Here is a 113034-nt window from a genome sequence, read left to right as displayed (position 1 = left end):
GCCGAGCGCCTAGTCGCCCGCGCCAGTGATCAACTCGAAGCCCTCAAGGGCCACCGCTTCCTAGACATCGATGCCAGCACCGGCGACGTCGTCGTCTTGGTCAATCCGGCCACTGGCCTGCGCTACTGCATTCCGGTCGTGGAAATCTTCGACGCTCTGATCGACGAAGACCCCGGCACGCGACAGAACGCCTCCCGCTAAGCCCCTGAATACCTGATCCATGCCCGCCTTGCGTGGGTATGGGTGAACTGCGCCTTTTTGCAGCGAGAAACATCATGCCGAACACCCTCAAAGTCCACCTCGAGCTGCCGGCCGAAGCCGCCGAAGCCTTCGCCCGCTGGCTTCAAGGCCGAGCCGACTACACCGTCCAGCAGCACTGGGGTGAGCCGCGCTACGTGCGTATCGAGGACGTCACCAACCGCCGCGCCGCCATCCTCCGCCGCTTCCCCTCCCAGCTCGCCGCCGACCAGACCGCCCGCTTGATCCGCGCTCAGCTCGCCACCCAGGAGGCCAACTGATGCGCCGCCAGCTCGATGTCACCCTTCACCGCAACGCCGGCCAGCCTCTGGTCGTTTCCAATGACGGCGCCCTGGGCAAGGAAGACTTCTGGACCCCCGCCGATCTGCGCGAGCTCGCCCGCGCCTTGAACATCCTGGCCACCGACGCCGAACGCCATGAGGGCAGCGATCTGCGCCTGGTGCGCGACCTCGGTACCGGCCGCGCGGCGGAGTTCTGAGCATGTACCAAATGGACCACCAGCTCCGCGCCGACGTGCTGCAGCGCCTCGAGGCTGACCTCGGCCTGCGGCACATCAACGGCACGGACTACATGCGCAAGGGCACCTGCCCGGCGTGCCACAAGACCGAGCTCTACACCAGCCACGCCAATCCCTGGGTGGTGAAGTGCGGCCGCGAGGCGAAGTGTGGCCAGACCTGGCACGTCAAGGAGCTCTATAGCGACCTGTTCGAGGACTGGTCCGAGCGCTTCAAGCCCACCAACGACGCCCCGGCCGCCAGTGCCGATGGCTACCTCCAGTTCGCCCGCGGCTTCGATCTGGGCCTGATCAAAGGCTGGTACACCCAGGAGAACTACTGGGACCGCGACCTCGGCATCGGCTCGGCCACCGTGCGCTTTGAAATGCCCGCCGGCGGCTACTGGGAACGGCTGATCGATCGCCCGAACCGCTTCGGCAGCAAGAAGGCCCGCTTCAAGCCGGCCTGGAGCTACAAGGGCAAGCTCTGGGTGCCGCCGACCGTCGACCTGCTGCAGGTCCAGGAGCTGTGGATCGTCGAAGGGATCTTCGACGCCATCGCCCTGCTGCATCACGGCATCCACGCCGTCTCCATGATGTCGAGCGCGCCCTTCCCCGAGGAAGCCCTCAAGGAGCTGGCCCGTACCCGCGGCCCCAAGCTGCCGAAACTGGTCTGGGCCCTGGATAACGAGCCGACCGCCCGGGAGAACATCCGCAAGTGGGTACGCCTGGCCAAGGACCTCGGCTATCGCAACCAGGAAGCCGCTCAGATTCCGCAACCAGGTGGCCGCAAGGTCGACTGGAACGATCTGCACCAGCGCTGGATGTTCGAGAAAGAGGACAAGCGCAAAGACCGCATTGAGCGCGACCTGGAGATCGCCCACCACCAGGGCACCCTGCTGCTGGCCGATTCCCCCAAGGAGAAAGCGCTGCGGATCTACGGATTCGAGGAAGCGAGCAGCGAGTTCTACTTCGACTTCGGCAACCGCATGTACTGGGCCAAGTTCGACCTCAGCAAGCTGGACGAAGAGCAGCGCGCCATCCTGGACAGCGACGAGCCCGAGGACCGGATGCTCAACGAAAACAGCGCCCGCCGCCGCGCCTTGGAGAACGTCTGCTCGCTCAAGCTGCTGGCCAACTGCAACTTCGAGACCCTCTACAAGCAGATCAGCGAATCCACCGGCGAGGCCTGGTACTACCTCCGCGTGAACCCGCCCCACGACGGCCCGGCCGAGAAGCTGGCCTTCACGCCCAAGCAGATGGCCTCGAGCGGTGAATTCAAGGCCAAGCTCTTGCACGCCGGCGCCACCTGGCTCGGCACCCAGAAGCACCTGGACCAGATCGTCATCACCCAAACCGAGGGCGTGAAGACCGTCGAGACCATCGACTTCATGGGCTACAGCAAGGACCACCAGGCCTACATTTTCAACGACATCGCCTGCCACAACGGCAACGTGGTCAAGGCCAACAGCGAGGACTACTTCGAGCTGGGCAAGCGCCGGGTGAAGTCCCCGTCGCTCTTGAAGATCAAGGCGCAGCCCGATAGCACCGGCTACCGCGAAGACTGGTTGCCCAAGCTCTGGCTATGCTTCGGCGCCAAGGGCCTGATCACCCTTACCTACTGGTTCGGCTCCCTCTTCGCCGAGCAGATCCGCGGCCAGTACGAGAGCTTTCCCTTCCTGGAAGTGACTGGCGAGCCCGACGCCGGCAAATCCACCCTGCTGGTCTTCATCTGGAAGCTGTTCGGCCGCAACTACGAAGGTTTCGACCCGACCAAGGGCTCGGCCTCTGGCCGCAGCCGCGCCATGGGCCAGGTTGCCGGCATGCCGGTCGTGCTCCTCGAGGGCGACCGCAACAGCGATGCCGCCAACACCAAGAGCTTTGACTGGGACGAGCTGAAGGACTTCTTCGGCGGCGGTCTGCTGCGGACCCGCGGCGTCAAGAACAACACCAACGAAACCTACGAGCCGCCTTTCCGCGGGACCATCGTCATCAGCCAGAACGCGCCGGTTACGGGCCACGAAGCCATCCTCTCGCGGATCGTGAAGCTGCACTTCACCAAGCCCAAGATCACCGAGGCCAGCAGCGCGGCCGCGGACGCCATCAACCTGATGGAGATCGAGGAGCTGAGCCACTTCCTGGTCAAGGCCATCAAGGCCGAGCCCCAGGTCATGGCCCTATTCGCCGAGCGCTATCCGCACCACCGCCAGCGGCTGCGCAAGATGAGCGCCCTGCGCTCGGCCCGGGTGGTGAAGAACCACGCCATGATCCTGGCCCTGGTGGACTGCCTGGCCCTGATCCTGCCGCTGAGCGAGACCCAGCTGGCTGCCTGTGATCAGCAGCTGCTGCAGATGGCCATGGAGCGCCAGAGCGCGATCAGCGCCGATCCAGCCGAGCTGGACGAATTCTGGGCCGTGTACGACTACCTGGAATCGCGCGGCGACCACGCCATGGTCAACCACGCCAAGAAGCCCGACGAGCTGATCGCCATCAACCTCAACCAGTTCGCCGAGAAGGCCGCTGAGTTCAAGCAGAAGATCCCGGACCTCAACACCCTGCGCCGCATGCTGCCCGATTGCCGCCGGCACAAGCTCCTGGGCATCAACGTTTCCACGTCCAGTGCGATTCGCACCCGCGAAATGCTGCGCAACCCCCTGAGCGAGAAGAAAGAACCCAACGTGAAGTGCTGGCACTTCAAGCCCTGATCCGCCCACCCCAAGGAGAGACACCATGCAGCAATACCACTACCGCTCCACAGACCCTGCAGTCGTCGCCATCGTCCAGGACTGCTTCAACCAGCGCCAAGCCCTGCGGCTCGCTGCTGATCGTCTGGGCGAGGCCTTCGGCGGTGAGGTCGCCCTGCTGCGCTCCACGACCGACGTCATGCCCGGCGGCATAAAGCTCAAGGGAGGCCAGGAGCTGGACGTCCACTGGTGCCGACCTGATCAGTGGGGCTTCCGCCGCCTGCGCGTCAAGCCGAAGACGGCCAAGGGCATGCCCAAGGCGGAGCGAGAAGCCCTCCAGGTCGAGCACCAGCGTCTGGTCCAGCTGTGGCAGGAGCACTGCCCGGCGTCGCTCGACGTGCATGCGTTCTGGGATCGCCTGGGCGTGAACACCGGCAACCTGCTGCTCAGCGGCGGCCTGTTCTTCACCCAGCACGGCTCGGCCTACTTCTGCCTGGGCTTCTGCATCGACCAGGACAAGCACCTGGCCAACGTCGCCGCAGGCAAGCCCAGCGCCGGCTGGATCGACGGTGCTGAGGAGATCCTGCCCAGCCACTACGACGCCGCCCGCCGCGACTACAACCGGGAGGCAGCTTGAGGGCCGGGAGCGTCCAACTGTTCGTGATCGAGGAGAGAAGGTCCGGATTCGCTGAAGGGACGCCGGAAAGCAAGAGGCCTGGGGAGCGCCAACTCGCCCAGGCCGACCACCACCACTGGAGAAACATCATGCCTAACGTAAACCAGCGCAGTAGCAATGCTCAGCCTATCACGCTCCACCCGGCCCTGGTGCAACGCTGCCAGGCCACCGCCCTGCTGGGCGAGGCGGTCATCCGCTACCAGGTCAGCCGCTCCAGCGGCGATCGCATCCACCTCCTCGCCCTGGCCAGCATGGCCAACACCCTCGGCGCGCTGACAGAGCAGGACGCCGATGTCATTAACCGAACTCTGGACCGCACCGGAGGCGCCCATTGAATACGACTTTCTTACTTATGGCTCAGTACGGGGGCGTCGCAGTCATTCCACTGGAACGCCTCTGCACCGACTACTTCAGCCACCTGACTCCGACAAAGCTCCGCAGCAAGATCGTCGCCGGCGTTATCGACCTGCCGCTGGTACGGATCGAGAACAGCCAGAAGGCCGCCCAGGGCGTGCACCTGACGGACCTAGCTCGTTACCTGGACGTGCAGCGTGAGCGGGCTGTCCGCGAGAACGACAAGCTGCACAACCGGGCAAGCTAGCGCGGGACGCGTGCGCCGAGCATCACCGGCGCCGCGATGATCCTTTCCAGCCAGGGCCATCCCGCATAGGGATCGCCCTGGCCTTTCAGGTGCGTATAGCGCCGCATCGAATTCCAGTCGCGATGGCCCGAGACGCTGGCCACGCGAGGAATGTCCCAGTCCATCTCGAACAGCCGGCTGACCCCATCGTGCCGCAGGTCGTGGAAGCGTAGATCCTGCAGGCCGAGAAACTGGCAGGCCTTGGTGAACGACGCAGAGATCGAATCACCGTTGTAAGGAAAGATCTCCTCGCACTCACGCGGCATCGACTGCAGGATGGCCCAGGCTTCGTCTGGGAGGTGGCACCAGACGTGGTTGCCGATCTTCTGCCCTGGGTTCTTCATGTCGCGCACGAGCACCGCCTGCCGGCGCTCGTCCACGTCGTCCCAGCGGATCCGGGTGATCTCTTCCTGACGGCGGGTGGAGAAGATGGCGAATGCGATTACCTTGGGCATGTTGATCGACGCCGGCCGGCGCCGCTGCATCTCGAAGAAGTACTCCAGCAGCAAATCCAGCTCCTCGGGCTCGGGACGCCGATCGCGCTCTTTGCTCTTGCTGATCATGCCCATTTTCTTGAGCACCCGCCGGGCATCGGCCATGGCGTGCGGATCGATCTCATAGCCCCACGCCGGCCGCGCGATCGACAGTACGGCCGCTAGGTGCGAAAGGTCGTTGCCTACCGTCTGCGCCTGCACCCCACCGCCTTCGGGCCCCATGCGCCACTGGCCATATTCCACCAGACGCTGGCTGGTGAGTTCTCGGTCATCAAGGTCACCGAGCCACGTCTCGCCAATGGCCTTCAACGTCGCCTCCTTGGTCCGGCCGAGCGTGGTACCAAACTGCTCCACATAGCGGGCGATCATCTGCTGGACCGTTGATCCCTTCCGCTTCGCACGCTCCAAGGCACCTGGCTGAGCAAGCTCAGTTTCTCGCTTTTTCAGCCACGCCTGCGCGGTCTGCTTCCGGTCGAAAGTCTGGCTTTCCTGATAGACTCGAACTCCATCCCGCATGATGCGGAGTTGGGCCGTATAGCCCGTGCTGCCATCCTTCCGGCGGCGTGACGTTATCGTCCCCATTTCGATTTGCTACATGACCGTTTGCGATTGCTACATTGTAGCAACGCACCTCTAAAAACCGTCTGAAATGTAGCAAAACGAGCCTAGAACAGACGTACCGAGATGCTTGCCGAAACCGCCTCAAACCCAGAAACCACGCGCCCTGAGCCGTCCCGCCGCTTTTCCGTGGCGCCCATGATGGACTGGACGGATCGTCACTGCCGTTATTTCCACCGACTGCTGTCCCAGCATGCCCTGCTCTATACCGAGATGGTCACCACCGGTGCCCTGCTGCATGGCGATGCCCAGCGGTTCTTGCGGCACGACGAGACCGAGCATCCCCTGGCGCTGCAGCTGGGCGGCAGCGTGCCGGCCGAGCTGGCCGCAGCGGCGCGGCTGGGTGAGCAGGCGGGGTATGACGAGATCAACCTGAACGTTGGTTGCCCCAGCGACCGGGTGCAGAACAACATGATCGGCGCCTGCCTGATGGCCTATCCCGAGCGGGTGGCCGACAGCGTCAAGGCGATGCGCGATGCCGTGGCCATCCCGGTGACGGTCAAGCACCGCATCGGCATCTCAGGGCGCGACAGCTACGAGGCGCTGCGGGACTTCGTCGGCCAGGTCGCGGACGCGGGTTGCCGCAGCTTCACCGTGCACGCGCGCATCGCCATCCTCGAAGGGCTGTCACCCAAGCAGAATCGCGAGATCCCACCGCTGCGCTACGACGTGGCCGCGCAGCTGGTGCAGGACTTCCCGGATCTCGAATTCATTCTGAATGGCGGCCTCAAGACCCTGGACACCTGTCGCGAGCACCTGGAGGTCTTCGATGGGGTAATGCTGGGTCGCGAGGCCTACCAGAATCCCTACCTGCTGGCCGAGGTGGACGCGGCGCTCTACGGTTGCGACCGTCCGCCACTGACTCGCCATGAGGTCATGCTGCGGCTGCGGCCCTATGTTGAGGCGCATCTGCAACAGGGTGGTCTCATCCACCACGTCACCCGCCATGTTCTGGGCCTGGCGCAGGGATTTCCCGGCGCGCGGCGCTTCCGGCAACTGCTGTCCACCGATCTGCATCGCAGCCCTGAACCGCTGCGCCTGTATGACGAGGCCACTGAACTTCTCAGAGGCCACTGAGTCACGTCTCCACGATGTCCATTCGTTAACCGAAGGAAAGACCTGCCATGAGCAAGCTGGAACAACTCAAGCAATACACCACGGTCGTCGCCGATACCGGCGATCTGGACGCCATCGCCCGCCTCAAGCCCTACGACGCCACCACCAATCCCTCGCTGCTGCTCAAGGCCGCTGCCCTGCCCCGCTACGAAGAACACCTGCAAGCCGCCTTCAGTGGCGCCGGCGGTGACATCGGCCTGGCCTGCGATCGCTTCGCCGTCGCCGTCGGTGGTGAGATCCTCAAGCTGATCCCCGGCCGCATCTCCACCGAGGTGGACGCGCGCCTGTCCTTCGACACCGGCGCCACCCTAGATCGCGCCCATCGCCTGATCGAGCTGTACGAGAAGGCCGGCATTGGCAAGGACCGCGTACTGATCAAGATCGCCTCCACCTGGGAAGGCATCCGCGCTGCCGAGCAACTGGAGAAGGAAGGTATCCAGACCAACCTGACCCTGCTGTTCTCCTTCGCCCAGGCCGCGGCCTGCGCCGACGCCGGTGTGTTCCTGATCTCGCCCTTCGTCGGTCGCATCTACGACTGGTACAAGAAGGCCGAAGGCCGTGACTACGAAGGCGCCGAAGACCCGGGCGTGAAGTCCGTGACCCGTATCTACCAGTACTACAAGGCCAATGGCTACGAGACCGTGGTGATGGGTGCCAGCTTCCGCAACCTGAACCAGATCGAGCAGCTGGCCGGCTGCGACCGCCTGACCATCAGCCCCGAACTGCTGCAGCAACTGTCGGAAGCCCAGGGCGACCTGCCGCGCGTACTGACCGCCTACAGCACCGGTGGCGAACCCAAGCAGCAGCTGAACGAGGCTGCCTTCCGCTGGGCGCACAACGAAGACGCCATGGCCACCGAGAAGCTGGCCGAAGGCATTCGCCAGTTCGCGCGGGATCAGGAAAAGCTGGAAGTGCTGCTGCCCGGCAAGCGCTAAGCCAGAGCGTGGTCAGTGCCTTTCGAGGGCACTGACCAGATCGCGAAAGGCATTGCGATTGGATTCATTGAGGCCCATCAACACCCGATGGGCTTCAAGCACGCGACTGCGCACCTCGGCTTCGGACTGATCCTGCGGTGGCAGGTCGGTCAGGCAATCCGGGCAAGGCAGGACCGTCTCGACGATATTGAACACCTGATCGAAACCCATGGAATCCAGCAGGCGCAGGATGTCCGGGTTGTTGGTGGTCAGCATGGGCAGCAGCCCGATGCGCTGCCGCGACAGGATCGACAGCTTGGCCAAGAGGCCCAGAGTGGTGCTGTCGATGCTCTGCGTCTCCGTCAGGTCAATGACGATGGACGAGAAATTCAACGACGAGAAGATGTGTTCGATGGTCGCGTCCAGCGCCGAGCACAGGGTCAGACGCACCTCGCCGGTAAACTTCAGGACGAAGGTGCCATCCTGCTCGGCAAATTGGATTTTTCCGGTGCTCATGCCAGGTTCCTGCTCAACACCAGCAAAGCGATATCGTCGGGCATCTCGGTAACGGACGCCAGATCCAGGGCTTCGCTCAGGCCTGCCAGTGTACCGCCGGCGCGGCGGACGTAATCGGGCAAGCTGTGTTCTTTCTCTTTCAAATTGTCTCCCGGCAGCAGGTCGAAGATGCCATCCGAAAAGAGGGTCAGGCTGAAACGCTCGGGCAGATCCATCTGGTGGTCATTGTAGGTCGCCTCCTGGAACAGTCCGACCGGCAGGCCCTTGCCTACCAGGAAGCGGGTTTCTTCCGGGGTATGCAGGACCGGCAAGGGCAGATGACCACCGATGCTGTACGCCAGGGTACCCGTGGTTTCGTCGATGACGCCACCCAGCATGGTCACGTGCTTGCCCAATTTGCAATCCAGTAGACCCCTGTTGATGTGACCGAGCACATCCGAGGGCTTGAATTCGGGCAGCGTGCCGTTGCGCTTGGACTCATAGAGCAGCCGCGTGGTCATGAATTTGAGCAGCACGGTCACGAAGGCCGACGAGGCGCCATGGCCGGAGACGTCGGCCAGGTAGAAGGCGACGCGGTGCTCGTCGATGCGAAAGTAGTCGACGAAATCGCCAGACAGGTACAGCGAGGGGATGATCTCGTGGGAGAAATGCAGCCCCTCGGTTTCCCAGGGCGTCACCGGCAACATGTTCATCTGCACGTGGCGCCCGGCGTTCTGGTCTTCCTGCAGGAGGCTCAGGCTGGCCTGCAGCTCGCGATTGGTGTTTTCCAGCTTGACCCGGTAGCGATCGTTTTCCAGGCGCAGGCGGGCGCGATCCAGCGCGCGATTGACCGAGTGCTCCAGCACCATCAGGTCTTCCAGCGGCTTGATCAGGTAATCGGCGGCGCCCAGGCGCAGGGCTTCCACGACGTCGCTCATGACGCCGGCGCCGGACAGCACCAGCACGGGCGTATCGATGGACAGCTCGCTGATGCGGCGCAGCAGCGTCAGTCCGTCGACCTGCGGCATGCGCAGGTCGCAGATGATGAGGTCAGGCTGTTCGCGCTCGAATATTTCCAGGCCCTGCTGGCCATTGCTGGCCTGCAGGACATTGAAGCCACTGTCTTCGAGATAGTCGGCGAGACTGAGGCGAACCACCTCGTCATCGTCAATGATCAGGAGCGTGGCAGGCGAATTAGACATAGAGGATCCAGGCATGCACCCGAACGGCAAACCGGCGGACACTATCCGACACGGGCCACGGTGATTACGACACGGCGGAGACACTACTCCCATCCACCGGGGCGTTCAAGCTTGCCAACCGGATGGAAATTCTTTACAGGGTGCCATTATGGAGTTTATACCTCCAGCAACCCGCCATCCATCCTCCCAAGCAGTAGGATTGCCATGAGTACCATTGACCGTTCTTACAGTGAAAAGCGCGACTTCATTCGCATGCACGTCGACTCCAAAGCCATACTGAAGGTCGGCGATGCCTCCTTCGAGGCACGCTGCGTCGATCTGTCCAGCACCGGTTTCCAGATCGAGGCCGCCACCAGCCTGCAGGTCGGCGACAAGGTGACCGTGCTCATTCCCTCCAGCCATGCCGAACTCCCCGGCCTGGAAGCCGATACCGAAGTTCTACGCGTCCAGGCGACGGACTCTGGCAAGCAGCTGCTCGGCCTGTCCGTGCTGGAAATGCGCTAGACGCTCCGATCCCCAATAAAAAAGGCAGCCCTGGGCTGCCTTTTTTATTGGGCCGGGACTAGAAATCGTCGACCACCTGACCATCCTTGACCTTGAATTCGCGGGTCTGCAAATAGGCGTTGCGAATGAACACGTACTTGTCCCCGGTGATCAGGCGCTCGGCCTGCAGGAGACCGGCCCGGGTATCGACGGTGCTGAGGGCGAAGGCGCTGTTGCGCACGGCGACGTCGTCCACATAGGGATAGGCGCTGGTGTAGCTGTCCGGGATGCGACCGAGGCCGTCACGCACGCTGCTGGGGCCGAAGAACGGCAGGACCAGGTAGGGACCGCTGGTGGCGCCCCACTTGCCCAGGGTCTGGCCGAAATCTTCGTCGTTGCGCTGCAGGCCGGCCTTGGTGGCCACGTCGACCAGGCCGAGGCCGCCCATCGTGGTATTCATCAACAGGCGCGCGGTGTCGACCCCGGCGTGCTCGATCTTGCCTTGCAACAGGTTGTTGGCCAGGTTGCGCACGTCACCCAGGTTGTTGAAGAAGTTGCTCACGCCGGTCTGCACGAAGCCAGGCGTGAAGCGCTGATAGCCCTGGGCGACCGGCTTGAGGGCATAGGTATCCAGGGTATCGTTGAACACGAAGATCTTGCGGTTGAAGCCTTCCCAGGGATCGGGATTCTCGGCTTCGGCCGCCATGGCCTGACCGGCAAAGGTCAGGGCCGTTGCAAGGAGCGCTCCCCAGACCCTGGAACCACGTCGCTCGACCATCATCGCTTCTCTCCTCGTTGCACTCAGACGCCTGAAAGGCGCCGATTATAGTCATAGCTTTGCCACTTTGGCTTAGGGCCAGGCGCTATCCCTCGATCTTTGACCCGCCGTTGCGGTCAAAGAATCCGAACACAGGAGAAACGCCCATGACCACCTCTCATCTGCAGGAACAACTCGACCACCTTCGCCACCAGCTGGACCAGGATCCGCCCGCCTCGCCCGAGGATCGGGAAGAACTGGAACTGCTGATCCGGGACATCGAATTCCAGCTGGCCAACGAAGATGCCACCCGGGATGGCAGCCTGGTCGAAGGCGTCAATCTGGCCGTGGAGCGGTTCGAAGTCAGTCACCCGACCATGGCCGGCACGCTCCGCTCGATCATGAACAGCCTGAGCAGCATGGGCATCTGATCACTGCCGGACGTAACGCTCCGCGGCGGGCTGGGTGGCCTCACTGCTTCGGTAGGGATTGATATCCAGTCCGCCACGCCGCACATAGCGGGCGAACACGGTCAGCTTCGTCGGCTTCAGCAGCCGCCACAGATCCAGATAGATGCGCTCGACGCACTGCTCGTGGAAATCCGCATGTTGGCGGAAGGCGACCAGGTAGCGCAGCAGGCTCGCCGGTTCCAGGGCCAGGCCCTCTTCGTACTCGACCACCACGGTGCCCCAGTCCGGCTGACCGGTGACCGGGCAGTTCGACTTGAGCAGGTGGCTGTAAAACCTCTGACTATCCCGCGCTTCGCCCACGTTCAGCAGTTCGGCCTGTGGGTGGGCATAGCGATCCAGACTGACATCCAGATCGTCGAGGCACTGGCCATTCGGGCGCTGGACACCACGGGCCGCCCAATCATCCAAGGACATCAGGTTGACGCCAACGGGACCACCAGCCGCGGCGCTCAGGTCTTTGACCAGCACGGCTTCGAGTTCGGCCATGCTGGCGAACACCGACTGGTTCAGAGAGTTGAGGTACAGCTTGAACGACTTGGATTCAATGATGTTCGGCGAATCGGCCGGGATAGCGAACTCGGCAATGGCCACCACCGGCTTGCCGGAAGGCAGCAACCAGGACAGCTCGTAGCAGGTCCAGACATCCACCCCGCGAAACGGCAGATCCTGCCCGTCCAGGCCTAGTTCCGCCCACTTGGGCGCGCGCGGGATCGGATAGAGCAGCGATGGCGCATATTCGCTGACGTACTCGGTGCTTTTGCCCAGGGGCGATTGTTCTACGCTATGCATGACGCTCAGACACTCAATGACGCATGCCGCGCCCGCTCACGAGCAGACGGATGCTGACCAGATAAAGCACGACCACGGCGAACAGCATGAAGGCGATCGCCACCCCAATGCGGATGTCGGACACCCCGAGGATGCCGTAGCGGAAGGCGTTGACCATGTGCAGGATCGGATTGACCAGGGACACCTTCTGCCAGAAGGCCGGCAGCAGGTCGATGGAATAGAAGACCCCGCCCAGGTAGGTCAGGGGCGTCAGCACGAAGGTCGGCACGATGGAGATGTCGTCGAAGTTGCGCGCGTAGACGGCGTTGATGAAGCCGCCCAGGGCAAAGATCGCCGCGGTAAGGACGATCACCAGCAGCATGATGCCCAGGTGGTGCACCTGCATGTTGGTGAAGAACAGCGATAGCAGGCTGACGATGGCGGCCACGGCCAGGCCGCGCAGGATGCCGCCCATGGCATAGCCGATGAGGATCACATGCGGCGACACGGGCGAAACCAGCAGCTCTTCCACGGAGCGCTGGAACTTGCTGCTGAAGAAGCTGGAGACCACGTTGCTGTAGGCGTTGGTGATCACCGACATCATGATCAGGCCCGGCACGATGTACTGCATGTAGGTGAAGCCACCCATGCCACCGATACGATTGCCGATCAGGTTCCCGAAGATCACAAAGTACAGGACCATGGTGATCGCCGGGGGCAGCAGCGTCTGTGCCCAGATACGGGTGAAGCGGCGCACTTCGCGATGGACGATGGTCCGCAGCGCCACCATGTTGGCTTGGAATTCGGTACTCATCGGGCGACCTTGGCTAGATTCTTTTCCACCAGGGAGACGAACAGCTCCTCCAGGCGATTGGCTTTGTTTCTCAGGCTCTGGACCTGGATGCCGGCGGCGTCCAACTGGCGGAACAGGGCGTTGACCCCACTGGCCTTGTCGATCTGCACCTCGAAGGAGTGATCGCCCAACAGCTTGGCCGGATAGCCGTCCAGCTGCGGCGCCGCCGTCAGCGGCTGGACCACATCGACGATGAAGGTCTCGACGTTGAGCTTCTGCAGGAGCTTGCGCATGCTGGTGTGCTCGACCAGCTCGCCATGGTCGATGATGGCGATGTTGCGGCAGAGATGCTCGGCCTCTTCGAGGTAGTGGGTGGTGAGGATGATGCTGGTTCCCTGCCTGTTCAGTTCGGTGAGGAAGCTCCACATGGAGCGCCGCAGCTCAATGTCGACCCCGGCGGTGGGTTCGTCGAGGATCAGCAGGCGCGGTTTGTGGATCAGGGCGCGAGCGATCATCAGGCGACGCTTCATGCCGCCAGAGAGCATGCGCGAAGGCGTATCGCGTTTGTCCCACAGCCCGAGCTGGGTGAGGTACTCCTCGGCGCGCTCACCGGCGATGCGTGCGGGAATACCGTAGTAGCCAGCCTGGGTGACGACGATGTCGAAGGCCTTCTCGAACTGGTTGAAGTTGAACTCCTGGGGCACCACGCCCAGGCAGCGCTTGAGGCCCGCGGGATCCTTGTCCAGGTCGTTGCCGAACACGGATACCTCGCCGCCGGACTTGTTGACCAGGGTCGAGAGAATGCCGATGGTGGTCGACTTGCCCGCCCCGTTCGGACCGAGCAGCGCGAAGAAATCACCTTCGACCACATCGAGGTCGATCCCCTTGAGGGCGGTGAAGCCGTTGTTGTAGGTCTTGGTCAGACCGCGAATGGAGAGAGCTAGACTCATGTGCCTCCCGGCAAGAACTGATTCGCAAAGAAAAGTGCTACTTCCTATAACCCCGGCGGCGGGCAAAGGTTCGATCCTAGTCGAACCAGACAACGTCGGACAGTGCCCCTATACTGCGCAGCCGCTTTTTCAGGAGACATTCATGGCCACTTCCTATCTCGCCCACCACGTCGCCCTCCTCGCCCAGCTGCGTGCGGTCTTGGCCGACGTCGGCGCGGCTGAGCAGGTGCCCTCGGAGAACCACGCGCTGTTCCTCGACCGCTTCGACGAGCTGGTCGCCGGATTGCCGCAGGCGCCCGAGGAATACGCCTATCTCGGCCAGGACCTGCTCAGCCAGATCTTCAGCCGCTATCCGCAGATCGCCCATCGGGTGCCGCGCGACCTGCTGTGGTTCTTTGGCGGCGACTGCCTGCACTTCATGCCGGACGAGGAGCTGGCGCTCTATCAGCGGCTGGACGAGCGTCGTCATGAGGCGGAATCCCGCGGCGAAGTCTTCGACTGGGCGCAGGAGCAGCGCCTGATGGCCCTGCCGGAAGACGCAGCGCGTCACTGAAACGTCGAAGGGCTATCGATCGGTTCGATAGCCCTTCGCGACCGCCAGGACGCCAGGCTACCTAGTAGTAGGCGTTTTCGCGGTTGGTGTGGTCGGTGACGTCGCGCACGGCGGTGAGCTCGGGGATCCGCTCCAGCAGGGTGCGCTCGACGCCATCCTTGAGGGTCAGATCGACCTGACCACAGCCCTGGCAACCGCCACCGAAGCGCAGCACGGCCACGTTGTCGTCGACGATATCCACCAGGCTGACCATGCCACCGTGGCTGGCGAGCCCCGGATTGATCTCGGTCTGCAGGTAGTAGTCGACACGCTCGTTGAGCGGGCTGTCCTCGTTGACCATGGGCACCTTGGCGTTGGGCGCCTTGATGGTCAGCTGGCCGCCCATGCGGTCGGTGGCGTAGTCCACCAGGGCGTCTTCCAGGAAGGGCTGGCTGACGGCATCGAGGTAAGCGGTAAAGCTCTTCAGGCCGATGGGCTGGTCATCGGGCTTCTCCTCGCCGGGCTTGCAATAGGCGATGCAGGTCTCGGCGTACTGGGTGCCGGGCTGGGTAATGAAGATGCGGATACCGATCCCGGGGGTATTCTGCTTTTCCAACAGGTCGGCCAGGTAATCCTGAGCCGCGTCGGTAATGATGATGGCGCTCATGGTCACTCCTCAACAGGTGTGACAAGTTTACGCCACCCTACTCCTCGACGAAAGCCCTAGTGAAACAGTCGGATAATCGTCTCAATCCAGACGCTGAACGAAGCTGGTGACCCTATTGCGCCCGGCATGCTTAGACTCGTAGAGCGCCTTGTCCGCCTGCTGGATCATCTGCTCGTGATTGCCCAGGGGCACCGACAGATCGGTGAGGCCAATGCTGATGGTGAAGGCGATGGGCGTTCCCAGCACATCGAGACGCATCGCCTCCACCGCTTCGCGCAGGCGCTCGGCGAGTAGTCGCGCGCCTTCTACACCCGTGTCGAGCAGCACCACGCCGAATTCCTCGCCACCGTAGCGTCCGGCGATGTCGGCGTTGCGCACATGGGTCTTGATCACCCCGGCCAGCGCCTTGATCGCCTGATCGCCAACGGCGTGGCCATGGGTGTCGTTGATGCGTTTGAAGTGATCGATGTCGAGCATCATCAGCGCCAGGCGGCCGCCATAGCGCTGGTGCCGGGCGAATTCCTCGGTGAGGCGTTCCTCCCAGTAGCCACGGTTGGCCAGCCCGGTGAGGCGATCGGTGCGCGACAGCTCCTGCAGCTTGTCGTTGGACAGCTCCAGTTGCCGCTTGTTGATGGCGACATCGGTGACGTCGTAGATCACCACGCAGATATGGGCGATGGCCCCGGTGGAATCGCGTAGCGGCAGCAGGGTCACGTTCTGGTACATGAAGGCTTCCACGCCGGTGATCGGCTGGTAGCTCTTGAAGTGGACCAGATAGGGTCGCTGTTCCCAGATGGAAAAGGCCCGGGTGCCCAGCAGGACCACGCTTTCGGCCTTGGCGCGAAACCAGGCCTCGTCGATTTCGGCGAAGACCGCGAACAGCGACTGCTGGCTGACCTCGCTGAGGATCCGCCCGGAATGGTTTTCCATGAAGCTGTTCCAGACCTCGATACGGTAGTCGAGGTCCAGCACCACCACGCCGACATCGATGTTCTGCACGATGTCCAGCAGCCAGTGGAGTTCGTTGATATCGATCTGTGCGGCCATGCTCAACTCATCAGGTAGCCGATCTTGCGGGTGATGCGCTTCACCGAATCCTCGGTGAACAGCAGCAGCAGATCGAAGTGGACGTTATGGCCTTCCAGGCTGTAGCTGAGTTCGACCGCCAGGGTCTTCTTCCAGCGCGTCTTGTTGACGACGATGAGCTCGTCGATGGATGCGTGGTGGCCGAGGATGGTCGGATGGCCCTGGGAAAAGCGGATGTCGAACTGCTCGGCGATCCCGGCCAGGCAGGCGCCGATGATGATGCTCGACAGATCCAGCAGCATCTCAATGTCGCCGGACTCCCCCGCCTCGCGCCAGCGCACCAGGCGCGCCATGTCGTCGAATTCAGAGTCGTGGAAGATCAGCAGCGCCTCGCCGGCGATGCCCTCGCCGATGTAGCCCTGGCATACTGCGCTGAGGCGATCCTCGCGCTGCGCATCCACCAGCGTCATGTGCAGCTCGCTGACTTCCAGGATGTTGACATTGGGAATGGGCAACTGGACGAAGACATCCAGCGCCTTGGCCAGCAGGGCCCCGGCGCGACCCATGGAGACGTTGACCACCTCGCGGAAGGCATCGCGGAAACTGACTTCCAGCTCCGGACGCGCGATGGGTTCCGCCGGAGTCGTCGGGCTTGGGCTATAGATACCGTGGCGCTGGAGCACCGTGGCCAGTTCGGTGGGATCGGCCGGCTTGCGGATGAAGTCCAGAGCGCCCAGCTCGCGCACCCGTGCCACCGCCTGTTCCTGGACATCGCCGGAGACGACGATCACCTTGACCGCCAGACCCTCGTTGCGAATCGCCGCCAGGGTGCCATAGCCATCCAGGATCGGCATGGTCAGGTCCAGCAGCATCACCTGGCCCAGCCCCTGACGCAGCGCCGTGAGGGCTTCCTCGCCATTAGTGGCCTGGGTGATGGATACCCCCCAACCTTCGGGCAGGGAGCGAACCAGCTGCTTGCGCGCCATGTTCGAGTCGTCGCATATCACCAGAGGAATCACGGCCACCTTCCATGACGCAGTTTTGACGCACAGTAAACGTCGGTCATCTGTCAGTAAAGCAGCACTTCGGGCGCTTGTCCGCCGCCCGCTCTAGATCGCTAAGCATCCCTGGCATGAAAGACTCGCCGACCCTTCATGAGCGCTGCTCATCATGGATCACTGCCGATACCGGGGCGGGCGCCGGCTTTTGCTATGCTGCCACCCTTTGTCCAGCGTCTCTTCATCTCTGTGGAATGCCCATGACCGATCGTAGCTCTCGCCTCGCCGCCCTCCGCCACGCCCTCGCGCAGCGCATCCTCATCCTCGACGGCGGCATGGGCACCATGATCCAGAGCTATCGCCTGGAGGAAGCGGACTACCGCGGCAGGCGTTTCGCCGACTGGCCGAGCGACGTCAAGGGCAACAACGACCTCTTGCTGCTGACCCAGCCGAAGATCATCGCCGAGATCGAAAAGGCCTACCTGGATGCCGGCGCCGACATCCTGGAAACCAACACCTTCAATGCCACTCGGGTCTCTCAGGCCGACTACGGCATGGAAGAGATCACCTATGAGCTGAACCTGGCCGGTGCCCGGGTCGCTCGTGAAGTGGCCGACGCCAAGACCCTGGAGACCCCGGATCGCCCGCGCTTCGTCGCCGGGGTGCTCGGCCCGACCAGCCGGACCTGCTCCATCTCTCCGGACGTCAACAACCCCGGCTATCGCAACGTCACCTTCGACGAGCTGGTGGAAAACTACACCGAGGCCACCCGCGGCCTGATCGAGGGCGGCGCCGACCTTATCCTGATCGAGACCATCTTCGACACCCTCAATGCCAAGGCGGCGATCTTCGCCGTCCAGGGCGTGTTCGAAGAGGTCGGCATCGAATTGCCGATCATGATCTCCGGCACCATCACCGACGCTTCCGGCCGCACCCTCTCCGGCCAGACCACCGAGGCCTTCTGGAACTCGGTACGCCACGCCCAGCCGATTTCCGTCGGCCTCAACTGCGCCCTGGGCGCCAAGGAACTGCGGCCCTACGTCGAGGAATTGGCGACCAAGGCCGATACCTTCGTCTCCGCCCACCCCAACGCCGGCCTACCCAACGCCTTTGGGGAATACGACGAAAGCTCCGAGCAGATGGCGGCGGTGGTCGAGGAGTTCGCCGCCAGCGGCCTGCTCAACATCGTCGGCGGCTGCTGCGGCACCACCCCGGCGCATATCCAGGCCATCGCCGAGGCCGTCGCCAGGCATGCCCCGCGCCAGCTGCCGGAGATTCCCAAGGCCTGCCGCCTCTCCGGCCTGGAACCCTTCACTGTCAGCCGCGAGTCCCTGTTCGTCAACGTCGGCGAGCGCACCAACATCACCGGCTCGGCCAAGTTCGCCCGGCTGATCCGCGAAGAGAACTATGCCGAGGCCCTGGAAGTGGCCCAGCAGCAGGTAGAAGCCGGCGCCCAGGTCATCGACATCAACATGGACGAAGGCATGCTGGACTCGCAGGCGGCCATGGTCACCTTCCTCAACCTGATCGCCTCCGAGCCGGACATTTCCCGGGTGCCAATCATGATCGACTCCTCCAAGTGGGAGGTGATCGAGGCCGGCCTCAAGTGCATCCAGGGCAAGGGCATCGTCAACTCCATCTCCATGAAGGAAGGCGTCCAGGCCTTCATCCATCACGCCAAGCTGTGTAAGCGCTATGGCGCGGCGGTGGTGGTCATGGCCTTCGACGAAGACGGGCAGGCCGACACCGAGGCGCGCAAGAACGAGATCTGCGCCCGCTCCTACGACATCCTGGTCAACCAGGTCGGCTTTCCGCCGGAAGACATCATCTTCGACCCCAACATCTTCGCCGTGGCGACGGGGATCGAGGAGCACAACAACTACGCGGTCGACTTCATCAACGCCTGCGCCTATATCCGCGACAACCTGCCCTACGCCCTGACTTCCGGCGGTGTGTCCAACGTCTCCTTTTCCTTCCGCGGCAACAACCCGGTACGCGAGGCCATCCACTCGGTCTTTCTCTACCACGCCATCCAGAACGGCCTGACCATGGGCATCGTCAACGCCGGTCAGCTGGAGATCTACGACGAGATCCCGGCCGCCCTGCGCGAGCGGGTCGAGGACGTGGTGCTCAACCGCACCCCGGCTGGCACCGACGCCCTGCTGGCCATCGCCGACGACTACAAGGGCGGCGGCGCGGTCAAGGAAGCCGAGACCGAGGAATGGCGCGGCCTGCCGGTGGACAAGCGACTGGAGCATGCCTTGGTCAAGGGCATCACCACCTATATCGTCGAGGACACCGAAGAGTGCCGCCAGCAGTGCGCGCGGCCCATCGAGGTCATCGAAGGTCCGCTGATGAGCGGCATGAACGTGGTCGGCGACCTGTTCGGCTCGGGTAAGATGTTCCTGCCGCAGGTGGTCAAGTCCGCCCGGGTGATGAAACAGGCGGTGGCCCACCTGATTCCCTTCATCGAGGCGGAGAAAGGCGACAAGCCCGAGGCCAAGGGCAAGATCCTCATGGCCACGGTCAAGGGCGACGTCCACGACATCGGCAAGAACATCGTCGGCGTGGTGCTGGGTTGCAACGGCTACGACATCGTCGACCTGGGTGTCATGGTCCCGGCGGAAAAGATCCTGCAGACCGCCATCGCCGAGAAGTGCGACATCATCGGTCTGTCGGGCCTGATCACCCCCTCACTGGACGAGATGGTCCACGTCGCCAAGGAGATGCAGCGCCAGGGCTTCACCCTGCCGCTGATGATCGGCGGCGCCACCACCTCCAAGGCCCATACCGCGGTCAAGATTGAGCCGCAGTACCGGAACGATGCCGTGGTCTATGTCACCGACGCCTCACGCGCCGTGGGTGTGGCCACCCAGTTGCTCTCCAAGGAACTCAAGGCCGGCTTCGTCGAGCGCACCCGCGCCGACTACGTCGAGGTGCGCGAGCGCACCGCCAATCGCAGCGCCCGCACCGAACGCCTGTCCTACGCCAAGGCCGTCGCCAACAAGCCGGCCTTCAACTGGCTCGGCTACCAGGCGCCCAAGCCCAGCTTCACTGGCACCCGGGTGTTGGAAGACATCGATCTGGCGGTGCTGGCCGAGTACATCGACTGGACCCCCTTCTTCATCTCCTGGGACCTGGCCGGCAAGTACCCACGCATCCTCACCGACGAGGTGGTGGGTGAAGCCGCCACTGCATTGTTCCACGACGCCCAGGCCATGCTCAGCAAGCTGATCGACGAGAAACTGATCAAGGCCCGCGCCGTGTTCGGCTTCTGGCCGGCCAACCAGGTCCGTGACGATGACCTGGAAGTCTATGGCGAGGACGGCCAGCCGCTGGCCATCCTGCACCACCTGCGCCAGCAGACCATCAAGCCCGAGGGCAAGCCCAACCTGTCTCTGGCCGACTTCGTCGCGCCCAAGGAAACGGGCGTGACCGACTACATGGGCGGCTTCATCGTCACCGCTGGTATCGGCGCCGAGGAACTGGCCAAGGACTACGAGCGCAAGGGCGACGACTACAACTCGATCATGGTGAAAGCCTTGGCCGACCGCCTCGCCGAAGCCTGTGCCGAATGGCTGCACGAGCGGGTGCGCAAGAAACACTGGGGCTATGCCGCGGACGAGACCCTGGACAACGAGGCGTTGATCCGCGAGCAGTACAAGGGCATCCGCCCTGCCCCCGGCTACCCGGCCTGCCCCGATCACACCGAGAAGGCTACCCTCTTCAAGCTGCTGGATCCCGAGGCCAGCTTCAACGAGGCCGGTCGCAGCGGGGTCTTCCTCACCGAGCACTACGCCATGTTCCCGGCAGCAGCGGTCAGCGGCTGGTACTTCGCCCATCCCGAGGCCCAGTATTTCGCCGTGGGCAAGATCGACAAGGATCAGGTGGGCAGCTACACCGAGCGCAAGGGTCAGGAGCTGGCGGTGACGGAGCGGTGGTTGGCGCCGAATTTGGGGTACGACAACTAAGCTGGCAGACGCCTCAGGTAACAAAAACGCGGCCCTTTTCGCTGGCGTCCCTACTAGGGTGTAGGGACTTCCAACGACGAGGACAGCGTGCCCATGAAAGGTCTCACCCTAGCTGCCGGCAGTCTCCTGCTCAGTCTCGCCACCCTGAACGCCAATGCCGCACCCCAGGCTCTCTCCCAGGATCAGTGGCCCTTCACGGCCACGCCCAGGGCCACCTTGGACGCACCCTGGGCCATCGCCTTCCTGCCGGACGGCACGGCCCTGGTCACCGAGAAAGGTGGGGTGCTCAAACACCTGAACGTGCAGACCGGCAAGGCCCAGGACATCAGCGGCGTGCCCAAGGTGGTCGCCGCCGGCCAGGGCGGGCTGGGCGATGTCATCCTGCATCCACAGTACGCCAGCAACCGGCTGATCTACCTGAGCTATGCCGAGGCCAGCGAAGGCGACACCCAGGGTGCTGCGGTCGCCCGGGCCAAGTTGAAGCTGAACACCGACGGCAGTGGTTCGCTCAGCGAGCTCAAGGTGATCTGGCGCCAAACGCCTAAGGTCAGTGGCAACGGCCACTATGGCCATCGGATGAGATTCGGGCCAGACGGCAAGCTGTGGATCACCTCAGGCGAGCGGCAGAAATTCACACCTGCCCAAGATATGACCAGCAATCTTGGAAAGATCGTTCGGATTAATGAGGACGGACGAGTACCTCTAGATAATCCATTCGCCGACAAAGGCGGCGTAGCGGCACAGGTCTGGTCGCTGGGCCATCGCAATCCGCTGGGTATCGCCTTCGATGCCCAAGGCCGGCTGTGGGAACAGGAGATGGGTCCCCAGGGCGGTGACGAGCTGAATCTGATCCAACGCGGCGGCAACTACGGCTATCCCGAGGTCTCCAACGGCGATCACTATGGCGGCAAGCCGATCCCGGATCACTCGACCAACCCGGAATTCATCCCGCCCAAGATCACCTGGACGCCGGTGATCTCCCCCGCCGGCTTGATGATCTACGAGGGCAATCGCTTCCTGGCCTGGAAGGGCAATGCCTTCATCGGCGGGTTGTCGTCCAAGGCGCTGGTACGGATCGAACTCAAGGGCGAAGAGGCGCGCGAAGTCGAGCGCTATGCCATGGGCACGCGCATCCGTGACGTCGAGGAAGGGCCCAACGGCAGTCTCTGGGTCTTGGAAGACGGTGCCAACGCCCGGCTGCTGGAGTTGCAGCCGAAATAGCCGCCAGGGTCACCCAGGGACGGGTGACCGTTGTCTCAACGCAGCTCGGAAGGCGAGCGGCGGACGATCTTGATCGAGTGCTTGATCTCGGGCTTGCGGGTCACGCTGATGGGTCGCTTGGTCACGGTGTCCAGGGTGATGTTCCAGAAGCCGGTGCTGGGTACGGTGATGCGCGCCGGAAAGGTGTCGAAGGCGCCGCCATGATAGGTGTGGCGGCCGCCATTCTTGAAGCTGCGGAAATTGGCATCGTTCATCAGGCGGATGTTGCACACCCCCGAACTCTGGATGACGACCAGGTCGCCCTCGTTGAGATGCTCGCGCTGGTGGATGAACTTCATGACGGGTCCTCGTCTTGCAAAGGACTAGGATAGCATCCCTGCCCTGTCCTATTATCGCCGCCCGCCCTCGACCTGCCCTTTTCCCATGCGTATTTCCGATGTCGTCCAGTTGCTCGCCGATGCCGGCGCCAAGCCCAAGCACAGTGCCCGTATCCTGCGCGCCTGGTGCCAGGGACTGCCCCTGGATATCGGCACGCGGCGCCAGCAGGCGGAAAACTTCCTGCCGCTGGAGGTGCGCCATGCCATCCCCGCACTGACCGAGCGCCTGGAGGGTTTGGCCCGGGTGACCTCGGAGCATCCGGGGGCCGACGGTTCGGCGCGGATGCTGGTGACCCTGGGCGATGGCCAGGCGGTGGAAAGCGTGCTGCTGCCGCGTGATGGACTCTGCGTGTCGTCCCAGGTCGGCTGCGCGGTGGGCTGCGTCTTCTGCATGACCGGCAAGAGCGGCCTGCTGCGCCAGGTGGGCAGTGCCGAGATCGTCGCCCAAGTGGCCCTGGCGCGACGCATCAGGCCGGTCAAGAAGGTGGTCTTCATGGGCATGGGCGAGCCGGCGCACAACCTGGACAACGTGCTGGAAGCCATCGACCTGCTGGGAACCGCCGGCGGTATCGGCCATCGCAATCTGGTGTTTTCCACCGTCGGCGATCCGCGGGTGTTCGAGCGACTGCCCCAGCAGGCGGTCAGGCCGGCGCTGGCGCTGTCGCTGCACAGCACCAATGCCGAGCGCCGGGCCCGGCTGCTGCCCAAGGCGCCCCGCTACGAACCGGGCGAGCTGATCGAACAGGGTGAAGCCTATGCCCGACTGATCGGCTATCCGATCCAGTACCAGTGGACGCTGCTCGCCGGCATCAACGACAGCCAGGAGGAGATGGATGAACTGCTGCGGCTGATGAAGGGCAAATACGGCGTGCTCAACCTGATTCCCTACAACAGCCTGGAAGTGGACGACTACCAGCGCCCCGACGGCGAGCGCATCGTGCAGATCGTGCGCTACCTGCATAGCCGCGGCCTGCTGACCAAGGTGCGCAATTCCGCGGGCCAGGATGTCGATGGCGGCTGTGGCCAGTTGCGCGCCCGTGCCGAGGTGCTACGCCCCGTACGCGTCAGCGCCTGACCGATCGTCCCGCGCCTGGCCCCGCCTATCAGATGCGGCGGAACGCCAGGCCTGGCGCCCTCTCAGAGTGCACTCGCACCATTCAGAGGGAAGCTTTTTCCATGCAGGATCGCATCAAACGCCACGACCCCTTCATCGCCGGTCTGAAGGAACGCCTGCCCGAAGCGCTGCGTGAGACCTTTACCGAGGAGCAACTGGAAGCCCTCAAGCTGGCCTTCGGCACCCGCAGCTGGGGCAAGCACAGCGTCGATCTGCGCGGCACCGTCAAGTTCTGGCATCGCCGTTACTACTTCGTCTTCCTCGCCGGTCGCAACTATCGTCAGCTCTCGCGCCTGGAGCAGGAATTGTCCCTGCTGGGCAAGGCAACGGTGCTGGCGGCGATTCTGCTGGCCTGCGGCCTGGTGGGTCTGGTGCTGCTCTATCTGCTCAAGTCGGCGCTGGGCATCGATATCTTTCCCGACTACTCCTTCGGAGTTTGGACCTGGTTCAAGGGTCTATTCGAGTAGCACGGATTCGCTGGACCCCGGCAGGGAGGCTTGCCCCTTGGGAGACCTCCTATGCCCCACCTGAATCGCCGCCGGACCCTCGGCCTGCTGGCTGCCAGTGCCGCCCTGCCCCTACTGGGCGGCTATCCACTCAACGCCGTTGCGGCAGATGACGAATACCTCGCCCTGGTCGAGAAGGAAGCCCCCGGTGTCGGCTTCTATCGCCTGGCCGATGGCAAGCGCGTCGGCAGCCTGGAATTGCCCGAGCAACCCCATGAGATCGTCGCCGACCGTCAGGGTCGCTATGCCTATGTCGGCCAGTATGGCGTCAAGAGCTGGCAGGCGCCCGGCGAAGGCGGTCACCAGGTCAGCGTGATCGATCTCGCCGAGCGCCGGCTGGTAAGGTCCATCGACCTGTCGCCCTACCACCGCCTGCACGGCATGCGCCTGGACGACCAGGGTCGCCTCTATGTGCTCAGCGAGACCGATTCGCTGCTCATTCGCTTCGACCAGCCCGCCACCGCCGAATCACCCAGTCAGATCGTCCCGGTCGGCGGCACGCGCAGCCACTACTTCGTGCTGACCCGCGATGGGCGGCGTGCCTATGTCGCCGATACCCTGAGCGGCCTGGTTATCCTGGTGGATGCGCACAATCCCGCCGTCCTGCCGGTGAAGAAGTATCTTGGTCAGGCGCCAGAAGGCTGCTGCCTGAGTCCGGACGAGCGGACGTTCTATGTGCTGGACCGGTTCGCCGGCATCCTCCATGCGCTGGATGCCCGCGACCTCGCGCCGCTCCGCCAGGTCAAGCTGCGCGGCGAGGCGGTGCGCGTGGCCGCCTTACCGGATGGCCGCCTGCTGGTCTCCAACCTGGCGGACAAGAGTCTTTCGCTGCTGCGGCCCGATACCCTCGCGGAAGTCGCCTATCTGCCCATGGGCAGCGCCGTGCCAGGTCTCAATCTCGATCCCCGCGGCGAGCGCCTGTTCGCCGCCCTGGAGGACAACCAGCTGGCGGTGGTCGATCTGCGCAACTGGCGGGAGATCCGCCGCTTCGCCACCGGCAAGGCCCCGGACACTGCCGTGGTCTTCCAGGGCTGACGCTCGCCTGCACCCCGATCCGCTGCCAACCAGTCGGCGGATCCGCAAGGCACGAGAATCATCCGCATTTAACAATCTGAATCATTGTGATACAAATCACCGACCTCCGGGCGCCTTCGCGCCCCTTCGCTTATGTCGGTGATAGCTTCCATGCTCGTTCCCTTTCTGATCATGCTCCGCGAAGGCATCGAAGCGGCGCTCATCGTTGGCATCATCGCCAGCTATCTGCAACGCACCGGTCGCGGTCACTGGATGCCCGCGGTCTGGATCGGCGTGATGCTGGCCGCCGCCCTGTCGCTGTTCGTCGGCGCCGGCCTGCAACTGGCCAGCGCCGAATTTCCGCAGCGTCAGCAGGAACTGTTCGAAGCGGTGGTAGGCCTGGCGGCCACGGCCATCCTCACCTCCATGGTGTTCTGGATGCGCAAGGCGGCGCGTTCGATCAAGACCGAGCTGCACGACTCCCTGGAAAACGCCCTGTCCGCGTCACGCAACCAGGTCTACGCCCTGATCGGCATGGTCTTCCTGGCGGTCGCCCGCGAGGGCCTGGAAACCGTGTTCTTCCTGCTCGCGATCTTCCAACAGAGCGCCAGCCCTGGTGCGCCCCTGGGCGCCCTGCTGGGCCTCATCATCGCCATCGCGGTGGGCTATGGCCTCTATACCGGCGGCGTGCGGCTGAACCTCGGAAAATTCTTTCGCTTCACCGGTCTATTCATCCTCTTCGTGGCGGCCGGCCTGTTCACCAACTCAGTCAAGGCCCTGCATGAAGCCGGGCTGTGGAATGCGCTGCAGCAGGTGGTCTTCGACTGGAGCCATGTGCTGCCCGCCGACGGCCCGGTCGGTACGGTCCTGGCCGGTATGTTCGGTTACCAGGACACCCCCACGGTCAGCACCCTTGGCGCCTATCTGCTGTTCCTGGCGGTCACCCTGCCGCTGTTCTTTCGCACCCCGGCGGCGCCCCAGCGTCCTGTCGTAACCACCCCTGCCTCGCTGGAGCGCCCGTCTTGAACAACACCAACTCCCATTCGCCAAAGCCAGGCTCCACGGCCATGCGCCTGGCCGTGATCGGCTCCGCGACCTTGCTGGTCGTGGCGGCCGCCGCCTTCTACTACGCCTCGCGCTCGGCCGGTCAGCGCCATGCCGAGGTGGGTGACGGTGAGGTCAGAGTCGAGATTCTGGCCAATCGCTGCGAGCCCAATGCCCTGGAGGTGCCTGCCGGGCCGGCGCGTTTCCGTATCATCAACCGCTCGGACCGTGCGGTGGAGTGGGAAATCCTCGATGGCGTCCTGGTGGTCGAGGAGCGCGAGAACATCGCCCCCGGTCTCAGCCAGGTCATCAACGCCACCCTGGCCCCCGGCGACTACGCCATCACCTGCGGCCTGCTGAGCAATCCGCGCGGCACCCTGAAGGTACTCCCGACCGCCGCCTCGGAAGCCGCCAGCAAGGCCGGTCCGACCCTGACCCAGTTCGTCGGCCCGCTGTCGGAATACCGCGTCTACCTGAATAAGCAGAGCCGCCTGCTGCTGCAGGACATCGCTAACCTGCAGCAGGCGCTGGCCGCGGGCGACCTGGAGCAGGCCCGCGCCGCCTATGCCGCTGCCCGCCTGCCCTACCAGCGTCTGGCGGCGACCGCCCAGCGCTTCGCCGAGGTGGACAATCGCCTCAATGCCCGAGCCGACTACTACGAACAGCGCGAACAGGATCCGGCCTTCGGTGGCTTCCATCGCCTCGAACAAGGGCTATTCGCGGGCAACAGCACCCAAGGGCTGGGGCCGGTCGCCGACCGCCTGCAGCAGGACGCCGCCGCGCTGCGCGACGCCTTGCTCGGTCAGTCGCTGCCACCGGAGCAACTCAGCGGCAACGCTGCACGCCTGCTGCACAACCTGGCCAGCACCCGGATCTCGGGCGAGGAAGAGCGCTATAGCCAGCTTGTCCTGCCTGGATTCGCCGCCAACCTGGAGGGCACGCGCAAAGTGATCGAGTTGCTGCGCCCGCTACTGGGCAAGGGCCACCCCGAACTGCAGCAACGCCTGGACACCCAGGCTGACGCCCTTGCCGCGGCCCTGGGCGATGTCCACCGCCCCTACTCTTCCCTGTCCCCTGACGATCGCCAGCGCATCGCCGCCGCGGCCCAGGCGCTGGCCGATTCCCTCGACCAGGTCGCCCCGGCCCTGGGCCTTGCCGCCACCAAGACCACGCCATGAAGAAGTCCGCTCCCGATCAGCCCAATATCGAACGTCGCCGCCTGCTGGGTGGCCTCGGCGCCGCCAGCGTGGCCCTGGCCGGTGCCGGGCTCTGCCCGATGCACGCCCGGGCGGCCAGCACCGCCGAGGTGACCCGTGCCCCCGGCAGCGCCAATACCCATCAGCGCCAGGCGTTCCTTGGCCTGCACCAGAGCGGCATCGTCACCCCACGGCCGGCGGCCGGAATGATCGTGGCCTTCGATGTGCTGGCCAGCGATCGCGAGGACCTGGAACGCCTGCTGCGCACCCTCGACGAGCGCATCCGCTTTCTCATGCAGGGTGGTCCGGTGCCGGAGGTCGACCCCAAATTGCCGCCGTTGGATTCCGGCATCCTTGGTCCGGTGGTGACGCCGGACAATCTCACCATCACCGTCTCCGTCGGCGAGTCCCTGTTCGATGACCGCTTCGGCCTGAGCGCGATCAAGCCGCGGCAGCTGCAGCGCATGAACGGCTTTCCCAACGACGCCCTGGAAGCGGACTGCTGCCATGGCGATCTCTGCCTGCAGTTCTGCGCCAACACCCCGGACACCAACATCCACGCCCTGCGCGACATCCTGAAGAACCTGCCGGATCTCCTGGCGATCCGCTGGAAGCAGGAAGGCAGCGTGCCGGTGCAGGATCCGCCGCCCGGCCAGCCCGCCGAGAGCGCGCGCAACTTCCTCGGCTTCCGCGACGGCTCGGCCAACCCGGATTCCACCGACCAGCAGGCGATGGACCGGATCGTCTGGGTCCAGCCCGGCAGCGGCGAACCGGCCTGGGCGGCCCAGGGCAGCTACCAGGCGGTGCGCATCATCCGCAATTTCGTCGAGCGCTGGGATCGCACCCCGCTGCAGGAGCAGGAAGCCATCTTCGGTCGGCGCAAGGCCAGTGGCGCGCCCATGGCCGGCGGTCACGAGACCGACGTGCCGGACTACGCGAGCGACCCCAAGGGCAAGGTCACCCCGCTGGACGCCCATATCCGCCTGGCCAATCCCCGCACCCCGGAGAGCCAGCGCAACCTGATCCTGCGCCGCCCCTTCAACTACTCCAACGGCGTGCGCAAGAATGGCCAACTCGACATGGGCCTGCTGTTCATCGCCTACCAGGCCGACCTGGAACAGGGCTTCATCGCCGTGCAGAAGCGGCTGGATGGCGAGCCCCTGGAGGAATACATCAAGCCCATCGGCGGCGGCTACTTCTTCGTCCTGCCAGGCATCACCGATCCAAAGGACTACCTCGGCCGCAGCCTGCTGGCAGCCGCACCGCTTTAAACCCTCGACAGGAGAAGTCGAATGAAACGCTCGTCACTCGCCGTTGCCCTCGGACTGGCTCTGGCCATGCCGGCCTTTGCCGCCAACTCGCCGCTGGACCTGGTCGGCCCCATCTCCGACTACAAGATCTATGTCACCGACAACCTGGCCAAGCTCACCGAGCAGACCCAGGCCTTTACCGCAGCGGTCAAGCGCGGCGACCTGGCCACCGCGCGCAAGCTCTATGCGCCGACGCGGGTCTCCTACGAGCAGGTCGAGCCCATCGCCGAACTCTTCAGCGACCTGGACGCCGCCATCGATTCCCGTGAAGACGACCATGAACAAGGCGTCAAATCCGAGGACTTCACCGGCTTCCACCGCCTGGAATACGCCCTCTTCGCCCAGAACACCACCGAGGGCCAGGGGCCCCTCGCCGACAAGCTGCTGGAGGACGTCAAGGACCTGCAGAGCCGCGTCGACGGCCTGACCTTCCTGCCGGAAAAGGTGGTCGGCGGCGCTGCGGCGCTGATGGAGGAAGTGGCAGCGACCAAGGTGTCGGGCGAGGAAGAACGCTACAGCCATACCGATCTGTACGATTTCCAGGCCAACGTCGATGGCGCCAAGAAGATCGTCGACCTGTTCCGCCCGCAGATCGAGAAGCAGGACCAGGCTTTCGTCGGCAAGGTCGACAAGAACTTCGCCACGGTCGACAAGATCCTGGCCAAGTACAAGACCAAGGATGGCGGCTTCGAGGCCTACGACAAGGTCAGCGAGCGTGATCGCAAGGCCCTGGTCGGTCCGGTCAACACCCTGGCCGAGGACCTCTCCACCCTGCGCGGCAAGCTGGGCCTGAACTAACCGCGGCTGCTAAAACTACTGCGCGTCCGCCAGACGGGCGCGTGCAGTGCTCGGAATCCTCATGTACCGCTCGTACACTCGTGCGCGAGCCCGGTCCGGTTCCTGCGCGCCGCGCGCACCCGCCTGACAGCCGCTCGCTACGCTTTATCAACCACGGTATTCATAAGTGGTATCCGGCGCCGCCCACCCGCTTTCCGCTTATCGCCGGAATAGATTTATATATAAAGAAACATCGCTTTTAAGCATATAGACCTGCTGCTATCGTGCACGGCCTAGAAAAGTCGCCAGCGCGCCCCTCGGGTGCCCAAGACTTCGATCACGCGCAGCCGTGCGCGCCGCCTGACAGCAGGATGACCATGTACGTTTACGATCAGTACGATCAGCGGATCGTCGAAGAACGTGTCGCCCAGTTTCGCGACCAGACCCGCCGCTTCCTGGCCGGAGAGCTGGGTGGCGAAGAATACCGCCCACTGCGCCTGCAGAACGGTCTCTACATCCAGCGCTATGCGCCCATGCTGCGGGTCGCCGTGCCCTATGGCCTGCTGAATACCAAACAGGTCCGCAAGCTGGCGCAGATCGCCCGTGACTACGACAAGGGCTACGCCCACATCAGTACCCGGCAGAACTTCCAGTTCAACTGGCCGGAGCTGGAAGACGTGCCCGAGATCCTCGCCGAGCTGGCCACCGTGCAGATGCATGCCATCCAGACCAGCGGCAACTGCATCCGCAACACCACCACCGACCAGTTCGCCGGTGTCGCCCATGACGAACTGATCGATCCGCGCCCCTGGTGCGAGATCATCCGCCAGTGGTCGACCTTCCACCCGGAATTCGCCTTCCTGCCGCGCAAGTTCAAGATCGCCGTCAACGGCGCCGCCCTGGATCGCGCCGCCATTGAGGTGCACGACATCGGCCTGGAAGCGGTGCGCAACGAGGCCGGCGAACTGGGCTTCCGCGTGCTGGTCGGCGGTGGTCAGGGCCGTACCCCCCACACCGGTGAATTCATCCGTGAATTCCTGCCCTGGCAGCACCTGCTCAGCTACCTGGAAGCCACCCTGCGGGTCTACAACCGCTACGGTCGCCGCGACAACAAGTTCAAGGCGCGCATCAAGATCCTGGTCAAGGCCCTGGGCGCCGACGCCTTCGCCGAAAAGGTCGAGGCCGAATGGGCCCACCTCAAGGACGGCCCCATCACCCTGACCGACGCCGAGGTCGCGCGGGTCTCCGCCTTCTTCGTCGATCCGGCCTATGCCGAGCTGCAGGACCAGGACGAAGCCCTCGCCCGCCTGGACGCCGAGCAGCCCGGTTTCGCCCGCTGGCGTCAGCGCAACACCTTCCGCCACAAGCGTCCGGGCTATGTCGCCGTGACCCTGTCGCTCAAGCCCACCGGCGTGGCCCCGGGCGACGTCACCGATCGCCAGCTGGACGCCATGGCCGACCTCGCCGATCGCTACAGCTTCGGCGAGCTGCGCACCTCCCACCAGCAGAACGTCATCTTCGCCGACGTCCGCCAGGATCAGTTGCTGGAGCTCTGGCACGAGTTGCGCGAGCACGGCTTCGCCACCCCCAACATCGGCCTGCTGACCGACATCATCTGCTGCCCGGGCGGTGATTTCTGCTCCCTAGCCAACGCCAAGTCGATCCCCATCGCCGAAGCCATCCAGCGCCGTTTCGACGACCTGGACTACCTGTTCGACATCGGCGAGCTGGATCTCAACATCTCCGGCTGCATGAACGCCTGCGGTCACCACCACGTCGGCCACATCGGCATCCTCGGCGTGGACAAGAAGGGCGAGGAGTTCTACCAGGTATCCCTCGGCGGCGACGCCGGTCGTGACGCCACCCTGGCCAAGATCCTCGGCCCCTCCTTCGCCCAGGACCAGATGCCCGAGGTGATCGGCAAGCTGATCAACGTCTACGTCGAGCAACGCACCGAAGACGAGCGCTTCATCGACACCTACCGCCGTATCGGTATCGACCCCTTCAAGGAGCGCGTCTATGCAAAGAATCATTAAGGGCGACCAGCTGGTCACCGACAACTGGCATCTGCTGCCCAAGGACGTCGCCTTCGCAGACGTCCCCAATAGCGACGACGTGATCATTCCGGCTGCGCTGTGGCTGGAACACGGCCATGCCCTTACCTGCCGCGACGGCCGCCTGGGTATCTGGCTGGACAGCGACGAAGAGCCCGAGAGCATCGCCGCCGATCTCGAGCATTTCGCTCTGATCGCCATCAACTTCCCGGCCTTCGTCGACGGGCGCGGCTATTCCTATGCGCGCCTGCTGCGCGAACGCTTCGGCTGGACCGGCGAGCTGCGCGCCATCGGCGACGTCCTGCAGGACCAGCTGTTCTTTCTCAAGCGCTGTGGCTTCGACGCCTACGTGGTCCGTGCCGACCGCGATCCGGAAGCGGCCCTGGCCGGTCTGCGCGACTTCAGCGTGACCTACCAGAGCGCGGTGGATCAACCGCAGCCGCTGTTCCGTCGTCGCCAGGCCTGACCGCCCTGGAGGCAAAAAGAAACCCGCCGCGGCGGGTTTCTTTTTGCCTGGCCTTCGCTCAACCGAGATCGACGACCACGCGACCCACCATCTTGCCAGCAAGAATCTGGCTGATGGTATCGGGCAACTCTTCGAGGCCGACCTCGCGGGTCAGGCTGTCCAGGTCATCCAGCTTCCACTGCACCGAGAGCTTGTCCCACAGCGCGGCCTTGGCCATCAGCGGCAACTCGACGGAGTCCACACCCAGCAGATTCACCCCGCGCAGGATGAAGGGAAAGACCCCGGCCTCGAAGGTGGTGCCGGCGGTCATACCGCAGCAGGCCACGCTGCCGCCGTACTCCAATGACTTGATGACATTGAAGAGGATGTCGCCGCCGACGGTATCCACTGCGCCGGACCACTGCTGGTCCAGCAGCGGCTTGCCGACGCCATCGGCCAGGGTCGCACGGTCGAGGATCTGCCGAGCGCCCAAACGATGCAGCCACTCCGCTCGCTCCAGCTTGGCGGTAGAGGCCGCCACGTGATAGCCGAGCCGCGCCAAGAGCTTCACCGCCAGGCTGCCGACGCCACCGCTGGCACCCGTCACCAGCACAGTGCCGGCCTCCGGGGTCAGGCCCATCTGTTCCAGCTTCTCGACGCACAGCGCCGCGGTGAGACCCGCGGTGCCCAGCACCATGGCCTCGCGCAGGCCGAGGTTGTCCGGACGGCGGATCACCCAGGCGGCCGGTACCCGGATGTACTGACCGAAGCCGCCGGGGGTGCTCATGCCCAGGTCATAGCCGGTGACCAGGACCTCATCGCCCACGGCGAATTCGCCGGCGCTGGATTGCTCCACCACGCCCGCCGCGTCGATGCCCGGGGTATGGGGATAGCGTCGGGTCACGCCGCGGTTGCCGATGGCCGACAGGGCGTCCTTGTAGTTGAGCGAGGAATAGCGCACCCGGATCAGCACCTCGCCCGCGGGCAGGTCGTCCAGGCTGCGCGTCACCACCTCTTGCCGGAAAGCACCATGGGCCCCTTCGGTCACCCAGAGCGCCTGAAAATTGCTCATCGCAGAACCTCCGTTGGAGTCTTGTTGTGGGGCCGCCAGTCCTATGGACCTCAGCGCCAGCGGGTCGACTCGCCCAGGCGTTCCCACCAGGTGGTCACCAGGCGATCGACACCGAGGCTGGCCGCCATGCCCAGACGTTCGGGCAACGACTTCTTCTCGACGAAGCGCAGCGAGAAGACCTCGACCACCTGGGCCCGTTCGGCCAGGTATTCGTCGCTGGTGCGCAGCTCGTCCACCAGCTGCTTGCCCAGGGCGGCCTGGCCCAGCCAGACCTCACCGGTGGCGACCTCGTCGATGTTGAGTTGCGGGCGGTAGTGGGCGACGAAGTTCTTGAACAGGACGTGGGTGGTGTCCAGGTCGTGCTGGAATTTCTCCCTGCCCTTCTCGTCGTTCTCGCCGAACACGGTGACGGTACGCTTGTACTCACCCGCGGTGAAGACCTCGAAATCCACGTCATGCTTCTTCAGCAGGCGATGGACATTGGGCAGCTGGGCGACCACGCCGATGGAACCGAGGATGGCGAAGGGTGCGCAGAGAATGCGGTCGCCGATGCAGGCCATCATGTAGCCGCCGCTGGCCGCCACCTTGTCGACGCAAATGGTCAGGGGAATTCCCGCCTGGCGGATGCGCGCCAGTTGCGAGGCGGCCAGGCCATAGCTATGCACCAGGCCACCACCGCTTTCCAGCCGCACCACTACCTCGTCCTTGGGCGTCGCCAGGGTCAGGACGGCGGTGATCTCGTTGCGCAGGTGTTCGTTGGCCGTGGCCTTGATGTCGCCATGGAAATCGAGCACATAGACCCGCGACTTGCCGGTCTCGCTCTTGCGCTTGGTCTTCTCGGCCTTGGTCTCGCGCTTGCGCAGGGCCTTGAAGGCCTCCTTGCCCAGCACGCTCTGCTGTAACCTCAGCCGCAGATCGCGATAGAAGTCATTGAGCTTCTGCACCTGCAACTGGCCAGCGGAGCTGCGCCGGTTGCGGCCGCGGACGGCGACGGTGAACAGCAGCACGGCGATGATGGCGACCACCACGGTGACGGTCTTGGCCAGGAAACTGGCATAGTCGGCAAGAAACTCCACGGACTCTCCTAGGATGGCGGCAGCAGTGCCCTGCCCAGCATACCGAGTCGCCCGACCGATAGAAACTCGGCGATTCCCGGCGGTCTTCCGGCACCGGCTAGCCATTGGCAGCGATCAATCCGTGCACGCGCACCAGCCTTTCAAACAAGCGTATGAATATCCGTTGACAGGCCTCCTGCCGCCCCCTACCCTCGGTCGAGTGCCCTGCCCCTCCCGCCGGAGTGGGCCTCATCGAAAAAGACCACAAGGACCCTCGCCATGAGCGCAGCCGAAGCCATCGCCACCCTGAAGAGCAAGTTCGACCCCTCCGCCGCGGCCGGCCTGGATCTCACCTATCAATTCGACGTCGAGGGCGGTGACAACTACTACGTGGTCGTCAAGGACGGCACCTGCGACGTCCAGCAAGGCGACGCCGCCGACCCGGATTGCACCCTGATCATGGACCAGGACACCCTGGCTGGCATCGTCAGCGGCGAAACCGACGGCATGCAGGCCTTCATGTCCGGCAAACTGCGCGTCGAAGGCAACATGATGCTGAGCATGAAGCTGGGCGAACTCTTCCCCAACTAAGCGCCAGTCATGAAAAAGCCGGGCAATCGCCCGGCTTTTTTGTGCTCTTTTTAAGACCCTGAATCAAGTGTAAAGCGAATAAATTGAACCCGCTATTGCCACCCCAAGAGGGTGGCTTGAGTTATAACTGACCCATTGAAGCAGTTCGCGCTGCCAACACCCTCCCGCCAACTCAGCCCCTAAAAACTATTGCGTCATTTAGGGCAGACTCGACCGCACGAATGTCTGACTCTTCATTACTGCTAAGAGCGGTAGTTTCTCCAGATGAAGTAGTTAGGATTAGCTTGTACTCGTATACTGGCTTGATAGCGCGATACATTTTAATACCGAGAACAAGCAAGCCCACACCTATCGTAGCCATAAGCCAATGAGACTTTAGATTGCCAATCCCAATAAAGAAGAGCGCAAGACCAACGAAAAACACAATCACAGCGTTGGATTTTGATGGAGTTTTATCGGCTGATCCAACCTTGACGGAGCTGACCGAGGCCATTGCATAGGTTTTCTGATTCACAATGAATCGCGTATTCGTAACCTTGATACTGCTTGACGTATAAAATGTTTTTTCCAAACTGACTTCGCTTTCCATGCTGTCCTTACCTGATAGCAAAGGACCAAAACTATCATCTACACCACGCGATTCAAAACCCAACAAAGGGGCTGAGCCTGACGAAAGGGCATAACGGCAGGCTGAGCGCGTTTCGTTGCAGCTGTACCCAGGACTAGAAATGCAGTCAGGGCCGCCGGGGCGGTACGGGCGGAGTGAGATTGCCATCCCAGCCACCGCCGAGCGCGGCGATCAGCTGGACGCTGGTGCTGAGGCGACTGCCCAGCAGGGTCAGGTTGGTGCGTTCGTTGCTCAGGGCGGTGGTCTGCAGGGTGACGACGTCGAGATAGCCGATCAACCCGGCCTGGTACTGATTCTCTGCCAGTTGCAGGGCGCGGCGCGCAGCGTCCAGGGCCTCCTGGCGTACGCCGGCTTCGTCATCGTAGGTGCGCAACTGCACCAGGTAGTCTTCCACCTCGCGGAAGCCATCGAGCACGGTCTGGCGATAGCCGGCGACGCTGGCGTCGTAGCTGGCTTCGGCCGACTCCACCTGGGCCCGGCGCAGGCCACCATCGAACAGCGACAGGGCGAAGGATGGCCCGATCGACCAGAAGCGATTCGGGGTGCTGACCAGGCTGCCCCATTGGCTAGCGCTGTAGCCACCGCTGGCGCTCAGGGTCAGGTCGGGATAGTAGGCGGCTTCGGCGACGCCGATGGCGGCATTGGCGGCCATGACCTGGCGCTCGGCCTGGGCGATGTCCGGACGCCGCTCCAACAGCGTCGAGGGCACGGCGCTCGGCAGCGGCGGCAACTCGGGAATCGTCTTGACCGCAGCCAGCTGGAAATTGGCCGGGACTTCGCCGACCAGCACCGCGATGGCGTTTTCCAGCTGGGCGCGTTGATACCTGAGATCGATGGCGTCGGCCTGGGTGCTCTTCAGCTGGGTGGTGGCCTGAGCGACATCGGCCGGAGTGACGATACCGGCGCGATACTGGTTCTGGGTCAGCCGCAGGGAGCGCTCGTAGGCGGCCACGGTGGCGTCGAGCAGCCGCTGCTGGGCATCCAGCACCCGCAGCTGCAGGTAGTTGGTCGCCAGTTGCGTCTGCAGACTAAGGCGGGTGGCGGCCAGCTCGGCGGCGCTGGCCTGGGCGGTGGCCCGATCCGACTCCACCTGGCGGCGGACGCGGCCCCAGAGATCCAGCTCCCAGCTCACCCCCAGACTGGCGTCATAGGCGTTGCTGATGGTACTGGTGCCGCTGCTGCTGAAGGTGCTGCTGGTGCCACTGGAGTTGCGGATGACGGTGTTGCTGCCCGAACCGCCGCCGCGTCCGGAACGGGTGGCGCCCAGGCTGCTGGACAGGGTCGGGAACAACGCGGCCCGCGCCTGACTGACCAGGGCCAGGGATTGCCGATAGGTCGCCTCGGCCTGGGCCAGGCTCTGGTTGCGCTGGTTCAGCTGGACCATCAGGCGATCCAGGGTCGGATCATCGTAGCGGCGCCACCAGTCGCCACGGACCTCCAGATCCTTGGGCGCGGCGGCCTGCCAGCCCTCGGCATGACGGTAGGCGACCGGCACCGCAGTGGTCGGCCGCTGGTAATCCGGGCCCAGGGTACAGCCGGCCAGTAGCAGAGCCAGGGTCAGCGTCGGCAGGCGCAGGGTTGGAGTCATAGCGGCGTATCCAGGGCAGCGTCGGTACGGATGCCGCGCCAGCGATTGACGCGGCGGCGCAGGCGTTCGAAATAGAGATAGACCACCGGGGTGGTGTAGAGGGTGAGGATCTGGCTCAAGACCAGGCCACCGACGATCACCAGGCCCAGTGGCTGGCGCATCTCGGCGCCTTCGGTATTGCCGATCAATAGCGGTACGGCACCGAGGATGGCGGCCATGGTGGTCATCAGGATGGGCCTCAGGCGCAACAGACAGGCCTGGCGAATGCCCTCCTCGGGCGTCAGTCCCTGCTGGCGCTCCAGCTGCAGGGCCAGATCCACCATCATGATGGCATTCTTCTTCACCACCCCGATCAGCAGGAACAGGCCGAGCATGGAAATCAGGCTGAACTGGCCACCGGTGAGCTGGATGGCGAGCAAAGCCCCTACCCCGGCCGACGGTAGCGTCGAGAGGATGGTCAGGGGATGCACGTAGCTCTCGTAGAGCACGCCTAGGACGATATAGACCAGCACCAGGGCGCCGAGAATCATCAGCGGTTGCCCCGACACCGTGCTGGCGAAGATGTTGGCGGATCCGCCCAGGCGACCCTGGACATCGGTCGGCAAGCCGATGGCCGCCACCGCGCGCTGTACCGCCCGGGTCGCCTGTTCCAGGCTGACGTCCGGCGCCAGGTCGAAGTTGATGCTCTCCGAGGCGAACTGGCCATCGTGGGTAACCCGGTCCTCGGCGAGGCTGTTGGTGTAGTAGGCGAAGGCCGACAGCGGGACCTGGGCGCCGCTGCTGGTGATGACCCGCACCTGCTCGAGGACGGTCGGATCCTGGGCATAGCGCGGATTGATCTCCATCACCACCTTGTACTGGTTGAGCGGCTCGTAGATGGTCGAGATCTGCCGCTGGGCGAAGGAGTTGTTGAGCACCGCAGCGACGGTCTCCATGTCCACGCCGAGGCGCTTGGCCTTCTCGCGGTCGATCTGCAGGGTGATCTGCTGGGTGCTGCCTTCGCGGCCGTCCACCGCGGTCAGCTCCGGCAGCGCCTTGAGTGCGGCCAATACCTTGGGCTGCCAGGTTTCCAGCAGCCCGACGTCGCCCGAGAGCAGGTTGTACTCATAGGACGAGGTGCTCTGCTGACGACCGCCGAATCTCAGGTCCTGGTCGGCCATGAGGAACAGCTGGGCGCCCGGCACCTTGGGCGCGTTGGCGCGGATGCGCTCGATGACCTTTTGCGCATCCAGCTGGCGCTCGGCGATGGGCTTGAGGCGAATCAGCATCACCGCGTTGTTCACCCCACTGCCGGAGCCGGAACTGCCGACGAAGCCGGAGGCGCTGGCCACCGCCGGATCGGCCAGCAGCGACTTGCGCAGGATCTCGATCTTCGGCTGCATGACCTGGAACGACAGCGCATTGTCGCCGCGGATGAAACCGATCAGCTGGCCGGTGTCCTGCTGCGGCATGAAGGTCTTGGGCACCACCACATAGAGCAGCACGTTGAGCGCTATGGTCGCGATCAGACTCAGCAGGGTCAGCCGCCGATGACGCAGGGCCCAGCCGAGGCTGCGGTTGTAGCCGGCCACCAGCCGGCGATGGGCCCGCTCGCTGAAACGCTGCAGGCGGCTTTCGGTGGCGGGATCGTGGGGCCTGAGCCAGCGCGCGCAGAGCATGGGCGTAAGCGTGAGAGACACCACCAGCGACACCAGGATGGCGGCGGCCAGGGTCAGGGAGAATTCGCGGAACAGCTTTTCGACGATACCGCCGATGAAGAGGATGGCGACGAAGACGGCCACCAGGGAAACGTTCATCGACAACAGGGTGAAGCCCACCTCGCGGGTGCCCTGATAGGCGGCTTTGAGCGGCGCCATGCCGTTGTCGATGTGGCGGGCGATGTTCTCCAGCACCACGATGGCATCGTCCACCACCAGGCCCGCCGCGAGGATCAAGGCCATCAGCGACAGGGTATTGAGCGAAAAGCCGAGCAGGTACATGACGGCGAAGGTGCCCACCAGGGAAATGGGTACCGCCAGGGCCGGAATCACCGCGCTGCGCAGTCGGCCAAGGAACAGCCAGACCACGCCGATCACCAGGAAGACGGCAATGATCAGGGTCAGCTCGGCCTCGTGCAGGGTGGCCTTGATCACGCCTGAGCGGTCCATGGCCACTTCCAGGCGGGCGCTGGCCGGCACGATGGCTTCCAGCGCTGGCAGGCGCGCCTTGAGCGCGGCGATGGTCTCGATGATGTTGGCGTTGGCCTGGCGATTGACCACCAGCAACACTGCGCTCTGGTCGTTGTAGAAGCCGGCGTTGTAACGGTCTTCCACCGCGTCGCTGACCTTGGCGACATCGCGCAGGCGCAGTGCCGCGCCATCCTGGTAGCGGATGATCAGGGGCGCATAGTCGGCGGCCTTGAACAGCTGGTCGTTGGCCTGGATCTGCCAGTTGTGCTGGTCATTGGCCACCGCGCCCTTGGGCCGACGCTGGTTGGCGCTGTTGATGGCGGTGCGGACATCGTCCAGCGCCAGGCCATAGTGCTCCAGCTGCCGCGGCTCCAGCTCGACGCGTACCGCCGGCAGGGAGCTGCCGCCGATCTGCACCTCGCCCACGCCGTTGACCTGGGACAGGCTCTGGGCCAGCACCGTCGACGCCAGGTCGTACAGTTCGCCCTTGCTCAGGGTCTTGGAGGTCAGGGAGAACACCATGATGGGTGCCTGGGACGGATTGACCTTGCGATAGCGCGGCATCTGGCGCATGCCGCTGGGCAGCAGGTTGCGCGAGGCGTTGATGGCCGCCTGCACCTCGCGGGCGGCGGTATTGACGTCCTTGTCCAGGTCGAACTGGATGATGATCTGGGTCGAGCCCTGGCTGCTGCGGCTGGTCATGGAACTGATGCCGGCGATGCTGCCCAGGGAGCGCTCCAGGGGGGTGGCCACGCTGGAGGCCATCACCTGGGGACTGGCGCCGGACAGGGTCGCCGAGACGGTGATGGTCGGGAAATCCATCTGCGGCAGTGGCGCCACCGGCAACAGCCTAAAGGCGATGGCGCCGAGCAGCAGCAAGGCCAGGCTCAGCAGCAGGGTCGCCACCGGCCGGGCGATGAAGGGCGCCGAGAGATTCACCTCAGGCCGTCCTGCGCCGACCCAGGCGCTCGCCCAGGCGGTCGAAGGCCAGGTAGATCACCGGGGTGGTGAACAGCGTCAGCACCTGGCTCACCAGCAGGCCGCCCACCATCACCAGGCCGAGCGGCTGGCGCAACTCTGCGCCGGCGCCGGTGGCCAGCATCAGCGGCACCGCGCCGAACAGCGCGGCCAGGGTGGTCATGAGGATCGGCCGGAATCTCAGCAGCGCCGCCTGGTAGATGGCCTCCTCCGGCGTGAGCCCCTGGTGGCGTTCGGCGTCGAGGGCGAAGTCGATCATCATGATGGCGTTCTTCTTGACGATGCCGATCAGCAGGATGATGCCGATCACCGCGATCAGCCCGAGGTCGTTGCCGGTGAGCAGGAGCGCCAGCAAGGCGCCGATGGCCGCCGAGGGCAGCGTCGAGAGGATGGTCAACGGATGGATGAAGCTCTCGTAGAGCACTCCCAGCACGATGTACATCACCACCACCGCCGCCAGGATCAGCAACAGGGTGCTGGACAGCGAGGCCTGGAAGGCCGCCGCCGCGCCCTGGTAGTGGGTATTGATGCCCACCGGCAGGCCGATCTCCTGCTTGGCCGCGTCGATGGCGGCCACGGCGGCACCGAGGGAAACGCCGTTCGCCAGGTTGAAGGACAGGGTCACCGCCGGGAACTGGCTGAGGTGGTTGATGACCAGACGGGTCGGCCGCTGCTCCATCTTCACCAGGCTGGACAGCCGCACCGGGACGCGACTGGTGTCCGTGGTGGTTTCGGTCGTGCTGGCCGTACCGGTGCCACTGCTGCCGCTGGAGGAGGTACCACTGCCCGCCTTTACCCAGACCTGGCTGAGGGCATCCGGCCCCAGGCTGTCGGCAGCGGCGCTGGCCAGCACCACCCGGTACTGGTTGGCCTGGGTGTAGATGGTCGAGATCTGCCGCTGACCGAGGGCGTCGTAGAGGGCGTCGGTGATGGCCGAGACCTGCACCCCCAGGCGCGCCGCCGCGTCGCGGTCGATGGTCAGGTACAGCTGCAGCCCCTTGTTCTGCAGGTCGCTGGTGACATCGGTGAGCTCGGGCCGCTGGTGCAGCGCCTCGGTCAGCCGCGGCACCCAGGTGTCGAGCAGAGTGGCGTCGGGTGAATCCAGGGTGAGCTGATACTGGGTGCGGCTGACCCGGTCTTCCACGCTGAGGTCCTGCACCGGCTGCATGTAGAGGGTGATGCCCACCACCTTGGCGACCGCGGGCCGCAGCCGGTCGATCACCTCCTGGGCCGTGACGTCGCGCTCGCTCTGCGGCTTGAGGTTGATCTGCATGCGACCGCTGTTGAGGGTGACGTTATCGCCATCGACGCCGATATAGGACGACAGGCTCGCCACCGCCGGGTCTTGCAGCACCACCGCGGCCAGGGCCTGTTGGCGCTCGCTCATGCCACGGAAGGAAATCGACTGGGGCGCCTCGGTGATGCCCTGGATGGAGCCGGTGTCCTGGGCTGGGAAGAAGCCCTTGGGCACCAGCAGGTAGAGCACCGCGGTAAGCACGAAGGTCGCCAGCGCCAGCAGCAGCATCAGCGCCCGATTGGCCAGCGACCAGCGCAGCGCCCGGCCGTAGCCGGCGATCAGCCGCTCCAGCCAGACCAGCTGGTGCTCGGCGGCTTCCTCGCGCTTGAGCAGCCGGGCGCACATCATCGGCGTGAGGGTAAGGGAGATCACCAGGGAGATAAGAATGGCCACCGCTAGGGTGATGGCGAATTCGCGGAACAGCCGGCCGACCACGTCCTGCATGAACAGCAGCGGGATAAGAACGGCGATCAGCGAAACGGTCAGGGACACCAGGGTGAAACCGATCTGACGGGCGCCCTTGAGCGCCGCCTCCATGGGTGTGGCGCCCTCTTCCAGATGTCGGGAGATGTTTTCCAGCATGACGATGGCGTCGTCGACGACGAAGCCGGTGGCGATGGTCAGGGCCATCAGCGACAGGTTGTTCAGCGAGAAGCCGGCCAGGTACATGGCGCCAAAGGTGCCGATCAGCGACAGCGGCACCGTGACCGAGGGAATCAGGGTGGCGCTGAAGCGGCGCAGGAAGACGAAGGTGACCATCACCACCAGCCCCACCGCCAGCAGCATCTCGTGCTGGACGTCGGTAACTGCGGCGCGGATGGTCTCGGTGCGGTCGCTGAGCACGGCGATGTCGAGACCGGCCGGCAGGCTTTCCTTGAGGCTGGGCAAGAGCGCCTGGATGCGGTCGACGGTCTGGATGACGTTGGCGCCGGGCTGGCGCTGGACATTGACCAGGATGGCGCCGCTGCGATTGGCCCAGGCGGCCAGGCGGTCGTTTTCCGCGCCCTGGGCGATGGTGGCGACATCACCCAGGCGCAGGGCGCCGTTGTCGGCATAGTTGAGGATCAGGTCGCCGTAGGCCTTGGGATCGCGCAACTGGTCGTTGGCATCCAGGGTGGCGACCCGGGTGGGGCCGTCGAAGCTGCCCTTGGGCTGGTTGGTGTTCTCGCTGGTGACCAGGCTGCGCACGTCGGCCAGGGTCAGGTTGTGGGCGGCGAGCTTGTCGGGATCGACCTGGATGCGCACCGCCGGGCGCTGGCCGCCGGCCAGGCTGACCATCCCTACCCCGCTGACCTGGGCCAGCTTCTGCGCCATGCGGGTGTCGACCAGGTCGTAGAGCGTGGGCAGCGGCAGCGTCCTGGAGCTGATCGCCAGGGTGACGATGGGCGTATCGGCCGGATTGACCTTGTTGTACACCGGGGGCGCCGGCAGATCGTTGGGCAGCAGGTTGTTGGCCGCATTGATCGCGGCCTGGACTTCCTGTTCGGCGACCGACAGGTCCAGTTCCAAGTTGAATCTGAGGGTGATGACCGAGGCACCACCAGAGCTGGTGGAGGCCATCTGCGACAGGCCCGGCATCTGGCCGAACTGACGCTCCAGCGGCGCGGTGACAGCGCTGGTCATGACATCGGGGCTGGCACCGGGATAGAGGGTGAGCACGCGGATGGTGGGATAGTCCACCTGCGGCAAGGCCGCCACCGGCAGCAACCGATAGGCCAGCAGACCGGCGATGAGCAGCGCCACCATCAACAGGGTGGTGGCGACCGGGCGCAGGATGAAGGGGCGCGAGATATCCATCGCGGCCGGTCAGCCCTGGGTCTTGCCGGGCTTGCGTACCGCCGGCTTGGCCGGTTCGCTGGGCGCCGCCGAGGCACCGGTGACCACCTCCACCTCGTTGCCCTCGCGCAGGCGATCGGTACCCTCGGTCACCACTCGGTCACCGGCGGCCAGGCCTTCGGTGACCACGGTCAGACTGCCGTCATCCGGCCCTAGCTTGAGGCTGCGGACCTGGATCTTGTTGTCGGGCCCCACCACATAGGCGAAGGTGCCATTGGAGCCGAACTGGATAGCCGCGGAAGGCACCACCAGGGCCTGATCCAGCACCTGTTCGCGCACCCGCACGGTGACGAACTGATTGGGGAACAGCGCCTCGTCGCCATTGGCGAAGCGCGCGCGAAACTTGAGGGTGCCAGTGGCCGTATCGATCTGGTTGTCGAAGCTCTGCAGGGTACCGTCGGCGACCTTGCGCGAACCGCCGCGATCCCAGGCTTCGACCGGCAGGGTCTGGCCGGCGCGGGCGCGCTTGAGCAACTCGCCGAGCTGGCTTTCCGGCAGGGTGAAGACCACCGAAATCGGCTGGGTCTGGGTGATGACGGCGACCACGGTGCTGTCGTTAGCGGACAGCAGGTTGCCCCCATCCAGCTGACGCAGGCCGACACGGCCGGCGATGGGCGCCTTGATCTGGGTGAAGGCCAGATTCAGCTTGGCATCGGCCACCGCCGCCTGGCTGTTCTTGAGGGTACCGCGGTACTGGTTGACCAGGGCCTCCTGGGTATCCAGCGTCTGCCTGGCGATGCTGTCCTCGCGGAACAGCCCCTGGTAGCGCTTGAGGTCCAGCTCGGCGTTGCGCAGCTGCGCCTGATTCTGCTGCAAGGTGCCCTCGGCCTGCTGCAGCGCCACCTCATAGGGGCGTGGGTCTATGGTGGCCAGCAGCTCGCCGGCCTTGACCTTCTGGCCTTCGTCGAAGGCGACGCGGACCAGTTCGCCGGCGACCCGGGTGCGCACGTTCACGGTATTGAGCGCGGTCACCGTACCGATGGACCGGCGCACGATGGGAAAGCTGCGCTGTTCGACCGCCACCACCCGCACCGGGGTCGGGCCGGTCATGCCGAAGGGCGAACGAGCCCCCTTGCCGGCCGCGGCCTCGCTCTTCTGGCCATTCTGGTGATACCAATACCAGCCACCCGCGGCCACCAGCACCACGAGGACGAGCAGCCAGACCAGTCGGCGACGGGAGGAAGAGCTAGGCGAAGAGTCGGACATTGGAGAATACGTACACGCTGGGGAAGGCGGAAGATAAGCAGTAGCGAGACGGCTAACCAGCCCCTTTACTGCGATTTTACCTAAAGCAAAACGGGCAGACACAAAAGGCGCCTGCCCGTTTCGAAGCGCCCACCGCGTGGCGCGGTGGGTTGCCGGCGATCAGCGGAGGACGGCGAGCGCAGCCGCGTAGTCCGGCTCCTGACCGATCTCGGGCACCAGTTCGCTGTGCAGCACCCTGTCCTGTTCGTCCAGTACCACCACGGCACGAGCGGCCAGGCCTTGCAGCGGACCGCTGGCCAGGGCGACGCCATAAGCCTGCAGGAATTCGGTACCGCGCAGGGTGGAGAGGTTCATGACCTTTTCCAGGCCTTCGGCGCCACAGAAGCGCTTCTGGGCGAACGGCAGGTCGGCGGAGATGCACAGCACCAGGGTGTTATCCAGCTTGTCGACTTCGCTGTTGAACTTGCGCACCGAGGTGGCGCAGGTCGGGGTGTCGACGCTGGGGAAGATGTTGAGCACCTTGCGCTTGCCGGCGAGGCTGGCCAGGGTGATGTCCTGCAGATCGCCATTGACCAGGCTGAAGGCCGGGGCCTGTTGGCCAGGCTGCGGCAGGTTGCCCTGCACCTCGACCGGGTTGCCACGCAGATTGACGGTTGCCATGAACAGCTCCTTTCTCATGAGACGGGACAGGGAGTAAACACGTTTTCCGCACCCGATCAAAGCGTTACGCGCCCCTGCTTCAAAAATCGCGGCGATAGAAGAAATCCAGGGAATTGGCCAGACCGCTGGCGATCTCGAGATAGAGCCGGCGGGTGAGCTGGTAGCGCAGGGCGACGGTATTGGCCGAATCGAACACCCCTACCCCATAGCGCACCGACAAGCGATCGGTGAGATCTCCCGAGGCCACCACGCTGGTCTTGTCCCCCGATCCAGCGGTATCCAGCTGGAAGTTCTGGATGCCCAAGCGCTGCGCCAGGGCACCGGCGGTGCCGGAACTGCCGGCCAGGCCCAATGCCAGCGCCGCCTGGCCGAGCACGTTGTTGTCGCCTTCGCTGCCGCTGGACAGCGGCCGCCCCAGCACCAGGTAGGCCAGCGCCTGCTCCTGGCTCATGCTCGGCTCGGAGAACACTTCGATACGCGGCTGCTGGGCGAAGCCCGAGAGCCGCAATCCCGCGGTGACATTCTGCTCCTGCACCACCCGTACGGCTTCCACATCGATATAGGGCTGGGCGATAGGCCCCTGGAAGAACAACCGAGCGCGCCTCATGGTCAGGCGCTGACCATAGGCGTTGTAGCGGCCGTTGCGCAGGTTCAGCTCGCCGCGGGTGTCGAGGTTGTCGCCGATGTGGACCCTGCCGACGATTTCCGCGGACAGGCCAAAGGCGTCGAAGGTGAGCTTGTCGGAGCCGACCAGCACATCGACGTCCATGGCGATCTGCATGGCCTGCTGCCTGGCCGGCGCCTCCTGGCCGACGATGACGGCATCGTCCGACACCTTGACCGTGGACGGCGGCAGCTGCTGCACCTGGATGCGCCCACGCGGCACCCGGACCTCGCCCGCCAGGGCCAGGCGGCCGTTCTGCATCAGGATCTTGAGATTGGGCGCCACTTCCAGCTGCGCATAGGGCTCGACGTTGACCGGCAGCTTGTCGCCGGTGACCGCTACGTCGACGTCCAGGCCATTGGCCCAGCCGACGCTGCCCCGGATCTGGCCGCGCCCCTGAGTGCCGCTGCGCCAGCCGCCGTCGAGCAAGGCGGTGTCGCCCTGGATACGGGCGGTCAGGCCGAGGTCCTGCAGGCGCGTCGGCACGCTGCCGCCGCCGATGTCGCCGCCGCTGAGCTGGATCTGGCCGTTGACCCGCGGTTGCAGCAGGGTTCCGCCCAGCTCGCCCGCGCCGTTGATCTTGCCTTCCAGATGCTCGATGCCTTCGACGAAGGCCTTGCCGAGAGCCAGATTCAGGCCCTGCAACTGGAAGCGACCGGCCAGCGCCTGGTTCGGATCGCGGGGATCCAGCCGCGCCTGCACATCGAGCCGGCCGAGGTCAGCACTGGTCAGGCGCACCTGGGTGTCCACCTGCTGCGGTTTTAAGGCGCTGGTGACGTCCAGGCTGTCGTAGCTGAAGGTCTGCCACTGGCCCGCGGCGTCGCGCAGCCTGAGGCTCCCACGGCCGGCCTGGAGACGGATCTCGCCATCGGGTCCGGCCTTGGGCAGGCGTAGGTCGACGTCGCCATCGAGGCTGCCCTGCCAGGCCAGTTCCGGCGGCAGCAAAGGTTGCAGACTGGCCAGCGGGAAGGCGCGCAGGTGCCAGGCGAGACGGGTGTCGGGCAGTAGCTGCTGATCGTCGCCGCAAAGGCTGGCCGCGCCGGACCGCCAGCAATGCCGGCCCAGTTCCAGGCGCCCGTTGGCCAGGCGTTCGATGCGCGCGGGGTTTTGCAGGGTCCAGTTCTGGCCGCTGGTGGCAACCGAGCCGCGGGCCAGCTGGCCCTTCCAGTCGCCGTTGTCGGCCAGGGTACCGCCGGCCGCGAGCGCCAGGTTGAGCTGGGGCCCCTTGAGCGACAGCTCGGCCTGCTGTTGGCGGCGATCGCCCTGCCCCTGCAGGCGCAAGACGCCAAAATCGCGCCCGGCCGCCTGCAGGCCCTGGGCGGTCAGCTCCAGCTTGCCGCGCTGGCGATCGTCCAGAGTGGCCGCCAGCCCCAGGCTGCTCATGCGGTTGTCGGCATAGGCGAGCTGGCGCCCATCGAGCTGCAGCTTGCCCGCCGGTGCCTTCAAGGTGCCCGCCAGATCCAGGCGACCCTGGGCGCTGCCCGAGAGATCGGGCCAGAGCTGGGCCAGTCGGCGCAGATCCAGTTGTAGTTGGCCCTGCAGCCGCTGGTCGAGGGCGCCCTGCCCCTGGATGCGGTTGTCGCCCAGGCGAACATCCAGCTGGGAGACCTGCCACTGCTCACCGGCGCCCTGGGCCTTGGCCGCCAGGACCGCCGGTTGGTTGCGCAGTCGGCCCTTGAGGTCCAGATCGGCATCCAGCTGCAGGCGGCCATCCTTGAAGGCACCGGAACTGCGCAGCGGACCGGCCAGGCTGCCGGGCAGCTGGGCGACCCAGAAGGCCGGATCCAGGCGACTCAGATCGAGAGCCACCTGCCAGCTCACGCCGTCGGCGAAGCCCAGGTTGACCTTGCCCTGCGCCCGCCCCTGGCCGGCCTGGAGATCCAGCGAGGGCAGATTGAGCTGGGTGGTATCGCCGGTGAAGGGGGTGGCCAGGGTGAAGGCACCGGCCGGACCGGTGGCCGCGGCCTTGAGATTGCCCAGGTAGGCACCGTCCCGGTAGGCCACCTCGCCCTGCAGGCGCTGCAGGCTCACCGGCGGCTCCGCCATGGGATACAGCCGCCGCCAGGGGAAATCGCGCCAATCCAGGGTGGCATCGGCCGCCAGCCCTTCCTGCCAGTCGAGCTGGCCGGCCAGCGCCACGCGCTGCTCGGGCGCGGCCTGCAGGCGCAGGGCGGCGATCCGCGCGCCCTTGGCATCGACGCGACCGTCCAGATTCAAGTCAACCGGGCCGCCCTCGCCCGGCAATTTCGCTTGACCGACCAGCGTGTAGCCGGCGGCCAGATCGCCCCGCGCCGTCAGCTTGAGATCATTCAGCCGCAGGGTCTCGGGCAGGCTGGCGGCCGCCTTGAAGCCATCGGCCACCAATTGCAGATCGGCCGGGACGTTGTCCACCAGCGGCTGCACCGTGCCGGTCAGGCGGCCGGGCAGATAGCCGCTGCTGTCGGCCTCCAGGCGCAGGGTCTGCTGCAGCTCGCCCTCCAGCTTGAGCACCAGCGACCAGGGCGCGGCCTCCGGCGCCGGCAGGCCGAGGGTGCCCTGCAACTGCAGCGGCCAGGCACCGCTGGGCTGCAACCGGCCATGGGTATCCAGGCTGATGCCATGGGCCATGCCGGCCAGGCGCTCGATGGTTATCCCATCAGCCTGCCAGTGGGCCTGGAGTTCCAGGTCGCGGGCCTGCTCGGCGCCGTTGTAAAGAACTTCACCGATCCGTACCTCACCCAGCTGCACCCCCAACGGCAAGCCGAGGCTGGGTAACTGGATGGGTCCGCTCTTTTCCGGCACCGGCTCCGGACTGGGCGCCTGCTCGATGGCGATGCGCGAGGCGACCAGGGTATCGATGCACAGCTGCAGCCTGAGCAGGCAGCCGGGTCGCCAGGCGAATTCGGGGGCCTCGACCGTTACCCGGGTGGCGCCCCCCTCCCAGACCAGCTGCCGAGCCTGCCAATGGCCACCCAGGCGCCCCTGAAACTCGGTCAGGGTCAGACCCGGCACCCGCTCCAGCACCAGGCGGCCGATGCCGGCGTTGCCCAGGACCAGGGCCAGCAACAGGATCAACCCACCGAGCAGGGTCGCCAGCACGCCAAGGATGACACCGCCTACCGACTTCACAGCTCAGGTCCTATGGAAAAGTGCAGGCGGATACCGCCGGGTTCGTCGAGGCCGTGCGCCAGGTCGACGCGGATCGGCCCGACTGGCGAGACCCAGCGCACGCCCACGCCGACGCTGGTCTTGAGCTCGTAGTTGTTGAGGTCGTTGAAGGCGCTGCCCTGGTCGATGAAGGTCGCCAGCCGCCACTTGTCGCGCAGGGGATATTGGTATTCGACGCCTCCAGTGACCAGGTAGCGACCGCCCACGTAGTCACCTTCGTCGTTTTCCGGTGACAGGGTCTGGTAGTCGTAGCCGCGAACGCTCTGATCGCCACCGGCGAAGAAGCGCAGCGACGGCGGGATCTTGTTGTAGCCATTGGTGAGGTTGCCGCCCAACTGCAGGCGTCCGAGGAAGCGATGGCCGTCGCCCACGGTGATCAACCCGCGGGCCAGCGCCGTGGCGTGAATCATGTTGGCGTCGGAGAGTAGTCCTTCCTTCGCCGCCGAGACGCCGAATTGCAGGCGGTAGCCGCGATTGGGGTCGATGCGGTTGTCACTGCGCAACAGTGAGAAATCGACCCCCGGCATCACCAGGTTGGAGGTGCCTTCGTCATTGCCCAGGCGATAACTTTCGTTGCGCCACTTGAGCGAGAGCACCCGCTCCCAGCCATTGGGAAACTTGCGATGCCACTCGGGACCCACGGTCAGCAACTGGCTGAGGGAATCGTCGTCGGCGATCTGCTCGTACTGGTAGCCGCCGGCGAAGCGGAACTTGTCATTGATCGGGTCCTGCCCGGGAATGTCGTACCAGGTGGCAATGCTCTGGCGTGGCGCCGACAGCTCCGCCTCCGCACCCAGGCTGTGGCCCTGGGGATTGAGCCAGTGGTTCTCCCAGGTGAATCTCAGCCGCGGGCCGACATCTGTCGAATAGCCGGGACCAAAGCCGAAGGTACGCGGCTTGCGGGTCCGCAGGGTGACCGTCACCGGCACCTCGGCGGCACCTTCCTGCTTGGGATAGGTGTCGAGCCGCGCGCCATCGAAGAAGCCGCTGGCCAGCAGGTTGCTCTGGAAATCGGCGATCAGCTCGGAATCGTAGGGCGTGCCCTGGGCGAAGGGCACCATACGCTGCAGCAGATCGGGATCGAAAGGGGCATCCCCTGCGAAGGCCACCTTGCCAAGGACGAAGCGCGGCCCGCTGTCGAACACCAAGGCGATGTCGGCGAAGCCAGTGGCGGGATCGATCCGCAGCTGGTGCTGGGTAAAGGTGCCGCGAAAGAAGCCATACCGCTGCGCCTGATTCTGGATCAGGCTCTTGGCATCTTCATAGAGTCCCTGGTTCAGCGGCTGGCCTGGCTTCAAGCCGGCCGGAATCGGCCGCTGAAAGGCCCGCAATCGCCGCGCTGGCCCCTCGATGCGAATATCCACGTTACGCAGCTTGATCGGCTCACCGGGTCGCACCTCGACGACCAGCCGCGGTGTCTCGCCACTCTCTACCCGAGTCTCGATCTGCGCGTGGTAGTAGCCGAGCGCCTGAGCCGCCTGCTCGGCCTGCCGTTCCGTCGCCGGACGCAGGCGCTGCAGCCCGGCGACATCGCGCCCTTCCACCGAGCCGATATAGGCCTGGATGTTGTCTCGCAGGGGGTTGTTGGCCGGTTGGACGCGAACGCTGACCTCGGCCGGTGCCGCCCAGGCCATGCCGTGCAGACAACAAACTCCAATCAGGGCGCGGCGTAGAGCGTTCTTATTCATACGGGGATGCTAACGGGCGTTGCGCTGTGAGACAAACAGGAGTGGCCAGGGTTCGCCAGGTCGCCGCTGCGACAGGAGGCTTTCTGCTAGGCTAGGGCCATCCATTTTCCAGGACAGCTTCATGAAGATAGTCTGCTTCAATATCAACGGCTTACGCGCAAGACCTCATCAACTTTCCGCCATCATCGAACGCTATGATCCGGATGTGATCGGCCTGCAGGAAACCAAGGTCTCGGACGATCAGTTCCCGCGCGAGGAAGTCGAGGCCCTGGGTTACCACGTGCACTATCACGGCCAGAAGGGCCACTACGGAGTGGCCCTGCTGTCGCGCCTGGCGCCGCTGGAATTGCACAGGGGTTTTCCCGGCGATGGTGAAGAGTCGCAAAAGAGATTCATCTATGGCGTCTTCGCCGACCGAAAGGGTCAGCCACTGGTGGTCATGAACGGCTATTTTCCCCAAGGGGAGAATATCGCTCACCCAACAAAATTCCCTGGCAAGAGGAAGTTCTACGCGGATCTTCAGAATCTACTTGAAGAGCGTTTCACGCCGGACACGCCCTTGCTGCTCATGGGGGATTTCAATATCTCCGCCCAGGACCACGACATCGGCATAGGTGCGGTCAACGCCAAGCGCTGGCTGCGCACGGGCGCCTGCAGTTTCCAGCCGGAAGAACGCGAATGGATGCAGCGACTGCTGGACTGGGGCCTGATCGACAGCTATCGCCAGCTGCATCCGGACGTCGACGACAGGTTCAGCTGGTTCCCCTATCGCAGCCGCGGCTTCGAGGACGAACCCAAGCGCGGCCTGCGCATCGATACCATCCTCGCGTCTCGGGTGCTGCGCGAACGGATCGTCTCGGCAGGCATTGACTATGAGATCCGTGGCATGGAGAAGCCCTCCGACCACGCGCCGATCTGGCTAGAATTGACCTGAGGTCCTGTCACATCGGTGTCATGTGGCCTGCCTAAGGTGGCGGCCTTGTCTCAGGCTCGAGGCCTATTCCATGAACGGCTCTGCCCCGGTATTCCGCCGCGCCTTCCTGCGGCGAGCGGTGCTCGCGACCTTGCTGCCCCTGCTGCCTTCGCCCCTTCTGGCCGGCGAACCCACCACTGTCATTCTGCGCCTGCAAGGCTCCAACACGATCAACGCGAACCTGGGCCCGCGCCTGGTCGCGGCCCTGCTCGCCGAGCGCGGCTATCGGGATCCACAGGTGATACCTGCCACCGTGATGGACGAATGGCAGCTGGTGGCCCGGGCGCCGAATGGCAGTGCCGTGGCCATACAGATCGCCGCCCATGGCTCCAGCACCGGCTTCACCGCCCTGGCCGCGGGCACCACGGATCTCGCCGCGGCCTCCCGGCCCATCAAGGACAATGAAGTCAGCGCCCTGGCCAATCTGGGTGACATGGGCAGCAAGGACGCGGAGTACGTGATCGGGCTGGATGGCCTGGCGATCATCGTGCATCCCGGCAATCCCCTGCGAGAGCTCGATCTCCAGCAGTTGGCGCAGGTCTTCGCCGGCGATATCACCGATTGGCAGCAACTGGGCGGCCCGTCCGGGCCGATCCGGATCTATGCGCGGGATGATCGATCGGGCACCTACGACACCTTTCGCGAACTGGTGCTGAATCCTGCCGGCAAACGCCTGAGTGCGGCTGCCAAGCGCTTCGAGTCCAATGAAGAATTGGCGCAGCAGGTGGCCGCCGATCCTGGGGGCATCGGCTTCACCAGCCTGGCGGCTGCCGCCAAGGCGCCAAAGCTCGCCCTGCGCGACGGTGAAGGCCGCGCCATAGCCCCCAGCGAAGCCAGCATCGCCACCGAGGACTATCCACTCGCCCGGCGACTCTTCTTCTATGGCTCGCCCGCCCAGCGCTCGGACTGGGCGCGCAGTCTGCTGGAGTTCAGCCAGACCCCTGCCGGCCAGGCGGTGGTGCAACAAAGCGGCTTCGTCGCCCAGCGCATCGAACCCCTGACCATCAGCGATACCCGTGGCATGCCACCCGCCTATCTGGAGCTGGCTCGCCGCGCCCAGCGCCTTACGGTGAATTTCCGCTTCACCGCCGGCAGCGCGCGCCTGGATAACAAGGCACTGCGCGATGTCGAGCGCCTGGCCGCCTTCATGCGCCGGCCTGAAAACGCCCATCGGCAGCTGATCCTGGTGGGCTTCAACGACGCCACCGAGGATCCGGCACGGGCAGCGCTGCTGGCCCGTCTGCGCGCCACCGCGGTCGCCACGGCGCTGCGCCACCAGCAAGCCTTCGCTGGTGAGCTGCTCTCCCTTGGCGACCAACTGCCTGTCGCAGGGCTGTCAGCCAACGGCCGGGTAAAGAATCGGCGGGTCGAGGCCTGGATTCAATAGGGACCGGTCGGGCCTTTCCAGGAAGCGACCTGGGGCAACACGGGGACGTATCCCTCCCTGTTGCCCAGGTTCGTGCCAGGCACCCCAGGAGCCACTATCGATAGCGACAGGCATCCCAATCAAGACTTAAAGTACTTTCTCAACATACCTCTATAATCACAATCAAAAATCATATTCAAGTTCTTGATTTTAAAAGTATTTATCTATCGACTTTCTGCTATTTCAGGTGTGAGGAAAAGCGGGACTATCGGGAGGCAGGTGCCACCTTCTCCAACCCTTGCAGACGCTCGCCCGCGCGAATCCCCCGCGTCGAAAACCAGCCAGCCCGGGTTTCCAAGGCATAGCGCGCCGGGGCCCGGGAGCAGTGGCGGGTATCGGTCAGCGGCTGCATTTCGACGGTATTGAGGACTTTGCCGCCGGCATCGATGAAGGCGGCGGCTAGCGCGCTGGGGGTATCGCGCATCCAAAGGCAGCGTTCGTCATCCCCGGCAAAGACGAACAGCATGCCTTCGTGGGCTGCCAATGGCGGTCGCCCCATGAGTCCCTGGGCCCGTTGGGCTGGAGTCGTTGCCACTTCTACAGCGAGGCGCTGGTCGCCGATCCGCAGCTCGATGCGCTCTGCCGCCCAGATGGGCATAGCCGCCAGTGCGGCCAGCAGCAGGCCGCTCCGACCAGGGCCCAGCGCCCGTTTCGCTCCGTCTCGACCCTGGATAAAAAATGTCATTGCATGTGACCTTTGCCAGGCGAAAGCAATCTATCCCACATTGTCAGACAACCTCTCGAGTCCGATGTCGACCGCCAGCCTACCGCCTGCACCCTCACCCGCTCTGGCCACCCGCATTACCCTGGGCATGGTGCTCTTTACCTTTATCGCCTACCTTACCATCGGCATCCCCCTGGCCGTGCTGCCGGGCTTCGTGCACGACCAGCTGGGCTTCAACTCCATCATCGCCGGCCTGGTGATCAGCAGTCAGTACCTGGCGACCCTGTTCTCGCGCTCCCATGCCGGACGCATCATCGACACCGTGGGCGCCAAGCAGTCGGTGCTCTATGGCATGCTCGGCTGCGGTCTCAGCGGCGTGCTGATGCTGGCCTCGGTACTCTTACAAGCCTGGCCCTGGGTCAGCCTTGGTGCTCTGTTGCTCGGCCGACTGGTGCTGGGCTGCGCCGAAAGCCTCTCGGGTACTGGCGCCATCTCCTGGGCAATCGGCCGGGTCGGCCCGGCTAACACCGCCAAGGTGATCTCCTGGAACGGCGTCGCCAGCTACGGTGCCCTGGCCATAGGCGCCCCCCTGGGCGTGGTGCTGGTGGACAGCCTGGGACTGTGGAGCTTGGGCGCCAGCATCATCGGTCTGGCGGCGCTGGGCTATCGGATCGCCAAGCCGCGCCCGCCCATCGTTCCGGTGCGCGGCGAACGCCTGCCCTTCACCACGGTGCTGGGCCGGGTATTGCCCTTCGGCCTGGGCCTGGCGCTGGGTGGCATCGGCTTCGGCACCCTGGCGACCTTCATCACTCTCTATTACGCCAGTCAGGGCTGGAGTGGCGCGGCCCTGTGCCTGACGGTGTTCGGCTGTTTCTTCATCGGTGTACGCCTGGTCTGCGCCAACGCCATCAATCGCCACGGCGGCTTTCGCGTCGCCATCGTCAGCCTGGCGGTGGAAGCCGTGGGCCTGACCATCCTCTGGCTGGCCCCCAGCATAACCACCGCCCTGGTGGGCGCCGCCCTCACCGGAATCGGCTTCTCGCTGGTGTTTCCGGCGCTGGCCGTGGAAGCGGTGCAGCGGGTTCCGGCCTCGAACCGCGGTGCCGCCCTGGCCGGCTATTCGGTGTTCATCGACCTTTCGCTGGCGGTGACAGGGCCTCTCATCGGCGCCGTGGCCACCCATTTCGGCTATGCCGCCAGCTTTCTCTGCGCGGCCCTGGCCGCGCTGGCAGGCTTGGCCCTCAGCGTTCGCCTCCTCTGCCGTTTCGACGAGTCCTCGCGAGAACAGCCATGACCACGACCGCCCCGCCTGCCGCCTCCCTCGCCATCACGCTGCGCATCGTTTCGATCGTCGTCTTCAGCTTTCTGCTGTTCCTGGCGATCGGCCTGCCACTGGCGATCCTGCCGGGCTACGTGCACGACGATCTCGGCTATGGATCGGTCATCGCCGGACTGGCGATCAGTATCCAGTACCTCGCCACCCTCTTCACCCGGCCCCTGGCCGGCAAGCTGGCCGACAGCATCGGCGCCAAGCGTGGGGTGATCTACGGTCTGTTCGGCTGCGTCGCCTGTGGCGTGCTCACCCTGCTGGCCACCTCGCTGCAGAGCGTGCCGGGTCTCAGCCTGGGCCTGCTGATCGTCGGCCGGGTCATCCTCGGCATGTCCCAGGCCATGATCGGTACCGGTTGCCTGAGTTGGGGCATGGGCAGCGTCGGCATGCAGCACGTGAGCAAGGTGATCTCCTGGAACGGCATCGCCGCCTATGGCGCCCTGGCTCTGGGCGCGCCCCTGGGCGTGGCCATGGTCGCGGGCCTAGGGCTCTGGAGCCTCGGCGTGGCCATCGCCCTGCTCGGTGCCCTGGGTCTGGCCCTGGCCTGGAACAAGGAGCCGGCGCCGGTGATTCCAGGCGAGCGGCTGCCCTTTCACAAGGTATTCTGGCGCATCAGCCCCTTCGGCCTCTGCCTGTTGCTCAGCTCCATCGGCTTCGGCGCTATCGCCACCTTCGTCACGCTCTACTACGCGAGCAACGGCTGGCCCAACGCGGCCTTCTGCCTGACCGCCTTCGGTGCGGCCTTCATCTGCGCGCGGCTGCTGTTCGCCGGCACCATCAACACGCTGGGCGGCTTCCGCGTCGCCCTGGCCTGTTTCAGCGTGGAGACCCTAGGGTTGCTGCTGCTTTGGCTGGCGGTCACCCCACAGATGGCGTTGGTGGGCGCGGCCATGGCGGGTTTCGGACTCTCGCTGGTCTATCCGGCCTTGGGCGTGGAGGCCATCGTCAAGGTACCGCCAACCAATCGCAGCGCGGCGCTGGGCGCCTACTCGCTATGCCTGGATCTGGCGCTGGGGATCACCGGCCCTCTCGCCGGCGCCATCGCCAACGGCTTCGGCTTCAGCGCCATCTTCCTCTTTGCCGGTCTCATGGCCCTGGCGGGCCTGGGTCTGAGTGCTTTGCTCTATCATCGAGCGCTGCGCGAGAGCAAAGACCCGATCAAGACCTGAATGGCCGCATTGGTCGAGGGCGAAGCCCTGGATCGGGAGCGCCCAGGCTGCTGCCCCCTGTGATCTCTACAATGGGCCGGGATCCGGAATCGGTGCGGGCGGCTTGGCCGGTTCGGTGAGGTTCTCGACCACCTCGTCAGGGATCTCGGTATCGATCTCTTCATCGGCCATGTCGGAGTCGTTGAGGGGTGCCTGATCGCCGCCCAGCCAGAGGGCCAGCGGAGCGGTGGTGTCGGGCGCGGGAGAAAGAGAAAGGATCATGCCGTGGCTCCTGTGCCGTTCGGTCTCAAGCTTTAGTTGGTCGACGACGCCAGATGTTTCACCCTGGTGCCTACCGCACGTCGCCCCATTCGCCAGTGGCGTCAGTGCCTTGCCAGAGCCTTCGGGCAGAGACGCCGTCCCGGTTGGCAAGTCCACACCCCGAGTAATCGCCAGTCTTTTCGGGCCATTGGCCAGCAGCCTGGCCTGCGCCTGACTAGACTCCAGGGATCCTCCCATGCCGGATTGCCTGCCTATGGATACCCCGACCCGCTCTGCCAGCCCCGCGAATCTGCTCGCGGTCGTTTCGGAAGATGAGCTGCTGCTGCAAGCCCTGGTACGCGAGGTGCTCAAGCAGGAAGGCTTCCATGTGGAAACCTTTGGCACCGCCGACGCCGCCCTGCAATTTCTGGAGCTGCACTGGCAGCAGGTGAACGTCGTGGTGTCGAACGTGCGGATGCCCGGCGTGATCGATGGCGTGCAACTGGCCAAGATCGTCAGCGAGCGTTGGCCCGCGGTGCCCTTCGTCTTGATGTCCGGCTACGCCGGCTTGAGAAATGACATCCCGTCCGGGGTGCCCTTCCTGCACAAGCCGTGGACGCTGGATCAACTGACTGAAGCCGTCTGGAAGGTGGTACCCCGGCCAGACTTCCCCGGCCCCGCCGCCAGTTAGTCCAGCGACAGCCAGCCGCCGCCTGCCCCGTACAAACCACCTCGCAGCTATGCCACAATAGGCGGCATGTCGGGCGCCGCCCGCCTTTACCGCAGCCCAGCCAGGCCGCCGCGCATCGTCGCGACCCCTCGACCCTGCCCGCTGGAGCTCTGCCCATCCGACCGGAACGCCCTGTCCAAGCCGCTTGCCGGCCCGGACAGCGGTCGAGCTCCGGTCTGAAACCCCTTACAGGTAACCCCTTTGATCTCCACCGCTAACATCACCATGCAGTTTGGCGCCAAGCCGCTGTTCGAGAACGTGTCCGTCAAATTCGGCAACGGCCATCGCTACGGCCTGATCGGCGCCAACGGCTGCGGCAAGTCCACCTTCATGAAGATTCTCGGGGGCGATCTCGAACCCACCGGCGGCCAGGTGATGCTCGAACCCAACGTACGCCTGGGCAAGCTGCGCCAGGATCAGTTCGCCTACGAAGACTGCACGGTCATCGATACCGTGATCATGGGCCACGCCGAACTGGCCAAGGTCAAGGCCGAGCGCGACCGCATCTACGCCCTGCCGGAAATGAGCGAAGACGACGGCATGGCCGTGGCTGAGCTTGAGGTGCAGTTCGCCGAGTACGACGGCTACACCGCGGAAGCGCGGGCGGGCGAGTTGCTGCTCGGCCTGGGCATCCCCCAGGACCAGCACTTCGGCCCCATGAGCGCCGTCGCCCCCGGCTGGAAGCTGCGGGTGCTGCTGGCCCAGGCGTTGTTCTCCGATCCGGAACTGCTGCTGCTCGACGAACCGACCAACCACCTGGACATCAATACCATCCGCTGGCTGGAAGGCATCCTGGTCGCGCGCAACAGCACCATGATCATCATCTCCCACGATCGCCACTTCCTGAACAGCGTCTGCACCCACATGGCCGACCTGGATTACGGCGAACTGCGCCTGTTCCCCGGCAACTACGACGAGTACATGACCGCCGCCACCCAGGCCCGCGAGCGCCTGCTGTCGGACAACGCCAAGAAGAAGGCCCAGATCGCCGAACTGCAGCAGTTCGTCAGCCGCTTCTCGGCCAACGCCTCCAAGGCCAAGCAGGCCACCAGCCGGGCGCGCCAGATCGACAAGATCCAGCTGGACGAGGTCAAGCCGTCCAGCCGCGTCAGTCCGTTCATCCGCTTCGAGCAGTACAAGAAGCTGCACCGCCAGGCGGTGACCCTGGAAAACGTCACCCAGGGCTTCGACGGCACCCCGCTGTTCAAGCGCCTGGGCCTGCAGATCGAAGCCGGCGAGCGGGTCGCCATCATCGGCCCCAACGGCATCGGCAAGACCACCCTGCTGCGCACCCTGGTGGGCGAGATGGCGCCACAGAGTGGCGAGGTGAAGTGGACCGACAGCGCCGACGTCGGCTATTTCGCCCAGGACCACGCCGAGGACTTCGCCGACGACGTCACCCTGTTCGACTGGATGGGTCAATGGACCCAGGGCGGCGAGCAGATGGTCCGCGGCACCCTGGGTCGCATGCTGTTCTCCAGCGACGACATCCAGAAGTCGGTCAAGGTCATCTCCGGTGGCGAGCAGGGTCGCATGCTGTTCGGCAAGCTGATCCTGAAGAAGCCCAACGTGCTGGTGATGGACGAACCCACCAACCACCTGGACATGGAATCCATCGAGGCGCTGAACCTGGCACTGGAAAATTATCCGGGCACCCTGATCTTCGTCAGCCACGACCGTGAATTCGTCTCCTCCCTGGCCACCCGCATCCTCGACATGAGCGAGACCGGCGTGGTGGATTTCAGCGGCAGCTACGACGACTACCTGCGCAGCCAGGGCATCAACGGCTGACCCCAGGGTTCGTGTAGTGGGTCGCGCAACCCACTACACGAACAAAATAGATGGTGCCCTAAGCAGTTACCCTAGGTATCATTTCGCACCGAAACGGGTACTCGACCAGGATCGCCGCGATCATCACCTATCGTTTGCGCCGGGAGACCAGGGGTCTCCTGCCACGTCTCGTAACACGTAGCGCCCCCTTCCGGCACGCTCGACGGGTTCCCTTTCGCATACTGATCTCCCCGCCTGGCATCGGCCTCTGCCGATCCGCCAGAACGGTCGGCCCCAACCTAATAAATCAGAACATTGCCGGACGGCCGCTGTCGCAACTGACTGCCATGCCCTACCGGTTGCTCGCCCCTGCCTGTCCGTCCGTGGTCAGTCCGGGGTTGCCCAACTCGAGGTCGGGCTCCGACGCCCGCTCTCCCTCAGGTGTAAAGCGAGACACTGTCTCAGGAGTACGATGAATGCACAGTGGTAACGAAGAGTCGGATTTCGTTTTCGTCGGCGCGGGAATCATGAGTGCGACCCTGGCGGTCATGCTCAAGGAGCTGGAGCCCACGAGTACCGTCGAGGTACTCGAACTGCTCGACGTAGGCGCGGCGGAGAGTTCCAACCCCTGGAACAACGCCGGAACCGGCCATGCGGCCCTCTGCGAGTTGAACTACACGCCGGAAAAGGCGGACGGCAGCATCGACGTCACCAAGGCCCTCAGCATCAACGGCATGTTCGAGGCCTCCAGGCAATTCTGGTCCTACCTGGTCGAGGAAGGTCACTTCGGCTCGCCGCGCGCCTTCATCAGCCCGGTGCCGCACATGTCCTTCGTCCATGGTGCCAAGGACATGGCCTTCCTGCGCAAGCGCTACGAGGCCCTCAAGGACCACGCCTGCTTCGACGGCATGGAGTATTCCGAGGATCACGCCAAGCTGCGCGAGTGGATGCCCCTGGTGATGGAAGGCCGGCCGGCCACCGAAGCCGTGGCCGCGACCCATGTGGCCGGGGGTACCGACGTCAACTTCGGCGCCCTGACCATGAGCCTGCTCGGTCACCTGCAGACCCGTCCCGGCACCCAGGTCCGCTACAACCAGAAGGTGGTGGACCTGACCCGCGAGGCCGACCAGCGCTGGCGCCTGACCATCGAGGACAGTCGTTCCGGTGCCACCCGCACCCTGATCGCCAAGTTCGTCTTCCTCGGCGCCGGTGGTGCGGCCCTGCCGCTGCTGCAGAAGTCCGGCATCCCCGAGGGCGCCGGCTACGGTGGCTTCCCGGTGAGCGGCCAGTGGCTGCGCTGCGACGATCCGCACATCGTCGAACGGCACCAGGCCAAGGTCTACGGCCTGGCCGGCGTCAACTCGCCGCCGATGTCGGTCCCGCACCTGGACACCCGCGTGGTGGATGGCAAGAAGTCCCTGCTGTTCGGGCCCTTCGCCGGCTTCACCACCAAGTTCCTCAAGCGCGGATCCTTCCTCGACCTGCCCAAGTCGATCAAGTCGGGCAACATTGGCCCCATGCTCGCCGTGGCGCGTGACAACATGCCGCTGACCCGCTACCTGGTCGGCCAGGTGCTGCAATCCTTCGACCAGCGCGTCGAGGAACTGCGCGCCTTCTACCCGGCCGTGCGCAAGCAGGACTGGCGCCTGGAAGTGGCCGGCCAGCGGGTGCAGATCATCAAGAAGGACCCGCAGAAAGGCGGCATCCTGCAGTTCGGCACCGAGATCGTCGCTTCCGGTGACGGCACCATCGCCGCCCTGCTGGGCGCCTCCCCAGGTGCTTCCACCTCGGTGTCCATCATGCTGACCCTGGTCGAGCGCTGCTTCCCGAGCCGCTACCAGAGCGAAGAGTGGCAGGCCAAGCTGCGCAAGATGTTCCCCTCCTTCGGTCACAAGCTGGCCGAAGAGCCGGAGCTGCTGCGGGAAGTACGGGAGCGCACCACCCGCGTGCTGCAACTCGACCAGCCGGCGTGACACCCCCTGGATGGCCCACTGGCGGCCATCCCTGCTCCTGACGCCCCCACCCCAGCAAAACCGCCCCCTCTCCCTCTGGGAGAGGGCTGGGGTGAAGGGCTATCGCCCTCCGACGCCTGCCTAATCCCCCAGCGCCGCGCCCTCCCGTCTTGGGTCCGCGCCCCCCTGCCAGCCTGATCCCATCCGGCGAATGACCTGGATGCCACTGGTCATCTCGTCTTCGCGTACCTGGTGCCCACGCTGCTTCAGTGCCTGGCGCAAGGCCGGGGTGGTCTCGCCGCGCTCCAGCTCGGTGGGGCCGTTACGGCTGCCGAAATTCGGCAGGCCCGCAGCCGCCTGGGGATCCAGCTGCCAGTCCAGCAAGCCGACCAGGGTCTTGACCACATAGCCGGCAATCTGCGAACCGCCCGGCGAGCCCAGGGCCGCCAGCAGCTCGCCACTCTGGCGGTCGAACACCAGGGTTGGCGACATGGTCGAGCGCGGTCGCTTGCCCGGCTCCACCCGGTTGGCCACCGGCAGGCCCTTCTCCCGCGGCACGAAGGAAAAGTCCGTCAGCTGATTGTTGAGCATGAAGCCCTTCACCATCAGGTGGGAGCCGAAGTAGCTCTCCACCGTGGTGGTCATGGACAGGGCGCCACCCCAGGCATCCGCCGCCACCACCTGGGAGGTGGAGATGCGCAGTGGCGAGCGATCCGGTGCCCAGGCCAGGGTCGGGCCGGGTGGGACCCCCGGCGCGGCCTTGCCCAGGCTGCGCTCACCGACCTGCTGCGCACGACTGGCCAGATACCCGGGATCGAGCAGCCCCTTGACGTTGACCGGCACCAGCTCCGGATCGGCTACGTACTGGGCGCGATCGGCATAGGCCAGGCGCTCGGCCTCGGCGATCAGGTGCACGGCTTCGGGACGCGGCTCCTGGCCCGCCGGCAGCGCGGTCGGTACTGGCCGCAACGGCGCCAGGGCCCAGGCCGGATCACGGGCTTCCAGGGCCTGGAGAATGCCCAGGGTCTGGGCCACGGTGATGCCGCCGGCGGGCGGCGGCATGCCGCAGACGCGCCAGCGCTGGTAGTCGGTGCACAGCGGCGTGCGCGTCCTGGCGCGATAGCCGGCCAGGTCCTGAAGACTCAGGCTGCCGGGATTGGGGCTCTCCTGCACGGCGCTGGCGATGGCCTGGGCCAGGTCGCCGCGATAGAGCGCTCCGGCGCCCTCCCGGGCGATCAGCGCCAGGGTATCGGCCAATTCCGGGTTGCGCAGCCGGGTACCCACGGGCTTCACCTGCCCCTGGGCATCCAGATAGAGCGCGGCCATGCCGGGTGACTGCTTGAGGAAGGGGTCGTGGAGCAGTTGGTTATGCAGCCGCGGCGACAACGGGAAACCCTCCCGGGCCAGGCGGATGGCCGGCTCGAACAACACCCGCCAGGCCAGCTTGCCGTGGTCGCGATGCGCCAGTTCCAGCGCGCGCAACACCCCGGGCACCCCGACCGAGCGCCCGCCGATGCGGGCCTCCTCGAAGGCCATGGGGCTGCCATCCGCACGCAGGAAGAGCTGTTCCGTAGCACCTGCCGGGGCGGTTTCGCGACCGTCGTAGGCCTGAACCTTGCGACCGTCCCAGTAGAGCAGGAAGGCACCGCCGCCGATTCCCGAGGATTGCGGCTCGACCAGGGTCAGGACCGCCTGCATGGCGATGGCGGCATCGATGGCCGAGCCACCCTGCCGCAGGATCTCCCGCCCGGCCTCGGCTGCCAGCGGATTGGCCGCCGCCGCCATCTGCCGGGTGGCTTCGCTGGCCGTCAGCCCGGGCCGATAGCCGGAGCCAGCCTCGGGGGCGACGGGCAAGGAGGTCTCGCGGCTGTGGCTACAGGCCGCCAGGGTCAGGGACAGGAACAGGGGCGTGAGGATCGACAGAGGGGTTCGCAACATGGGGCTCCTGGGCAACGGGCGGCATTCGCCCGCCTAGCCTAGCCCATCACCTGCAGCCATGCCGCCTGCCTGACCTCAGAACGGCAGATGACGGTGAAGCAGGCCGCCGCAGAGCACGTCCAGCCACAGCAGCTGATGCAGGGCGACGATGGCGAAGAACACCAGGCGAAAACTCAGCTTGACCGTCTTGTGGCGGAAGCGCTGCTGGGCGATCAGGGCACCCGGCCAGCCACCGAGCAGCTCGCCCAGGTGCAGGACCCGCTCCGGCACGCGCCAGCCCTTGTCGCGGGCGCGCTGCTTGTCGTGCTTGTAGAGCAGGTAGGTGACCACGCTGGCCAGCAGGTAGAGCGGCAGTGGCCAGAGCACCCCATGGCCGAAGGCCAGGGACAGCATGCCCACCAGCGGCAGGATGAAGACGGCGATCTGCAGCAGCGCGAGCATGTCCTGCCGGGCGATGGCCGCGCGTTGCTCATAGGGCGTCAGCGCCCCCGCCCGTTTGCTGGTCTTGGGGGGCGCTTTCTGCCCAGACGCACGAGCCGGCTGGCGCCGGCTCTGCTGTTCCTTCTCGGGCTTCACCCGGCCGCCTTGGCCGCGTTCCAGTCGATCCAGCCGAATTGCCAGGTGGCCAGGATCAACAGTCCGAAGACGATACGGTACCAGCCGAACACCTCGTAGCTGTGGTTGCCGATGAACTTCAGCAAGGCCTTGACCGCCAGCATGGCGAAGATGAAGGAGGTGATGAAGCCGACCCCGAACACCAGCACATCGCTGGCAGTGAACAGATGACGGTACTTGTACACCGAGTAGACGGTCGCGCCGACCATGGTTGGCATGGCCAGGAAGAAGGAGAACTCGGTGGCCGCCTTGCGCGACAGACCGAACAGCAGGCCGCCGATGATGGTGGAACCGGAGCGCGAGGTGCCCGGAATCATCGCCAGGCACTGGGCGCAGCCGACCTTGAGGGCGTCATGCCAGCGCATGTCGTCCACCTCTTCCACGCGGATGCGATGGGTACGCTTTTCCGCCCAGATCATGATCACGCCGCCGATCACCAGGGCGAAGGCCACGGTGATGGGATTGAACAGGTATTCGTGGATCAGGTCACCAAGGATCACGCCCAGCACCGCAGCGGGCAGAAAGGCGACGATCAGGTTGCCGGTGAACCGCTGCGCATAGGACTTGCGCGGCAGATCGGTGACGATCTCGAAGACCTTGAAGCGGTATTCCCAGACCACGGCCAGGATGGCCGCCAGCTGGATGATGATATTGAAGGCGATGGCCCTTTCCCCGCCGAAGCCGATCAGATCGGCGACGACGATCTGGTGGCCGGTACTGGAAATGGGCAGGAACTCGGTGATGCCCTCGACGATCCCCAGAATCAGCGCCTGCAAGGCACTCCATAGGTCCATGGTATTACTCCATCCAAGTGAAACATTTGCAGGTAGCCGGGTCCGAAGACGCCGGCGGCAACGGGGTTCGAACCGTGACGCTCCGCAGGGCGTGGCCCTTCGCGGTACCCAGGACAGCTCATGCTGTGGTGGTCGCCCGGCACCTTACCAGAGCGAGACCGGTTGAAGAGACCGATAGACGGCCATTAGGTGCCGTACAATGACGAATCGAATCTTTCCGGATGTGAAGCATGTCGTTTCTGGAGTCGCTCACCACCCTGCTGGGCATGTCGCCCGTGGAGCTGCTGGCCGCCGTTCTCGGGGTGATCGCCGTCTGGCTGACGGTGCGCCAGAACATCTGGGCCTGGCCCATCGGCCTGGTGATGGTGGTGCTCTACGCCTGGATCTTCCTGGAGGTGAAGCTCTATTCCGACATGTTGCTGCAGTGCATCTATGCGGTGCTGCAGCTCTATGGTTGGTGGCAATGGCTGCGGGGCGGCCAGCAACACCAGGGTCGGGTGGTCAGCTCGCTCACCACCCGACCGCTGCTGGCCGGTCTGGCCGTTGGCGCCCTGGGTAGCCTGGTCCTGGGCTACCTCATGGGCACCCACACCGATGCCGCCCTGCCCTGGCTGGATGCCGCGCTCACCGGTTTCAGCCTGGTCGCCCAGTTCTGGATGGCGCAGAAGCGCCTGCAGTGCTGGGTACTGTGGTTCGTGCTGGACGTCATCTATGTGGGCCTCTTCTATTACAAGGGCCTCTACCCCACCGCCATCCTCTATGCGGTCTTTGTCGGTCTGGCCGCCTACGGCTGGCTCGACTGGCGCCGAGCCCTGGCGACCGCACGATGAAAGTGGTGGTGCTGACCGGCCCCGAATCGAGTGGCAAATCGTGGCTGACGACGGTTCTCGCCGAGCGCTTCGGCGGGGTCCGGGTGGATGAGTACGTCCGCGAATACTGCGAGCGGCACGGCACCGATACCTGCCTGGCGGACGTGGATGTCATCGCCCGCGAGCAATTGCACCGCGAGGACCGGGCACGCGCGAGCGCACCGGCGCTCCTGCTGCTCGACACCCACCTGCTGAGCAACCTGCTGTGGAGTCGATTGCTGTTCGGCGCCGCGCCCGACTGGCTGGAGCCGGCCCTGCTGGCGCGCCGCTATGACCTGCACCTGCTGCTCGATCCTCGCGACGTCGCCTGGCAGGACGACGGTCAGCGCTGCCAACCGGAGCTCGCCGAGCGCTTGGCGTTCTTCGCGCAGTGCCGGGACTGGCTGCAGGCCCATGGCCAGCCGGTGCTGGAAATCGCCGGCGACTGGCCCGAGCGGCAAAGGGCCGCGCTGGCTGCGGTGAGCCGATTGCTGCACGACGCCTGACCCGCCGGTAGAATGACGCCCTGTACCGGAGAACGCCATGCACGACGACGATGCCTCTTTCGCCGACTTCACCCGCGGGATCCGTCCGCTCAAGCAGGATCGCGCCGACACCGGCAAGTCGCGCGCCGACCTGGGCCAGATCGCCCAGCGCCGCGCGGATGCGACCAAGACCACGACCGCTACCCGGGTCGACGGCCTGAGCGATGCCTTCGTCATCGACGTGGGCGCCGAGGACGAACTCTACTGGGGCCGCGATGGCGTCCAGGACACCCAGTTACGTCGCCTCAAGGGCGGCCAGATTCCCTTCGAGGGCAGCCTGGACCTGCACGGCATGACCGTGGAAAGGGCCCGGGAAACCCTCTGGGACTTTCTCGCCGAGGCCACTCGCCTGGAAATCCGCTGTGTGCGCATCACCCATGGCAAGGCCGCGCGCCTGGATGGGCGCCGACCGCTGATCAAGAGCCACGTCAATACCTGGTTGCGCCAGCATCCGCAGGTACTGGGCTTCACCTCCTGCCTGCCCCGCCACGGTGGGACCGGCTCGCTTTATGTCTTGCTCAAGCGCACCATGCTCGAAGGTCGCGACGAGTGATCCTGTGACTCGGGTGACGTCTCATCCGAGCGCCAACTTCCTTATCGACAAACAGGAACCCAAATGTCTCTCGAACAGCACTACTCCTCGATCCTGACCGGACTCGGCGAAGACATCAGCCGTGAGGGGCTGGTGGACACACCCAAGCGCGCGGCCAAGGCCATGCAGTACCTCTGCCGCGGCTACAGCCAGACGCTGGAAGAAGTGGTGGGCGACGCGCTCTTCACCTCGGACAACAGCGAGATGGTGCTGGTCAAGAACATCGAGCTGTATTCCCTGTGCGAGCACCACATGCTGCCCTTCATCGGCAAGGCCCATGTTGCCTACATGCCCAAGGGCAAGGTGCTGGGCCTGTCCAAGGTGGCGCGGGTGGTCGACATGTTCGCCCGCCGCCTGCAGATCCAGGAAAACATGACCCGGCAGATCGCCGAGGCCATTGAGCAGGTCACCGGCGCCGCCGGGGTCGCGGTGGTCATCGAGGCGCAGCACATGTGCATGATGATGCGTGGCGTGGAAAAGCAGAATTCCTCCATGGTCACCTCGGTGATGCTCGGCCAATTCCGCGCCAACGACGCTACCCGTGCGGAATTCCTTGGCCTGATCAATCGCTGAGACCGGTACGACGTCCGCTATCCTGAAGGGTCGAAACCTCAACCCTTCAGGAGACTTGTCCATTATGACGGACGTCCACAGCCTTACCCTGTTCCGAGCCCAACCCGAACGCTCCCAGGCGCTGGGTGCCCACCTGCTGGATCTGGCCGCGGTGGCGGTCAAGGACGAGGGCTGCCTGGACTATCGGGTATTCCAGGGCAGCGAGGACGGCGATCTCTGGGTGGTCCAGGCCCGCTGGACCTCGATCGCCGCCCAGGACGGACACTTAAACCAGCCGCACACCCTCGCCTTTCTGGACGAGCTGCCCAAGTTGGCGGACGAAGTGGATCTGTATCCGCTGGAGCCGAGAAAGCCGACGGCTGAGCTTTGATCAGAGGCTGCCAGGATTGCGATAAATCGTAGGTTGGGCTGAGGCGGCTCTTTCGTCGAAGCCCAAACGGGGCCGGTGCCGGGGCAAGAGCTGTTGGGCTTCGCTGCGCTCAACCCAACCTACGGTATCCGTAGCAGGATCGTAGGTTGGGCTGAGACGGCTCCATCGTCGAAGCCCAACAGGGCCAGCTGAGTCAAACCCTGTTGGGCCTCGCTGCGCTCAACCCAACCTACGGTGCCCGTAGCAGGACCGTAGGTTGGGCTGAGACGGTTCTATCGTCGAAGCCCAACAAGACTGGCGCCGAGGCAAGAGCTGTTAGGCTTCGCTGCGCTCAACCCAACCTACGATTCGAGCAACCCGTTACGGCCATGGCGGTCCGCCGAGGCGGACGCTCCGGCATCGCAAGGTGTTGCCCTTCGCGTACGGACACCATGGAAGGTGCCAGCAGGACGTTGAGGTACGACGGCGTTATCGCGGCCATGGGCCGCTCCTACCGTCGTGCGCTACCCGTAGGAGCGGTCCATGGCCGCGATCAATCGCAAACTCAATACTCGGACAGCGCGAAGCTCGTCAGGGCGAAGGTGGGGATGCCGGCCGCTTCCAGGCGCTTGGAGCCGCCCAGTTCGGGCAGGTCGACGATGGCGGCAGCTTCGTGGACCTCGGCGCCCAGGCGGCGGATCAGGTTGCCGGCGGCGACCAGGGTACCGCCGGTGGCGATGAGGTCATCGACCAGCAGCACCGAATCACCGGCGCCGACGCTGTCCTTGTGTACCTCGATCACCGAGTCGCCGTATTCGGTGCTGTAGACCTCGGTCAGCAGCTCGGCCGGCAGTTTGCCCTGCTTGCGGAACAGCACCAGTGGCTTGCCCAGCTCATAAGCCAGGATCGGACCGATGAGGAATCCGCGCGCATCCAGCGCCCCGACGTGGGTGAAGGACGCCGAGCGATAGCGCTCCAGCAATTCCGCCATGACGGCGCGCAGGCCTTCGGGCGACTGGAACAGCGGCGTGATGTCCCGAAAGATCACCCCCGGCTTGGGAAAATCGGGCACGGCGCGGATGAGGGATTTCAGGGCGGATTCGGAAAAGGACATGGCAGAGACTCTCGGGCGCCGGGCGCCTGGTTGAATACGATTGCCCAGTATACCGGGGCCCGCACGGCCGGGGCCAACCAGCCGTCCTTGGGAGCTGAATCGATTCATGTAGTGACCTGGATTGACAGCTACCAATGGGACGGACATCCTTCGCTACGCGCAAACGTTTGCGTGACCACAAAAACCATAAGAATTCGGAGATCCTCCTATGCTGGCCTTTCGCCCTGCCCGCCTGCTGGCGGCTATCGCTCTCGCCTCCGCTTCGCTGATCCTGCCGCTCACCGCCAGTCATGCCACGGCCGCCGAAAAGCCCAAGGTCGCGCTGGTCATGAAGTCCCTGGCCAACGAGTTCTTCCTGACCATGGAAGACGGCGCCAAGACCTACCAGAAAGAGCATTCCGCCGACTTCGACCTGATTTCCAACGGGATCAAGGACGAGACCGATACCTCCAGCCAGATCCGCATCGTCGAGCAGATGATCGTGTCCAAGGTCGACGCCCTGGTCATCGCCCCGGCCGACTCCAAGGCACTGGTTCCGGTGCTGAAGAAGGCCAGCGACGCCGGCATCAAGGTGGTCAACATCGACAATCGCCTGGATCCGGAGGTGCTCAAGTCCAAGTCCCTGGACATCCCCTTCGTCGGCCCCGACAACCGCAAGGGCGCACGCCTGGTGGGCGAGTACCTTGCCAAGCAGCTCAAGCAGGGTGACCAGGTCGGCATCATCGAGGGCGTCTCCACCACCACCAACGCCCAGCAGCGCACCGCAGGCTTCAAGGACGCCATGGAAGCGGCCGGCATGAAGATCGTCGGCGTGCAATCCGGCAATTGGGAAATCGACAAGGGCAATGCCGTCGCCGCGGCCATGCTCAACGAATACCCCGACCTCAAGGCCCTGCTGGCCGGCAATGACAGCATGGCGCTGGGCGCCGTCTCCGCCGTGCGTGCCGCGGGCAAGAAAGGCCAGGTGCAGGTGGTCGGCTACGACAACATCAAAGCCATCAAGCCGATGCTCAAGGACGGTCGCATCCTCGCCACCGCCGACCAGTATGCCGCCAAGCAGGCCGTGTTCGGGATCGAAGCCGCGCTCAAGCTGGTCAAGGGCGAGCCCACCGGTGCCAAGGACGGGGTGATCGAGACGCCGGTCGAACTCGTCACCCAGCCCTGATCCGAGGAGAGCCCCCATGTCGTCCGAGGTCATCCTCAGCGCCCGTGACATCGGCAAGACCTATGCACAGCCGGTACTCGGCGGCGTGGACCTGGAGTTGCGCGCTGGCCAGGTGCTGGCGCTCACCGGGGAAAACGGCGCCGGTAAAAGCACCCTGTCCAAGATCCTCTGTGGCCTGGTGCAACCCACCACCGGCGAACTGAGCTTTCTCGGCCGACCCTATGCCCCGGGCAGCCGCCGCGAAGCGGAGGCCCAGGGGGTGCGGATGGTCATGCAGGAGCTCAACCTGCTGCCTACCCTCACCGTGGCGGAAAATCTCTTTCTCGACCGCCTGCCCCGCCGCCTGGGCTGGATCGACCGGCGCCAGTTGCGCGAACAGGCGCGGCTGGCCATGGCCCAGGTCGGCCTGGAGTCCATCGATCCGGATACACCCATCGCCGAACTGGGCGTGGGTCATCAGCAGATGGTGGAGATCGCCCGCAACCTGATCGGCGACTGCCGAGTGCTGATCCTCGACGAGCCCACCGCCATGCTCACCTCCCGCGAGGTGGACCTGCTGTTCGAGCAGATCGAGCGCCTGCGTGCCCGCGGCGTGGCGCTGGTCTACATCTCCCATCGCCTGGAAGAACTCAAGCGCATCGCCCAGCAACTGGTGGTCTTGCGCGATGGCCGCCTGGTGGCCGATGCGCCCATGGCGCACTACGACATCGACCAGATCGTCAGCCTCATGGTAGGTCGCGATCTCGGCGAGCACCTGGACATGGGCGAGCGCCGCTTTGGACCACCCTTGCTGGAAGTCCAGGGCCTGACTCGCGCCGACAAGGTCCAGGACGTCTCCTTCAGCGTCCGCGCCGGCGAGATCTATGGCATCTCCGGGCTCATCGGTGCCGGTCGCACCGAGTTGCTGCGGCTGATCTTCGGTGCCGACCGTGCCGATTCCGGCGCGGTGCGCCTGGCCGGCAAGCCGGTCGACCTGGGGTCACCGGCCAAGGTGGTACGTCAGGGCATCGCCCTGATCACCGAGGATCGCAAGGGCGAAGGCCTGCTGCTCAGCCAGCCGATCAGCGCCAACCTGGCCCTGGGCAACATGGCCAAGGTCGCCCAGCAGGGCCTGGTCAGCGGTACACGCGAAGCGGCCCTGGCAGAGCGCCATATCAAGGGCATGCGCATCCGCTGCAACGGTGGCAGCCAGCCGGTGGGCGAACTCTCCGGTGGCAACCAGCAAAAGGTGGTCATCGGGCGCTGGCTCGAACGCGATTGCCAGGTGCTGCTGTTCGACGAACCCACGCGCGGCATCGACGTCGGCGCCAAGTTCGAGATCTATGGCCTGCTGGCCGAACTCACGCGCCAGGGCAAGGCCTTGGTGGTGGTCTCCAGCGACCTGCGCGAGCTGATGCTGATCTGCGATCGCATCGGTGTGATCTCCGCCGGCCGCCTGGAAGCGACCTTCGACCGTCATGACTGGGACCAGGAGCGGCTGCTGGCCGCCGCCTTCGCCGGCTATCGCTCCCGCGAAGCTCTGCTGGAAGAACCCGTCCCGCCGCAAACCCTTTCTCAGGAAGCCATTCGATGAGCAGTCTTCCCGTCACCTCCGCCCGACGTGCCTTCGGCCTCGGCCTGGGCACCTACGTCGGCCTGGCCGCCGCCCTGCTGGCGATGATCGTGCTGTTTTCCCTGCTGAGCAGCCACTTTCTCTCCTACGCCACCTTCACCACCCTGGCCAACCAGATCCCCGATCTGATGGTGCTCGCGACCGGGATGACCTTCATCCTGATCATCGGCGGCATCGACCTCTCGGTGGGTTCGGTGGTCGCCCTGGCCGCCGCCGTGGTCAGCGTCGCCACCCTGGAATGGGGTTGGGGCATCCTCCCAGCCGCCGCCTTGGGCATGCTGGCCGCGGCCCTGACCGGCACCCTTACCGGCAGCGTCACCGTGGCCTGGCGCATCCCCTCCTTCATCGTCTCCCTGGGCGTGCTGGAGATGGCACGCGGCGCCGCCTACCAGCTGACCGATTCGCGCACCGCCTATATCGGCGATGCCTACGCCTGGCTGTCGACGCCCTTCGCCTTCGGCATCTCGCCCTCCTTCGTCATCGCCCTGCTGGTGATCGTGGTCGCGCAGCTGCTGCTGACCCGCTCGGTGCTCGGGCGCTACCTGATCGCCATCGGCACCAACGAGGAAGCGGTGCGCCTGGCCGGGATCAATCCCAAGCCCTACAAGGTCATCGTCTTCGCCCTCATGGGCCTGCTGGCAGGCCTGGCGGCGCTGTTCCAGATCTCCCGTCTGGAAGCCGCCGACCCCAACGCCGGCGTCGGCCTGGAACTGCAGGTGATTGCCGCCGTGGTGATCGGCGGGACCAGCCTCATGGGTGGGCGCGGCTCGGTGATCAGCACCTTCTTCGGCGTGCTGATCATCTCGGTGCTGGCCGCGGGCCTGGCCCAGATCGGCGCCAGCGAGCCGACCAAGCGCATCATCACCGGCGCGGTCATCGTGGTCGCCGTGATCCTCGACACCTACCGCAGCCAGCGCGCCAAGAGCAAGGGCTGATGGCGACCATCAAGGATGTCGCCGCCCGTGCCGGCATCTCATACACCACGGTCTCCCATGTGGTGAACAACAGCCGCCCGGTCAGTCCGGGCGTGCGGGAAAAGGTCGAGGCGGCCATCGCCGAACTGGGCTACGTACCCAGTGGCGTGGCCCGCTCCCTGCGCAGCCGTGCCACCGGCACCTTTGGCGTGCTGGTGCCCAATGCGGTCAACCCCTACTTCGCCGAACTGGCCCGCGGCATCGAAGATCACTGCGAGCGCCAGGGCTACAGCGTCATCCTCTGCAATTCCGATGACGATGCCGACAAGCAGCTGCGCTATCTGCGGGTGCTCAAGGAGCGGCGGATCGATGGCCTGGTGGTCGCCACCGTGGACGGCGATCCGCGCTTCGCCCGGGCCCTGGCCAGCCTACGCATCCCGCTGGTGCTGGCCGACCGGCCGCTGGAGGGCGTCCAGGCTGCGCATATCCGCATCGATCACCACCAGGGCGGTCTGCTCGCCACCCGCCACCTGCTGGAACTCGGCCATCGCCGGATCGCCTGCATCGGCGGCCCGGCCGATTCCCCGGTCGCCAGCGAGCGGATCACCGGCTACCAGGAGGCCCTGGCGCAAGCCGGCGTCGCGCCTGGCGCCATCCAGCGCTGCCCCTTCACCGCCGCGGCCGGTCATGCCGCCGCCCGCGCGTGGCTGGCCCAGCCAGAGCGCCCGACCGCGATCTTCGCCGGCAACGACACCATCGCCCTGGGCGTGCTGCGCGCCGCCGCCGAGCAGGGTCTGAGCGTCCCCGCCCAGCTCTCGGTGGTAGGGTTCGACGACATCGAGCTCAGCCGCTATCTCTACCCGGCCCTCACCACCATCGGCCAGTCGATCCGCGATCTCGGCGAGCGCGCCGCCCAGCTGCTGCTGGCGCGCCGCGAGACGGTCGGCAGCCCTTCCACCCACGACATCGCCGTACCCCGGCTGGTGCTGCGCGAATCCACCGCGGCGCCCCCTGCTCTGGAGACCTCCCATGCACCCTGACGTCGTCGTCATCGGCAGCCTCAACATGGACCTGGTGGTGCGCGCTCCGCGCCTGCCCAAGGGCGGCGAGACCCTCGCCGGCCATACCTTCACCACCGCACCCGGCGGCAAGGGCGCGAATCAGGCCGTCGCCGCGGCACGCCTGGGCGCCCGGGTCGCCATGATCGGCTGCGTCGGCGCCGATCCCTACGGCGACTTCCTAACCCGCAGCCTGCTGCAGGAAGGCATCGACTGCCGGGGCGTCTCGGTGGCGCCCGAGGTGCCCACCGGCATCGCCTCCATCCTGGTGGATGACCAGGGCCAGAACGCCATCGTCATCGTCGCCGGTGGCAACGGCGAATTGTCCGCCGCGCAGCTGCAGGCCCAGGAGCCCCTGCTGGACCAGACCAAGCTGGTGATCGCCCAGCTGGAAGTCCCCCTGGCTACCGTAGGCGACGCCCTCGCCCGCGCCCATGCCCTGGGCAAGACGGTGATCCTCAACCCCGCGCCCGCCACCGGCCCGCTGCCGGCCGAGTGGTACGCCCATATCGACTACCTGGTGCCCAACGAAAGCGAAGCCAGCCTGCTGACCGGGCTGCCGGTGGAGACTCTGGAGCAGGCCGAGGCCGCCGCCCGTCAGCTGGTCACCGCCGGTGCCCGCCAGGTGCTGCTGACCCTGGGCAGCCAGGGTCTGCTGCAGGTCACCGCAGACAGCTGTCGTCACCATCCGGCCACTGCGGTCAAGGCGGTGGACACCACCGCCGCTGGCGATACCTTCCTCGGCGGCTTCGCCGCTGGCCTTGCGGAGGGGTTGAGCGTGGAGGCGGCCATCGCCCTCGGCCAGCAGGCCGCCGCCATCGCCGTCACCCGCCCAGGCGCCCAACCGTCCATTCCCACCCGCCAGGAGCTCGCCCGGTGAAGAAAACCGCTCTGCTCAACATCGCCCTGTCCCAGGCCGTGGCCAGTCTCGGCCATGGCGATCTGGTGGTCATCGGGGACGCCGGCATGCCGGTGCCGCCGGGTACGCCGCTGGTCGATCTAGCCGTCACTCCGGGCGTACCGGATTTCCTCAGTGTGCTGCAGGCGCTGCTCAGCGAGATGCAGGTGGAAAGCCATCTGCTCGCCGAGGAAACCCTGAAGGTCCAGCCGCCGGCGCTGGCCGAACTGGAACGCCTGAACGCCGACGGCGCTCTTGGCAGTCGTCGCCTCGTGTCCCACGACGAGTTGAAGACCCTGTGCCGCCAGGCTCGGGTGCAGGTTCGCACCGGCGAGTGCCAGCCCTATACCAACCTGATCCTGGTCGCCGGCGTCACCTTCTAGCCAGCCGCCCCTGCCAGCAGCCGGCGGGTCGCCAGCAGATCCAGCGGACGGGCGAACAGATAGCCCTGGGCATGGCGCGCGCCCATGTTCTTGAGCAGTTGCAGCGCCTGGGCGTCCTCGACGCCCTCGGCGACCACGTCCAGGCCCAGGGACTCGGCCATGCGCACGATGGCGCGGACGATGGCGACACTGCGTGCGCTGTCGGCGAGGCGCAGCACAAAGGACTTGTCGATCTTGAGGCCGCGAAAGCGATACTCATGGACATAGCCGAGCGACGAAAAGCCCGCGCCGAAATCATCCAGCACCACCGATACGCCCTGTAGATCCAGCGCCTCCATGGCGGCCTTGGCGCGCTCGGGTTCAGCGACCAGGGCCCCTTCGGTCAACTCCAGGCAGATCCGCGACGGCGCCACGCCGTGCGTGGCCAGGATGTTCAGTACCTCGTCGGCGAATTCCGGCCGCACGATGCTGTAGCTGGAGCAGTTGACGTGGACCACCGGCCAGTGGGCATGGGCCGGCTCGGCCAGGATGGCGGCGATCCGCGTCAGCATGTAGGTATCCAGCCGACCGATCAGCCGCAGGCCTTCCAGTTCGGGTAGAAAGGCGCCGGGCGCCAGCACGCTGCCGTCCGGCTGCCGCCAGCGGATCAACGCCTCCAGCGCCGCCACGCGGCCAGTCGTGACCTCGATGATCGGCTGGAAGAAGGGTTCCAGTTCGTCGCCGTTCTTCAGCGCCTTGCGCAGCGCGCCCTCGCGCACCACCTGGTCGGACACCACCTGGCGCAACTCCTGGTTGAACACCGCGAAGTTGTCGCGCCCGCCCTGCTTGACCCGGTACATGGCGGTGTCGGCATCGCGCAGCAGATCGTCCGGCTGGCGATGCAGACTCGCATCGGCCACCACGATACCGATGCTGCAGGAGGCGAACAGGCTGTGGTCGTCGATCACCAGTGGCCGGTCGAAGGCCTCGATGATCCGCTGGGCGATGGCCACCGGCGATTCCAGCCCACCACCGGGCACCAGGATGGCGAATTCGTCACCGCCCAGCCGTGCCAGCAGATCGGTTTCCCGCAGGCAACTGGACAGCCGCTGCCCGGCGGCGACCAGCAGCAGGTCGCCGAAGGGGTGGCCGAACTGGTCGTTGATGCGCTTGAACCTGTCCAGATCGAGAAACATCACCGCCAGGCCGGTGCCATCGCGCTCCAACGCCGCCCAGAGGTCGGCCAGGCGTTGCTGGAAGAAGCTGCGGTTGGGCAGCCGGGTCAGGGCATCGTGGTTGTTCTCGTACAGCAGTCTGGCATTGGCATCGTCCAGCGCCCGGGTCCGTTCCTGGACCCGGACCTCCAGCGCCTGGCGTGACTGCTGGATGGCTTCCGCCGCGCTGCGCCGGGACAGGGCGGTATCGATATGGCGTGAAACGAAGGTGAGCAGCTCCTGGTCGCGCTGGCTGTAGTAGACGTCTTCGCGATAGCTCTGCACCGCCAGCACCCCGCGGACCTGCTTGCCGTCATAGAGCGGGATGCCCAGCCAGGAGCAGGCTTCGGGGGTACCCTCGACCGGGGTGATCTCCCCTTCCTCGATCAGTCGATGCGCCTTGTGCCGATCGATGATGCAGGGTCGCCGCTGGCGGATGGTGTATTCGGTGTAACCCCGGGTGCCGCGCCGGGTGACGGGCGCCGTGGTACGGCGCTCATCGGCGAAATAGGGAAAACTCACCTCGCCGGACAGGTCGTCGTAGAGGGCGATGTAGAAATTGTGCGCATAGAGCAGCTCACCCACGACCCGGTGCAGGCCGCCCAGCAACTCGGTCATGTCGGTGCTGGCGCTGGACAGCTCGGCGATGCGGAACAGCGCCGCCTGCAGTTGCTCGGCGCGCTCGCGCTCGGCGATCTGTTCGCGCAGCCGGGCGTTGACTTCGGACAGCTCCTGGGTGCGCTGCCCCACGGTGGCCTCCATGTCTTCGCGCCGCAGGATGCGATCCAGCGCCATGGCCACGTCGCGGGCGATCACCTGGAACAGCGCCTGATCCTCAGGACCGTAGCGGCGTTCGCGGTCGTAGACCTGCAGGCTGAGCACGCCAAAGGTCCGATCGGCGCCATCCTTGAGCGGAATGCCCATCCAGAATTCCGGAACCGAGCCCTGGCAATAGTAGGGGCCATTGGTCTGGGCCGCCTCCATGGCCTCTTTGGGCAGCAGCAAGGGCTCGCCATGCAGGAGCACATAGGCGGTCAAGCTTGGTTGCGCCCGATCCAGTGGCTCGAAGGAGCCCGGTTCAGGCGGACTCTCGTCGCGCTGGTCGAAATAATAGGGATAGTGGATCTGGTCAGCGTCCGGATCGAGCAGCGCCAGACAGAGGTTTTCCGCGTCGATCAGGGTCACCAGTAGTTCATGGGTGCGCTGCATGAACAGCTGCCGATCCACCGTCGAGCTGGCCAGATAGGTGATGTCGTAGAGCACCTGCTGGATGGCCTGGGCCCTTTGCAACTGCAGGCGCTGCAGCACGAAGCCGAATCTCAGGGCCAAGGCGGCGAAATCGGTACGGTCGTCCGGACGGGCCAGCAGCCAGCCCAGGGGCGTCGGTCCATTGCCGGTGGGATGACAGCTGAGCGAGGCCTGGGCGCAGAGCTGCGCCAGCTCCTCATCGTCGAGCAACGCCGGCCAGGCACTGGCGCCACTACCGGTGGCCATGCACGACCAGTTGCCGCGACGCTGGTACCAGGCCCAGTCCGCATCGGCCGCCGCCGCGCAGAGTTGCGCGATGATCTGCTCCGCTTCCAGGCCCTGGGCATTCGGATCTGGCCAGCGTTCCTCCAGCGGCTTGGTCGAGCGTGCGCCAGACTGCTGTTCCTTGGGCCCCTTCATGCTGACTCCTTCCCTTGCATCAACCGGATCCTGACACAGATGTCTGCCTCTCCGGCAAGTACGGGGTGAACGGTTTTCCTAGGGGCGCGAACGGCAAAGATATTACTAAACCCAAGATTGACTGGGACAAGAGTTGTACAGCCGGAGGGTTGTTGTCCAACAACCAGCCCTGCCAGACGACCCTTTGCCGCTGGGCTTGTAGAACAAAATCCCTGGCCCTTTTCCATCGATCAGAAAGACCGCCGTCCCGCGAATCTCTTGCTAGCCGCCCCCCACTAATAAGCAGACAGAACGCAATCTGGCGGGGCCTTCCGGCCCGTTGTCGCCTCTCTCTACGAGCAGGAGTTTTCCATGACGGCTTCCAAGCAAGACAACCTGATCGACTGGCTGCGTGACGCCCATGCCATGGAAGAACAGGCCGAGAAAATGCTTTCCGCCCAGGCCGCGCGGCTGGAGCACTATCCGCAACTGCGCCAGCGCATCGAGCAGCACATCAAGGAAACCCAGGAGCAACGCCAGGTCCTCGAAGGCTGCCTGAGCCGCCTCGGCAGCAGCGCCTCGACGCTCAAGGACATGGGCGGCAAGTTGATGGCGCTGGGCCAGGCCATTGGTGGTGCGCCCATGAGCGACGAGGTCATCAAGGGCGCCATCGCCGGCTATGTCTTCGAGAACATCGAAATCGCCACCTACACCACGCTGATCGCCGCCGCTGCCGAGATCGGTGATACCGAAACGCAGCAAGCCTGCGAACGCATCCTCGAACAGGAGAAGGCCATGGCGGCCTGGTTGCTGGAAGACCTGCCCGTCACCACCAGAGCCTTCCTGGAACGCTCCGCCGATCCCGATCTGACCGCGAAGCGCTGAACTACCCCGTGTTACCCGTGACTAGCCCCTGGAGGTTACATGTTCGTCCATAATAAGCGACTGCAATATACCGTGCGCGTGTCCGAACCCAATCCCGGCCTCGCCAACCTGATGCTGGAACAATTCGGCGGCCCCCAAGGCGAACTCGCCGCCGCCATGCGCTACTTCACCCAGGCGATAGCCGAGCTCGACCCGGGCCGCAAGGACATGCTGTTCGACATCGCCACCGAAGAACTCAGCCACCTGGAAATCATCGGCTCGATGATCGCCATGCTGAACAAGGGCGCCAAGGGCGATCTGGCGGAAAAGACCCAGGAAGAAGCGGACATGTACCGCTCCCTCACGGGTGCCGGCAACGACTCCCACCTCACCCAGATCCTCTACGGTGGCGGCCCGCAACTAATCAACTCGGGCGGGGTGCCCTGGACTGCGGCCTATATCGACACCGTCGGCGAACCGACCATCGATCTGCGATCCAACATCGCCGCCGAAGCCCGGGCCAAGATCGTCTACGAGCGCCTGATCAACGTCACCGACGATGCGGGTATCAAGGATACGCTGAGCTTTCTGATGACCCGCGAGATCGCCCACCAGAAATCCTTCGAGAACGCCCTACACTCCATTCAGCCAAACTTTCCCCAGGGCAAGATGCCGCCACGACCGGAATTCGCCAGCGTCTACTACAACATGTCGCAGGGTGAAGGCGACATGCGCGGTCCCTGGAATCAGGGTCAAGACTGGGAGTTCGTGGAGCAGCCCGCTCCTGCCGTGGATGGTGGCGACGGCCTGGCCAGCGTCAAGCTGCCACCCATGCAGGCCAAGGCGGTGGAGCAACTGGCAACCCGCACGATGTCGGACCCCAGCGCAGCCCCGGTGACCGGTGCCGACCTGGGTGCCGGCCTGGCCAAGCAGCTCGACAAGAACCGTCTCAACGAGTGATGCCGATGCGGCGACACCCCTGGGGTGTCGCCGCCTTCACCCCACCAATGACCTTCCGTCGGCCAGTCTGCGCCGATTCGCCTTCCGCAAGAACCTGGCCATTTGCCATCGGTCCTACTGCCGTCATCGTAGTAGGGAAAGCCCTGATGGAAGATTATCTCCTGGCGTTCGCCATGGTCGTCCTGACCACCTTGTTCATAGGTCTCACTACCGTCGGTCTGGTGGAATTCGCCTGATGGCGCTTTGCCGCCTTTTGCGCTGAACATTTGTTCAGCGATGCAGTCTGCCGCTGTGCATTGATGCCATCACGTCTTACCGACGTAGCCAGGGACGCCACCATGAAACGCCACGCCTATGCTTTAGCCCTCGTTGCAGCCGCCGTCTGCAGCGCACCCGCCTTCGCCATGGATCAGGATGCCCTGCAATTCGAGCAGGCCAGCATGATCGCCTTCAAGAGTTGCGCGAACAAGGCGGTGATCGCCGGTACCCGCATCGGCGACACGGCCCGTTTCTCCGATACCGACAGCTGCGTCGCCCAGGCGCTGTCGCAGATCGAACCGGCCTATCAAAAGGCTCTGACCTCCCTGCAGAACAACGGCACCGCCCGGCGCTGCCTGCAGACCTACTACAGCAACTGGCGCACGCTGATGAAATCGCTACCGGAGCTGCAGTCCAAGCCGCCGTCCTCGGTCCTGCTGACCGCCAACGGGGGTGAGCGCCGACTCAACCAGTACTGGCAATTCGTGGTCAGCGCTCGCTGATCACGCCCCGGCGCCCACTGGGGAGGCTGGCTCCCCTCCTTGCGTTTCAGCCGATGGCGACATGGCCCGGCTGCGCCGCGACCCGTGCCAGCCACGCCTGGATCGCCGGATAGTCGTCCAGGCGAAAGCCCCCTTCGTGGGCGACGTGGGTATAGGCATAGAGCGCTATATCGGCGATCGAATACTGCTCCCCCACCAGGAAAGGCGTGCGTTGCAGCTGCTGCTCCATCACCCGCAACGCCTTGTAGCCACGGACCTGGCAGACCTCGTACTCCTCACGGCGCTCCGCAGGCAGCCCCTGATAGAGCTGGATGAAGCGCGCCACCGCCACATAGGGCTCGTGACTGTATTGCTCGAAGAATTGCCATTGCAGCACCTGGGTGCGCAACCGCGGTTCGCTGGGCAGGAAGCCTGTGCCGTCGGCGAGGAAGTTGAGAATGGCGTTGGACTCCCACAGGCAGGTGCCGTCTTCCAGCTCCAGCACCGGAATCTTGCCGTTGGGATTCTTCGCCAGGAAGGCGTCGCTCCGGGTCTCGCCGGCGAGGATATCCACCTCGTGCCAGCGATACTCCACGCCGAGCAGGTGCAGCGTCAGCACCACCTTGTAGCAGTTGCCGGAACGGCGATCGCCATAGACCTGATACATCTCACAGCTCCTTGTAGGTAGGGGTGGCGTCGCGAATCACGTCGGCCAGGCGCGCCAGACCGGTATCCAGGCGCTCGGGCAGCACATGGCTGAAGTTGAGCCGCAGCAGGCCAGGGTGGCGATCCGGCTCGGCGAAGAACGGCTCGCCCGGCATGAAGGCGACGTCCTGCGCCAGGGCCGCGTCCAGCAGGGTACGGGTATCCAGGGGCGTTTTCAGCTGCAACCAGAAAAACAGCCCGCCCTGGGGAATCTGCCAATCGGCCAGCTCGCTGAAGTGCCGGGTCAGCGCCTCGGCGAAGCCATCGCGACGCTCGCGGTAGAAGGCCCGCACCTCCTGCAAGTGCCTTGCGTAGCGCTCGCTGCCGAGCCATTGCAGCACCTGCCACTGGCTCATGCGGCAGGTATGCAGATCGGCGGCCTGCTTGAGCGCTCGCAACGGCTTGAGCAGCTCCGGCGAGGCGATGAGGTAGCCCACGCGCAGGCCGGGCAACAGGGTCTTGGACAGGCTGCCGGTATGGATCCAGGCGCTACGCTGCAACTGGGCGCACAGCGGTCGTGCCGGGGCGCCGTCATAGCTGAGTTCGCGATAGGGCTCGTCCTCGACCAGGGTCACGCCGAATTCGTCCAGCAGCGCTGCCACGGCCGCACGGTTGGCCGTGGAGTAGCGCACGCCGGAGGGATTCTGGAAGGTCGGGATCAGGTAGGCGAAGGCCGGGCGCCGCTCTTGCAGCCGCAGGCGCAAGGCGTCCAGATCCAGCCCCTCCGGGGTCAGGCTGACCTCCAGGCAATCGGCGCCAAAGAACTGGAAGCTCTGCAGCGCGGCCAGATAGGTGGGGCCCTCCACCAGCACCGGCGTGCCGACATCGAGATACAGCTTGGCGATCAGGTCCAGCGCCTGCTGCGAACCGGTGGTGACCAGCACCTGGTCCGCCGTACAGTCCAGGCCATAGTCGCGCGCCTGGGCGGCGATGGCCTCGCGCAGCGCCGGCTCGCCCTCGCTCATGCCGTACTGGCCCAAGCCGGCCGGCAGCTGGCTCCAGTCCACCGCCGGCAGACAGCGCTCGGCCGGCAGACCGCCAGCGAAGGACATCACCTCCGGCCGCTGCGCCGCCGCCAGGATGTCGCGGATCAGGCTGCTCTTGAGTCGGCTTACCCGTTCGGAAAATGCCATCTGCCCTCCTGTGGCCCGTGGCCGGCTAATGAGTCAAACTACTTGACCGACCCTAATCCACACCGGAAAGACAAGTCAATATGCTTGACCTAAATCAGACCGCTCAGCAGCGCCTGGTCATGGAGACCTTCTTCTTTAGTTACCAGGCCTTCACCGCCAAGGCCGACGACATGCTGGCGCGCCGTGGCCTGAGCCGGGTCCATCAGCGCATCCTGTTCTTCATCGCCCGCGAGCCGGGGCTCAGCAACAAGGCCCTGCTGGAGGTGCTCGGGGTCAGCAAGCAGGCGCTGAACATTCCGCTGCGGCAGTTGCTGGAGATGCAACTGGTGGCCATGGAGACGGATGCCACGGACAAGCGCAAGCGGCGGCTGTCGCTGACCCGAGGCGGCGCTGCGTTGGAGCAGACCCTGAGACGCGAGCAGATGCGCCTGGTGCAGGCGGCGCTGGCCACGGCCGGGCCGACCGCGGCCGAGGGCTGGCTGGCCTTCAACCAGGCCCTGGCTGATCGCCAGGACACCGCTGGTAGCCAGGACAGTTCGGAACCCTCGGTCGACTCCTGAAAACTGTACTGCTCGTTCGCGGCCCTGGTGTATGGATACCGGCCCCAGGTGCCTGGCTAAGCTGACGCAAAGCTCAGGGATGCCCTCATGACCGTCGAACTGCTCTCCGCCTTCATGCTCTTCGCCTTCGTCTCTTCCGCCACGCCCGGTCCCAACAACATGATGCTGCTGGCGTCGGGGGTCAATTTCGGTTTCCGCCGTACCCTGCCGCACATGTTCGGCATCAGCCTGGGGCATATGCTGCTGGTCATCTGCACCGGTCTCGGACTGGGTCAGCTGTTCGTGCTCTATCCACCGCTGCAGATCGCCTTGCGAGTGATCGGTGGCGCCTACCTGCTGTATCTGGCCTGGAAACTGGCCACCGCCGCGGCCCCCACGCCGCGGGAGTCAGGCAGCGGCAAGCCCTTCGGCTTCTTCCAGGCTGCGGCCTTCCAGTGGGTCAATCCCAAGGCCTGGGTAATGGCGATTGGCGCGATCACCGCCTATATTCCGGCCGAGAACTTCACCGCCAATCTGCTGCTGGTCGCCCTGCTCTTCGCCTTGATCAACCTGCCCAGCGTCAGCCTCTGGACGCTGTTCGGCATAGGCCTGCGCCGCCTGCTCAGCAGTCCGGCGCGCCTGCGGCTGTTCAACTGGAGCATGGCGCTGCTGCTGGTGCTGTCCCTCTACCCCATCCTGTTCGGCCATCACTGAGGTTTTTGATGCACGCGGCTCCACAACGCCTTACCCCGCTGGCCGATAGCTCCCCCGCCGCCGTGGTCGCCGGTTTCGTCGCCATGCTGGTGGGCTACACCAGCTCCCTGGTGCTGATGTTCCAGGCCGGCCAGAACGCGGGGCTCAGCACGGGCCAGATTTCCTCCTGGATCTGGGCGCTGTCCATCGGCATGGCCCTGACCACCATCGGCCTGTCGTTGAAGTACCGCACCCCCATCGTCATCGCCTGGTCGACCCCGGGCGCCGCCCTGCTGGTCACCAGCCTGCCCTCGGTGCCCTACAGCGATGCCATCGGCGCCTTCGTCCTCTGCGCGGTGCTGCTTGCCCTGTGCGGCCTCACCGGCAGCGTCGACCGTCTACTGCGTCGGGTACCCCCGGCCCTCGCCGCCGCCCTGCTGGCCGGCATCCTGTTTCGCATCGGCATCGAGATCTGCGCGGCAGCCCAGCACCAGACCGGGCTGGTGCTGGGCATGGCCCTGGGCTATCTGGTAGCCAAGCGGCTGTGGCCGCGCTATTGCGTGCTGGTGGCCCTGGTGGTCGGCCTGCTGCTGGCCGCCGGACTGGGCTTGCTGGACTTCCACGCCCTGCGGCTGGAACTGGCGGTGCCGGTATGGACCACCCCGACCTTTTCCCTGGCCGCCACCATCGGCATCGCCCTCCCGCTGTTCGTAGTGGCCATGGCGTCACAGAACATGCCCGGCATCGCCGTGCTGCGTACCGATGGCTACGCGGTTCCAGCCTCGCCGCTGATCGCCACCACCGGCCTCGCCTCCTTGCTACTGGCCCCCTTCGGCTCCCATGGCATCAACCTGGCGGCCATCAGCGCGGCGATCTGCACCGGTCCCCAGGCCCATGAAGACGCCAGCAAACGTTATACGGCGGCGGTCTGGTGCGGATTTTTCTATGGCATCGCCGGTTTGTTCGGCGCCACCCTGGCCGCGCTGTTCACCTCGCTGCCAAGCGAACTGGTGATCTCGGTGGCCGCCCTGGCCCTACTGGGCTCCATCATGAACGGCTTGCACGGCGCCCTGGCCGAACCCAGCCAACGCGAACCGGCGCTGATCACCTTCCTGGTCACCGCCTCGGGGCTGACGCTGGCCGGCGTAGGCTCTGCCTTCTGGGGTCTGGTGGCCGGTCTATTGGCCAGTTTGCTACTCACCGCACGCCGCCGGTAGAACCTGAAACCCTCCTGACCGGTCGGAACTGCATCCTTCCCGTCAGGAGAACACCATGTCCCGTACCAATCGCCAGTTCCTGCTCGCCAAACGCCCCTCCGGCGAACCGACCGCCGATACCTTCGAGCGCGTCGAGCAGCCGGTCAGCGAACCCGGCGCCGGCCAGGTGCTGATCAAGAATCTGTTCCTGTCCCTCGACCCGGCCATGCGTGGCTGGATGAACGAGGGCAAGTCCTATATCAAGCCCATCGGTATCGGCGAGGTCATCCGCGCCCTGGGCGTGGGTGAGGTGGTGGCCTCCAACCACCCGGACTTCAAGGTGGGCGATACCGTCAACGGCATGCTCGGCATCCAGGACTACTACCTGGGCGAACCCCAGGGCTTCTACCCAGTGGATCCCAGCAAGGCCAGCCTGCCCCAGTATCTCTCGGTACTCGGCATGACCGGCCTCACCGCCTACTTCGGCCTGCTGGAGGTCGGCGAGCCCAAGGCCGGCCAGACCATCGTGGTCTCCGGCGCCGCCGGCGCGGTGGGCAGCATGGTCGGCCAGATCGGCAAGCTCAAGGCCTGCCATGTGGTGGGCATCGCCGGTGGCGCGGAGAAATGCCGCTATCTGATCGAGGAGCTCGGCTTCGACGCCGCCATCGACTACAAGGCCGAGCCAGACCTGGCGGCCGCCCTGCGCCGTGAGTGCCCCAACGGCATCGACGTCTATTTCGACAACGTCGGCGGCCCGACCCTGGATGCGGTCCTGGCGCAGATCAATTTCCGCGCCCGGGTAGTCCTGTGCGGTGCCATCAGCCAGTACAACAGCGACAAGATCCAGGGCCCGCAGAACTATCTGGCGCTATTGAGCAATCGCGCCCGCATGGAAGGCTTCATCGTCCTCGACCACGCCGCCCGCTATGCCGAGGCGCAACAGCAGCTGGCGATCTGGCTGGCCGACGGCCAGCTCAAGTCCCGCGAGCATGTGGTGGAAGGCCTGGACACCTTCCCCACGACCTTGATGAAGCTGTTCTCCGGCGAGAACTTCGGCAAGCTGGTGCTCAAGGTCTGAACCGCGTCGGAAAATCGTCGCGAGCGGGCCGCCTATGCGGTCCGCTTGGCCCTCAGGCGCCAACTTATAGACGGCTAATCGCCATCATCTTCCTAAGTCATTGATTTTTATAAAACTATAAGACTGGCACGCTTCTCGCTTCAGAGGGACTATCCGCCAAGGAGAACAGGCATGGTCCCGCCCTCATCCAACACCATCAATCTCGATCGCGCTCGCCAGCAGCGTAACGCCAGCCAGGTGGCCCCCGTTCGCGAAAGCGATCCCCTGGTGCTGAGTACGCTACGTCAGCGGCTGCTCAGCGTCCTGCAGTCATCGTTGGATCTCGAACGGGTCCTGCAGCTCTTTCGGCAGGAGGTGGATACCCTCGTGGACGTGCCTGGGCTCGCCTATCGCAACGCCGCAGAAGACGTGGTCATCAGACTGGGCGAAGAGCAGGGTCACCAGGTGCACTACCACCTGAGCCAGGGCGGTATCCGCCTGGGCGAGCTGACCTTCTACCGTCAGGAGCGCTTCCAGGACAGCGAGCTCAGTGCGCTGGAACACCTCCTCGGCACCCTGCTATTTCCCCTGCGCAACGCCCTGCTCTATCGCGAGGCGCAGAACAATGCGCTGCGCGATGCCCTCACCGGGGTCGGCAATCGCAACGCCCTGGACCGCGCCCTGGTGCGGGAACTGGAGCTGGCGCGCCGTACCCAGCAGCCCCTGTCGCTGCTGATGCTGGATCTGGACCACTTCAAACGCATCAACGACCGCTTCGGCCACAGCGTCGGGGACGACGTGCTGCGGCAGACCGCCCGCACCCTCAGCAACTGCCTGAGAAGCATGGACATGATCTTTCGCTTTGGCGGCGAGGAATTCTGCGTGTTGCTGTCGGCCACCGGTCATGAGGCAGCCCATATCGTGGCGGAGCGCCTGAGAGCGGCTGTCGAAGCTCAATCGGAGACCGCCGGCGCCATTCCACTGCCGGTCACCCTGAGCCTCGGGCTGGCGACGCTACGTGACGTCGAGTCCCCGCGCTGCCTGCTGCTGCGCGCGGATCGAGCCCTCTATCAGGCCAAGGCCGAAGGCCGCAATCGATCCTGCGGCCTGGCCTGAGGGTCGCCTGGGGCCAGGCGACCGCTCTGCTTAGCGGCGACCACCCTTGCCGGTACCGCCACCGCTCGGACCGCGACGCGGCGCGATACCAGGCGAGGTACGGCCCTTGCTGACCGGCTTGCGGCCCATTTCGCTCGGCCGCTCGGCCACGGCCGACCCCTGGGGCTTGCTGGCCTTGCCCGCCTTGTTGCGCGAACCCCGACCGGCATCGATCGGCCGCGCGGTCTTGCGCTGCTGACGTTCGAGCTTTTCCTTGGTCTTGCCGCCCATGGCCGGCAGCGCCACCGGCGGCAGGCCAACTTCGCCCGCGAGGATGTCGATCTCCCCCTGGGTCATCTCGCGCCAGCGGCCGACCGGCAGATCGCTGGTCATGAACACCGGACCGAAACGAACGCGCTTCAGACGGCTAACCACCAGGCCCTGGGACTCCCACAGCCGGCGGACTTCACGGTTGCGGCCTTCCATCACCACGCAATGGAACCAGTGGTTGAAGCCATCGCCTTCCGGCGCCTGCTGGACGTCGGTGAAGCGTGCCGGACCGTCTTCGAGGATCACCCCGTTCTTCAGGCGCAGCAGCATCTCTTCGGTCACCTCGCCACGTACCCGTACCGCATATTCGCGGTCCATCTGGTAGGACGGGTGCATCAGCCGATTGGCCAGTTCGCCATCGGTAGTGAACAGCAGCAGACCGGTGGTATTGATGTCCAAGCGACCGACATTGATCCAGCGACCCTGCTTGGGCTTGGGCAGGCGGTCGAAGACGGTGGGTCGGCCTTCGGGATCATCACGGGTGCAGATCTCGCCCTCGGGCTTGTTATAGATCAGTACCCGGCGTACCACTTCCTCGGCCTGGTCGCGCTTGAGCAGACGTCCGTCCACTGCGATGGCGTCCTTGGGCATGACTCGCAGCCCCAGGGGGGCGACCACGCCGTTGACCTTGATGCGGCCTTCGCCGATCCAGGCTTCGACATCGCGACGCGAGCCGACGCCCAGGCGCGACAGCACCTTCTGCAGCTTTTCGCCAGCTGGCGCAGGGACGGTTTCTTCGAGGGATTCGTTTTGGGGATTCTTGTCGAGGGTCATCAGGCACCTCCCGGTGTAGTGGACGACAAAGGCGCCGCGGAACGGGCGCCAGCAAAAAGACAGGGGCGCATGATAGCGCCCCTGCTCGCGCCAGCCTAGCGAGTGTGGTGTCTCTGAAATTGACTGCACAATTTTGGCGGCGCTTTTTCGGCTGTAGCGGCGTTGCCACTCCTCGCTATAGCCCTGCTATGACTCGTACCGGCGCCTGGCCACAGCCAAAAAATCACTCGCCAATTCTTGCGCGAACTTCAGAGACACCGCACTAGCCCAGCGGGTGACGGATGGCCGCAGTATCAATCCAGCGTCGCCAGGGCCTCGCGGCAGAGTTGTTCGACGCGCGTCCAGTCCTTGGCTTTGACCACGTCACCCGGCAGCATCCAGCTACCGCCGACGCACAACAGATTGGGCTGCTGGAAGTAGTTCTTCACATTGCCCGGATTGACGCCACCGGTCGGGCAGAACTTGAGCTCGGCGAAGGGACCAGCGAAGGCTTTAAGCGCATCCACGCCGCCATAGACGTTGGCGGGGAACAGCTTGAAGCGGCGATAGCCCAGGCGATAGGCCTGCATGATCTCGGAGGGCGTGGCGATGCCCGGCAAGAGCGGAATGGGTGCCGCTACCCCGGCCTGGAGAATTTCCTCGGTGGTGCCCGGGGTGACGATGAACTGGGCGCCAGCCTCGACCGCGGCGTCGAACATCCGCACGTCCAGCACGGTGCCCACCCCCACGTCCAGCTCAGGACGCTCCTGGCGCAGTAGCCGTACGGCATCCAGCCCGTGGGCGGATCTCAGGGTGATCTCCAGCGCCGTAAGACCACCAGCGGCCATGGCGTCGGCAAAGGGCAGCACGTCGGCCGGATCGTTGATCACGATCACCGGCAGAATGCGCGCGCGGGCGCACAGGGCATCTAGGGTCGCGATCTTGTTCTGCATGTCCAAAACTCAACTCCTCGTCAGGGGCACCAATAGACGACCAGGGGTTCGCGCAGGAACGCCTTGATCGGAGTGGCCAGCTCGTCGCCCTCGGCCAGAGCGGTTTCCAGTACCTGTCGCTTGCCCGCGCCCTGGACGGCGAGGATCTGTTGCCGCGCCCGGCTCAGATAGGCGCGGCTCAGGGTGATGCGGGTCTGGGGCGCGGACGGTGCCACGCCTGGGAAGCTCAGGCGTTCGCTGGCCGGATCCAGGGCCTCTTCCAGACCGGGACTGCCGGGGAACAGCGAGGCGGTATGGGCGTCGTCACCCATCCCCAGGACCAGCACATCAGGCGTACCCAAGGCGTCGCGGAGCCGGGCTTCGGTCAGGGCCATGCCCTCCTGCGCAGTGGCCGCCGGGGTATAGAGATCGACGAATCCGGCCGCGGCGGCAGGTCCCTGAAAGAGGTGCTTGCGCAAGAGGCCGGCGTTGCTGTCCGGGTCATCGATGGGTACCCAGCGCTCGTCGGCCAGGGTGACCAGCACCTTGGACCACTCCAGGTCCGCCTGAGCCAGGCGTTCTAGGAAGGGCACCGGACTGCGCCCACCGGAAACGATCAGCAAGGCCTCGCCACGGGCCGCCAGAGCCTCGCGCAGCGCGGTGGTGACCGTCTCGGCCAACGCCGTGGCATGGGCCTCGCGGTCGGGCAATTCGCGCAGGGTCACGCCCTGCCCCAGATCAGACGTCGCCATACCAGGATCTCCCGTCTCGTGCGATCAGTGCGATGGAGGTCAGCGGACCCCAGCTGCCGGCGGCATAGGACTTGGGCGAGTCGCCCATCTTCGACCAGCCATCCATCAGCTGATCGCACCATTTCCAGGCCGCTTCGATCTCGTCCTTGCGGACGAACAGCGACTGGTTGCCCTGCATGACTTCCAGCAGCAGCCGCTCATAGGCATCCGGGGTGCGCAGATGCTTGAAGGTCTCGGAAAAATTGAGTTGCAGCGGACCGCTGCGCAGTTGCATGCCCTTGCGCAGACCCTGGTCCTTGCTCATCACCTGCAGCGAAATACCCTCGTCCGGCTGGATGCGGATGATCAGGCGGTTGCTGATCAGGCTGCGCTGCTCGGGAGCGAAGATATAGTGCGGTGGCTCTTTGAAGTGGATGACGATCTGCGACAGCTTCTGCGGCATGCGCTTGCCGGTACGCAGATAGAAAGGCACGCCCGACCAGCGCCAGTTGCGAATGTCGGCGCGGATGGCGACAAAGGTCTCGGTGCGGCTTTCGGTGTTGGAGTTGGGCTCTTCCAGATAGCCCGGCACCGGCTTGCCGTCGCTGTAGCCCGAGGTGTACTGGCCGAGGACCACGCGGCTGGCCAGCTGGTCGGCGGTAATCGGTTCCAGCGCCTTGAGCACCTTGACCTTCTCGTCACGGATGCTGTCGGCCGACAGATCCGCCGGCGGATCCATCGCGGTCAGGCAAAGCAGTTGCAGCAGGTGATTCTGCACCATGTCGCGCAACTGGCCAGCCTGGTCGAAATAGCCCCAGCGGCCTTCGATGCCGACCTTCTCGGCCACGGTGATCTCCACATGGGAGATGTAGTTCTGGTTCCACTGGGTCTCGAACAGGCTGTTGGCGAAACGCAGGGCGATGAGGTTCTGGACGGTTTCCTTGCCCAGGTAGTGATCGATGCGATAGACGCGATCCTCGGGGAAGAAGCGCGCCACGGCGTCGTTGACCACCTTGGAGGATTCCAGGTCGTAGCCGATGGGCTTTTCCATCACCACCCGGGTGCGCTCGCACAGACCGACGGCGGCGAGGTTCTCGCAGATGGCACTGTAGACCAGCGCCGGGGTCGCGAAATAGGCGATCAGCGGCGAGGTCTCACCCACATCCTCGGCAAGTCCCGTATAGTCTTCGCGATTGCGGAAATCGATGGCGCGATAGCCGAGGCGACCACGCATCCGCGTCCATACCGTTTCGTCCCAATCGGCCTTGGGCACATAGTGGCGCAGGCGCTCCTCGATGTGCTCCAGCTGCTTGACCCCATCGCCCTGGTCACGCGCCAGCGCCATGATGCGGGTATCCTCGTGCAGCAAACCTTCACGATCCAGCTGATAAAGGGCAGGGAAAAGTTTGCGCAGGGCCAGGTCGCCCAACGCGCCGAAGATTGCCAGGGTACAGGGTAGAACTCGGACGCCAGCCATAAATATTCGTTCTTTTACTTAAAGTTTGAGATATTCCAGCACCATGATAGGGGAGCCGGGGCGATTCGCGTAGTCTTTATATTAAAAAATACGGCGCAGGGGTAACCCCGCCCAAAACCTTTTATAGCCTTAGGATAGAGGCACAACAACCACTAGGAGTTCTCATGGATCGTGCCAGCACCCTGCTGCAAACCATCCAGACCCGCATCGGCGAACTCAACCGCGCGGAGCGCAAGGTCGCCGAGGTCATCCTGCAGAATCCCCGGCAGGCCACGCGCTATACCATCGCGGCCCTGGCCCAGGCGGCGCAGGTCAGCGAACCCACTGTCAACCGCTTCTGCCGCTCCCTGGGCGTGAGCGGCTATCCGGAAATGAAGATCCAGCTGGCGCAGAGCATCGCCAGCGGCGCGGTCTATGTCAGTCAGGCAGTGGAAGCCAACGACGAATCCGAGGCCTACGCGGAAAAGATCTTCAGCAGCACCATCGCCTCGCTGGACAGCGCCCGCCAGCGGCTGGACGCCCGCACCGTCGATCGCGCGGTGGATCTGATGATCCAGGCGCGGCAGATCCACTTCTTCGGCCTGGGCGCCTCGGCACCGGTGGCCCTGGACGCCCAGCACAAGTTCTTCCGCTTCAACATGGCGGTGTCGGCGCATTCGGATGTACTGATGCAGCGGATGCTCGCGTCCATCGCCAGGACTGGCGATCTGTTCGTGATCATCTCCTATACCGGCCGCACCCGTGAACTGGTGGACGTGGCCAAGCTGGCGCGGGACAACGGCGCCTCGGTGCTCGGCCTCACCGCCAGCAATACCCCCCTGGCCAAGGTCTGCACCCACAGTCTGGACATCCCGTTGCCGGAAGACACCGACATCTACATGCCCATGACCTCGCGGATCATCCAGCTCACTGTGCTGGACATCCTGGCCACCGGCGTCACGCTCAAGCGCGGCGTGGATTTCCAGCCGCACCTGCGCAAGGTCAAGGAAAGCCTGGTCGCGACCCGCTATCCCTCCGAGCCCGACCAGGGCTAGCGAACAGCTCACTCGCGTGCTCCAGTTTCCCGGAGCACGCTGGCCGTCAGATATCGTCGCGGTGGCTGAACAGATCCCAGGTGGACATGAACAGGGCGGCGATCAGCGGGCCGATGACGAAGCCGTTCAGGCCGAACAGCGACATGCCGCCGATGGTGGAGATCAACACCACGTAGTCGGGCATCTTGGTGTCCTTGCCGACCAGGATGGGGCGCAGCAGGTTGTCTACCAGACCGATCACCACCACGGCGAAGACGATCAGGATGACCCCTTTGATCACTGAACCGGTGGCTAGGAAGTAGATGGCCACCGGCACCCAGATCAGCGCTGAGCCGACCGCGGGCAGCAGCGACAGGAAGGCCATCAGGGTGCCCCAGAGTACCGCGCCCTGGACGCCCAGCACGCCGAGGATGAAGCCGCCCAGGGCGCCCTGCACCACGGCAACGATGATGTTGCCCTTGACCGTGGCGCGCACCACGGCGGTGAACTTGGCCATCAGGCTGCGCTTGTGCATGTCGCTCAGCGGAATGGCCTTGCGGATCAGCGCCACCAGCTGCGAACCGTCGCGCAGCAGGAAGAACAGCAGATAGAGCATCACGCCGAAGCCGATCAGGAACTGGAAGGTGCCCTGACCAAAGCTGAAGGCCTGGGTCGCGACGAACTGGCTGCCCTGCATGGCACCTTCGGAGAGCTTCTGGCGAATACCATCCAGGTCACCGGCACCGAAGCGCTCCAGCACGCCACGTACCGAACCCGGCAAGGCACCCCAGATCTGCTGATAGTACTGGCCGAAGTTGAGCTGACCGCTGCTGACCTGCTGGTACAGCAGCGAGCCTTCCTGCACCAGGGAAATGGCGATGAACACCACTGGCAGGATGACGATGAGCAGGATCACGAACAGGGTGCAGAGCGCCCCGAGGTTGCGTCTGTTGTTGAAGCGCCGGACGAACCAGCGCTGCAGCGGGGCGAACAGGATGGCGAGGATGGCGCCCCAGAACACCGCGCCCAGGAAGGGGGTGAGGATCCAGACGAAGGCCAGGGAGACCACCACCAGCAGGATCAGGAACGTCTTGTTTTCCAGCCGAGCACTTTTCATTGGCTTTCGCGATTCCACACAAGGATGACAGGCCTTGCTTAGAGCCTCGGAAGCCGTGGGGTTCCCATGAGCACCCCCAACTCGACCCGAAGAGGCGCGCCGGCGTGGCCGGCGCGCCTGGGATCATACGCGAAACTGACGGACCAGGCCGTCCAGGCGCTCGCCCAGGCCGACCATACCGGCGGTGTTGCGCGCGCCTTGCTGGGCACCCTGGGCCATGCTGTCGACCGCACTGGCGATGGTGTGGACGCTGCGATTGACCTCTTCGGCCACCGCCGTCTGCTCCTCGGCGGCACTGGCGATCTGGCTGTTCATGGCGTTGATGGTGGCGATCAGCTCGCTGATCGCGGCCAGGGCGGTACCGGCCTGCTCGGCCTGAGCCGTAGTGGCCTCGCCCATGCCGCCCGAGCGTTCCATGGCCCCGACCGCGCGGCCGGTGGCCTGTTGCAGGCGATCGATCATGGCCTGGATTTCCTGGGTGCTCTGCTGCGTCCGGCTGGCCAGGGCTCGTACCTCGTCGGCGACCACGGCGAAACCGCGACCGGCCTCGCCCGCCCGGGCCGCTTCGATGGCGGCATTGAGGGCCAGCAGATTGGTCTGCTCGGCAATGGCGCGAATCACGTCGAGCACGCCGACGATGGCGCCCACGTCCTGCTTGAGGCCATCCAGGGACACGCTGCTCTGGCGGACCTCCTCGACCAGTTCGTGAATGCGCGCCACGCTGGTGGCAACCGTCTCGCGGGCCAGCCGACCTTTCTCCTCGGTCTGACGGGTGGCTTCGGAGGCCTGCAGGGCACTGCTCGCCACTTCCTGGGCCGCCGCGGACATCTGGTTGATGGCGGTGGCCACCTGGTCGGTTTCGCTGCGCTGGCGCTGCATGTCGCGATCGGTGCGCTGGGCCTGCTGGGCGACGTCGTCGAGCAGACCGGTGAACTGGTGAGTGATGTCGACGACCTGGGCGATGGTGCCCTGGATGCGATCGACGAAGCGATTGAAGGCGGCGGCGAGTTCACCGATCTCGTCGCGCCCGTTGACCGGCAGGCGGCGGGTCAGATCGCCCTCCCCGGCCGCGATGTCGTCGAGATTCTCCCGGATCTGCGCCAGAGGCCTGAGGGTGCGAGCGGCAAACAGCTGCGCGACGATGCCGATCACCACCAGCAGCACGCCGGCCACGCCGAAGATCAGCCAGAGCTGGTCCTGGGTGCGCTTGGCGACCTGCTGGGCCACGGCAGCGACCTCGGCCTCCACGCCATCCAGATTCACCGCCGAGCCGATCACCAGATCCCATTTGGGCAGGTAGTCGGTGTAGGCAAGTTTGGGCACCAGCACGTCCTTGTTGCCGGGCAGCGAAGAGCTGTAGCGACTGAAATGCGAGCCATCCTTGCCGACCCGAACCAGTTCCTGGTTGAGGTAGACGCCAGCCGGGTCACGGTTGTCCTTGAAGCTCTTGCCGATGCCGGCCGGGTCGTTGCCCTTGAACAACCGGACGACGTTCGAGTCGTAGCCGAAGATATAGCCGTCCTTGCCATAGCTGATGGCCGACAGCAGGCGGATGGCCTCCTTACGCGCCTCGGTATCACCGTCAGCGGCCTTGTCGTACAACGGCTTGACCACGGTCATGGCCGTTTCGACGGTATTCTGCAAGGCGCTGCGACTCTGCACCATGAGCCGCTCGCGGGCATCGGCGACATCCTTGGTTGCCTGCGCCTGGAACACCCAATAGGACAGGCCGCCCAGGACGACAGTGAAGAGGCAAACGGGCAGCACTGCCAGCAGGGTGACTTTCAGTTTCAGGCTCACGGGGTTCTCCTTGGTCGCAAGAGCTCAGGGCGTTATCGACCCCTTGCCCACAAACTTGACCGCAGAGTCATCTCCCGGACGAATGCCTGGTGCCGGCACCAGGCAATGGCAGACGGATCACCACGGCGAGACCGCCCAGCGCCGCGACCTCCAGCGCCAGGGTTCCGCCGCAGCTGTCGACGATGTCCCGAGCAATCCCCAGGCCCAACCCATGCCCCGCCACCGCCTCGTCCAGACGGGAGCCCCGGTCCAGAATGGCCTCGCGCTCCGCTTCCGGCACACCGGGTCCATCGTCTTCAACCCGGATCAGATAGCCCTCCTCATCCTGCGCCACCTCCAGCCGGACCTGCCGATCCGCCCACTTGCCGGCGTTGTCCAGCAGATTGCCGAACAGCTCCAGCAGGTCTTCACGGTCCCAGGGCAGCCGAAGCCCTGTGGGCAGTTGGCAGTCGAAACTCAGGTGCTCGCCATGCAGCCGATTGAGCAGCACGCAGAGCTCGCGCAGCTCGGCGACGTCCAGATGAGCGCCCGGCAAGGCCTCGCCGGCCAGTCGGGCACGACGTAGCTCTCGCTCTAGCCGTTCGCGAATGCGCGCCAACTGTTCGCGCAAGCTGTCGCACTGCTCCGGCAACCCCTGCAATTCCGGCCGCTCGGCCAGGCTGGTGAGGACCGCCAAGGGCGTCTTGAGCGCATGACCCAGATTGCCGATGCCATGCCGTGCACGCTTGAGGCCTTCTTCGGTATGGCGCAACAGCGCATTCATTTCCGCCACCAGCGGCGCGAGTTCGGTGGGCACGCTGGCGTCCAGCGTCGAGCGGCGGCCCTGATGCAGCTGGGCGATCTGCTCGCGCACCTGCTCCAGTGGGCGCAACGCCCGACGCACGATCAGCCGCTGCAGCAGCAGGACCACCAGCAGGGTCGCCAGGCCCAACAGGGCGCCGAAGGCGAGGATACGCTTCAGGTTGGCCAGCAAGGGGTTGTAGTCGTCGGCGACCGTGACCTGCACCGTCTTGCCATAGCGCTGGTAATCAGCGCGGTAGGTGAGCAGGCGCTGGCCACTGGGACCGTCCGCCAGGGTATCGCTCAAGCCATTGCCGGGCGGCGCTTCCAGTTGCGCATCCCATAGCGAGCGCGAGCGCCAGTGGATATCCAGCGCCGGGATCTCGATCAGGAAATAGCGGCCCGACAGCGGCCGGGTGTAGAGGCTGCCCAGGCGTCCCTCATCCAACTGCAGGCCATGGGGGCCGCGTACCAGGGCAGCGAGCAGATTTTCCGTCTCGCCGCGTAACCCGGTTTCCAGATAGCGGCGCAGGGCATGATCCACCAGCCAGGCGCCGCCGAGTACCAGCACCAGACCGGCCACCAGCAGGATGGCCACCAGCCCGACCCTGAGGCGGGTCTGGATGGATCTCAATCGACACCGCCCAGGCGATAGCCCTGACCGCGACGGGTCTCGATGACGTCCCGCCCCAGCTTGCGCCTCAGGTGATTGACGTGCACCTCGATGACATTGGAATCCCGCTCGCTCTCGCCGTCATACAGGTGATCGTTGAGTCGCGTCTTGGACAGGATCTGGCCGGGATGCAGCAGAAAACAGCGAAGCAGGCGAAATTCCGCCGCGCTGAGGGCGATGGTCTCACCGCCACGGACCACGCACTGGCGCGCCTCGTCCAGCGCCAATCCCCCGGCTTGCAGCAGTGGCTGATTGGCGACGCCACGCACTCGCCGCAGCAGCGCGGCGATCCGCAGGCCCAGCTCTTCGGGGTGAAACGGCTTGGTGAGGTAGTCATCGGCGCCCGCCTTGAGGCCATCGATGCGTTCGGCCCAACTGTCGCGCGCCGTCAGGATCAGCACTGGCGTCGCCAGCGCGGCGGCGCGCCACTCTCCGAGCACCTCGAGGCCTGGCCGACCTGGCAGGCCCAGGTCGAGAACGATAAGGTCATAGGGCTCCTGAGCACCCTGCCAGGCGGCGTCGCGGCCATCGGCCAACCAGTCGACGGCGTAACCCTGGCGCGAGAGGAACGCCGCGATCTCGTCGGCCAGGGCTACATCGTCTTCCACCAGCAGCAGGCGCATCTAGTCGTCCACCTCGTCCTTCAGGATGGCGCCATCCATCGCGCCGATTTCCAGTTCACGGACCACATCGCCAACGAGGATCTCGATCTCGTAGCGATACTGGCCGTCTTCTTCTTCCAACTCGGCTTCCAGCAGCCGGGCCTGGGGGTAGCGTTCGTTGACCCGCTGCAGCAGGGTCTCCAGGGGCCGGATCACCCCCTCCTTGCGCAGCCTGAGGGCCTCGTCCTGATCCAGGTCGCGGGCCTGGATCAGGGGAGAGACGCCGCCGAGCAGGATCAGCCCGGCAAGGACGACGGTCAGTCGTCGCGCTGATTTTTCAGGACTTCGCCAGTGGTGGCGTCGAGTTCCAGATCCCATTTCACACCTTTGGGGTCACGCAGTTCCAGTTGGTAGATGTAGCGGCCATATTCTTCTTCCAGTTCGGTCTCGTGGGTGGTCGACCCCGGGTGCTTGGCGATGGCGGCCTGGTTGAGCACCTCGAAGCTCTTGATCTTGCCGCTGTCACGCAGCTTGAGGGCTTCGTCGGGGCCGAGGTCGCGGGCCTGGGCGACGCCTACACCGGTGAGCAGGAGGGCGGCGGTCGCGAGGGCGGTGAGCTTTTTCATGAGGATTCTCTCTCTGGTTGCTGTTCGATCTGGGTCCAGAGTAGCGATCCGCCATTAATCGAAACTTAAACGCCGCTTAAGCCAAGCTTAATCGGATCGGACCGCGCCAGGGCATTTCCGAGTCCAGGGATTCGCCCTTTTGCGTCACCCGCAGTCGACCTTCGCGAGCCAGTTCCCGTGCCGTGTCGCGTAAGGGCTCCATCAGCGGTCGCCAGTCCGCGGCCAGACTTCGTGCCACTTCCGAGGGGCAAAAGGTCGTGCCCGGACGACCCGCCTGGGCCTTGGCCAGCAAGGCGTCGCGCAGCTGTACGTCGGTCGGCTTGGGTGCGGTCATGAGAACCTGGTCCCTTTTCCTGGAGTCCACCGTTTCGACCAGGAAAACGTCGGTGCAGTCATGACCTCTCGCTCGAAAGTAATGCAACGCCTCGCCCAGACCGACTTGCCCATCCCCGCCGATGAGCGTGACGATACCGGAACCGCCCTCTGTACCCCCCTGCCGCCCGATCTCAACTACGTCGATGACAATCAGGCCGGCCTGAGCCGCCGCAAGCTGCGTGGCAAGTGGGCCTACTTCACGCCCGAGGGCGAACGCATCCGCGATCAGGCGGAAATCGAACGCATCAACAAGCTGGCCATTCCGCCGGCCTATACCGATGTCTGGATCTGCTCGGACGCCAATGGCCATTTGCAGGCCACCGGACGCGATGCCCGCGGGCGCAAGCAATATCGCTACCATCCGCGCTGGCGCGAGATCCGCGATACCGACAAGTATGAGCGGATGCTGGCCTTCGGGCAGGCCTTGCCCAAGCTGCGGCAACGGGTGGAAGAGGATCTCGCTCGGCGCGGCCTGTGCCGTGAGAAGGTCATGGCCACGGTCATCAGTCTGCTCGATGCCACCCTGATCCGGGTGGGCAATGCCCAGTACGCCAAGAGCAACAAGTCCTATGGGCTCACTACCCTGCGCAACCGGCATGCCGAGGTGCACGGTAATACCATCGCCTTCCACTTCCGTGGCAAGAGCGGTGTGGAGCATGACATCAAGGTCAGCGATCCGCGGCTGGCACGCACCGTGAAGAAGTGTCTGGAGTTGCCTGGCCAGCACCTCTTCCAGTACGTGGATGGCGATGCCGAACGCCATACCGTGACCTCATCCGACGTCAACGCCTACCTGCACGAGCTGACCGGTGCGGATTTCACCGCCAAGGACTATCGCACCTGGGCCGGCAGCGCCCTCGCCCTGGAAGCCCTGCGCGAGTTGCGTTGTGAAACCCAGACCGACGCCAAGAAGGAACTAGTGGACATGGTCAAGGCGGTGTCCCGCACTCTGGGCAATACCCCGGCGGTATGCCGCAAGTGCTATATCCATCCAGGCGTGCTGGATGCCTTTTTAGCCGGTGACCTCTGCACCCTGCCCAAACCGCGCAAGCGCAAGGGGTTGAAGGAGGAGGAGGTCCTGCTGCTCAACTTTCTGCAGCGGCTGGAACAGCGGATGGCAGAAACCCAGGCGGCTTGACGGAAAGAGGCGGTTCGCTCCGCCTCTGGTTATCGCGGTGCGCCATCGTTGGTAGGGTCGCTCCAACGGTCCTGACGCCCAGGTGTCTCGCTGCAGAAGTGGCCCTGGCGGCCTGATGACGAAGCAATGCTTGTTATGTTATAACTTTTGCATCGTTATCCAAGGCTCGATCATGGCATCCCCGCGCCCTTCTCTGCTGCTGCTCTCCGTACCCGCTCGTCTGTCGCTCGCCTGCATTCCTCTGGTCGCTCTGTGGCTGGCCGTAAGCTGGGCGGTCGCCCTGCCATGAGCGCCGCCATCGAACTCCAGGACCTGACGCTGGCCTATCAGCGGCATCCAGCCATTCGTCATCTCAGCGGATGCTTCCGCACTGGCAGTCTGACCGCCATCGTCGGTCCCAATGGGGCGGGCAAGTCCACCCTGCTCAAGGCCATCGCCGGCACCCTGCGACCGATCAGCGGCCGGGTCAACCGGGCAGTGCCGCAACGCCGTCTGGGCTATCTACCCCAGGCCGCGGAGATCGATCGCAGCTTTCCACTCAGCGTGCTGGAAACCGTGGTGCTGGGCGCTTGGCGTGGTTTGGGCCTCTGGCGCGGCGTCACCGCTGCACAGCGGAAGGAAGCAACAGAGGCGTTGCAGGCCGTAGGCCTCGAAGGCCTGGAGGATCGCCTGGTCGGCGCCCTGTCTTCTGGCCAGTTCCAGCGGGTGCTGTTCGCGCGCTTGCTGCTGCAGGACGCGCCCGTGCTGCTGCTGGACGAGCCCTTCACTGCCATCGATGCCCGCACCACCGCGGATCTGCTGACCATCGTCAGGCGCTGGCATGGCCAGGGCCGTACCGTGATCGCCGTGCTGCACGACCTGGAGCAGGTCCGTCAGCACTTTCCCGAGACCCTGCTGCTGGCCCGGGAAGCCATCGCCTGGGGCCATACCGACCAGGTGCTGATCACCGAGAATCTGGCCCGCGCTCGCAATCTCGCCGAACACTGGGACGCCCATGCGGGGGTCTGTGAACGCGCATGACCCTCTATCAGCTCCTCTTCGAACCCTTCGTCGAATTCGGCTTCATGCGCCGCGCCCTGGTGGCCTGCCTGGCCCTGGCGCTGGGCGCCGGTCCGGTGGGCGTTCTGCTGATGCTCAGGCGCATGAGCCTGGTGGGCGATGCCATGAGTCACGCCGTGCTGCCGGGTGCGGCGCTGGGCTTCATGGTCGCCGGGCTGTCGCTGCCAGCCATGGGCATCGGCGGCATGCTCGCCGGACTGCTGGTGGCCGGACTCGCAGGTCTGGTCAGCCGCTTCACCAGCCAACGCGAAGACGCTAGTTTCGCCAGCTTCTACCTGATTTCCCTGGCTGCCGGGGTGCTGATCGTATCGCTGCACGGCTCCAGTGTGGATTTGCTGCACGTGCTGTTCGGCACCATCCTGGCCATCGACGCCACGGCGCTCTACCTGGTCGCCGGCATCGCCACCCTGTCGCTGGTGGTGCTGGCGGTGATCTACCGGCCACTGGCCCTGGAATGCTTCGACCCGGGCTTCCTGCGCGCCGTGGGTGGCCGTGGCTCGCTCTATCACCTGCTGTTCCTGCTGCTGGTGGTGCTCAACTTGGTCGCCGGCTTCCAGGCCCTGGGCACCCTGATGGCAGTGGGCCTGATGATGCTGCCGGCCACCGCCGCGCGCTTCTGGGCCAACAGCCTGCCCGGCCTGATGGCGGTGGCCAGTCTGATCGCCAGTCTCAGCGGGCTGGTCGGCCTGGTGCTGTCCTACCACCTCGGCTGCGCCTCCGGCCCCGCCATCGTGCTCACCGCCGGTGGCTGCTACCTCCTATCCCTGCTGTTCGGCCGTCTGGGGCTCTATCGACGGCTGCGTCCCCGCCCTCATCTCACCCATTGAAAGGAGTCACCATGAAATCCCTGTTTTCCCTGGGCGCTGCCCTGCTGCTCGCCGCCGGCCAGGTACAGGCCACACCGGTCAAGGCCGTCGCCACCTTTACCGTGATCGCCGACGTGGTCAAACAGGTCGGCGGCGACCAGGTCCAGGTCACCTCCCTGGTCGGTCCCAATGGCGATCCCCATGCCTACGAACCGACGCCCACGGATGCCCAGGCGCTGAAACAGGCCAACGTGGTCTTCATGAGTGGCCTGCACCTGGAAGGCTGGATGGATCGCCTGATCAAGGCTTCCGGCCAGGCACGTCCGCCAGTGGTGCTTAGCGAAGGGATCAAGACCCGCGAAATGGCGGAAGACGAAGATGAACACGGCCATGCTGACCATGATCACGACCATGGCGGTATCGATCCCCATGTCTGGAACAACCCGCTCAATGTGGTCGTCTACACCCGCAACGTGGTGAAGGCGCTGTCCGAGGTGGATCCGGCGGCTGCCGCCACCTTCGAGGCCAACGGCGATCGCTACATCGCCGAACTGGAGGCCCTGGATCGCTATGCCCGCGAGCAGATCGGCCAGGTGCCCAAACAGCAGCGCAAGGTGCTGACCTCCCATGACGCCTTCGGCTACTTCGCCGATGCCTATGGCGTGACCTTCATTTCGCCGTTGGGCCTGTCGACCGAGGCCGAGGCCTCCGCCCAGGACGTCGCCAAGCTGATCCGCCAGATCAAGCAGGAGCACGTCGCCGCCTACTTCTTCGAGAACTCCAATGACCCGCGCCTAGTGCAGCAGATCGCCAAGGCCAGCGGTGCCCAGCCGGGCGGCGAGCTCTATGTGGAGGCCCTGTCACCCGCCGATGGCCCGGCGTCCACCTACGCAGCCATGTTCCGCTACAACGTGGATACCCTGGTCAAGGCGATGAAGGGCGGGCATTGAGGCCCGGGGTCTTTCGGTAGGTTGGGCTGAGCGTAGCGAAACTCAACAGCGCGAGGGTCAAGTCCCCTCACGTCGGGCTTCGACAGTGGAGCCGCCTCAACCCAACCTACGTCTGACTGGTAGGTTGGGTTGAGCATAGCGAAGCCCAACAGCGCGAGGGTCGAGCCCCTGCCTGCTAGGCTTCGACGATGGAGCCGTCTCAACCCAACCTACGCCGGACCGGTAGGTTGGGTTTAGCGGAGCGAAGCCCAACAGCGCGAGGGTTGAGCACCTTCGCGTTCGGCTTCGACGCGAGACTGGTCACCTAAACCACCGGCACCTCTTCCAGGTGCCGGTATTCCGCACCCAAGCGCCGGGCCAGCTCCGCTGCCCGTCCCAGGCGCAGCGGTCCCAATTCGATATCCAGCACCCGGATGGGGCAGTCCGGTATGGCCAGCCCCTCCAGCTCACGCAGGCGCCCATCGGTGACCAGCAGCAACCGGCATTCCTCGCCGGGACGCTGCCGCCGCCGAGTCTTCAGCCAGTCATGAGCTTCCGCCAGCCCCGCCAGCAAGGGCGTACCGCCCCCTGCGCCTAGCTGCTCCAGCCAAGCCTGCAACGCCTGACCGCTGCGTTGCCCCTGGAAGGACCATTTGGGTCGTTCCCCTGCTGTCTGCAGCACTGCGACGCTGACCCGCTGGCGGTAGGCCTGTTCGAACCAGTCGGCCAGCAGGCCCTTGGCCTGGGTCAGGGCACCGTGGCGGCGGGTGGAGGCGGAATGATCGAGGATCACCAACCAGAGCTGTGCCGGACGTCGACTGCGCGGCTGGCGCAGGAGATCACTGGCGCGCCGCGGACGACCGCGGAGCAGGGTCGGCACCCAGGCGATGGCACCTTCCGTGCCCGACGAACGAGCGCCGTGGCGACCCCCAGTGGCCTTGCCCGCCCCGCTTCGGGCATCGCGATCCAGGGTATGGGACGATCGGATGCCTAGGGCTTTTTTGCCTCGCTCAACCGGCGTCTGAGGCCCGATGCCACGGGCTCCGCTGCCAGGGCGCCCCAGCCATCGTCGCCTGAGGGCTCGACGTCACCCTGTCCCTGCTGATCACTTTTCCCTCGCTCCGAAGGGTCAGAGGGCAGTCGTTCCTCTAGGGGTGGTATTAATGAGGTTGAATCTTTTATGTCCCGTCGCCGATGGCGCAGGGCGAAATCGGCGACGGCAATGATATCCGCGTGCTCGATCAGCGCGGCATCGCGCCAGGCGGCATGGGCACGGGCGGCGCGCAGCCAGACCAGGTCGGCGCGCAGGCCATCGACGCCGGCCTGGTGGCAAGCCGTGGTGATGATCTCAAGGGCCGCATCATCCAGGGGAATGCTGGCAAGGCGTGCACGGGCCTGGGCGCAACGTTCGCGCAACTGCGCCTGATCGGACGCCCATTGAGCGACAAAGGCCACGGGATCGCTGTCGAACGCCAGGCGTCGACGCAGGATCTCGGCCCGCTCAAGAGGTGCCGGCCGGCTGTCCAACGCCAGGGCAAAGCCGAAGCGATCCAGCAACTGGGGGCGCAACTCGCCCTCCTCCGGATTCATGGTGCCCACCAGCAGGAAACGGGCGGCGTGCTCATGGGAGATGCCGTCCCGCTCCACCCGGTTGACACCGCTGGCGGCCACGTCCAGCAGCAGGTCGACCAGGTGATCCGGCAGCAGATTGACCTCGTCGACATAGAGCACGCCCCCATCCGCAGCCGCCAGGACACCCGGCGCGAAGCGCGCCCGGCCCTCGCCCAGCGCAGCGTCCAGATCCAGGGTGCCGACGATGCGCTCCTCGCTGGCGCCCAGCGGCAAGGTGATGAAAGTACCGTCACCGAGCAGGTCGGCCAGCCCGCGAGCCAGGGTGGACTTGGCCATGCCGCGCGGCCCCTCGATCAGTACGCCGCCGATGCGGGGATCGATGGCGTTGAGGCACAGCGCCAGCTTCAGGGGCTCGGCGCCGACCACGGCGGCCAGGGGAAAGACGGGGGCGGTCATCTCAGGCTTCATCCATATCCATCAATAGCTGTTCGAGGGCGTCGCGGTAGTCGCCTGGTTCCTGCCAGAGGCCACGTTGCTGGGCTTCCAGCAGGCGCTCGGTCATGTCGCGCAGGGCCTCGGGGTTGTGGCGTTCGACGAAGTCGCGGGTATCGGCGTCGAGCAAGTAGGCATCGGCCAGTTGCCGGTACTGGTGATCCTCCACCAGCTCGGTGGTGGCGCCGAAGCCGAACAGATAGTCCACGGTAGCGGCCATCTCGAAGGCGCCCTTGTAGCCGTGGCGCTTCATGCCGGCGATCCACTTGGGATTGGCCGCCCGGGAGCGCACTACCCGCCCCAGCTCTTCCTTGAGGGTACGGATCCTGGGCAGATCGGCCTGGGCGTGGTCGCCGAAGTAACTGGCGCGACGCTGGCCGCTCAGGGTCTCGGCAGCGGCCAGCATGCCGCCCTGGAACTGGTAGTAGTCGTTGGAATCGAGCAGGTCGTGCTCGCGGTTGTCCTGGTTCTGCAGCACCGCTTGCAGGCGACCCAGGCGGCGCGAGAAGTCGTCACGGGCGGCGGTGCCGTCATCCTCGGCGCCATAGGCGTAGCCGCCCCAGTTGAGATAGGCCGTGGCCAGCTCGCCGCGCTCCTGCCACTGGCGCTCTTCCACGGCCCCCTGGACACCGGCGCCGTAGGCTCCGGGCTGGGCGCCGAAGATGCGCCAGCCGGCCTGACGCCGCGCCAGATCGGTCGCGGTACCGGCCGCTTCCAGGGCCGCGCGCTCGCGGCGCACCTGGGCGGCCAGGGGGTTGAGATCGTCCGGCTCGTCCAGCGCGGCGACTGCCTGGACCGCGGCATCGAACAGCCGGACCAGACCGCCGAAGGCGTCGCGGAAGAAACCGGAGATGCGCAGGGTGACATCCACCCGCGGTCGATCCAGCAGCGATAGCGGCAGGATCTCGAAATCCTCCACCCGAGCGCTGCCGGTCTGCCAAACCGGACGCACGCCCAGCAGCGCCATGGCCTGGGCGATGTCGTCGCCGCCGGTTCTCATGGTCGCGGTGCCCCAGACCGAGAGGCCCAGTTGGCGCAGGTGATCGCCCTCCTCCTGCAGATGGCGTTCCAGCAACAGATTGGCCGACTGCCAGCCGAGGCGCCAGGCGGTCATGCTCGGCAGATTGCGCACATCCACGGAAAAGAAGTTACGCCCGGTGGGCAGGACGTCCAGCCGGCCGCGACTGGGGGCGCCGCTGGGTCCGGCAGGAACGAAGCGCCCGTCCAGGGCCGCCAGCAGGCCGCCGATTTCCGCCGGCCCACAGGCGTCCAGCGCCGGCGCCACCTGGGCGACCAGGTGCTCCAGCACCGGACGGGTCGCCGGCAGTTCGGCCAGCGCCAGTGGCAAGGGTTCACCCTCCACCGTTGCGGCGACCAGGGCAAGCGCCAGCAACTCGAGCCGCTCGCGCGTATCGCCCAGGGTCCGCCAGGCTTCGGTCGAAAGAGCCACCAGGCACGGCGGACGCGGTCCCTGCCATGGCTCGCCGAGATCGGCGGCCAAGGGATCGAACGCCAGCTGCAGATCCTTGGCCAGCGCCCGCAGGAGACTGGCATTCCCGCCCTGGGCATCGCCCCGGGGGATGCGCAGCAGGGCGACCAGAGTATCCCGCCGCAGCTGCCCGGTGGGCGACTCGCCGAACACATGGAGGCCGTCGCGAATCTGGGATTCCTTGAGATCACAGAGATAGGCGTCCAGTTGCGGCAGCCAGCTGTCCGGGTCCTCGGTGATCACCAGCCCCAGCTCACGATCCAGGGCGGTTTCGCGCACCAGTTGCAGGATCTCGCCGCGCAATTCGGTCGCGCGTCGCAGGTCCAGCAGGCTGGCGTCGTAGTATTCGTCGGCCAGGCGCTCCAGGTCGCGCAGCGGCCCGTAGCTTTCGGCGCGGGTCAGCGGCGGCATCAAATGGTCGATGATCACCGCCTGGGTGCGCCGCTTGGCCTGGGCACCCTCGCCCGGGTCATTGACGATGAAGGGATAGACGTTGGGCAGCGGTCCGAGAATGGCATCCGGCCAGCATTCCTGGGACAGGCCCACGCCCTTGCCCGGCAGCCACTCCAGATTGCCGTGCTTGCCCAGATGCACCACCGCCTGGGCGCCATAGGCCTCGCGCAGCCAGAAATAGAAGGCCAGGTAGCCATGGGGCGGCACCAGCGAGGGATCGTGGTAGACCGCCGCCGGATCGACGTCATAGCCGCGCGCCGGCTGGATACCGACGAAGGTCAGGCCAAAGCGCACCCCGGCTACCATGAGCCGACCGCGCCGATGCATGGGATCGGCCTCGGGCGCCCCCCAACGTTCCGTCACCGCCTGCTGCAAACTCAGCGGCAGGCGGGCGAACAGCGCCTGGTAGTCATCCAGCGCCAGGCTCTGTAGGGCTGGGCGCAGATCACGCAGGGCGCTGTCGTTGGTCACTCCACCAAGCAGGCGCTCGATCAGGGCGGTACCGCTCTCTGGCAGATTGGCCACTGGATAACCGGCCGTCTGCAGGGCCTGAAGCACCTTGAGTGCCGCTGCCGGGGTATCCAGGCCAACGCCGTTGCCGATACGCCCATCGCGGGTCGGATAGTTGGCCAGGATCAGGGCGATGCGCTTGTCCGCCGCCGGACGCCGCGCCAGCTCGATCCAGCTGCGCGCCAGCCGCGCGACGAAGGCCATGCGCTCGCCATCGGCCTGGTAGTTGACCACGTCGCTCTGACTGCGCTCGCAGCGCCAGGCCAGGCCCTTGAAGCTGATCGGCCGGGTGATGATGCGCCCATCCAGTTCCGGCAGGGCGATGTGCATGGCCAGGTCGCGGGCCCCCAGACCCTGGGGGTTCTCTTGCCAGCGTTCGCGATTGTCCTGGGCGCAGATGGCCTGGAGTACCGGCACCGGTCGGCGGAACGGCGTGAGATTCGGCCTCTCCGGACTGGACTGGGCGAAGCCGGTGGTATTGAGAATCAGCGCGGTGTCGGTCTCGTCCAGCAGCCGCTCGACTTCCGTCAGGCAGGCCGCCTCCTTGAGGCTGGCCACGGCGATGGGCAGCGGATTCAGCCCCTGGGCTGCGAGTTGCGCGCAGAAGGCGTCCACGAAGGCGGTATTGGCCGACTGTAGATGGGTGCGGTAGAACAGCAGCGCCGCCGTGGGCCAATCCGCTCGCCAGCGCGGGCGCCAGCCATCCAGGCCTAGTCCTTCGGGCTGATAGACCGCCACCCGCGGCAATTCCTGTGGCGGCTCGTAAAGGTATCGGGCATCCAGGCATTCGGCGGCCAGGCAGTGCAGGAAATCCCGGGCATTGCCCAGGCCGCCTTGACGCAGGTAGCGCCACAGCCGTTCGGCCAGGTCCGGTGCCACGGTGCCCAGAGCCATCAGCTCAGGGTCAGGGCGATCGCAGCCGGGCACTGCGATCAGGGTCAGCCCCCGCTCGGCCAGTTCGGCGAGGCGCTCCATGCCATAGCGCCAGTAGCCCTGGCCGCCATGCAGGGAGATGAACACCACTCGCGCCTGGCTCAGCACCTCCTCGACATAGAGGTCCACCGAGGCGTGGTTCTGCAGCTGCATGGGATTGGCCAGGCGCAGGCTGGGATAGCCGGCATCCAGGGTACGAGTCGCCTCGGCCAGCAGGGCCAGATGCGAATCGCCACTGCAGAGCACGACGATCTCACCCGGCGTCTGCGCCAGGTGGGCGATGCCGTCGTCGGGGACGAACCCGCCCGGCTGGGTACGCAGCAGATGCATCGGGCGTCAGGCGACCGCGGCGCGCAACTGGGCGGTGATCGCCGCCTGGTCCAGCTCCTGGCCGATCAGCACCAACTGGGTGCTGCGGGTCTCGCCGGTCTTCCAGGCACGGTCGAAATGCTTGTCGAAGCGGGTACCGACCCCCTGCACCAGCAGTCGCAGCGGCTTGCCGGCAATGGCCGCGAAGCCCTTCACCCGCAGCACGCCATGGCTCTTGACCACCTCGGTCAGCGCCGCCAGCAGGGTCGCTTCCGCCACCTCGGGCAGGTCTACGCCAAAGGAGTCGAATTCATCGTGGTCATGGTCTTCATGACCTTCGAGGTCATGGTGGGTCGGACGGCTGTCGATATGGGCCTCGGATTCGGCTTGCAAGCCCAGCAGCACCGACAGGGGCAGCACGCCACGACTGGCTTCCACCACCTTGACCGCGGACGGCAACTCTTTGCTCACCTCGGCGCGGACCCGGGCCAGGGCCTCGGCGTCCAGGCCATCGGCCTTGTTGAGGATCACCAGGTCGGCACTGGCCAGTTGATCTTCGAACAACTCGTGCAGCGGCGATTCATGGTCCAGGTTGGGGTCCTGGCGGCGCTGGGCATCCACCTGCTCGGGATGGGCGGCGAAGGTGCCGGCCGCCACCGCGGGACTGTCGACCACGGTGATCACCGCGTCCACGGTGCAGGCGTTGCGGATCTCCGGCCACTGGAAGGCCTGCACCAGAGGCTTGGGCAGCGCCAGGCCACTGGTCTCGATGAGGATGTGGTCGATGTCGCCGCGACGCGCTACCAGCTCCTTCATCACCGGAAAGAATTCTTCCTGCACGGTGCAGCACAGGCAGCCATTGGCCAATTCGAAGACGCGGCCCTGGGCCTCTTCTTCGGTACAGCCGATGCTGCACTGGCGGAGGATCTCGCCATCGATGCCCAGCTCGCCGAATTCGTTGACGATCACCGCGATGCGGCGGCCTTCGGCATGGTCGAGCATGTGCCGCAACAGGGTGGTCTTGCCGGAACCGAGGAAGCCGGTAACGATGGTGACGGGAGTCTTGGCCAGGGTTTTCATGGGCTGCCCTTAGAAAGAAAGCGAAAAAAGACGGGCAGGCATGCCAGGCGCTCGCGCAGCGGCAAGGCCCTGGTGGCAGCCCGGATCACCCCGCCCGGTTGCGTATGGAAAGCTAGCGAGGCAGGTCTCCTGGCTCACGGCGCCCTACTCCAGCCTTCCCGCGTGAGCAGTGGCCTTAAAGCTTGTTCATAAGTTCGCGAGCTAGCGTCAATTATGAACAGGCTCTGTGGAGAGGCTGAAGATGCCGCTTACAGTTGCGGGGGCAGCCGCGGTGTCGCACCGCGTTCCCTTTCAAGCTCTTGCGGACAAGAGCACCTCGAAGCCCGACAGGCTACGAGTGCCCCGCCGGGGTGTCAATCGAACAGGCTTGACCGTCGGACAACCCGCGTGGTCTGCTCGCCCCTGCTTCAGGTGTCGCGACTCCGCCAGGGGTCGCGGTGAAACGGGAAGCCGGTCCAAGTCCGGCACTGCCCCCGCAACGGTAGACGAGCGCAGGATCACGATGCCACCCGGCTGGCAAGCTTGGGGAAGGCGATCCTGGTAGTCGTACGGGAATGCGGTCTTGCGCGAACTAGCATCTGGCAAGGCGGAACCCTTCAAGGAAGCGCAATTTACCGAGAGTAAATGAGCGCTCCGCGAAGGGCTTCAACGCAGCCAGGCCGACGCGCAGCTAAGACCGCACCTTGAGACCCTCGTGAGTCCGGAGACCGGCCTGTCGCTTTCAAGCAACCCGCGGTGGGCGGTCGTGCTGGACGGCGGCCGCCTGCGGTTCGCTGCCTCGGCGCGTCCCTGCCGCTTCGACTCCGAGGCCTTGCCATGACCGCTACCCGCTCGACGACCGCCTTGCCCCAGCCTCATACCCATACCCGCGCCCAACGCCTGACCGCTACGCTGCTCGCCTGCCTGCTCGGCCTGGGCCTGGTGTTCCTGGCCGGTTTCTCCCATGTCGAGGCGCTGCACAACGGCGCCCACGATACCCGCCACAGCGAAGGCTTCCCTTGCCACTAAGAGGAGTTCGTCATGTTCCAGCGTATCGCCTTCAGTGCCGGCGTGGCCGGGCTGCTCGCCGCTCTGTTGCTGAGCATCTTGCAAAGCGTCTGGATGACGCCGCTCATCCTCCAGGCGGAAACCTACGAGGTCCAGACCGAAGCCCCGGCCACGGCCGAGCATCAGGATCATGGCGAGGAAGAAGCCTGGGCCCCGGCAGATGGCTGGCCGCGCACCCTGTCGACCTTCGGCGGTAACCTGGTGGTGGCCGTGGGTTTCGGCCTGGTGCTCGCCGGCCTGCTCAACCTGCGCGCGCCGAACCGGACCTACCAGGGCTTGCTGTGGGGGCTGGCCGGCTACGCCACCTTCTGCCTCGCGCCGAGCCTGGGTCTGCCACCGGAGCTACCAGGCACGGCCGCGGCGGACCTCACCCTGCGCCAGGCTTGGTGGATAGGCACCGCGGGCGCTACCGCGGCCGCCCTCGCCCTGCTGGCGTTCGCCCGCCACCCAGGCTTCAAGATCGCCGCTCTGGGCCTGCTGGTCATTCCCCACTTGCTGGGAGCGCCCCAGCCGGTCGCGCATGAGAGCCTGGCACCACAAGAACTGCAACGGCACTTCCAGATCGCCGTGCTGGTGAGCAACCTGCCTTTCTGGCTATTGCTAGGCCTGGCGTGCAGCTGGCTGTTCTGCCGTCAGGAGCCGCAAGGCTGATGGCGCTGGTCCTGGGCCTAGGTTGCCGTCGAGATTGTTCGGTGGAGGAGCTTGCCGAGCTGGCGCAAGAGGTGCTGCAGGAAGCCGGCTGCGACCGCGCCGCCCTGACCGCCTTGGCGACGGTGGCCAGTCGACTCGAAGAACGCGGACTGCGCGCCCTCGCCCAACGCTGGCAGCTGCCTTTACAGGGCTTTCCCGCTGAACGCCTGGCGCAAGAACGCGGCATAACCTCAGCCAGCAAGCCGGTGTTGCAGCATGTTGGCAGCTCCAGTGTCGCCGAAGCCGCGGCCCTGGTTGCGGCCGGTGAAGGCGCCCGCCTGTTGGTGAGCAAACGCAAGAGCGCGGCGGCAACGGCAGCCTTGGCCTACGCCTGAGACGCCGCTTGCGCTTCGGCGTCGCTGACCCGGGCGCGGACATGGATGGGGCTGAAGGGCTCGTTCTGTACCAGTTCCACCAGGGCTTCCTTGACCAGCTCGAGGATCGCCATGAAGGTCACCACCACGCCAAGGCGCCCCTCATCCAAGGTGAACAGTGCCACGAAGGGCACGAAGGCACCATCCTTGAGGCGCTCCAGCACCTGACTCATGCGCTCGCGGGTGGACAGGACCTCGCGTGTCACCTGGTGACTCTCGAACAGATCGGCCCGGCGCAGGACCTCACCCATGGCCAGCAGCAACTCGCCCAGCTCCACCTCGGGCAACAGCTTGCGCGCCCGTGCCTCGGGCGCCGGCAAGGTGGGCACCACGAAGTTGCGGCCCTCCCGCGGCAGATCATCGAGCTCCTCGGCGGCCTTCTTGAAGCGCTCGTACTCCTGCAGGCGGCGGATCAGTTCGGCACGGGGATCCTCCTCCTCGGCTTCCAGGCCTTCGGCGCGCGGCAACAGCATGCGCGACTTGATCTCCGCCAGCATGGCGGCCATCAGCAGGTACTCGGCCGCCAACTCCAGCTGCACCGCCTTCATCAGCTCGACATAGCTCATGTACTGCCGGGTGATCTCGGCGACCGGGATGTCGAGGATATTGATGTTCTGCTTGCGGATCAGATAGAGCAGCAGGTCGAGCGGCCCTTCGAAAGCTTCGAGAAAGACCTCCAGCGCATCCGGCGGGATATAGAGGTCCTGGGGCAGTTCGGTGAAGGCCTCGCCATAGACCAGCGCCAGACGCAGCTGCTCGGGTTCGAGCAGCTGGGGATCCAGGGCTTCGCTCATGCTTCGATCATGAAGGGCGTCGGATCCCCGGCACCGACCCTGATCACTTCCGGCTCGTCGGCGGCCAGGCTGATGACGGTCGATGGCTGCAAGCCTCCCGGTCCGCCTTCGATCACCAGATCGACGAAGTGCTCAAGACGCTCGCGGATCTCCCGGGCATCGCCCAGGGCTTCGTCATCCCCCGGCAGGATCAGGCTCACGCTCATCAAGGGTTCGCCCAGCGCCTCCAACAGCGCCAGGGTGATGGGATGCTGGGGCACCCGTACGCCAATGGTGCGCCGCTTGGGGTGCAGCAGCATGCGCGGCACCTCGCGCGTGGCGTTGAGGATGAAGGTGTAGGGGCCGGGGGTATAGGCCTTGAGCAGCCGGAAGGCGCTGGTATCCACCTTGGCATAGATGCCCAGCTCGGAGAGATCGCAGCACACCAGGGTGAAGTTGTGCTTGTCGTCGAGCTGGCGGATGCGGCGGATGCGCTCCACGGCGCTCTTCTCGCCGATACGGCAGCCCAGCGCATAGGACGAATCGGTGGGATAGGCGATGACGCCACCGGACTGGATGACTTCCACGGCCTGACGAATCAGCCGCGGCTGGGGATTCTGCGGATGAATCTCGATGAACTGGCTCATTGGGGTTCCCGATTCTGAGGGTACAGCGGTTGACTGAAGCGCGCCCAGAGGGGCGGCAGATCTTCGGGCAACGGACGGTACATGCCCAGGTCCGACCAGTCGGCCGGCGCATGGAAATCGCTGCCCGCACTCACCATCAGACCGAATTCCCGCGCCAGAATTGCCAGGGTGCCGACCTGCTCGGCCGGCTGCACGCCATTGACCACCTCGATGGCGTGGCCGCCGCCGGTGACGAATTCCCCGATCAGCTTGCGCAGCTTGGTGCGGGTGAAGCCATAGGCCAGCGGATGGGCCAGACTGATCCATGCCTTGGCGCCCTTCAGGGTCGCCAGGGTCTCGGCCAGGGTCGGCCAGTGCTGCTTGACGTCGCCGAGCTTGCCGCCGCCCAGCCACTTGCGAAAAGCCTCGCCACGGTCCTCGACAAAGCCCGCCTGCACCAGGTATTCGGCGAAATGCGGCCGGGCCGGCGCATTGCGACTGTCGCCCAGGGCCAGCTGCACCGCCCGGGCGCCGTCCAGGGTGCCGGGCATGCCCTTGGCCGCCAGCCGCCGGTCGATTTCCCGAGCGCGTTCCCAGCGCCCCTCGTGCAGGGCTTCCAGCGCGGCGTTCAACTCAGGCGCCTCGGGGTCGAAGTTGTAGCCCAGCACATGCAGGGTCGCGCCGCCCCAGGTGCAGGACATCTCGATCCCGGAGAGCAGGCGCAGCCCCAGGCCATCCGCGGCTGCCAGGGCTTCGGCATAGCCATCCAGGGTGTCGTGGTCGGTGATGGCCAGCAGTTGCACCCCGCGCTCATGGGCGCGTCTGACCACCTCGGCGGGCGCGAAGGCGCCGTCCGACGCGGTGGTATGACAGTGCAGGTCGATACGCATGGCTTTCTCCTCCAGCTTCATCAGGTATTATGCCGCGATGCACTGCTATCGGCTGCGTTAATGAAACAATTCATCGATTTCATCCCCCTGCTCCTGTTCTTCCTGGTCTACAAGCTCGATCCGCGTCCGGTGGAGTTCGCCGGGCACTCCTTTACCCTGGGCGGCATCTTCAGTGCCACCGCGGTCCTGATCATCGCCTCCCTGGTGGTCTACGGCGCGATCTTTGCGACCCAGCGCCGGCTGGAAAAGAGTCAGTGGCTGACGCTGATCGCCTGTTTGGTGTTCGGTGGCATGACCCTGGCGTTCCATAGCGAGACCTTCCTGAAGTGGAAAGCGCCGGTGGTGAACTGGCTGTTCGCCCTGGCCTTCCTGGGCAGCCAGTTCATCGGCGACAAGCCGCTGATCCAGCGCATGCTGGGCCACGCGGTGCGACTGCCGGCCCCGATCTGGACGCGGCTGAACATCGCCTGGATCATCTTCTTCATCGTCTGCGGCTGCGCGAATCTCTACGTGGCCTTCACCTACGAAAGCTTCTGGGTC

General features: G+C 65.3%; 107 protein-coding genes, 1 other RNA gene, 1 pseudogene and 2 riboswitches (2 of these 111 only partly in view). Of the genes and pseudogenes, 60 read left to right on the top strand and 49 right to left on the bottom strand.

Annotated elements, in window-relative coordinates; translation table 11 throughout:
* The 7 genes from C722_RS0111270 to C722_RS0111240 all read left to right on the top strand — a co-directional run.
* Positions 1-201, top strand: partial view of a hypothetical protein gene (locus C722_RS0111270; protein ID WP_017640596.1) — the 3' portion only. It extends 159 nt beyond the left edge of the window; only the last 201 of its 360 coding nucleotides appear in the window; its start codon lies beyond the left edge, outside the window; it ends in the stop codon at positions 199-201.
* 74 nt (positions 202-275) lie between these two features.
* On the top strand, positions 276-518 hold the full coding sequence (locus C722_RS0111265) for a hypothetical protein (protein ID WP_017640595.1): 243 nt from the start codon (positions 276-278) through the stop codon (positions 516-518).
* Entirely contained in the window at positions 518-736 is a 219-nt protein-coding gene (locus C722_RS0111260; RefSeq protein WP_017640594.1) for a hypothetical protein, read from the top strand. Before C722_RS0111265 ends, C722_RS0111260 begins: the two co-directional genes overlap by 1 nt.
* A gap of 2 nt (positions 737-738) precedes the next feature.
* On the top strand, positions 739-3456 hold the full coding sequence (locus tag C722_RS0111255; RefSeq protein WP_017640593.1) for a toprim domain-containing protein: 2718 nt from the start codon (positions 739-741) through the stop codon (positions 3454-3456).
* Positions 3457-3481: 25 nt separating this feature from the next.
* Positions 3482-4072, top strand: coding sequence for a hypothetical protein (locus tag C722_RS0111250; protein ID WP_017640592.1), 591 nt, complete (start codon positions 3482-3484; stop codon positions 4070-4072).
* 128 nt (positions 4073-4200) lie between these two features.
* Positions 4201-4446 (top strand): hypothetical protein, encoded by a 246-nt coding sequence (locus C722_RS0111245; protein ID WP_017640591.1) that lies wholly within the window; start codon positions 4201-4203, stop codon positions 4444-4446.
* A complete protein-coding gene (locus C722_RS0111240; protein ID WP_017640590.1) occupies positions 4443-4712 on the top strand; it encodes a pyocin activator PrtN family protein in 270 nt (89 codons plus the stop codon). The genes C722_RS0111245 and C722_RS0111240 overlap by 4 nt, the downstream gene beginning before the upstream one ends.
* Here the strand turns inward: C722_RS0111240 and C722_RS0111235 are convergent.
* Entirely contained in the window at positions 4709-5827 is a 1119-nt protein-coding gene (locus tag C722_RS0111235; protein ID WP_026083788.1) for a tyrosine-type recombinase/integrase, read from the bottom strand. The genes C722_RS0111240 and C722_RS0111235 overlap by 4 nt on opposite strands.
* Before the next feature lie 102 nt (positions 5828-5929).
* Here C722_RS0111235 and dusA point away from each other — a divergent pair, with 102 nt between their 5' ends.
* Together dusA and tal are read left to right on the top strand one after the other, a co-directional pair.
* The gene (dusA, locus tag C722_RS0111230; protein WP_081594581.1) at positions 5930-6940 is read left to right on the top strand and encodes a tRNA dihydrouridine(20/20a) synthase DusA; all 1011 of its coding nucleotides are present in this window, start codon (positions 5930-5932) and stop codon (positions 6938-6940) included.
* Positions 6941-6987: 47 nt separating this feature from the next.
* Positions 6988-7914: a transaldolase gene (tal, locus tag C722_RS0111225; protein WP_017640587.1), complete on the top strand. Its 927-nt coding sequence runs from the start codon at positions 6988-6990 to the stop codon at positions 7912-7914.
* 12 nt (positions 7915-7926) lie between these two features.
* Here tal and rssC read toward each other — a convergent pair whose 3' ends face one another.
* Positions 7927-8409: an anti-sigma factor antagonist RssC gene (gene rssC / locus C722_RS0111220; protein WP_007158388.1), complete on the bottom strand. Its 483-nt coding sequence runs from the start codon at positions 8407-8409 to the stop codon at positions 7927-7929.
* Positions 8406-9590 (bottom strand): two-component system response regulator RssB, encoded by a 1185-nt coding sequence (gene rssB / locus C722_RS0111215; protein ID WP_017640586.1) that lies wholly within the window; start codon positions 9588-9590, stop codon positions 8406-8408. The genes rssC and rssB overlap by 4 nt, the downstream gene beginning before the upstream one ends.
* A gap of 204 nt (positions 9591-9794) precedes the next feature.
* Between rssB and C722_RS0111210 the strand changes: the two genes are divergently transcribed.
* Complete coding sequence (locus tag C722_RS0111210; protein ID WP_017640585.1) at positions 9795-10094, top strand: PilZ domain-containing protein; 300 nt, start codon at positions 9795-9797, stop codon at positions 10092-10094.
* A gap of 58 nt (positions 10095-10152) precedes the next feature.
* Here the strand turns inward: C722_RS0111210 and C722_RS0111205 are convergent, their stop codons facing one another.
* Positions 10153-10779 (bottom strand): VacJ family lipoprotein, encoded by a 627-nt coding sequence (locus C722_RS0111205; RefSeq protein WP_157225825.1) that lies wholly within the window; start codon positions 10777-10779, stop codon positions 10153-10155.
* Positions 10780-10997: 218 nt separating this feature from the next.
* Between C722_RS0111205 and C722_RS0111200 the strand changes: the two genes are divergently transcribed.
* The gene (locus tag C722_RS0111200; RefSeq protein WP_017640583.1) at positions 10998-11261 is read left to right on the top strand and encodes a DUF4404 family protein; all 264 of its coding nucleotides are present in this window, start codon (positions 10998-11000) and stop codon (positions 11259-11261) included.
* Here C722_RS0111200 and queF read toward each other — a convergent pair whose 3' ends face one another.
* From queF to C722_RS0111185, 3 genes are read right to left on the bottom strand one after another with little or no spacing between them, the layout of a single operon-like run.
* A complete protein-coding gene (gene queF / locus C722_RS0111195; RefSeq protein ID WP_017640582.1) occupies positions 11262-12089 on the bottom strand; it encodes an NADPH-dependent 7-cyano-7-deazaguanine reductase QueF in 828 nt (275 codons plus the stop codon). It abuts the gene before it with no gap.
* Between the two features lie 13 nt (positions 12090-12102).
* Entirely contained in the window at positions 12103-12882 is a 780-nt protein-coding gene (locus tag C722_RS0111190; RefSeq protein ID WP_017640581.1) for an ABC transporter permease, read from the bottom strand.
* Positions 12879-13811 carry an ABC transporter ATP-binding protein gene (locus C722_RS0111185; protein ID WP_017640580.1) on the bottom strand — a complete coding sequence of 311 codons (933 nt, stop codon included), beginning with the start codon at positions 13809-13811 and terminating at the stop codon, positions 12879-12881. The genes C722_RS0111190 and C722_RS0111185 overlap by 4 nt, the downstream gene beginning before the upstream one ends.
* 142 nt (positions 13812-13953) lie before the next feature.
* Here C722_RS0111185 and C722_RS0111180 point away from each other — a divergent pair, with 142 nt between their 5' ends.
* On the top strand, positions 13954-14364 hold the full coding sequence (locus C722_RS0111180) for a PA2817 family protein (protein WP_017640579.1): 411 nt from the start codon (positions 13954-13956) through the stop codon (positions 14362-14364).
* 61 nt (positions 14365-14425) lie between these two features.
* Here the strand turns inward: C722_RS0111180 and nfuA are convergent, their stop codons facing one another.
* From nfuA to C722_RS0111165, 3 genes are all read right to left on the bottom strand, one after another.
* The gene (nfuA, locus tag C722_RS0111175; protein ID WP_017640578.1) at positions 14426-15010 is read right to left on the bottom strand and encodes a Fe-S biogenesis protein NfuA; all 585 of its coding nucleotides are present in this window, start codon (positions 15008-15010) and stop codon (positions 14426-14428) included.
* 81 nt (positions 15011-15091) lie between these two features.
* Entirely contained in the window at positions 15092-16057 is a 966-nt protein-coding gene (locus C722_RS0111170) for a diguanylate cyclase (RefSeq protein ID WP_017640577.1), read from the bottom strand.
* Positions 16058-16059: 2 nt separating this feature from the next.
* The gene (locus C722_RS0111165) at positions 16060-17061 is read right to left on the bottom strand and encodes a response regulator (protein WP_085984306.1); all 1002 of its coding nucleotides are present in this window, start codon (positions 17059-17061) and stop codon (positions 16060-16062) included.
* 227 nt (positions 17062-17288) lie between these two features.
* On the opposite strand from C722_RS0111165, the gene metH reads away from it, so the two are divergent.
* Complete coding sequence (metH, locus tag C722_RS0111160; protein WP_177323654.1) at positions 17289-21005, top strand: methionine synthase; 3717 nt, start codon at positions 17289-17291, stop codon at positions 21003-21005.
* A 93-nt stretch (positions 21006-21098) separates the two neighbouring features.
* Positions 21099-22226: a PQQ-dependent sugar dehydrogenase gene (locus C722_RS0111155; protein ID WP_017640574.1), complete on the top strand. Its 1128-nt coding sequence runs from the start codon at positions 21099-21101 to the stop codon at positions 22224-22226.
* A 35-nt stretch (positions 22227-22261) separates the two neighbouring features.
* On the opposite strand, the gene C722_RS0111150 is transcribed toward C722_RS0111155, so the two are convergent.
* Entirely contained in the window at positions 22262-22564 is a 303-nt protein-coding gene (locus C722_RS0111150; RefSeq protein ID WP_017640573.1) for a DUF1883 domain-containing protein, read from the bottom strand.
* Positions 22565-22649: 85 nt separating this feature from the next.
* Between C722_RS0111150 and C722_RS0111145 the strand changes: the two genes are divergently transcribed.
* The 10 genes from C722_RS0111145 to C722_RS0111105 all read left to right on the top strand — a co-directional run bounded on the left by C722_RS0111145 (position 22650) and on the right by C722_RS0111105 (position 32084).
* Positions 22650-23678, top strand: coding sequence for an RNA methyltransferase (locus C722_RS0111145; RefSeq protein ID WP_017640572.1), 1029 nt, complete (start codon positions 22650-22652; stop codon positions 23676-23678).
* Between the two features lie 101 nt (positions 23679-23779).
* On the top strand, positions 23780-24184 hold the full coding sequence (locus tag C722_RS0111140) for a hypothetical protein (protein ID WP_017640571.1): 405 nt from the start codon (positions 23780-23782) through the stop codon (positions 24182-24184).
* 51 nt (positions 24185-24235) lie between these two features.
* The gene (locus tag C722_RS0111135) at positions 24236-25258 is read left to right on the top strand and encodes a YncE family protein (RefSeq protein ID WP_017640570.1); all 1023 of its coding nucleotides are present in this window, start codon (positions 24236-24238) and stop codon (positions 25256-25258) included.
* A 150-nt stretch (positions 25259-25408) separates the two neighbouring features.
* A complete protein-coding gene (efeU, locus tag C722_RS0111130; protein ID WP_017640569.1) occupies positions 25409-26263 on the top strand; it encodes an iron uptake transporter permease EfeU in 855 nt (284 codons plus the stop codon).
* A 41-nt stretch (positions 26264-26304) separates the two neighbouring features.
* A complete protein-coding gene (efeO, locus tag C722_RS0111125; protein ID WP_037063713.1) occupies positions 26305-27459 on the top strand; it encodes an iron uptake system protein EfeO in 1155 nt (384 codons plus the stop codon).
* Complete coding sequence (efeB, locus tag C722_RS0111120) at positions 27456-28748, top strand: iron uptake transporter deferrochelatase/peroxidase subunit (protein WP_017640567.1); 1293 nt, start codon at positions 27456-27458, stop codon at positions 28746-28748. The genes efeO (C722_RS0111125) and efeB overlap by 4 nt, the downstream gene beginning before the upstream one ends.
* A 21-nt stretch (positions 28749-28769) precedes the next feature.
* Positions 28770-29585: an iron uptake system protein EfeO gene (efeO, locus tag C722_RS0111115; RefSeq protein WP_017640566.1), complete on the top strand. Its 816-nt coding sequence runs from the start codon at positions 28770-28772 to the stop codon at positions 29583-29585.
* Positions 29586-29663: 78 nt separating this feature from the next.
* Positions 29664-29738, top strand: a non-coding RNA gene (locus tag C722_RS25740) — sX9 sRNA.
* A gap of 203 nt (positions 29739-29941) precedes the next feature.
* Positions 29942-31600 (top strand): nitrite/sulfite reductase, encoded by a 1659-nt coding sequence (locus C722_RS0111110; protein ID WP_017640565.1) that lies wholly within the window; start codon positions 29942-29944, stop codon positions 31598-31600.
* Positions 31584-32084, top strand: a complete 501-nt coding sequence (locus C722_RS0111105) for a DUF934 domain-containing protein (protein ID WP_017640564.1) — start codon at positions 31584-31586, stop codon at positions 32082-32084. Before C722_RS0111110 ends, C722_RS0111105 begins: the two co-directional genes overlap by 17 nt.
* Positions 32085-32142: 58 nt before the next feature.
* Here the strand turns inward: C722_RS0111105 and C722_RS0111100 are convergent, their stop codons facing one another.
* Complete coding sequence (locus C722_RS0111100) at positions 32143-33135, bottom strand: YhdH/YhfP family quinone oxidoreductase (RefSeq protein WP_017640563.1); 993 nt, start codon at positions 33133-33135, stop codon at positions 32143-32145.
* Between the two features lie 50 nt (positions 33136-33185).
* Positions 33186-34211, bottom strand: a complete 1026-nt coding sequence (sohB, locus tag C722_RS0111095) for a protease SohB (RefSeq protein ID WP_017640562.1) — start codon at positions 34209-34211, stop codon at positions 33186-33188.
* Positions 34212-34469: 258 nt separating this feature from the next.
* Between sohB and C722_RS0111090 the strand changes: the two genes are divergently transcribed.
* Positions 34470-34781: an SCP2 sterol-binding domain-containing protein gene (locus tag C722_RS0111090; protein ID WP_017640561.1), complete on the top strand. Its 312-nt coding sequence runs from the start codon at positions 34470-34472 to the stop codon at positions 34779-34781.
* Between the two features lie 172 nt (positions 34782-34953).
* Here C722_RS0111090 and C722_RS26200 read toward each other — a convergent pair whose 3' ends face one another.
* The 8 genes from C722_RS26200 to C722_RS0111055 form a co-directional block, all read right to left on the bottom strand.
* Complete coding sequence (locus tag C722_RS26200) at positions 34954-35370, bottom strand: DUF6232 family protein (protein WP_156522345.1); 417 nt, start codon at positions 35368-35370, stop codon at positions 34954-34956.
* Positions 35371-35515: 145 nt separating this feature from the next.
* Positions 35516-36997: an efflux transporter outer membrane subunit gene (locus tag C722_RS0111085; protein ID WP_017640560.1), complete on the bottom strand. Its 1482-nt coding sequence runs from the start codon at positions 36995-36997 to the stop codon at positions 35516-35518.
* A complete protein-coding gene (locus tag C722_RS0111080) occupies positions 36994-40104 on the bottom strand; it encodes an efflux RND transporter permease subunit (protein WP_017640559.1) in 3111 nt (1036 codons plus the stop codon). The genes C722_RS0111085 and C722_RS0111080 overlap by 4 nt, the downstream gene beginning before the upstream one ends.
* A 1-nt stretch (position 40105) precedes the next feature.
* Positions 40106-43237: a multidrug efflux RND transporter permease subunit gene (locus C722_RS0111075; RefSeq protein WP_017640558.1), complete on the bottom strand. Its 3132-nt coding sequence runs from the start codon at positions 43235-43237 to the stop codon at positions 40106-40108.
* Between the two features lie 9 nt (positions 43238-43246).
* Positions 43247-44482 (bottom strand): MdtA/MuxA family multidrug efflux RND transporter periplasmic adaptor subunit, encoded by a 1236-nt coding sequence (locus C722_RS24845; RefSeq protein WP_037063670.1) that lies wholly within the window; start codon positions 44480-44482, stop codon positions 43247-43249.
* Positions 44483-44641: 159 nt separating this feature from the next.
* A complete protein-coding gene (gene tpx / locus C722_RS0111065; RefSeq protein ID WP_017640556.1) occupies positions 44642-45142 on the bottom strand; it encodes a thiol peroxidase in 501 nt (166 codons plus the stop codon).
* A 79-nt stretch (positions 45143-45221) separates the two neighbouring features.
* Positions 45222-48914: a translocation/assembly module TamB domain-containing protein gene (locus tag C722_RS0111060; protein ID WP_017640555.1), complete on the bottom strand. Its 3693-nt coding sequence runs from the start codon at positions 48912-48914 to the stop codon at positions 45222-45224.
* Positions 48911-50587 carry an autotransporter assembly complex family protein gene (locus C722_RS0111055; RefSeq protein ID WP_017640554.1) on the bottom strand — a complete coding sequence of 559 codons (1677 nt, stop codon included), beginning with the start codon at positions 50585-50587 and terminating at the stop codon, positions 48911-48913. The genes C722_RS0111060 and C722_RS0111055 overlap by 4 nt, the downstream gene beginning before the upstream one ends.
* 175 nt (positions 50588-50762) lie before the next feature.
* Here C722_RS0111055 and xthA point away from each other — a divergent pair, with 175 nt between their 5' ends.
* Together xthA and C722_RS0111045 are read left to right on the top strand one after the other, a co-directional pair.
* Entirely contained in the window at positions 50763-51575 is an 813-nt protein-coding gene (gene xthA, locus C722_RS0111050) for an exodeoxyribonuclease III (RefSeq protein ID WP_017640553.1), read from the top strand.
* A gap of 70 nt (positions 51576-51645) precedes the next feature.
* Positions 51646-53001, top strand: coding sequence for a substrate-binding domain-containing protein (locus C722_RS0111045; RefSeq protein ID WP_017640552.1), 1356 nt, complete (start codon positions 51646-51648; stop codon positions 52999-53001).
* A 244-nt stretch (positions 53002-53245) separates the two neighbouring features.
* Here the strand turns inward: C722_RS0111045 and C722_RS0111040 are convergent, their stop codons facing one another.
* Positions 53246-53725, bottom strand: a complete 480-nt coding sequence (locus C722_RS0111040; RefSeq protein WP_017640551.1) for a DUF192 domain-containing protein — start codon at positions 53723-53725, stop codon at positions 53246-53248.
* A gap of 64 nt (positions 53726-53789) precedes the next feature.
* On the opposite strand from C722_RS0111040, the gene C722_RS0111035 reads away from it, so the two are divergent.
* A complete protein-coding gene (locus tag C722_RS0111035) occupies positions 53790-54998 on the top strand; it encodes an MFS transporter (RefSeq protein ID WP_017640550.1) in 1209 nt (402 codons plus the stop codon).
* A complete protein-coding gene (locus C722_RS0111030) occupies positions 54995-56203 on the top strand; it encodes an MFS transporter (RefSeq protein WP_017640549.1) in 1209 nt (402 codons plus the stop codon). Before C722_RS0111035 ends, C722_RS0111030 begins: the two co-directional genes overlap by 4 nt.
* 66 nt (positions 56204-56269) lie before the next feature.
* On the opposite strand, the gene C722_RS24840 is transcribed toward C722_RS0111030, so the two are convergent.
* Complete coding sequence (locus tag C722_RS24840; RefSeq protein ID WP_017640548.1) at positions 56270-56464, bottom strand: hypothetical protein; 195 nt, start codon at positions 56462-56464, stop codon at positions 56270-56272.
* Between the two features lie 235 nt (positions 56465-56699).
* Between C722_RS24840 and C722_RS0111020 the strand changes: the two genes are divergently transcribed.
* The 3 genes from C722_RS0111020 (at position 56700) to mqo (ending at position 60916) form a co-directional block, all read left to right on the top strand.
* Positions 56700-57134: a response regulator gene (locus C722_RS0111020; protein WP_231893085.1), complete on the top strand. Its 435-nt coding sequence runs from the start codon at positions 56700-56702 to the stop codon at positions 57132-57134.
* A gap of 240 nt (positions 57135-57374) precedes the next feature.
* Complete coding sequence (locus C722_RS0111015) at positions 57375-58964, top strand: ABC-F family ATPase (RefSeq protein ID WP_017640546.1); 1590 nt, start codon at positions 57375-57377, stop codon at positions 58962-58964.
* 455 nt (positions 58965-59419) lie between these two features.
* Positions 59420-60916, top strand: a complete 1497-nt coding sequence (mqo, locus tag C722_RS0111010; protein WP_017640545.1) for a malate dehydrogenase (quinone) — start codon at positions 59420-59422, stop codon at positions 60914-60916.
* A gap of 120 nt (positions 60917-61036) precedes the next feature.
* On the opposite strand, the gene C722_RS0111005 is transcribed toward mqo, so the two are convergent.
* The 3 genes from C722_RS0111005 to C722_RS0110995 form a co-directional block, all read right to left on the bottom strand.
* Positions 61037-62833, bottom strand: coding sequence for a gamma-glutamyltransferase family protein (locus tag C722_RS0111005; protein ID WP_017640544.1), 1797 nt, complete (start codon positions 62831-62833; stop codon positions 61037-61039).
* Positions 62834-62908: 75 nt separating this feature from the next.
* On the bottom strand, positions 62909-63409 hold the full coding sequence (locus tag C722_RS0111000) for a DUF1294 domain-containing protein (protein ID WP_017640543.1): 501 nt from the start codon (positions 63407-63409) through the stop codon (positions 62909-62911).
* Entirely contained in the window at positions 63406-64242 is an 837-nt protein-coding gene (locus tag C722_RS0110995) for an undecaprenyl-diphosphate phosphatase (protein ID WP_017640542.1), read from the bottom strand. Before C722_RS0110995 ends, C722_RS0111000 begins: the two co-directional genes overlap by 4 nt.
* 266 nt (positions 64243-64508) lie before the next feature.
* On the opposite strand from C722_RS0110995, the gene pnuC reads away from it, so the two are divergent.
* The 5 genes from pnuC (at position 64509) to C722_RS0110970 (ending at position 67170) form a co-directional block, all read left to right on the top strand.
* A complete protein-coding gene (gene pnuC, locus C722_RS0110990; RefSeq protein WP_026083781.1) occupies positions 64509-65072 on the top strand; it encodes a nicotinamide riboside transporter PnuC in 564 nt (187 codons plus the stop codon).
* Positions 65069-65596 carry an AAA family ATPase gene (locus tag C722_RS0110985; RefSeq protein ID WP_017640540.1) on the top strand — a complete coding sequence of 176 codons (528 nt, stop codon included), beginning with the start codon at positions 65069-65071 and terminating at the stop codon, positions 65594-65596. Before pnuC ends, C722_RS0110985 begins: the two co-directional genes overlap by 4 nt.
* A 37-nt stretch (positions 65597-65633) precedes the next feature.
* Positions 65634-66188: a Smr/MutS family protein gene (locus C722_RS0110980; protein ID WP_017640539.1), complete on the top strand. Its 555-nt coding sequence runs from the start codon at positions 65634-65636 to the stop codon at positions 66186-66188.
* 63 nt (positions 66189-66251) lie between these two features.
* Positions 66252-66800, top strand: a complete 549-nt coding sequence (folE, locus tag C722_RS0110975; RefSeq protein ID WP_017640538.1) for a GTP cyclohydrolase I FolE — start codon at positions 66252-66254, stop codon at positions 66798-66800.
* Positions 66801-66864: 64 nt separating this feature from the next.
* Positions 66865-67170: a putative quinol monooxygenase gene (locus tag C722_RS0110970; protein ID WP_017640537.1), complete on the top strand. Its 306-nt coding sequence runs from the start codon at positions 66865-66867 to the stop codon at positions 67168-67170.
* Positions 67171-67714: 544 nt separating this feature from the next.
* On the opposite strand, the gene C722_RS0110965 is transcribed toward C722_RS0110970, so the two are convergent.
* A complete protein-coding gene (locus C722_RS0110965; RefSeq protein WP_017640536.1) occupies positions 67715-68263 on the bottom strand; it encodes an adenine phosphoribosyltransferase in 549 nt (182 codons plus the stop codon).
* A 208-nt stretch (positions 68264-68471) separates the two neighbouring features.
* Between C722_RS0110965 and C722_RS0110960 the strand changes: the two genes are divergently transcribed.
* Genes C722_RS0110960 through rbsD form a run of 6 tightly spaced genes read left to right on the top strand, consistent with a single transcriptional unit; the run spans position 68472 to position 74293 of the window.
* Complete coding sequence (locus C722_RS0110960) at positions 68472-69428, top strand: sugar ABC transporter substrate-binding protein (protein WP_017640535.1); 957 nt, start codon at positions 68472-68474, stop codon at positions 69426-69428.
* Positions 69429-69444: 16 nt separating this feature from the next.
* The gene (locus C722_RS0110955) at positions 69445-71001 is read left to right on the top strand and encodes a sugar ABC transporter ATP-binding protein (RefSeq protein ID WP_017640534.1); all 1557 of its coding nucleotides are present in this window, start codon (positions 69445-69447) and stop codon (positions 70999-71001) included.
* Positions 70998-71975 carry an ABC transporter permease gene (locus C722_RS0110950; protein ID WP_017640533.1) on the top strand — a complete coding sequence of 326 codons (978 nt, stop codon included), beginning with the start codon at positions 70998-71000 and terminating at the stop codon, positions 71973-71975. Before C722_RS0110955 ends, C722_RS0110950 begins: the two co-directional genes overlap by 4 nt.
* On the top strand, positions 71975-72994 hold the full coding sequence (locus C722_RS24835) for a LacI family DNA-binding transcriptional regulator (protein WP_017640532.1): 1020 nt from the start codon (positions 71975-71977) through the stop codon (positions 72992-72994). The genes C722_RS0110950 and C722_RS24835 overlap by 1 nt, the downstream gene beginning before the upstream one ends.
* On the top strand, positions 72984-73892 hold the full coding sequence (rbsK, locus tag C722_RS0110935; protein WP_017640531.1) for a ribokinase: 909 nt from the start codon (positions 72984-72986) through the stop codon (positions 73890-73892). Before C722_RS24835 ends, rbsK begins: the two co-directional genes overlap by 11 nt.
* On the top strand, positions 73889-74293 hold the full coding sequence (rbsD, locus tag C722_RS0110930) for a D-ribose pyranase (RefSeq protein WP_017640530.1): 405 nt from the start codon (positions 73889-73891) through the stop codon (positions 74291-74293). Before rbsK ends, rbsD begins: the two co-directional genes overlap by 4 nt.
* Here rbsD and C722_RS0110925 read toward each other — a convergent pair.
* Complete coding sequence (locus C722_RS0110925; protein ID WP_017640529.1) at positions 74290-77154, bottom strand: EAL domain-containing protein; 2865 nt, start codon at positions 77152-77154, stop codon at positions 74290-74292. The two genes, rbsD and C722_RS0110925, sit on opposite strands and share 4 nt — an antisense overlap.
* Positions 77155-77505: 351 nt before the next feature.
* Between C722_RS0110925 and C722_RS0110920 the strand changes: the two genes are divergently transcribed.
* The 3 genes from C722_RS0110920 to C722_RS0110905 all read left to right on the top strand — a co-directional run bounded on the left by C722_RS0110920 (position 77506) and on the right by C722_RS0110905 (position 79718).
* Positions 77506-78018 carry a ferritin-like domain-containing protein gene (locus tag C722_RS0110920; protein WP_017640528.1) on the top strand — a complete coding sequence of 171 codons (513 nt, stop codon included), beginning with the start codon at positions 77506-77508 and terminating at the stop codon, positions 78016-78018.
* Between the two features lie 39 nt (positions 78019-78057).
* A complete protein-coding gene (locus C722_RS0110915) occupies positions 78058-78957 on the top strand; it encodes a manganese catalase family protein (RefSeq protein ID WP_017640527.1) in 900 nt (299 codons plus the stop codon).
* A 338-nt stretch (positions 78958-79295) separates the two neighbouring features.
* Positions 79296-79718 carry a hypothetical protein gene (locus C722_RS0110905; RefSeq protein WP_017640525.1) on the top strand — a complete coding sequence of 141 codons (423 nt, stop codon included), beginning with the start codon at positions 79296-79298 and terminating at the stop codon, positions 79716-79718.
* Between the two features lie 46 nt (positions 79719-79764).
* On the opposite strand, the gene C722_RS0110900 is transcribed toward C722_RS0110905, so the two are convergent.
* Positions 79765-80364 carry a glutathione S-transferase family protein gene (locus tag C722_RS0110900; protein ID WP_017640524.1) on the bottom strand — a complete coding sequence of 200 codons (600 nt, stop codon included), beginning with the start codon at positions 80362-80364 and terminating at the stop codon, positions 79765-79767.
* Position 80365: 1 nt separating this feature from the next.
* Entirely contained in the window at positions 80366-81535 is a 1170-nt protein-coding gene (locus tag C722_RS0110895) for a PLP-dependent aminotransferase family protein (protein WP_017640523.1), read from the bottom strand.
* Positions 81536-81615: 80 nt separating this feature from the next.
* On the opposite strand from C722_RS0110895, the gene C722_RS0110890 reads away from it, so the two are divergent.
* From C722_RS0110890 to C722_RS0110870, 5 genes are all read left to right on the top strand, one after another.
* On the top strand, positions 81616-82095 hold the full coding sequence (locus C722_RS0110890; protein WP_017640522.1) for a MarR family winged helix-turn-helix transcriptional regulator: 480 nt from the start codon (positions 81616-81618) through the stop codon (positions 82093-82095).
* 87 nt (positions 82096-82182) lie between these two features.
* Positions 82183-82788, top strand: a complete 606-nt coding sequence (locus C722_RS0110885; protein ID WP_017640521.1) for a LysE family translocator — start codon at positions 82183-82185, stop codon at positions 82786-82788.
* Positions 82789-82796: 8 nt separating this feature from the next.
* Complete coding sequence (locus C722_RS0110880; protein ID WP_017640520.1) at positions 82797-83984, top strand: benzoate/H(+) symporter BenE family transporter; 1188 nt, start codon at positions 82797-82799, stop codon at positions 83982-83984.
* A 55-nt stretch (positions 83985-84039) separates the two neighbouring features.
* Positions 84040-85041: an NADP-dependent oxidoreductase gene (locus C722_RS0110875; RefSeq protein ID WP_017640519.1), complete on the top strand. Its 1002-nt coding sequence runs from the start codon at positions 84040-84042 to the stop codon at positions 85039-85041.
* A gap of 171 nt (positions 85042-85212) precedes the next feature.
* Positions 85213-86136, top strand: coding sequence for a GGDEF domain-containing protein (locus C722_RS0110870; protein WP_017640518.1), 924 nt, complete (start codon positions 85213-85215; stop codon positions 86134-86136).
* A 30-nt stretch (positions 86137-86166) separates the two neighbouring features.
* On the opposite strand, the gene rluB is transcribed toward C722_RS0110870, so the two are convergent.
* The 4 genes from rluB to zwf all read right to left on the bottom strand — a co-directional run bounded on the left by rluB (position 86167) and on the right by zwf (position 90338).
* On the bottom strand, positions 86167-87219 hold the full coding sequence (gene rluB / locus C722_RS0110865) for a 23S rRNA pseudouridine(2605) synthase RluB (protein ID WP_017640517.1): 1053 nt from the start codon (positions 87217-87219) through the stop codon (positions 86167-86169).
* 293 nt (positions 87220-87512) lie between these two features.
* On the bottom strand, positions 87513-88151 hold the full coding sequence (locus tag C722_RS0110860; RefSeq protein ID WP_044342103.1) for a bifunctional 4-hydroxy-2-oxoglutarate aldolase/2-dehydro-3-deoxy-phosphogluconate aldolase: 639 nt from the start codon (positions 88149-88151) through the stop codon (positions 87513-87515).
* A 20-nt stretch (positions 88152-88171) separates the two neighbouring features.
* Entirely contained in the window at positions 88172-88882 is a 711-nt protein-coding gene (pgl, locus tag C722_RS0110855) for a 6-phosphogluconolactonase (protein WP_017640515.1), read from the bottom strand.
* Positions 88869-90338, bottom strand: a complete 1470-nt coding sequence (zwf, locus tag C722_RS0110850; protein WP_026083779.1) for a glucose-6-phosphate dehydrogenase — start codon at positions 90336-90338, stop codon at positions 88869-88871. Before zwf ends, pgl begins: the two co-directional genes overlap by 14 nt.
* Before the next feature lie 164 nt (positions 90339-90502).
* Here zwf and C722_RS0110845 point away from each other — a divergent pair, with 164 nt between their 5' ends.
* On the top strand, positions 90503-91372 hold the full coding sequence (locus C722_RS0110845) for a MurR/RpiR family transcriptional regulator (protein WP_017640513.1): 870 nt from the start codon (positions 90503-90505) through the stop codon (positions 91370-91372).
* Between the two features lie 46 nt (positions 91373-91418).
* On the opposite strand, the gene C722_RS0110840 is transcribed toward C722_RS0110845, so the two are convergent.
* From C722_RS0110840 to C722_RS0110810, 8 genes and pseudogenes are all read right to left on the bottom strand, one after another.
* Positions 91419-92468, bottom strand: a complete 1050-nt coding sequence (locus C722_RS0110840) for an AI-2E family transporter (protein ID WP_017640512.1) — start codon at positions 92466-92468, stop codon at positions 91419-91421.
* 123 nt (positions 92469-92591) lie between these two features.
* Entirely contained in the window at positions 92592-93347 is a 756-nt protein-coding gene (locus C722_RS27030; protein WP_371099782.1) for a methyl-accepting chemotaxis protein, read from the bottom strand.
* Between the two features lie 102 nt (positions 93348-93449).
* A pseudogene (locus C722_RS27025) lies at positions 93450-94184 on the bottom strand (cache domain-containing protein); the annotation flags it as partial.
* A gap of 151 nt (positions 94185-94335) precedes the next feature.
* Entirely contained in the window at positions 94336-95682 is a 1347-nt protein-coding gene (locus C722_RS0110830) for a sensor histidine kinase (protein ID WP_017640510.1), read from the bottom strand.
* The gene (locus C722_RS0110825) at positions 95679-96344 is read right to left on the bottom strand and encodes a response regulator transcription factor (protein ID WP_017640509.1); all 666 of its coding nucleotides are present in this window, start codon (positions 96342-96344) and stop codon (positions 95679-95681) included. The genes C722_RS0110830 and C722_RS0110825 overlap by 4 nt, the downstream gene beginning before the upstream one ends.
* Positions 96345-96620: a PepSY domain-containing protein gene (locus C722_RS0110820; protein WP_085984307.1), complete on the bottom strand. Its 276-nt coding sequence runs from the start codon at positions 96618-96620 to the stop codon at positions 96345-96347.
* 20 nt (positions 96621-96640) lie between these two features.
* Positions 96641-96949, bottom strand: a complete 309-nt coding sequence (locus C722_RS0110815; RefSeq protein WP_017640507.1) for a PepSY domain-containing protein — start codon at positions 96947-96949, stop codon at positions 96641-96643.
* 76 nt (positions 96950-97025) lie between these two features.
* Positions 97026-97283 (bottom strand): DUF3253 domain-containing protein, encoded by a 258-nt coding sequence (locus tag C722_RS0110810; protein ID WP_017640506.1) that lies wholly within the window; start codon positions 97281-97283, stop codon positions 97026-97028.
* An 81-nt stretch (positions 97284-97364) separates the two neighbouring features.
* On the opposite strand from C722_RS0110810, the gene C722_RS0110805 reads away from it, so the two are divergent.
* From C722_RS0110805 to C722_RS0110790, 4 genes are all read left to right on the top strand, one after another.
* Positions 97365-98462, top strand: coding sequence for a DNA topoisomerase IB (locus C722_RS0110805; protein ID WP_017640505.1), 1098 nt, complete (start codon positions 97365-97367; stop codon positions 98460-98462).
* 285 nt (positions 98463-98747) lie between these two features.
* Positions 98748-99482 carry a zinc ABC transporter ATP-binding protein AztA gene (gene aztA / locus C722_RS0110800; protein ID WP_017640504.1) on the top strand — a complete coding sequence of 245 codons (735 nt, stop codon included), beginning with the start codon at positions 98748-98750 and terminating at the stop codon, positions 99480-99482.
* Positions 99479-100348: a metal ABC transporter permease gene (locus tag C722_RS0110795; RefSeq protein WP_017640503.1), complete on the top strand. Its 870-nt coding sequence runs from the start codon at positions 99479-99481 to the stop codon at positions 100346-100348. The genes aztA and C722_RS0110795 overlap by 4 nt, the downstream gene beginning before the upstream one ends.
* Before the next feature lie 11 nt (positions 100349-100359).
* Positions 100360-101277 (top strand): metal ABC transporter substrate-binding protein, encoded by a 918-nt coding sequence (locus C722_RS0110790; protein WP_017640502.1) that lies wholly within the window; start codon positions 100360-100362, stop codon positions 101275-101277.
* A 304-nt stretch (positions 101278-101581) separates the two neighbouring features.
* Here the strand turns inward: C722_RS0110790 and C722_RS0110785 are convergent, their stop codons facing one another.
* From C722_RS0110785 to cobW, 4 genes are read right to left on the bottom strand one after another with little or no spacing between them, the layout of a single operon-like run.
* Positions 101582-102226 (bottom strand): VWA domain-containing protein, encoded by a 645-nt coding sequence (locus C722_RS0110785; RefSeq protein WP_037063666.1) that lies wholly within the window; start codon positions 102224-102226, stop codon positions 101582-101584.
* Between the two features lie 20 nt (positions 102227-102246).
* Entirely contained in the window at positions 102247-103284 is a 1038-nt protein-coding gene (locus C722_RS0110780) for an ATP-binding protein (protein ID WP_026083776.1), read from the bottom strand.
* A 1-nt stretch (position 103285) separates the two neighbouring features.
* Positions 103286-107035 (bottom strand): cobaltochelatase subunit CobN, encoded by a 3750-nt coding sequence (gene cobN / locus C722_RS0110775; RefSeq protein ID WP_017640499.1) that lies wholly within the window; start codon positions 107033-107035, stop codon positions 103286-103288.
* Between the two features lie 6 nt (positions 107036-107041).
* A complete protein-coding gene (gene cobW, locus C722_RS0110770; protein WP_017640498.1) occupies positions 107042-108094 on the bottom strand; it encodes a cobalamin biosynthesis protein CobW in 1053 nt (350 codons plus the stop codon).
* A gap of 101 nt (positions 108095-108195) precedes the next feature.
* Positions 108196-108428: riboswitch (cobalamin riboswitch) on the bottom strand.
* A 58-nt stretch (positions 108429-108486) separates the two neighbouring features.
* A riboswitch (cobalamin riboswitch) is annotated at positions 108487-108825 on the top strand.
* An 85-nt stretch (positions 108826-108910) separates the two neighbouring features.
* Between cobW and C722_RS0110765 the strand changes: the two genes are divergently transcribed.
* From C722_RS0110765 to C722_RS0110755, 3 genes are read left to right on the top strand one after another with little or no spacing between them, the layout of a single operon-like run.
* Positions 108911-109102: a CbtB domain-containing protein gene (locus tag C722_RS0110765; protein ID WP_017640497.1), complete on the top strand. Its 192-nt coding sequence runs from the start codon at positions 108911-108913 to the stop codon at positions 109100-109102.
* Between the two features lie 12 nt (positions 109103-109114).
* Positions 109115-109792, top strand: a complete 678-nt coding sequence (locus C722_RS0110760) for a CbtA family protein (protein WP_017640496.1) — start codon at positions 109115-109117, stop codon at positions 109790-109792.
* Positions 109792-110166: a cobalamin biosynthesis protein gene (locus tag C722_RS0110755; RefSeq protein WP_017640495.1), complete on the top strand. Its 375-nt coding sequence runs from the start codon at positions 109792-109794 to the stop codon at positions 110164-110166. Before C722_RS0110760 ends, C722_RS0110755 begins: the two co-directional genes overlap by 1 nt.
* On the opposite strand, the gene C722_RS0110750 is transcribed toward C722_RS0110755, so the two are convergent.
* The 3 genes from C722_RS0110750 to C722_RS0110740 all read right to left on the bottom strand — a co-directional run bounded on the left by C722_RS0110750 (position 110157) and on the right by C722_RS0110740 (position 112494).
* Positions 110157-110885: a ScpA family protein gene (locus C722_RS0110750; protein ID WP_160922791.1), complete on the bottom strand. Its 729-nt coding sequence runs from the start codon at positions 110883-110885 to the stop codon at positions 110157-110159. The genes C722_RS0110755 and C722_RS0110750 overlap by 10 nt on opposite strands.
* Positions 110886-110995: 110 nt before the next feature.
* A complete protein-coding gene (locus C722_RS0110745; protein WP_017640493.1) occupies positions 110996-111625 on the bottom strand; it encodes an L-threonylcarbamoyladenylate synthase in 630 nt (209 codons plus the stop codon).
* Entirely contained in the window at positions 111622-112494 is an 873-nt protein-coding gene (locus C722_RS0110740; protein WP_017640492.1) for a PHP domain-containing protein, read from the bottom strand. The genes C722_RS0110745 and C722_RS0110740 overlap by 4 nt, the downstream gene beginning before the upstream one ends.
* 60 nt (positions 112495-112554) lie before the next feature.
* Here C722_RS0110740 and C722_RS0110735 point away from each other — a divergent pair, with 60 nt between their 5' ends.
* Positions 112555-113034, top strand: the 5' portion of a protein-coding gene (locus C722_RS0110735) for a septation protein A (protein WP_017640491.1). Its footprint extends 105 nt past the window's final position; the window shows 480 of its 585 coding nt (coding positions 1-480); it begins with the start codon at positions 112555-112557; the stop codon falls past the right edge of the window.

This window comes from Pseudomonas sp. 313 (genome assembly GCF_000316965.1).
Taxonomy (GTDB): domain Bacteria; phylum Pseudomonadota; class Gammaproteobacteria; order Pseudomonadales; family Pseudomonadaceae; genus Chryseomonas; species Chryseomonas benzopyrenica.
Note: the sequence above shows the minus strand (reverse complement) of the source record. Positions and strands in the feature narration are given on the sequence as shown.

Coding starts and splice junctions, on each gene's coding strand:
- C722_RS0111055 (WP_017640554.1), bottom strand. CDS start 50,587: ATGGCCTGGGCGGCACCGGCCGAGGTCAGCGTTCGCGTCCAACCGGCC.
- C722_RS0110795 (WP_017640503.1), top strand. CDS start 99,479: ATGACCCTCTATCAGCTCCTCTTCGAACCCTTCGTCGAATTCGGCTTC.
- C722_RS0111020 (WP_231893085.1), top strand. CDS start 56,700: ATGCCGGATTGCCTGCCTATGGATACCCCGACCCGCTCTGCCAGCCCC.
- nfuA (WP_017640578.1), bottom strand. CDS start 15,010: ATGAGCGCCATCATCATTACCGACGCGGCTCAGGATTACCTGGCCGAC.
- rbsK (WP_017640531.1), top strand. CDS start 72,984: ATGCACCCTGACGTCGTCGTCATCGGCAGCCTCAACATGGACCTGGTG.
- C722_RS0110970 (WP_017640537.1), top strand. CDS start 66,865: ATGACGGACGTCCACAGCCTTACCCTGTTCCGAGCCCAACCCGAACGC.
- C722_RS0111245 (WP_017640591.1), top strand. CDS start 4,201: ATGCCTAACGTAAACCAGCGCAGTAGCAATGCTCAGCCTATCACGCTC.
- cobW (WP_017640498.1), bottom strand. CDS start 108,094: ATGAAAACCCTGGCCAAGACTCCCGTCACCATCGTTACCGGCTTCCTC.
- C722_RS24845 (WP_037063670.1), bottom strand. CDS start 44,482: ATGTCCGACTCTTCGCCTAGCTCTTCCTCCCGTCGCCGACTGGTCTGG.
- C722_RS0111210 (WP_017640585.1), top strand. CDS start 9,795: ATGAGTACCATTGACCGTTCTTACAGTGAAAAGCGCGACTTCATTCGC.
- C722_RS0110810 (WP_017640506.1), bottom strand. CDS start 97,283: ATGACCGCACCCAAGCCGACCGACGTACAGCTGCGCGACGCCTTGCTG.
- C722_RS0110745 (WP_017640493.1), bottom strand. CDS start 111,625: ATGAGCCAGTTCATCGAGATTCATCCGCAGAATCCCCAGCCGCGGCTG.
- C722_RS0111150 (WP_017640573.1), bottom strand. CDS start 22,564: ATGAAGTTCATCCACCAGCGCGAGCATCTCAACGAGGGCGACCTGGTC.
- C722_RS0111100 (WP_017640563.1), bottom strand. CDS start 33,135: ATGAGCAATTTTCAGGCGCTCTGGGTGACCGAAGGGGCCCATGGTGCT.
- dusA (WP_081594581.1), top strand. CDS start 5,930: ATGCTTGCCGAAACCGCCTCAAACCCAGAAACCACGCGCCCTGAGCCG.
- C722_RS0111105 (WP_017640564.1), top strand. CDS start 31,584: ATGCAAAGAATCATTAAGGGCGACCAGCTGGTCACCGACAACTGGCAT.
- C722_RS0110760 (WP_017640496.1), top strand. CDS start 109,115: ATGTTCCAGCGTATCGCCTTCAGTGCCGGCGTGGCCGGGCTGCTCGCC.
- C722_RS0111040 (WP_017640551.1), bottom strand. CDS start 53,725: ATGACATTTTTTATCCAGGGTCGAGACGGAGCGAAACGGGCGCTGGGC.
- xthA (WP_017640553.1), top strand. CDS start 50,763: ATGAAGATAGTCTGCTTCAATATCAACGGCTTACGCGCAAGACCTCAT.
- C722_RS0110805 (WP_017640505.1), top strand. CDS start 97,365: ATGCAACGCCTCGCCCAGACCGACTTGCCCATCCCCGCCGATGAGCGT.
- rssC (WP_007158388.1), bottom strand. CDS start 8,409: ATGAGCACCGGAAAAATCCAATTTGCCGAGCAGGATGGCACCTTCGTC.
- C722_RS0111135 (WP_017640570.1), top strand. CDS start 24,236: ATGCCCCACCTGAATCGCCGCCGGACCCTCGGCCTGCTGGCTGCCAGT.
- C722_RS26200 (WP_156522345.1), bottom strand. CDS start 35,370: ATGGAAAGCGAAGTCAGTTTGGAAAAAACATTTTATACGTCAAGCAGT.
- C722_RS0110765 (WP_017640497.1), top strand. CDS start 108,911: ATGACCGCTACCCGCTCGACGACCGCCTTGCCCCAGCCTCATACCCAT.
- C722_RS0111005 (WP_017640544.1), bottom strand. CDS start 62,833: ATGTTGCGAACCCCTCTGTCGATCCTCACGCCCCTGTTCCTGTCCCTG.
- rluB (WP_017640517.1), bottom strand. CDS start 87,219: ATGACCCTCGACAAGAATCCCCAAAACGAATCCCTCGAAGAAACCGTC.
- efeO (WP_037063713.1), top strand. CDS start 26,305: ATGCGCCTGGCCGTGATCGGCTCCGCGACCTTGCTGGTCGTGGCGGCC.
- C722_RS0111035 (WP_017640550.1), top strand. CDS start 53,790: ATGTCGACCGCCAGCCTACCGCCTGCACCCTCACCCGCTCTGGCCACC.
- cobN (WP_017640499.1), bottom strand. CDS start 107,035: ATGCATCTGCTGCGTACCCAGCCGGGCGGGTTCGTCCCCGACGACGGC.
- tpx (WP_017640556.1), bottom strand. CDS start 45,142: ATGGCAACCGTCAATCTGCGTGGCAACCCGGTCGAGGTGCAGGGCAAC.
- C722_RS0110885 (WP_017640521.1), top strand. CDS start 82,183: ATGACCGTCGAACTGCTCTCCGCCTTCATGCTCTTCGCCTTCGTCTCT.
- C722_RS0110860 (WP_044342103.1), bottom strand. CDS start 88,151: ATGCAGAACAAGATCGCGACCCTAGATGCCCTGTGCGCCCGCGCGCGC.
- mqo (WP_017640545.1), top strand. CDS start 59,420: ATGCACAGTGGTAACGAAGAGTCGGATTTCGTTTTCGTCGGCGCGGGA.
- C722_RS0110790 (WP_017640502.1), top strand. CDS start 100,360: ATGAAATCCCTGTTTTCCCTGGGCGCTGCCCTGCTGCTCGCCGCCGGC.
- C722_RS0111180 (WP_017640579.1), top strand. CDS start 13,954: ATGGCCACTTCCTATCTCGCCCACCACGTCGCCCTCCTCGCCCAGCTG.
- zwf (WP_026083779.1), bottom strand. CDS start 90,338: ATGGCTGGCGTCCGAGTTCTACCCTGTACCCTGGCAATCTTCGGCGCG.
- C722_RS0110895 (WP_017640523.1), bottom strand. CDS start 81,535: ATGGCATTTTCCGAACGGGTAAGCCGACTCAAGAGCAGCCTGATCCGC.
- C722_RS0110780 (WP_026083776.1), bottom strand. CDS start 103,284: ATGACCGCCCCCGTCTTTCCCCTGGCCGCCGTGGTCGGCGCCGAGCCC.
- C722_RS0110915 (WP_017640527.1), top strand. CDS start 78,058: ATGTTCGTCCATAATAAGCGACTGCAATATACCGTGCGCGTGTCCGAA.
- C722_RS0110950 (WP_017640533.1), top strand. CDS start 70,998: ATGAGCAGTCTTCCCGTCACCTCCGCCCGACGTGCCTTCGGCCTCGGC.
- C722_RS0110840 (WP_017640512.1), bottom strand. CDS start 92,468: ATGAAAAGTGCTCGGCTGGAAAACAAGACGTTCCTGATCCTGCTGGTG.
- C722_RS0111260 (WP_017640594.1), top strand. CDS start 518: ATGCGCCGCCAGCTCGATGTCACCCTTCACCGCAACGCCGGCCAGCCT.
- pnuC (WP_026083781.1), top strand. CDS start 64,509: ATGTCGCCCGTGGAGCTGCTGGCCGCCGTTCTCGGGGTGATCGCCGTC.
- C722_RS0110925 (WP_017640529.1), bottom strand. CDS start 77,154: ATGAAGGGGCCCAAGGAACAGCAGTCTGGCGCACGCTCGACCAAGCCG.
- C722_RS0111090 (WP_017640561.1), top strand. CDS start 34,470: ATGAGCGCAGCCGAAGCCATCGCCACCCTGAAGAGCAAGTTCGACCCC.
- C722_RS0110870 (WP_017640518.1), top strand. CDS start 85,213: ATGGTCCCGCCCTCATCCAACACCATCAATCTCGATCGCGCTCGCCAG.
- efeB (WP_017640567.1), top strand. CDS start 27,456: ATGAAGAAGTCCGCTCCCGATCAGCCCAATATCGAACGTCGCCGCCTG.
- C722_RS0111075 (WP_017640558.1), bottom strand. CDS start 43,237: ATGGATATCTCGCGCCCCTTCATCCTGCGCCCGGTCGCCACCACCCTG.
- folE (WP_017640538.1), top strand. CDS start 66,252: ATGTCTCTCGAACAGCACTACTCCTCGATCCTGACCGGACTCGGCGAA.
- C722_RS0111190 (WP_017640581.1), bottom strand. CDS start 12,882: ATGAGTACCGAATTCCAAGCCAACATGGTGGCGCTGCGGACCATCGTC.
- C722_RS0110960 (WP_017640535.1), top strand. CDS start 68,472: ATGCTGGCCTTTCGCCCTGCCCGCCTGCTGGCGGCTATCGCTCTCGCC.
- C722_RS0110985 (WP_017640540.1), top strand. CDS start 65,069: ATGAAAGTGGTGGTGCTGACCGGCCCCGAATCGAGTGGCAAATCGTGG.
- C722_RS0111265 (WP_017640595.1), top strand. CDS start 276: ATGCCGAACACCCTCAAAGTCCACCTCGAGCTGCCGGCCGAAGCCGCC.
- efeO (WP_017640566.1), top strand. CDS start 28,770: ATGAAACGCTCGTCACTCGCCGTTGCCCTCGGACTGGCTCTGGCCATG.
- C722_RS0111045 (WP_017640552.1), top strand. CDS start 51,646: ATGAACGGCTCTGCCCCGGTATTCCGCCGCGCCTTCCTGCGGCGAGCG.
- C722_RS0111085 (WP_017640560.1), bottom strand. CDS start 36,997: ATGACTCCAACCCTGCGCCTGCCGACGCTGACCCTGGCTCTGCTACTG.
- C722_RS0111030 (WP_017640549.1), top strand. CDS start 54,995: ATGACCACGACCGCCCCGCCTGCCGCCTCCCTCGCCATCACGCTGCGC.
- rssB (WP_017640586.1), bottom strand. CDS start 9,590: ATGTCTAATTCGCCTGCCACGCTCCTGATCATTGACGATGACGAGGTG.
- C722_RS0110815 (WP_017640507.1), bottom strand. CDS start 96,949: ATGAAAAAGCTCACCGCCCTCGCGACCGCCGCCCTCCTGCTCACCGGT.
- C722_RS0111255 (WP_017640593.1), top strand. CDS start 739: ATGTACCAAATGGACCACCAGCTCCGCGCCGACGTGCTGCAGCGCCTC.
- C722_RS0111140 (WP_017640571.1), top strand. CDS start 23,780: ATGCAGGATCGCATCAAACGCCACGACCCCTTCATCGCCGGTCTGAAG.
- C722_RS0110905 (WP_017640525.1), top strand. CDS start 79,296: ATGAAACGCCACGCCTATGCTTTAGCCCTCGTTGCAGCCGCCGTCTGC.
- C722_RS0110890 (WP_017640522.1), top strand. CDS start 81,616: ATGCTTGACCTAAATCAGACCGCTCAGCAGCGCCTGGTCATGGAGACC.
- C722_RS0111250 (WP_017640592.1), top strand. CDS start 3,482: ATGCAGCAATACCACTACCGCTCCACAGACCCTGCAGTCGTCGCCATC.
- C722_RS0111170 (WP_017640577.1), bottom strand. CDS start 16,057: ATGGCCGCACAGATCGATATCAACGAACTCCACTGGCTGCTGGACATC.
- C722_RS0110740 (WP_017640492.1), bottom strand. CDS start 112,494: ATGCGTATCGACCTGCACTGTCATACCACCGCGTCGGACGGCGCCTTC.
- metH (WP_177323654.1), top strand. CDS start 17,289: ATGCCCATGACCGATCGTAGCTCTCGCCTCGCCGCCCTCCGCCACGCC.
- efeU (WP_017640569.1), top strand. CDS start 25,409: ATGCTCGTTCCCTTTCTGATCATGCTCCGCGAAGGCATCGAAGCGGCG.
- C722_RS0110900 (WP_017640524.1), bottom strand. CDS start 80,364: ATGTATCAGGTCTATGGCGATCGCCGTTCCGGCAACTGCTACAAGGTG.
- C722_RS0111235 (WP_026083788.1), bottom strand. CDS start 5,827: ATGGGGACGATAACGTCACGCCGCCGGAAGGATGGCAGCACGGGCTAT.
- C722_RS0110880 (WP_017640520.1), top strand. CDS start 82,797: ATGCACGCGGCTCCACAACGCCTTACCCCGCTGGCCGATAGCTCCCCC.
- C722_RS0110845 (WP_017640513.1), top strand. CDS start 90,503: ATGGATCGTGCCAGCACCCTGCTGCAAACCATCCAGACCCGCATCGGC.
- C722_RS0111200 (WP_017640583.1), top strand. CDS start 10,998: ATGACCACCTCTCATCTGCAGGAACAACTCGACCACCTTCGCCACCAG.
- aztA (WP_017640504.1), top strand. CDS start 98,748: ATGAGCGCCGCCATCGAACTCCAGGACCTGACGCTGGCCTATCAGCGG.
- C722_RS27030 (WP_371099782.1), bottom strand. CDS start 93,347: ATGCAGCGCCAGCGCAGCGAAACCGACCAGGTGGCCACCGCCATCAAC.
- C722_RS0111185 (WP_017640580.1), bottom strand. CDS start 13,811: ATGAGTCTAGCTCTCTCCATTCGCGGTCTGACCAAGACCTACAACAAC.
- C722_RS0110955 (WP_017640534.1), top strand. CDS start 69,445: ATGTCGTCCGAGGTCATCCTCAGCGCCCGTGACATCGGCAAGACCTAT.
- C722_RS0110920 (WP_017640528.1), top strand. CDS start 77,506: ATGACGGCTTCCAAGCAAGACAACCTGATCGACTGGCTGCGTGACGCC.
- C722_RS0111110 (WP_017640565.1), top strand. CDS start 29,942: ATGTACGTTTACGATCAGTACGATCAGCGGATCGTCGAAGAACGTGTC.
- C722_RS0110980 (WP_017640539.1), top strand. CDS start 65,634: ATGCACGACGACGATGCCTCTTTCGCCGACTTCACCCGCGGGATCCGT.
- C722_RS0110875 (WP_017640519.1), top strand. CDS start 84,040: ATGTCCCGTACCAATCGCCAGTTCCTGCTCGCCAAACGCCCCTCCGGC.
- C722_RS0110965 (WP_017640536.1), bottom strand. CDS start 68,263: ATGTCCTTTTCCGAATCCGCCCTGAAATCCCTCATCCGCGCCGTGCCC.
- C722_RS0110995 (WP_017640542.1), bottom strand. CDS start 64,242: ATGGACCTATGGAGTGCCTTGCAGGCGCTGATTCTGGGGATCGTCGAG.
- queF (WP_017640582.1), bottom strand. CDS start 12,089: ATGCATAGCGTAGAACAATCGCCCCTGGGCAAAAGCACCGAGTACGTC.
- pgl (WP_017640515.1), bottom strand. CDS start 88,882: ATGGCGACGTCTGATCTGGGGCAGGGCGTGACCCTGCGCGAATTGCCC.
- tal (WP_017640587.1), top strand. CDS start 6,988: ATGAGCAAGCTGGAACAACTCAAGCAATACACCACGGTCGTCGCCGAT.
- C722_RS0110825 (WP_017640509.1), bottom strand. CDS start 96,344: ATGCGCCTGCTGCTGGTGGAAGACGATGTAGCCCTGGCCGACGAGATC.
- C722_RS24835 (WP_017640532.1), top strand. CDS start 71,975: ATGGCGACCATCAAGGATGTCGCCGCCCGTGCCGGCATCTCATACACC.
- C722_RS24840 (WP_017640548.1), bottom strand. CDS start 56,464: ATGATCCTTTCTCTTTCTCCCGCGCCCGACACCACCGCTCCGCTGGCC.
- C722_RS0111205 (WP_157225825.1), bottom strand. CDS start 10,779: ATGGCGGCCGAAGCCGAGAATCCCGATCCCTGGGAAGGCTTCAACCGC.
- C722_RS0111155 (WP_017640574.1), top strand. CDS start 21,099: ATGAAAGGTCTCACCCTAGCTGCCGGCAGTCTCCTGCTCAGTCTCGCC.
- C722_RS0110755 (WP_017640495.1), top strand. CDS start 109,792: ATGGCGCTGGTCCTGGGCCTAGGTTGCCGTCGAGATTGTTCGGTGGAG.
- C722_RS0111145 (WP_017640572.1), top strand. CDS start 22,650: ATGCGTATTTCCGATGTCGTCCAGTTGCTCGCCGATGCCGGCGCCAAG.